Below are 112,459 nucleotides of genomic sequence, written 5' to 3' on the forward strand. Positions count from 1 at the left end.
CGCCCTCCTCGTCGCCTTCCCATGGATTGTCCTGTGGCTGCCAAGCCAAGTGTGATCCGGGAGAGACGATAAAAGAGGGGAACTGAAAACCCTTACACGCCCCGCATCCCCGCGGGGCGTTTTTCTTTGCCGGGTCAGAGCGGGCTTGACGGAATTTTTGATAGCGCTATCAGGGTCGCAACAGTGCCTTGGGAGGGCCAGAGATGAAACGTTCCAGAATCAATGAAATCATGGCCGCAGCGGATGAGATGATCCGCTCCTACGGTTTTGTCCTGCCGCCCTTTGCCTATTGGACACCGGAGGTGTTCAAAGCCAATGCCAGCAAGGCAAAAGCCGTGATTGAGGCACGTTGCGGCTGGGACATCACCGATTATGGCGACGGCCGCTTTGACGAAATGGGGTTGTTCCTGTTCACCCTGCGCAACGGTCGTCTGGCCGACCTGCAACGCGGCGGCGGTATGTGCTACGCTGAGAAGCTGTTGATTTCACGGCAGGATCAGCTGTCGCCGATGCACACCCATGTCATCAAAGCCGAAGATATCATCAACCGGGGCGGCGCCACCATGGTGGTTGAGCTTTACGGGTCTGATGACGATGGCAACTTTGCCGAAGACCGTGGCGGCATGGTGATGTGTGATGGTATCCCGCGCGAATTTGCACCGGGTGAGAAATTGAAATTTGCCCCCGGTGAAAGCCTGACCCTGATGCCGGGTGATTGGCACGCCTTCTGGGGCGAGGGCGGCGATGTTTTGATCGGTGAGGTCTCCACCGTCAACGACGATGAAACCGACAATATCTTCCGCGAACCGATTGGCCGTTTTGCTGAAATTGAGGAAGATGCAGCGCCGACACATCTGCTGGTAAGCGACTATCGCAGCTGGCTCAGCTGAGCCGCTCACCCCTCAGGGACACTCGAATCACCCTTCGCCCTGCGGAGGGTGTTTTTGTATCTGCTGTCATTGGCTTAGCAGGGGGAGGGACAGTTTGTTCCATGCCTCGATCCGGTAGGTGGACATTCTGACCCTTCGGCCAATGACGTGGCCAATCTGCCCAAATAAACGTCAGTACCTGTCTGGTCCTGCGTCGCATGTCCTGTGGCCGCGCGGTAAAATCCAGCCGAGGAAAGGGCGCAGTGTGCAGCAAGACGCACCTGTGATTGAGGCGGATGACAGAAATCTGGGACGGGCTGCGGCAGGCGGCCCTGTTGATTGTGACCTTGGATCCGGATCTGTTGCAGATCTCGGCCCGATCGCTGCATGTCACGCTGACCGCCACGGTGATCGCCTCTGCCATTGGGTTGCCTTTGGGCGGATGGCTGGCGGTCTACCGGTTTCGGGCCCGCCGTTCTGTGATTGCACTGCTGAACGCGCTGATGGGGCTGCCGCCCGTGGTGGTTGGGCTGATTGTTTATCTGATGTTGTCGCGCTCAGGGCCCTTTGGGGTCTTCGGGCTGCTGTTTACGCCCACGGCGATGATCATTGCGCAGGTGGTTATCTTGACGCCGCTGATTGCCTCCATCGCGCATCAGGCCCTGCGGGAACTGTGGGCAGAATACCATGACCTACTGATTTCGCTGAACACCAGCCGTCGCCAGCGGATCCGGACGCTGCTGTGGGATGCACGGCGGGCGCTTCTGACGGCATCGCTGGCCGGATTTGGCAGAGGGATCGGTGAGGTTGGCGCGATCATGATCGTGGGCGGTAATATCGATCAGGCGACACGGGTGCTGACCACGGCGATCGCTTTGGAGACCGGCAAAGGCAACTTCGCTTTGGCGCTGGGACTGGGGTTTGTGTTGATCGCCATCGCTGTTGGGGTGAACCTTTCGATCCACTATGCCTCCAAGACGGAGGTCAGCAGCCGATGGTAGAGCAGATCCTTCCGCTGCGCCTTGCCGGCGCCAAGCTGACACGCCGGGGCCGGACCCTGGTGGGACCGATTGACCTGACGTTGGGCCCGCAGGGGTTTACCATCGTGATGGGGCCAAACGGGGCCGGTAAAACCTCACTCCTGCGGATGATGCACGGGTTGGAACGGCCCAGTTCAGGCCGGGTGGAGTGGGCGGTGCCAGAGGTTCAGGCACGCCCCAGTCAGGCCTATGTCTTCCAGCATCCAACCCTGATGCGACGCACGGCGCTGGACAATGTAGCCTATCCGCTGACCGTGCACGGCATGCCCCGCAAAGAGGCGCGCGCCCGCGCTGCGGAGGCGCTGAAGTCCGTCGGACTTGGCGACAGTGCGTTGAAAATGGCCTACTATCTGTCAGGCGGTGAACGGCAGAAGCTGGCGCTGGCCCGCGCCCTGATCCGCAAGCCTGAGATCCTGTTTCTGGATGAACCCTGCGCCAGTCTGGACGGCAGGGCCATTCGCGACATCGAGCATATCCTGCTGACGGCCCATGCCGCCGGCACCCGCATCATGATGATCACCCATGATCACGGTCAGGCGCGCCGTCTGGCGGAGGATGTGCTGTTTATTCACCATGGCCAGCTGCATGCCGCAGATCAGGCCGATGCGTTTTTCTCGGACCCGCAAAGTCCAGAAGCGCATGCATTTTTAAAAGGAGATATCCTAATATGACGTTCAAACTCGGTTCGGTTTCAGTGCGGGGCGTGGTTTTGGCCGGGGCGATTGCTGCCCTTTCGGCTGGTGCATCCTTGGCGGACAGTGTGAAACTGGCGGTCACAACCTCGTTCCACAACTCGGGCCTGTCGGATGTGCTGCTGCCGGAAATTGCCGCAGATCTGGGGCTGGAGGTGCAGCTGTTGGTCGTGGGCACCGGTCAGGCGATCCGGCTGGGCGAAGCGGGCGATGTGGATGCCATTCTGGTGCATTCCAAAAAGGCCGAAGAGGCGTTTCTGGCAGGGGGCTATGGCACCCACCGGACCGAGGTCATGTATAACGACTTTGTCCTGATCGGCCCTGACACGGACCCGGCCGGTATCAAAGGCGCGGCGGATGCGGCTGCGGCGCTGAGCGCGATTGAGGCGGCAAAGGCCGATTTCGCCAGCCGGGGCGATGACAGCGGCACCCATAAGAAAGAGCTTTCGCTCTGGCAGGCTGCAGGCATCGATGCTGAGGCGCTGGATCCCAGCTGGTACAAGGCGGCAGGCGCTGGCATGGGCGCCACGCTGAACACCGCGTCAGGCATGAATGCCTATGTGATGTCAGATCGCGCCAGCTGGTTGAAATTTGCCAACAAGGGCGATCTGGATCTCCTGTTTGCGGGCGATCCTGTGCTGTTCAACCAATATGCTTTCCTGCCGGTGAACCCGGACAAGCATCCCCATGTGAAGGCTGATCTGGTCAATAAGCTGGAGGGCTGGCTGGTGTCCGAGCGTGCACAGATCCTGATTGATGGCTACCGCCTGAACGGGGAGGCGCTGTTTACCTTCAACGCGAAATAACCCTTAGGTTTCCCAACGTGCCCCTCCTCTTGGGGCACGCAAAAGCCCCCGCAGAGTGTCATCTGCGGGGGCTTTTTGCTGTCTGGCTATGGCTTACAGTTTTGGGACGTCGTCCTCAGGCACCGCGTGTACCGCCACCTGATCCAGCTGCGCCGCATCGGGCTTGATCGAGCGGAAGCGTTCGCGCACCCCGGCCTCGGTCAGTTCCCGTTCGACGGTCAGTAGGGTGTTGGGATCATGATCCGCGCAGAGGTCGATCATATGCGCGATCTCTTCCTGCGCGACGCCCATCGCGGCCTCAACATTGGGGGCGCCGTAAAGGTCCACGAAATGCTGCGCCAGTCCGCGCGCGATATCGTGCAATTCGCTGTCTTCAACCTGTGTTACGGCCACAAACGTCACCCGGCCAAAGGTTTCCACCCCCAGCCAGCCATTTGCAAAGGCCTGCCGGGCCTTGCCGGTCAGATCGGCCTCACCCCAATTGGAAAACTCAAAGCCACCGCTGATCGCCCATTCGCCGGCACGGGCCGGGCTGAAGAAGACGTTCATGTCGCTTTCATCCAGATGGATGGCGCGTGCCAGTTTGGTGCCGCTCATCGCTCACCCCCTTGTTCCAACAGCAGTGACAGGGGCAGCAGTTGGGTGTCATCCCCCTGCCGAAGCAACATGCCAAAGCTTTCGTCAATTCCCATGAAGGTGCCGCTGTAGCTTTGCCCAGCCAGCGTCATCTCAACCGGCTCCCCCATCTTGTCCACAAGGCCACGCCATTCGGTCGACAGCGGGCGCAGACCTTCATCTGACCAACGGTTGATCCAGACCAGCGTGTGGCGGGTCCAGGCCTCCAGCAGCAGACCGGGATCCAGATCGGCGCAGCCCTCTTCAAACAGGCAGGTCTGATCTGGTGTCAGCCCCGGCGTTTCGGGATCCGGCGGCAACAACGGCAGTTCCAGCCCGATCACCACCCAATCCAGATCCGCGCCTTTGGCAACCTCAGCGGCGGCCATGCGCATCCGGCCACAGCGTGCGTTGTTCACCAGGATCTCACCATCCCAGCGGAAGTGCACGGAAACCTCTGGCGGCGCCAAGGCCCCCAGCGCGTTCTGGAAGCCAACCTCGCAGGCAATCAGCACCGGCAGCGCTTCGGTCATCGGCCTTTCGGGGGCAAAGATGATCGCCGCCTTCAGCGCGTCAGGGGTGATATTGTAGATCACGGTCCCCGCGTCACAGCCCAACAGCGCCTGCGTGCAGGCCTTGGCAAAGGGGTCGGCAGCGCCGGTCAGCGCTTCGCCCTGAAACAGCGGGGGGAAGGTTAGTTCTGGTGTCATCTCATCCTTAGGCATGGCCATTGTCGATCAAGGTCTTGGCCAGCTTACGGAAAGCCTGCGCCTGAGGCGAGGCTGGTTTTGAGGCAACAAGCGGCGCGCCCCCATCGGCGGCCATGCGGATGTCGATATCCAGCGGGATTTCCCCGAGGAGCGGCACGCCCAGCTTCTCCGCCTCAGCGGCGACACCGCCATGACCAAAGACATGCTCTTCGTGGCCGCATTTGCTGCAGATGTGGGTCGACATGTTTTCAACCATGCCCACAATCGGGGTGCCCAGTTTGTTGAACATGTCGATGCCTTTGCGGGCATCCAGCAGCGCGATGTCCTGCGGGGTGGAGACGACAACAGCACCGGTCAGTTCGGCCTTCTGCGCCAGGGTCATCTGCACGTCGCCCGTGCCCGGTGGCAGATCGACGATGAGCACATCTAGTGCGCCCCATTGCACCTGATTGAGCATCTGCTGCAACGCGCCCATCAGCATCGGGCCACGCCAGACCACGGCCTCTTCCTCGCGGGTCATCAGACCGATGGACATCATCGTCACCCCATGATTGCGCATCGGCAGGATGGTCTTGCCATCCGGTGACGCCGGGCGGCCGGAAACCCCCAGCATGCGCGGCTGTGATGGGCCGTAAACGTCGGCGTCCAACAGGCCGACCTTTCGCCCCTCAGCCGCCAAAGCCACAGCCAGGTTGGCCGACAGGGTGGATTTACCCACCCCACCTTTGCCCGAGGCAATGGCGAGGATGCGGTCCACGCCGGGGATCTTCTGCGGGCCCTGCTGCTGCGCCGGGCGGCGCGCCTGCAGATCCGGCGGCGGGGCTTTCACCTCATGGGCGGTCATCACGATCGCCACCCGATCCACGCCGGCCAGCGCGTTCAGCTTCTCCTCGGCCTCTGCCTTCACGGCCTGCATGGCATTGGACTGGCTGGGGTCGATTTCCATCACAAAACGCACATCGCCGCCTTCGACGTTCAGCGCGCGCACCAGCCCGCTGGCCACGATATCGCTGCCGCTGGTTGGGTCTTTCAGGGTCTTCAGTTCGGCCAGAACGGCCTCGCGCGTTAGGCTCATTGGTCGCGTCCTTTGATCTCACCTGTCACCACATGCTCCATCTCCAGCCCGTCGATGGTCAGCACCATTTTGGCCTGATAGCTTTTGCCTGCAGTGTCGCCCGCGGACCGCATTGCGTCCTCAATCGCCTGCTGGCTGGTCACGCCGACCTGTTTCAAAAATTTGCGCATCGACATGTTGAAGTCATCACTCATGGCTGGGGCCTTTCGTTCGCTGTGGGTGGTGGGGCGCGGCGGCGGACCGGGTTCTTGACCCGTGCAAAGCGGCAGCCCTAGACTTGTGTGTAAGTGTTGCAGGCCAGCCGGGAAGGAGCCAGCCATGTCCAGAGTCACAGGGTCCAAAATCACGAGTGTACTGCTGCGAATGACCTTGGTCTGTGGGATGATGCTGAGCGGCGGCGCGGCGCTGGCGCAGGACCGAACCGTCAGCCTGGCTGTGCCGGAGGCCTTGGTGGAGACCGGCCTGCTGAAACATTTGTTGCCGCGCTTTACGTTGAAACACCGGGTGCGGGTCAGCGTAGTTGGTGCAGATGGCGCAGCCCCTTTGTCGCTGAACACCGAAGGACAGGGCCGGGCGCTTTTCGAAGGGGCCGGCAGCCTCTGGCATCTGGATCAAAGCGGTGGTGGCGACAATGCTGACCGGTTTGTGGACTGGCTGACTTCGGACATCGGCCTCAACACGATCGAAGCCTTCAAAGGCCCCGATGGGCTGCGCTTCACCCGCGCCACCGCGGTGGTGGAGGTTGAAGAGGCGCTGGAGCTGACGGGGGACGCGGCAAACGGGCTGGCGGTGTCGAACCTGCAGTGCAAACGCTGCCACGTTGTTGGCACGGCCGACCGGATGAGCGGCATCGGCTCCACGCCCTCGTTTTTCGTTCTGAGGGCCTTCCCCGATTGGGATGAGAGGTTCTATGCCTTCTACGCGCTTAACCCGCATCCCAGTTTCACCCGCATCAGTGATCTGGAGACCGAGCTGGATCCCCAGCACAAGGCCGCCATCGTGCCGCTCGACATCTCGCTGGAGGAGCTGGACGATATCGTGACCTATGTGGCGGGGTTGCCCCCCGCGGATCTGGGCGCGCCGATCCAACTTCAGTGATCCCGGCGTTTTGACAGATAGTCATCGGTGGTGCGCACGCGCGGCCGCTCAGCACCGGCCATAGGGTTGTTTTGCATGTGATATTGGGCATTTACCCGGCAGTCATCGCACATCTTGATCAGGTTCGCCGCGCCACCTGTCTGGAACATCGAATGTTTGCCTTCCAACTTTGCAACGATCTTGTCGATGGTGGATTTCACCCCAAAGGGTTTGCCACAATCGATGCATTCAAACGGTTCCTCTTCATGGATCACACGCTGGCTAAGCGCCGCGTCGCTCAGATCCATCTGCGGCTGCAGGGTGATCGCATTTTCCGGGCAAACATTGGTACACAGACCGCATTGCAGGCAGGCATCCTCCTGGAAGCGCAGCTGCGGCGCGTCGGGGTTGTCACCCAAAGCCCCCGCCGGACAGAGGGAGGCGCAGGACAGGCACAGGGTGCAGGCCTCTTTATCGACCACAACCGCCCCGTAAGGCGCCGCAGCCGGCAAGGGTAGGGGCGCTTCCGCATCGATGTTGAGCGCCTTGGCCGCCAGTCGCGCCACCTGACGGCGGCTGCCCAGCGGCAGGATCGGTTCGGCCAGCGCGGTGCCTTTGGCCGCGCCGTAGAGTGCATCGCTCAGCGCCTCTGGCGTGGCAGGGTCCAGCACCCGGATCTGCGCCCCGGTGCCGGCCATGGCCTGCGCCAGCGCGACCTCTGGATCCAGCGCGTCGCGTTCGGTTTTCGGGCTCACCAGAATGTCGACAGAGGCAAAGCCAACCGCCAGTGCGCCCAGTATTTCGGCGTGGCCAAAGCCCGAGACTTTCTCCAGCTCCATCGGGATCACATCGGCAGGTAGGCCGCGGTCAAAACGGGCAGAAAGGGACATCATTTCAGACCCATGGCTGGCATCATGCACCAGCAGGCGCGGGGCGTCGCCGCCAGCCGCCTTATAGGTCTCAGCCAGCCGGTTCATCCGGGTGAATAGGGCTCCCGGTGCGGGGTTGTCAAAGATGATCGCCCCAGAAGGGCAAAGCGCGGCGCAGGATCCACAGCCGGCGCAGATCGTTGGGTCAATGTCCACATGATCGCCCTCAGAGCGGATTGCGCTGGTGGGACAGACATCCAGACATTTGGAACAGCCCGACTGCCCGGCCCGTGAATGGGCGCAGATCAACGGGTCGAGGCCAAGGTAAAACGGTTTTTCAAACGTTCCGACCAGATGTGAGGCTTCCATCACTGCGGCCCCAACTGCGGGCAATGAGCCGGGATCGGCGCGCAGGTAGCCCTCGCGCTTTTCCGGGGCAGGGAACAAAGGCGTGCCGCCGCGCAGGTCCAGAATGATGTCACATTCTGCCATGCCACCGTTGCGGGCCTCGCCAAACTGCATCTCGCCACGACCGCCCGGTTGCATCTGCTGCAACTGATCGATCCGAACCTCAAACTGGCCAAGCGCCCCAGTTGCACCTTTCAGTTGTCCGGCCACCAGATCGAAGCTGCGGTCCATCGGCAGGTCCGCGATTTCCGACGTGTTTTCAACAAGTAGGGTGACGCTAAGGAAGGGCGCCAGCTGACGCGCAGCATCAACAGCGACATCGACCGGACCAAGGATCAGGCACAGCCCTTCCGAGGTCACATCGAAGGTTTTCAACGGCGCCATCGGGTGGGCCGCATCGGCTGCCAAAGCGGCCATTTTTGGCCCCGCTTTTTTGCCCTCATCCGACCATCCGGCGCGGTCGCGCAGGTCCACGAAATCCGGGGTCAGATCCGCTGGGTTTGCGCCGGTCTCAGCCGCGATTTCGCCGGCGATTTCTGTAGCGAGTTCTTCAAAAAACGCATACTCCTGCTGGCAGGCGATGGTGGCATTTCCGGCCGCGATCAGCTTGGCAGCCGCACCGCTTTCCGATCCGCAGAGATTGCTGTGCACCTTTGAACAGGTGACGCCCTCCAAATGGGACAAACTGTCAGTGTCGATCTTTTGGCTTGCCAAACAATCACACAAAATCAGTTGCTTAGTCATTCTATTTCCCCCGCGGTGGTCGCGCTGTCGTTGTTTTGGACCCGTCCGATGTGCGTTAGCTATTCATGAAATAGAGCGCCCGTAAAGCCCCGGTAAAGCCCAAGACCGGCGCAGAAACCGCCGAGTGATTCGTTTTGAAAAACCGATAATTTTTGTTGGTTTTTGACAAAAGTGGACATTCCGTCCCGTTGGTTTTCGTGCCCCGGGTCATCTGGGACATTGTGTCCCGATTGGGCTGGGTAAATCCCGAAAACGGCGATTTTTTTTGCCTTTCAAACAGGTGGAGATGATCATTGCAGCGATCCGAAAAAAATTTGTGACAGGGATCCCACTGGGACCCCTCAGGGCACGCGGATCGTTGAGGAAGGGACAAAATCACCATGCGGCACGCGACAGCTTCGTTGCCATTGGGAATCATCATCCGCCGCACCCCATCGGTCAGCCGTTGGGTGCCTTTCGCGTGGAAAGTGGTTGCCGTGATCCCCGGTGCTGGCCCGGCCGATTGGCAACCTTTGCGCGAGGAAGGGGAGGCGGTTGAGTTTCACGCTGCCACCGTGCCGCTGGAACTGTGGCGCACCGATACGGAGGCGTATCTGCACGGCCTTTCGGCCCGGGTGCCTACCATCGGGGTGGTGCTGCGCGAAACCACCGATCCAGACGCGGAGCAACCGCTTGAGGTTCTGCTGGCCACAGCCTCACCCTATGAGACGCAGGATTACACCGACAGCGGCGAAGAACTGGTCGAACTGGTGCCGATGCCAGAGGGGTTGGTCGCCTTCATCCGCGACTTCGTCAATGAACATCACGAACATGAAGAATTCGTTAAGCGCCGCCGGGACCGCAAGCGGGTGGACCTGCATGAAGACGGGATTGGCGATGCGCGCATTTCGCAGCTGGCTGACGTCTACGCCGTGCCGCACCGCAAGAAGGTGAGGCTGCAATGAGCGATTTCTGGTCCCGCCGCCGCGCCGCCGTTGCCGCCGAAGCTGAGGCTGAGGTGCAGGCCGCCGTAGCGGCGGAGCAGGCCGAAGAACAGGCCAAGCTGGACGCGCTGTCAGATGAGGAACTGTTGGCCAAGCTGGAGCTGCCAAATCCTGATGAGATGCAACAAGGCGACGATTTCGCGGCCTTCATGAAACAGGCCGTTCCCGAACGCCTGCGCCGTCGCGCCCTGCGCCGTCTTTGGACATCCAATCCGGTCTTGGCCAACGTCGATATGCTGGTTGATTACGGCGAGGACTTCACCGACAGCGCCATGGTCGTGGAGAACCTGCAAACCGCCTATCAGGTCGGCAAAGGCATGAAAGCCCATGTCGAGGAACTGGCCCGCCAAGCCCGTGCGCTGGAAGAAGCGGCAGAAGAGGCCCCGGCCGATCTGCCCGAAGATACCCCCGACCAAACCCCAGAGGACGCAGCAGAAGACGCGCCAGTTTTGCTGGCCGCGGCCCCTGATGAAGCCAATGATATGGCCCCTGCCCAAAATCAGGACGCGCCAATCCCCCCGGTGGCGCAGCCCCCCAACGAAACCCTCCAGGATGAAGCGCCGGAGCCGCAGCCCGTACGGCGGCGGATGCGCTTCCAGTTTGAAACCTGAGCGATGAGAGACGAGATGAACATGACCGCAACGGACACCCAGATGGCTGCGATCCCCGAAGAGGATCGCCTGCGCGCGGATCTCTATGATTTCCTCGCAGCGCTTCTGTCGCATCCACCTTCGAAAGAGATGCTGGCACAGGCCGCGGCATTGCAGGGCGATGACAGCGAATTGGGGCAGGCGATCAACACGCTGGCCCGCGTAGCCAAAGCTACCAATGCCAAGGCGGTTGAGAGCGAGTTCAACGCGCTGTTCATCGGTCTGGGGCGGGGTGAGCTGCTGCCCTACGCCAGCTACTACCTGACAGGTTTCTTGAACGAAAAACCGCTGGCACAGCTGCGTGGCGATATGGCGGCGCAGCGTATGGAACGTGCCCCTAACGTTTTTGAGCCCGAGGATAACATCGCCAGCCTGTGTGACATGATGGCGGGCATGATCCGGGGTCGCTTTGGTGACCCCGTGCCGCTGGAAAAACAGCAAGAGTTTTTCGGTCGCCACATCGCGCCTTGGGCGCAGCATTTCTTCAGCGATCTGGAAGGGGCCAAGAACTCCGTCCTCTACGCGCCAGTGGGCAGCGTGGGCAAAGCATTCATCGAGATTGAGACGCAGGCGTTCCGCATGGGCGCCTGAGGCTTGACCTCATCAACCGCAACCGCGGGCCGTCAGGGAGCGGACCCGCCCCAACCAAGGAGGAGAGCATGAGCAAGAGCGACGCAAGCCAGACCACCCGCCGCGACTTTCTGAAAGTTGCAGCCACGTCTGTGCCTGCTGCGGCTGCGGCCGTGGCCGTCTCGGGTGATGCTGCCGAAGCGGCGCCGGTCGATCTGACCAGCGAACGCATGCAGGACACCGCGCATGTGCGCACCTACTACGATCTCGCCCGGTTTTAACCGGACCTGATCACCCCGCCTCCGACGACTGGTTGCGTGACGCCCGACTGTCGGAATTTTGAACAATACCTAGCAGTTCCCGCAAGGGACGCGAGGGAGGATAGAAATGCTTAGGAAAAAGACCAACGGGGTTGCGCGACGCCCCCAGCGGACAAGTATCCTGTCAGCGGCAGCCGAAGCTTCCGTTGACCGCCGCACATTCTTGCGCGGCTCTGGTCTGGCCATCGGTGGCCTGGCCGCGATTGGCGCCTCAGGCGGCATGGTCACTCAGGCGAGTGCAGCCACGGCCGTGGATGGTGCCGTCAAGACCGTGAAATCGGTCTGCACCCACTGTTCGGTGGGCTGCACGGTTCTCGCCGAAGTGCAAAACGGCATCTGGACGGGGCAGGAACCCGGCTTTGACAGCCCGTTTAACCTGGGTGCGCATTGCGCCAAAGGGGCCTCGGTGCGTGAACACGCCCATGGTGAACGCCGTCTCAAGTACCCGATGAAAAAAGAGGGTGGTGAGTGGAAGCGGATCTCCTGGGAACAGGCGATCGATGAGATCGGTGATGAGATGCTGAAGATCCGCGACGAAAGCGGCCCTGACAGCGTTTACTGGTTGGGCTCGGCCAAGCATAACAACGAACAGGCCTATCTGTTCCGTAAGTTTGCGGCCTATTGGGGCACCAACAACGTCGACCATCAGGCGCGTATCTGTCACTCGACCACGGTTGCCGGTGTGGCCAACACATGGGGCTACGGCGCCATGACCAACAGCTACAACGACATCCACAACTCCAAGGCCATTTTCATCATTGGTGGTAACCCCGCCGAGGCGCACCCTGTGTCGCTGCAGCACGTGCTGAAAGCGAAAGAGCAGAACAACGCACCGGTCATTGTCTGCGATCCGCGGTTTACCCGCACCGCAGCCCATGCTGATGAATATGTCCGTTTCCGTCCCGGCACCGATGTGGCGCTGGTTTGGGGCATCCTGTGGCACATCTTCGAAAACGGCTGGGAAGACAAAGAGTTCATCCGGACCCGCGTTTGGGGCATGGATCAGATCCGTACCGAAGTGGCCAAATGGAACCCCGAAGAGGTGGAGCGTGTGACCGGCACCCCCGGTTCGCAGCTGAAGCGCGTGGCGCGGACGCTGGCCAACAACCGCCCCGGCACCGTGATCTGGTGTATGGGTGGCACACAGCACACCAACGGCAACAACAACACCCGTGCCTACTGCATCCTGCAGCTGGCCCTTGGCAACATGGGCACCTCGGGTGGCGGCACCAACATCTTCCGTGGCCACGACAACGTTCAGGGTGCAACCGACCTTGGCGTTCTCAGCCACACCCTGCCGGGCTATTATGGCCTGTCCAAAGGCGCATGGGCCCATTGGGCGCGTGTCTGGGGTGAAGATGGTGACTGGCTGGCCGGTCAGTTCAACACGCTGACCTCTGCCGACGGCAAGGAGAAATCGCTGCAGAACCTCACCGGTATTCCGGTGTCGCGCTGGATCGATGGTATCCTCGAGGACAAGGACAACATGGATCAGCCGGACAACGTCCGTGCCATGGTGCTCTGGGGCCACGCGCCCAACTCGCAGACCCGTATGACGGAAATGAAAACAGCAATGGAAAAGCTGGATATGCTGGTCGTGGTTGACCCCTATCCGACGGTTTCCGCTGTTCTGCATGACCGCACCGATGGTGTCTATCTGCTGCCGGCAGCAACGCAGTTCGAAACCCGTGGTTCTGTGACCGCGTCGAACCGTTCGATCCAGTGGCGTGATGAGGTTGTGGCCCCGCTCTTTGAGTGTAAGCCTGACCACACCATCATGGGGATGTTTGCCAAGAAGTTTGGCTGGTCCGATCGTTTCTTCCGTAACATCGAAATGGAAGATGAGGTCACCCCGAACATCGAAAGCGTTACGCGCGAGTTCAACGCAGGTATGTGGACGATCGGCTATACGGGCCAAAGCCCTGAGCGGATCAAGCTGCATATGGCCAATCAGCACACCTTTGATCGCACCACTTTGCAGGCCATTGGTGGCCCCGCAGATGGCGATTACTACGGGATGCCGTGGCCGTGCTGGGGCACCGCTGACATGAAACACCCGGGCACGCCCAACCTCTATGACATGTCCAAACGTGTCTCTGAGGGTGGTCTGACCTTCCGGGCCCGTTTCGGTGTGGAACGTGATGGCGACAACCTGTTGGCCGAAGGCGTCTACTCGAAGGGTTCAGAGATCCAGGATGGATACCCTGAGTTCACGATGCAGATGCTGATGGATCTGGGTTGGGACGGTGATCTCACCGATGAAGAGCGTGCCGCGATTGATGCGGTGGCTGGTCCCAAAACCAACTGGAAAACCGACCTCTCGGGCGGCATCCAGCGGGTGGCGATCAAGCACGAATGTGCGCCCTTCGGCAACGCCAAGGCACGGGCCGTGGTCTGGACATTCCCAGATCCCATCCCGCTGCACCGCGAACCGCTTTACACCCCACGGCGTGATCTGGTGGCGGATTATCCGACCTATGAGGATCGGAAATTCTACCGTCTGCCCACCATGTATGCCTCGATCCAGAAAAACGATTTCAGCAAAGATTATCCGATCGTGCTGACCTCGGGCCGTCTGGTGGAATATGAGGGTGGCGGGGATGAAACCCGGTCGAACCCCTGGCTTGCTGAACTGCAGCAGGACATGTTCGTCGAGATCAACCCGCGCGATGCCAACAACCTGGGCGTCCGTGACGGATCGCAGGTCTGGGTCGAAGGCCCAGAAGGTGGCAAGGTCAAGGTTATGGCAATGGTGACCCCACGGGTGGGTGAAGGCGTGGCCTTCATGCCCTTCCACTTCGGTGGCCATTTCCAGGGTGAGGATCAACGCAGCAAATATCCGGATGGGGCTGACCCATACGTGCTGGGTGAATCCACCAACACCGCCCAGACCTACGGCTATGACAGCGTAACCCAGATGCAGGAGACCAAGTGTACTCTCTGCAAAATCTCTGCAGCATAAGGAGAAACGGATATGGCAAGAGCTAAGTTCCTCTGTGACGCCGAACGCTGCATTGAATGCAACGCCTGTGTCACCGCTTGTAAGAACGAGCATGAGGTGCCCTGGGGGATCAACCGCCGCCGCGTGGTGACCATCAATGATGGTAGCCCTGGGGAACGGTCGATCTCGGTCGCCTGTATGCATTGTTCGGATGCGCCCTGTATGGCCGTCTGTCCTGTGGATTGTTTCTACCAGAACGAAGAAGGTGTCGTTCTGCACTCCAAGGACCTCTGCATCGGCTGTGGTTACTGCTTCTACGCATGCCCCTTCGGCGCGCCGCAGTACCCGCAGGCTGGCAACTTCGGCTCCCGTGGCAAGATGGACAAATGTACCTTCTGCGCGGGCGGTCCCGAAGAAACCCACTCCACCGCCGAGTTCGCCAAATACGGCCGCAACCGGATTGCAGAAGGCAAGCTGCCGATCTGCGCCGAGATGTGTTCGACCAAGGCGCTGCTCGCAGGTGACGGTGACATCGTCTCGGCCATCTACCGCGAACGCGTGGTGGCCCGTGGCTTTGGCTCCGGCGCTTGGGGCTGGGGGACGGCCTACGAACAGAAAGGCGGCTGATACCGCTTCTTTGGAAGGGCGCAGCAGCGCCCTTCCGACCCCTCTCACGCCCCGGAATTTGAACCAAATTCCACCCGTTTCCCGCACTGGAAACGGTTCCTTAGAGTTATTCGACAGATCGAGGACCCCATGCGCGCTCTTCTCTGGATTTTCCTATGCCTTTCACTGGCGCTGCCTGTGGCCTCCCCGGCCACCGCGCAGGACGCCTCCCCGACCGCCACCGCGGAACGTTCCGCAACCGGTGGCGCTCAGACACTCGAAGATATCCTTGCCCGCCAACGCGGCGAAAAGATCCAGGATGATTTCCGCCGCAGCGCCACCGGGGATCCCGACAGTGCCGCGGCAATCTCAGCACAGCTGGGCACGCTTGGCGGCGTTTCCGATGCCGAAGTGTACCGCGCCCTGCGTTATGGATCTGCGGATATCAATGCCTCGGCCCGCGGGCCGGTCAGCCACCTGATCATTCAGGACAGCGGTATGGCTTGGTTGCAATTCCGCGAAGGTCCGATGACCACCTATGGCGGCTATCTGATGCTGGCGATGTTTGGCCTGCTGGTGCTGTTCTACCTGCTCCGCGGCAAGATCCGTATCGATGGCGCAAAAACCGGCCGCACGGTGGAACGGTTCAACGGCATTGAACGTTTTGCCCATTGGTTGCTGGCGGTGTCCTTCATCCTTCTGGGCATCACCGGTCTTATTACCCTGATGGGGCGCAAGTTCCTGATCCCGCTGATCGGCAAAGATGCCTTTGCACCAATCGCTATTGCCGGCAAATGGGTGCACAACAACATTTCCTGGGCCTTCATGCTGGCACTGGTGATGGTCATTGTGCTGTGGATCAAACACAACATCCCCAACCGCACGGATGTCAAATGGGTCATGCAGGCGGGTGGTCTGTTTTCCAAAGGGGTTCACCCACCGGCCAAGAAATTCAATGCCGGCCAAAAGGTGATCTACTGGATCGTCGCGGTCTTCGGCATTTCGATTTCGCTGTCCGGTCTGGCGCTCTTGTTCCCGTTCGAACTGTCCTTCTTTGCCAAGACGTTCCAGATTGCCAACATGACAGGCCTGCCGGAAATCATCGGCTATGGCCGCCTGCCCGAAGAGCTGACCCCCTATCAGGAGATGCAGCTTTCCCAGCTGTGGCATGGCATTGTCGCCTTTGGTTTCATGACCGTGATCATCGCACATATCTACCTCGGCTCCGTCGGAATGGAGGGCGCCTTTGACGCCATGGGCTCCGGCCACGTGGAGGCACAATGGGCCAAGGAACACCACAGCCTCTGGTATGATGAGGTGAAGGATAAAGAGACCGGCGCGGACAAATCCGGCGGTCAGGTTCCTGCCGAGTAAGTTGACCCGCTGATGCTGCGCGCCTCTCTTCTGTCGTCTTTACTGCTGATGGCCTCGCCCCTTCTGGGGGGCGAGTTCTTCACGCTGTCGGGTCACGGCGGCCCGATCAAAGGCATTGCGGTGGGACCAGAAGGGCGGATTGCCACGGCCAGTTTCGACAATTCGGTTGGCCTTTGGCAGGGCGATCAACCGCAGTGGCTGGAGGCGCATGAGGCCGCGGTGAATACGGTGGCCTTTGTTGATGCGGATACCCTGATTTCCGCCGGGGATGACTTTGCTGTCTATCGCTGGGATCTGACCACGGGGCAGAGTCTGCGTTTGGGCCAGCATCAGGGCAAGGTGATGTCACTTGCCGTTGCGCCAGACGGCTTGAGCGTTGCTTCGGCCAGTTGGGATGGCAGCATCGGCATCTGGTCCCTGTCCGGTGCCGCGGCGCAGTTTCTGACCGGCCATGCCGGGGCGGTCAACGATGTGGCGTTTTCTGAGGATGGCACGCAGCTTTACTCGGCCTCAGCCGACGGGTCGATCCGGCTATGGGATCTCAGCACCGCCAGCCTGAAGGCCCAGCTGGTTGCCGGTGGATTTGGCATCAACACCCTGGCTCTGAATGAGGCGGAGGGCTGGCTGGCCTATGGCGCCGTGGATGGCGTCACCCGCGTGATTGACCCCGAAAGCCGCGCCTTGGTCAAAGATTTCACCCTTGAACGCCGCCCGATCCTTGCCATGGCCACCGATCCAGAGGGTCGCTATCTGGCGGTGGGGGATGGCCATGGCTACATCTCGCTGCTCGACAGCCGTGACTGGTCCCTTCTGGTGGATTTCCGCGCCACCACCCGCGGCCCGATCTGGGCGCTGGCCTTCAGCCGGGATGGGCAAAACATCCATGCCGGTGGTCTGGATGAACAGCTGTTCTCCTGGCCGATCGATGGGCCGAAGGGTGACAAAATGACAGTTGGTGACAAACCGTTCCTGCAAGGCATCCAAAGTGCCTCAGCCGGGGAGCATCAATTCAATCGCAAGTGTTCCATCTGCCACAGCCTGACCGAGGACAGTCAGCGCCGTGCAGGGCCAACGCTTAAAAATCTGTTCGGCCGTCCCGCTGGGGCCGTGCCGGGCTATATCTATTCCGAGACCCTGCGCAATTCCTCCATCATTTGGGGGGCTGAAACCGTCGATGCGCTTTTTGATCTGGGGCCAGAGGTGTATATAAAGGGGACGAAAATGCCCATGCAACGTATCACCAATCCCCAGGATCGAGCGGCACTCATCGCGTTTCTGCGCAGCCATTCGGAGCCCAAGGAGTAACGGACATGAAATCTTTCTTCTTTGCATGTGCAGCGATCATCGGCATCGCGGTGGCATCCAATGTTGTGTTGAACGGGTCGGGCTTTTCGACTCAGGAACGCACCACCAGTGCTTCCGCCCGAGTGGAATAAAGGACGTTTGCACAGGTGAATACACCGACGAATTTAAGTGTCCCCGAACAGTCTGAGTTCGGGATTGGCCTCGCGCAGGCCTCTGTTTTGGTGGTCGATGACGAACCGGGGATCCGTAACTTCATCGTTAAAATTCTGGGCCCGATGGTGGGGCGCGTGGAACAGGCGGATAGCGCGGCCAATGCCTCCAAGCTGTTGGATGCAAACCACTTTGATATTGTCATACTCGACAACATCATGCCCGGCACCACCGGACTGGAATGGCTGCGTGAACAGCGCAAGCTGGGCTTCTTTGCCGATGTGATCCTGATCACCGCTTTTGCGGATATGGACACGGCCATTGAGGCGATGCGCGCAGGCGTGGTGGATTTTGTGCTGAAACCCTTCCGCTCGAACCAGATCATCAACGCGGTTGCGCGTTGTGTGGACCGGGTGAACCTGCGTCGCGAAAACTACCTGCTGAAATTCGAACTGGCCTCCGGCAACACCGCCGCGCGTGAGCGGATGCTGGGCAGCTCTTCGGCCCTGCAGGACATTCGCAACACGCTGGAACGCGCCGCCCCCTTGATGACGCCGGTGATGTTCACTGGCGAAACCGGCACCGGCAAGGAAATTGCCGCCCGTGCGCTGCACGCGATGTCGGAACGGGCCGGCAAACCCTTTGTGCCGATCAACTGCGCAACGATCTCCCCCGATGTGATTGAAAATGAACTGTTCGGCTTTGTGCATGACAGTGGTCCCAATCAGCGGGCGCGGCAGGACGGGCTGTTTTTGAACGCCAATGGCGGCACGCTTTATTTGGATGAAATCGCTGAATTGCCGCTTTCCATTCAGGCGGCACTGTTGCGGGTGATTGAACATCGCAAGATCCGCCCGGTTGGCTCCCTGCGGGAGGTCCCGCTGGATCTGCGGTTCATTTTTGCCACCAACGCCGATCTGGAAAAGGCGGTGGCCGAGGGGCGGTTCCGCGAGGATCTGTATCACCGCATCAAGGTCCTGAAGATTGAGATGCCAGCGCTGCGCAAACGGGCGATGGATATCAAGGAACTGACGCTGATGTTCATCCAACAAATCTCCCGCGCGTTGGGGATTGAGCCGCTGCCGCTCAATGAAGGGGTGTTGTTGAACCTGTCGCGCTATGACTGGCCGGGCAATGTGCGTGAGCTGCGCAATGTGGTCGAACAATCCCTGATCCAGGGTGAGTGGCCCGCTGAATTTGCCAGCTCTGAGCCGGGCAAAGAGGTGGAAGCGGTGGACAGCCTACAAGAGGTGGAACGCCGTCATATCCTGACCGTGCTGGAGGCCTGCAATGGCAACCGGGCCGAGGCGGCGCGGCGGCTGGGCGTGTCACGTAAGACCATCGACCGCAAATGTGCGATGTGGAATGGCTGATGCGGTGTCAGATCACCCGGCCGTAGCACAGCAGGGGCCACGCAACCGTCGCCGCCGGGTTTCGGTGCGGGTGCGGCTGTTGGCGATTGCGCTGCTGCCGACCGTGTTCATCATGCCGATCTTTTTCATCATTACCGCGATCAACTGGTCGGCGCGTTTTGATAACCTGCTGATTGCCAAGGTGAACGGGGAGTTGACCATTGCGCAGCAATATCTGTCGCGCATCGTCGAAAGCCGCCAGTTGCAGGTGCAAAGCCTTGGCGACAGTCGGCAGTTTTCCATCGCGGTGGAGCGTGGGGGGGCTGAGGCACTTCAGGCCTTGCTGGATGCCCAGCGTGACGCGCTTGGCTTGGATTTCCTCTATGTGCTGAACCCGCGCGGGGTGGTGATTTCCTCGCCGGATTTTGTCCAGACCGACACGCTGGAACATTGGCCGGTGGTGGGCAGCGCCCTGCGGGGCAAATCCGCGGCGGCGATTGATCTGTTTTCCGGTGAAGAGCTGAAGCAGATGTCGCCGATTTTGGCATCGCGGGCGCGGATCCGGCTGGTGCCGACACAGGCGGCTGTGCCCACAGACCGCACCGAAGAAACCCGCGGGATGTTTGTGCACACCGCCGCCCCAATCAGCCTGCCAAACGGGCAGGGGGCGCTGGTCGGGGGGGTCTTGCTGAACCGCAACCTCAACTTCATCGATACGATCAACGATCTGGTCTACCCGACCGCCTCCTTGATTGAGGGAACAGTGGGCACCGCGACGCTGTTTCTGGATGATGTGCGGGTGTCGACCAATGTGCGGCTGTTTCAGGATCAGCGGGCGCTGGGCACGCGGGTTTCGGCCGCAGTGCGCGCCGCCGTTTTGGACGAAGGGCGCACCTGGCTCGACCGGGCCTTTGTGGTGAATGACTGGTACATCTCGGCCTATCAGCCGATCACCGACAGCATGGGGGAACGGGTTGGCATGCTTTATGTCGGGTTCCTTGAAACGCCCTTCCGCACCGCCAAGTTCAAGACCCTGCTGACCTTCGCCGCAGCCTTTGCGGTGATCGTGTTCCTGTCGGTCCCGCTGTTTCTGCGCTGGGCACGTCAGATTTTCCGCCCGATTGAGCGGATGCAAGGCACCATCAACCGCGTGGAGGAGGGCGACCTGGGTGCACGTACCGGCGTTGAAAACCGTGGCGATGAACTGGGGCGCGTGGCGGAACAGATGGACAGCCTGCTGGATCAGATCCAGGACCGCGACCGCGAATTGAACAACCGCGTCGCTGAACGCACCCGCGAGTTGCGCGAGGCCAACAACCGGCTGGAGGCGACCACCAAACAGCTGCTGGTCTCTGAAAAACTGGCGGCGGTTGGCGAAATTGCAGCCGGCATTGCCCATGAGATCAATAACCCGATGACCGTCATTCAGGGCAATCTGGACCTGATCCGGTCTGAAATTGGCCCGCAGGCGGAGGACCTGAAGACCGAGTTCCGCCTGATCGACGAACAGGTGCATTCGGTCTTTCTGATCGTCAATAAGCTGCTGCAGTTCACCCGGCCTGATGAATATGCCGGTGAGGTTGAAAGCCATCACCCCGATGAGGTGATTGAGGATTCCATCCCACTGGTCCAGCACCTGCTGAACAAGGTTGATATTGATCTCTACCTGCGCCTCAACGCGACGCGTTATCTGGGGATCAACCGGACTGAACTGCAGCAGGTGCTGATCAACCTGATCGTCAACGCCATCCACGCCATGCCTGATGGCGGTGATCTGCTGCTCAGGGCAGATGATATGGACCGCGAAGGCAAACCCGGTGTGCAGATCGTGGTGCAGGACAGCGGTGATGGGATGGAGGCCGATGTGCTGGCGCGGGTGTTTGACCCGTTCTTCACCACAAAACAGGGCGAAGGCACTGGCCTAGGCCTGTCGATCAGCCGCAAAATTGTGCTGCGCTACGGCGGTCACATGTATGCAGACAGCACCCCGGGCACCGGCACGCGGTTCACCATCTGGCTGCCGCAGGAGGGCACCTGAATGCAGGCCTGTTCAAACGGTGATCAACGCGTAGCGATGCGGGGCCTTGCCCTCGCCGCCGCCGTCCAGCGCCTCAGCGCCCTGAAAGCTGTGACCGCTCTCATTGCAGAAATGCGGGATGTCGATCAGGGCGGCCGGATCATCGGCCAAAACAGTCACCTTCGACCCGGCGGGCAGGCCCTGAATACGTTTGCGCAGCCGCAGAACCGGCAGCGGGCACAACAGCCCCAGCGCATCAATTTCCAATGTCTCGCTCATGGCGCCAACATAGGTGCTGCGGCTATGGCTGTCCATGCGACAGCACGCCAATCCCACCGCAAAACAGGAGGCATCTTTGGCCAAACTGTCTGACACTGCCGGCCCCGGCTACCTCATCGCGCCGGACCTCCTGCGCCCCGGTCTGACCGCCGCCGTCACCGGCGTGGATCAGGACGGGCAAGCGCAAGAGATTTCCGTTGTCGAAGAGCGCCCGCTGACGATCTACCTCAACAGTCAGGAGATCGTTACCGCCATGACCATCGGCGATTACCCGGACTATCTGGCGCTGGGGTTTCTGCGCAATCAGGGCATGCTGCTGGCCGACGATCAGGTCACCGGTGTCGACTATGATGAGGAGCTGGAGGTCGTGGTTGTGCGCACGGAACGGGCCACCAACTATGAAGAAAAACTCAAGAAAAAGACCCGCACCTCGGGCTGTGCGGTCGGCACCGTCTTTGGCGACATGATGGAGGGGCTGGAGGATTTGCAGCTGCCCGCGATCCCTGTGCGCACCTCATGGCTCTATGCGCTGGCGCATCAGATCAATCGCACCCCCAGCCTCTATCTGGAGGCCGGTGCGATCCACGGCACCGTCTTGTGTCAGGAGGATCGCCCGCTGGTCTATATGGAGGATGTCGGCCGTCACAACGCCGTTGATAAGGTTGCAGGCTGGATGTTTGCCGAAGGGCAGGGGCCGGAGGATAAGATCCTCTACACCACCGGGCGACTGACCTCTGAAATGGTGCTGAAAGCGGCGCAGATGGGCATTCCAACGCTGGTCTCCCGCTCAGGCTTTACCGCTTGGGGGGTGGAGCTGGCGCGCAAGCTGAACATGACACTGATTGGCCGGATGCGCGGTAAACGCTTCACCTGCCTCAGCGGGGCCGAGCGTCTGCAGTATGATGCCGATCTGGCCACCGTTTCAGACGACAGTAAGACACACCGCCGCAAAGGAGCCGCCGCAGATGGCTGAGAAGATACCGGGCGTTATTCTGGCAGGTGGCCTGTCATCGCGCATGGGGGGCGGGGATAAGTGCCTGCTGTCCTTGGGGGCTGAGACGCTGTTGCAGCAGGTGATTGCGCGGTTGCGCCCGCAGGCCAGCGCGATGGTGCTGAACGCCAATGGCGATGCCAGCCGCTTTGCCGATTACGGCCTGCCGGTGGTGGCTGATGGCATCGAAGGCTACGCCGGACCCTTGGCCGGGGTGCTGGCGGGGTTGGACTGGGCGGCGGCGCAGGGGGCGGATCACATCGTCTCGGTCGCAGCGGATACGCCGTTTTTCCCCACGGATCTGGTGCAAAGGCTCAACACCGGACGGGGCCGCGCGCCGTTGGCCCTTGCCGCCAGCATTGATCCGAAACGCGGGCAGGTGCGCCAGCCGACCTTTGGCCTCTGGCCGGTGGCCCTGCGTGATGACCTGCGCGCGGCTCTGCAAGACGGTTTGCGCAAAGTGGTGATCTGGACGGACAAACATGGCGGCACCGAGGTGTTGTTTGAAACGGAAAACGGGCAGGAGCCGTTTTTCAACGTCAACACACCCGAAGATCTGGCCATCGCCCGGCAGATGGCCACGGCAGAACTGGGGGCAGATCAGTGAAGCTTTACGGGGTCACCGGATGGAAAAACTGCGGCAAGACCGGGCTGATGGAACGGCTGGTTGCAGAAATCACCGCGCGTGGGTTTAAAGTGTCGACCGTGAAACATGCCCATCACACCTTCGACGTGGATCAACCCGGGCGGGACAGCTACCGTCACCGAACGGCCGGCGCGTCTGAGGTGCTGCTGGTTTCAGGCAAACGCTGGGCCTTGATGCATGAGTTGCGCGAAGAGGCAGAGCCGTCGCTGGCCGAGCTGTTGACGAAGCTTTCAGACGTGGATCTGGTCCTGGTTGAGGGATACAAACGCGAACCGCACCCCAAGATTGAGGCCCATCGCGCCGCCGCCGGGCAGGCACTGATTGCCCCAAATGATGCGAGCATCCGCGCTGTGGCCTCCGATCAACCCGCAAGCGCACATGCGGATCTGCAGCGCCCCATCTTTGACCTCAATGATCATGCGGCGATTGCCACCTTCATATTGACCGAAACAGGATTGACCCAAGATGCCGCCGAGACTGCGTAACGATTGTTTTGCTTTGCCCGCTGGCGTCGATTGGGTGCCTTTGGATGAGGCGCTGGCACGGCTGCGCGCGCGGGTGACACCGGTTGTGCCGGTGGAACAGGTGGCGCTTGCTGAATGCCGCGGCCGGGTCTTGGCGCAGGATTTGATGGCGCTGCGGGCCAATCCCCCGTCCGCAAATTCGGCGGTGGATGGCTACGGGTTCGCCGGTGCGGCACTGGATGAACTGGTGACGCTGCCTTTGGCGCCGGGGCGTTCTGCGGCGGGTGAACCCTATGAGGGGGCTCTGCCACAGGGCCATGCGCTGCGCATCCTGACGGGGGCCATCCTGCCGGAGGGTATGCAGACCGTGGTGCTGCAGGAGGATGTTGAAGTCTCAGGCGGCAAACTGCAGTTCTACGGCCCGCTGAAACAGGGGGCCAACACCCGGCGCGCTGGCGAAGACTTTGATGCAGGCGACCCGATCCTCAAGGCCGGGCGCCGGCTGCGCGGGGAGGATGCGGCGCTGCTGGCGGCGGCAGGATACGCTGGGGTCTCGGTTCATCGCCGCCTGCGGGTGGGGGTGTTTTCCAACGGGGATGAGGTGATCGCCCCCGGCACCGTCGCGCCAGAAAACATGGGGGCAGGCAAGATCTATGACAGCAACCGCCCCATGCTGCTGAGCCTGTTGCAGGACTGGGGTTTTGAGGCGGTGGACCTTGGCCATGTCGCAGACAGCCGCGATGCGCTGCGCAGCCGGTTGGATACGGCGGCTGAGGCGGTAGATGCGGTGCTGACCTCAGGCGGGGTGTCCACCGGGGATGAAGACCATGTTTCGGCCCTTTTGCGTGCGGAGGGGCGGATCGACAGCTGGCGTATCGCGATTAAGCCGGGGCGCCCGCTGGCCCTGGGGCTTTGGCCCGCGGGGGGCGCGCTGTTGCCGATCTTTGGCCTGCCGGGCAATCCGGTGGCGGCGATGGTGACGGCGCTGTTGTTCGCGCGCCCCGCCCTTGGGGTGATGGGCGGGGAGGTCTGGCGCCAGCCGCAGGGCTATATGGTGCCCGCCGCCTTCAGCAAAAACAAAAAACCAGGTCGGCGTGAGTTTCTGCGCGCCCGGATGAACGGCGACGGTCAGGCGGAGGTGTTCCGCTCCGAAGGCTCGGGCCGGATTTCAGGGCTGTCCTGGGCGGATGGTCTGGTGGAACTGCCGGATGAGGCCTGCACAATCAGCGAAGGCACTTTGGTGCGCTACATCCCATACAGCAGTTTTGGTTAGCACTGGCGGGTCGTGAGGTCCGCCAAAATGCGTGGCTCACATCAGGCCGCTTTGGCCTCAAATCCCGCTTTGGCGATGGCCGCCAGCAGCTCAGCTGCCGGATCTGCGCTGTCGATCTCAACCTCGCGGGCTTCCAGATCAAACGACAGCAGCGCCGTCGGGTCCAGCGCCTGCACGGCGGTTTCGATCTTGGCGGTGCATTTGCCGCAGCTCATTCCGGGTACGCTAAAGGTCAGCATCACTCATCCTCTTGTTGCGCTCTGACATGGAGCCTTCCAGCGTGGGAAGGTCAAGCGCTGCGCAGCGGCCCGCGACAAAATCTCTCAAACCAGCGGTTCTTTTGGGGCGGGGCCTTGACCCTCCAGTTACTGGAACCCTTATCTGGGGTGTCGACAGAAGCACCGCAGGGCAGAATGATGACACACCCAACCGATCAAACCCTCCGATTGCCGATCACTGGCATGAGCTGCGCCGCCTGCGTGGGCCGGGTGGAAAAGGCCCTGCGCGCTGCGCCCGGCGTGACGCGCGCTGATGTGAACCTTGCGCTGGAAACGGCAGAGGTTGCCTTCAGCACGCCAGCCACCCCTGAGGATGTGGTCACTGCGCTTGATCGGGCGGGGTATCCGGCCCGTGTCGAAACGCTGGAACTTGCGGTGGAGGGGATGACCTGTGCCTCCTGTGTGGGCCGGGTGGAGGCTGCGCTGGCCGCAGTTCCCGGGGCTATTGCTGCGCAGGTGAACCTTGCCAGCGAAACGGCGCAGGTTGATCTTCCCGAGGGGCAAGACCTGAGCGCCGATCTGATAAAGGCCGTCGCCGCTGCCGGTTATGAGGCCCATCGCAAAGGCGAAACCATCGCCCCACCACTGGATCGCAAAGCCGCCGAGGCCGAGGCGTTGACCCGCAAGTTGTTACTTGCGGCAGCTTTGGCGCTGCCGGTTTTTGTCGCCGAAATGGGCGGTCACCTCTACCCGCCGTTTCATCACTGGATCATGGCAAACATTGGTATGCAGACCTCCTGGATGCTGCAGTTTGTACTGACCGCCATTGTGCTGTTTGGCCCCGGGCGTCAGTTTTATCAGAAAGGTCTGCCCGCCCTGTTGCGCGGCGCCCCTGATATGAACTCCCTCGTGGCATTGGGCACGTTGGCGGCGTTTGGCTATTCGACCGTGGCAACCTTCGCCCCGGCGATCCTGCCCGCGGGCAGTGTGAATGTGTATTTTGAAAGTGCGGCGGTGATCGTGGTGCTGATCCTGTTGGGGCGCGCCTTAGAGGCCCGCGCCAAAGGCCGCACGGGGGCCGCTATTCGCGCCCTTGTGGGGCTGCGCCCCAGCACCGCGCGGGTGGAACGTGACGGCGCAACACAGGACCTGCCAATCGCGGAGATCGTCGTGGGCGACGTGGTGCTGACCCGGCCGGGGGAACGGCTGGCAGTGGATGGGGAGGTGCTCACCGGCGACAGCAATGTTGATGAAAGCATGATCACCGGCGAACCCCTGCCGGTTGCCAAGACAGCCGGTGATCGGGTCACGGGCGGAACGGTCAATGGGGCCGGCGCGCTGCGGGTGCAGGCCACCCATGTGGGGGCAGACACCATGCTGTCGCAGATCATCCGTATGGTGGAGGCCGCACAGGGTGCCAAATTGCCGATACAAGCCTTGGTGGATCGGGTGACCCTGCGGTTTGTGCCCGTTGTGATCGCGGTGGCGGTGCTGACCGTTCTGGCCTGGCTGGCCTTTGCGCCGGCACCGGCCTTGGGCCATGCGCTGGTTGCCGGGGTGGCGGTGCTGATCATCGCCTGCCCCTGCGCGATGGGTCTGGCAACCCCCACTTCGATCATGGTGGGCACCGGGCGCGCGGCAGAACTGGGCGTTCTGTTTCGCAAAGGTGATGCGTTGCAGCGCTTGCAGGAGGTCAAGATCGTGGCCTTTGATAAAACCGGCACATTGACCATGGGCAAACCGGTGCTGACCGATCTGGAGGTCACCGAAGGCTTTGAGAGGACTGAGGTTCTGCGCCTCGTGGCCGCGGTGGAAGCGCAATCGGAACACCCGATTGCCGCCGCAATTGTCGCCGCCGCCGAGGGACCGCTGCCGGAGATTGAGAAATTTGGCGCTATCCCCGGCTACGGCGTGGCCGCAACAGTGGCTGGCCATCGGGTGATGGTGGGGGCGGATCGGCTGATGGTCCGGCGCAAGATCGACCTGGCACCGCTGGCCAGCAGCGCCGCTGCATTGGGGGCTGAGGGGAAAACGCCGCTCTATGCCGCCATTGACGGCAAACTGGCCGCTGTGATTGCGGTCTCTGACCCCGTGAAACCCAGCTCCGCCGCAGTGATCCAAGCGTTGCACAGCCGCGGCATCAAAACCGCGATGATCACCGGGGACAATGCCGCGCCCGCAGCCGCCATTGCCCGCAGCCTTGGCATTGATCACGTGGCGGCAGAGGTGCTGCCACAGGGCAAGGTTGAGGCATTGGAGGGCCTGCGCGCCAGCCACGGCACCCTGGCCTTTGTTGGCGATGGCATCAACGACGCCCCGGCGCTGGCCCATGCGGATCTGGGCATCGCGATTGGTACCGGTACGGATGTGGCTATTGAAAGCGCCGATCTGGTGCTTATGTCTGGCGACCTGACGGCGGTGCTCAACGGGTTTGATCTGTCGGCGAAGGTCATGCGTAACATCAAACAGAACCTGTTCTGGGCCTTTGGTTACAACGTGGCGCTGATCCCTGTGGCGGCGGGGCTGTTTTACCCGTGGTTTGGCTGGCAGCTGTCACCGATGCTGGCCGCTGGCGCAATGTCGCTGTCCAGCGTCTTTGTGCTCAGCAATGCCCTGCGGCTGCGGTTCGTGTCCGGGTCCCATCTGCCGAAGGAGGCATAAGCGATGAACATCTCAGAGGTTTCCAAACGCACAGGCCTGCCTGCCAAAACCATCCGCTATTACGAAGAGATCGGCCTGGTATCCCCAGCCCGCAGCGGCAATGGCTACCGCAGCTTTCGCGACAGCGATCTGCACAAGCTGGCCTTCCTGGGCCGGGCGCGGGCCTTGGGCTTTTCGATTGAGGACTGCCGCAACCTGATGACGCTTTATGAGGATCGCGGTCGCGCCTCCTCGGATGTGAAAGCCATCGCGTCTGAGCATCTGGTGGCGATTGACGCCAAACTGGCGGAGTTGCGCCAGATGCGAAACACGCTGGCTGATCTGGTCTCTTCCTGTGCGGGGGATGACCGGCCGGATTGTCCTATTCTGGCGGATCTGGCTGCGAAGTCTGACGGGTAAGGTTTGGGCTGATTGGAGGACTTGATTGGCGGGTTTGGCTGGTTGGGAGGGGCGTTGCCCCTCGCCCCTTTGGGGCTCACCCCAGAGTATTTGCAAAACGTTGAAAAGGGGCAGCGCGCCCGCTGTCAGCCGTCGCGGCCCGGCTCCTTGGGGTTGGACGAAAACAGCGCGATCTTATTGCCCTGCGGGTCACGTAGATAGCCAACGTAGAAGCGCGGCCCATATGCGGCGCGAAAGCCTGGAGCCCCTTCGTCGGTGCCACCTGCAGCCAATGCTGCGGCGTGCAGGTTGCGCACCTGGGCCTGTGTTTCGGCCTCAAAAGCCACCATCGCGCCATTGCCGGCCGAAGCTGGCTGCCCGTCAAAGGTGGGTTTGACGTAGAAATCGGGAAAGAGGGCGCGTTGACCTTCGGGGACGGGCAGGGCGAAGCTGAGCCCGTCGGCCCCTTCGGTGAGGCTGTAGCCTAGGGCCGGAAGGAAGGCCGCGTAGAACGATTTGGCACGCTGGATGTCATCGGCCCCAACTGTGACATAGGCGATCATGGCGGCCCTCCCTTTGGGTCAGGGGCGGCTCAGCCGCCCAGCGTTGCAGTGGCTTCCACCTCGACCAGCGCCTCGTCCTCAATGAGACCGGCAACCACCACCATCGCCATAGCGGGGAAGTGGCGGCCCAGCACACGGCGGTAGGCTTCGCCCACTTCGCGCTGACGGGCGAGGTATTCTTTCTTATCAGTGATATACCAGGTCAAGCGGGTGATATCTTCGACCTTGCCACCGGCCTTTTCGACCACTGCGCGGATGTTCATCAGGGCCTGTTCCATCTGGCCGATGAAGTCATGGCTCTGGAAGATCTGGTTTTCGTCCCAGCCGATCTGGCCGCCGACGTAAAGCACGTCGTTTTTGTCCAAGACGCCGTTTGCGTAGCCTTTGGCAGGTGCCCATCCATCGGGCTGAATGATCTCATTCGCCATTTTCCTGTCCTTTCACATGAGGTTCAAGCGAGGCGCGCAGCGCCTCGGGCCAGGGGGCAGGGCGCCCCTCCGGCGTGATGTAGACCAGCGTTGCGCTGGCGGTAAAGCGGGTTTCACCAGCGCATTGCGCGGTGATAGTTAGGCCAAGCGAACTGCGGCCCAGGCGGGTCACGTCCAGCCCAAGGGTCAGCTGGTCGCCATGGCGGCTGGGCGCGGTGAAACGGGTGGAGATTTCGGCGGTCGGCACGGCGCCCGTTTGATGCAGCTTTTCAAACGGGTGACCCAGATGATCAAAGAAGGCTTCGACGCAGTCATTGATCATCTCAAAATAGCGGGGATAAAACACAATCCCCGCCGGATCACAGTGTTTGAACAGCACCTTTTGGGCCATTTCGAACGCCATTGCCTCAGACCCCCAGATACTGATCGGTGATCTCTGGTGTCAGCGCGGTGAAATCGCCGGACCAAACCGACTTGCCCTTCTCAAGGATCACTGCCTTGTCCGCCACTGTGGCCAGTTCCTTAATGGATTTGTCGATCACAATGATCGCCAGGCCGGTTTCGGCCTTGAGGCGGGCAATGGCGGCCCAGATTTCCTGCCGGACCACGGGGGCCAGGCCTTCGGTCGCTTCATCCAGGATCAACAGGCGTGGGTTGGTCATCAGCGCGCGACCAATGGCCAGCATCTGCTGTTCACCGCCCGACAGGGACGAGGCCAGCTGATCACGGCGTTCTGCCAGACGTGGGAACAGCTCTGATACCTTGGCGAAATCCCATTCGCCGGGACGCGCCGCCGCGATCAGGTTTTCATAAACCGTCAGCTGGGCAAAACACCGGCGGCCTTCTGGCACCAGACCAATGCCTGCCTGCGCCGCCTTGTGCGAGGGTTGGCGCGCCATGTCCTGGCCGTCAAACACCACCGCACCACCGCGGTTCTTCAGCATCCGGCAGATCACCTTCACGGTGGTGGATTTGCCCATGCCGTTGCGCCCCATCAGCGCCACAACCTGACCTTCTGCGACGTCCAGATGCACGTCAAACAGCGCCTGCGAGGGACCATAGAAGGCAGAGATATGGGATAGCTTAAGCAGGCTCATGCGTCCTCCTCCCCAAGATAGGCGCTGCGCACCTGTGCGTTGCTGCGGATCTCATCGACGCTGCCGGTGGCGATGATCTCGCCGTAGACCAGCACCGAAATACGGTCCGCGAGGGCAAAGACCGCGTCCATGTCATGTTCCACCAGAAGGATCGGCGCCTGCTGGCGCAGCCCGTCGAGGAAGCCCATCAACCGGTGCGAGCCTTCTGCGCCCAGACCGGCCATCGGCTCGTCCATCAGGAAGGCTTTGGGCGACAGGGTCAGCGCCACGGCGACCTCCAGCTGGCGGCGTTGGCCATGCGACAGCTCCGAGGTGCGGAAATTGGCAAACTCCTCCAGCCCGACCTGAGCCAGCGCATCGCGTGCGGTGGCCAGTAGCTGTTTGTCCTTCATCACCGGACGGAAGAAGCGGAAGACGTCGCCGCGATGGCCCTGCGCGCCCAGAACCACGTTCTGCAACACGGTGTATTCCATCGCCAGTGACGAAATCTGGAACGTCCGCCCCATGCCTTTCTGAGCGCGTTCGGCGGTGGACAGGGCGCTGACGTCCTGCCCGTCGAACCAGACCGAACCCTCATCTGGGGTCAGCCCACCGGCGATCTGTTTGATCAGGGTGGATTTGCCCGCCCCGTTCGGCCCGATCAGCGCGTGAATTTCGCCCGGCTTCAGATCCAGCGTGATGTTGTTGGACGCCTTCAGCGCGCCAAAACTTTTGGAGATGCCTTTGACATCAAGGATCGGCTTAGTCATGGGCCACCTCCCGTCCTGCAATCAGACCGTAAAGGCCACCACGGGCAAACAGCACCACACCCAGAAGGATTGCGCCAAGATAGACGTGCCAGAATTCACTTAGGCCGCCCAGCATATGCTCCAGCAGGATAAACAGCGCCGCACCGGCCACTGGGCCAAAGACGCGGCCGACACCGCCAAGGATGACAAAGATCATGATCTCACCTGACATGTTCCAGGCAAACATCGTGGGGCTGACAAACCGGTTCAGATCAGCAAACAGTGCGCCTGCCAGACCGGTGATCGCACCGGAAATGGTGAAGGCCACCAGATACAGCCGATAGGGCGTCTGGCCTACGGCCTGCACCCGTTCCTCATTTTGACGCGCCGCCCCCAGCATCAGGCCAAAGGGCGATCGGGCCGCGGCCCAGACAAAGCCCAGCACCAACGCAAGGATGACGTAGCAGATCATGTAGAACTGGATCGGGTCCATCGTGTTTAGACCCGGGAAGTCATTGCGGATGTAGATCGACAGCCCATCTTCGCCGCCATAGGTCGGCCAGGAGTTGGCGAAGTAGTAAAACATCTGCGCAAAGGCCAGCGTGATCATGATGAAATAGACGCCGGTGGTGCGCAGCGACAGCGCGCCGACGGCCAGCGCGGTGATTGCGGAGATTACAACCGCCACCAACCAGATCACCGGCATCGACTTGGTGCCTTCAATCAGGAAGGGCGCCTCCATCAGCGGCGTGTAGGTCTGCGCATGATAGGCCAAAATGCCCATCGCATAGCCGCCCAGCCCAAAAAACGCCGCATGGCCAAAGCTGACCAGCCCGCCAAAACCAAGGGCAAAGTTCAGCCCCACACCGGCAATGGCAAAGATCACCGCGCGGGTTGTCAGCGTGATCAGGAACGGCTCATCCGCCTGATAGGCCCAGAGAGGGAAGGCCAGCAATGCCGCCATCAGGCCAAGGTTCAAAAGGGTTTCACGTTTCATCTCATGCCCCTCCGAACAGGCCTTTGGGACGGAACAGCAACACGCCCGCCATCAACAGATAGATCGCCATCGAGGCCAGTGACGCCCCGGTAGAGGTGGCGGCGGCTGGCTCCATGAAAAGGCCAAAGAACATCGGCAGCAATTGGCGGCCCAATGTGTCGGTCATGCCGACCAGAATGGCACCCACAAAGGCTCCTTTGATTGATCCGATGCCGCCGATCACGATGACCACAAAGGCCAGGATCAGCACCGGTTCGCCCATGCCCACCTGCACCGATTGGATCGCGCCGATCAGCGCACCGGCAAACCCGGCCAGCGCTGCGCCAAGGGCAAACACCAGCGTGTACAGCATCGAGATGTTCACGCCTAAGGCCGCAATCATCTCGCGGTCGTTTTCACCGGCACGGATGCGGATGCCGATACGGGTGCGCGCAATCATCCAGAACAGCCCCGCCGCCACGGCCAGACCCACCAGAATGATGGTCAGACGGTAGAGCGAATATTCGATCCCGAAAGGCAGCATCACCGTGCCCGACAACCACTCGGGCTTGTCCAGAAACAGCGGGAAGGATCCAAAGGCCCAGCGGGTGCCTTCGGAAAACATCAGCACAAGGGCAAAGGTCGCCAGCACTTGGTCCAGATGATCGCGGTCATAAAGCCGTCGGATCACCACAGTTTCCACTATAACGCCTGCAAAGGCCGCGAAGACAAGGCTTGCCACCAGCGCCAGCAGGAAGGATCCGGTGGCCGCAGCAGTGGCAGCGGCGGCAAAGGCGCCAACCATATAGAGCGAGCCATGCGCCAGGTTGATCAGCCCCATAACGCCGAAGATCAGCGTCAGACCGGCAGCCATAAGGAAGAGCATCACGCCAAACTGTAGGCCGTTCAGCGCCTGTTCGATGAGTAGGATGATGGACATGAGAGTTTTCTTGCTAAAGGTGGGGCCGCCCGCGACGGGGCGACCCCCTTAGCCCTTACATTTTGCAGTCAGCCGCATAGGCGTCTGCGTGGTCGGTCAGGCCGGTTGCGATGATCTTGTTGGTGTAAACGTCACCCTCTTTGATCACTTCACGAACATAGATGTTCTGGATCGGGTGGTTGTTTGCACCAAATTTGAAATCACCACGGACCGAGTCAAACTCAGCCGCTTTCAGCGCTGCGCGGAAGGCATCACCATCTTTGATGTCAGCCTTATCCATTGCCGAAATTAGCAGGTTGGCAGTGTCAAAGCCCTGGCTTGCGTAAAGCGACGGCAGGCGACCATAGGCTTCCTGGAAAGAGGCCACAAAGGCCGCGTTGGCCGCATTGTCGATGTCCTTGTTCCACTGGCTGGTGTTCTTGACGCCCAGTGCCGCGTCGCCAACTGCCTGCAGGATACCCTGATCGAACGAGAAGGCAGGGCCAACAACCGGCAGGTCCACACCGCTGTCGGCATATTGCTTGAGGAAGGAGATCCCCATGCCGCCGGGCAGGAAGAAGTAGACGCTATCTGCACCCGAGGCACGGATCTGCGCGATTTCAGCCGCATAGTCGGTCTGGCCCAGTTTGGTGTAAACCTCACCTGCCAGATCACCTTCGTAGAAACGTTTGTAGCCGGTCAGCGCGTCTTTGCCCGCCGGGTAGTTCGGCGCCAGGATGAAGCTGTTCTTCAGACCGTCACCATTGGCATAGGCGCCTGCAGCTTCGTGCAGGTTGTCGTTCTGCCAGGCCACGTTGAAGTAGTTCTGGTGGCAGCCTTTGCCGGCCAGCGGCGAGGGGCCAGCATTGGGCGACAGGTAGATTTTGCCCTGTGCGGTTGCGGCAGGAACCACAGCCATCGCCAGGTTCGACCAGATGATACCGGTCATCACGTCAACCTTTTCGGACTGGATCATCTTATCGGCCAGCTGCACCGCAATATCGGGTTTGCGCTGGTCGTCTTCGATCACCACTTCAAGATCACTGCGGCCCGCTTGGTTCACCGCCAGCATGAATCCGTCACGCACGTCGATGCCAAGGCCCGCGCCGCCGCCCGAAAGGGTGGTGATCATGCCAACTTTGACGCCTTCGGCCTGAACCGCCCCTGCGGCGGCCATCGCTGCCATGGACGCGGCCATGACCAGAGATTTGAATTTCATTGTCTTTCTCCCTGTTTTTTATGTTTGAAACGTTTGGAAACTCACGCTTTCACAGTTCGCCCCTGCCCATGGATGTCAAGCTTATTGTCGCTTGTTTCTCTCCTATGGTGTTGATCAGGAACGCATTTCACAATTGGTCTTAAAACCCTTCCCCGTCCACACGCAGCTGGAACCTCTGAATTTTTCCGGTGGCGGTTTTCGGCAGGGCCTGCCGGAACCGCACCGCCCTTGGATATTTGAACGGCGCGATGGTGGCCTTCACATGGTCCTGCAGCGCCTTCACCATCGCCTCATCTGCGGCGAAGCCGTCGTTCAGCACCACATGGGCCTCCACGATATGGCCCCGCTCACTGTCGGGCGCGCCAACCACGCCGCATTCGCTGACCGCCTCATGCGACAGCAACGCCGCCTCAACCTCGGGGCCCGCGATGTTGTAACCGGATGAGATGATCATATCGTCGTTGCGCGCCGCGAAGTGGAAATAGCCATCAGCGTCCCGGGTGAAACTGTCACCGGTGATGTTCCAGCCATCGCGCACATAGACCTGCTGACGCTCGTCATTGAGATAGCGACAGCCCGTGGGCCCGCGCACCGCAAGGCGGCCCACCTCACCATCTGCAACCTCATTCATCTGATCATCCACCACCCGGGCCTCATAACCGGTCACCGGGCGGCCGGTGCAGGCGGGCTGATGATCGTCAAAACGGTTGGTGACAAAGATATGCAGCATCTCCGTCGCGCCGATGCCGTCCAGCATTGGCTTACCGGTTTTCTCTTTCCACTCAGCATAGATCGGGGCGGGCAGGGTTTCCCCCGCGGACACCGCCGCGCGCAGCGAAGACAGATCCGCGCCCTCTTCCATTGCCTGCAACATCACCCGATAGGCGGTTGGGGCGGTGAAACAAACGGTGGCTTTGAACTTCTCGATGATGTCGATCATGCTGGGCGGTGAGGCATTTTCCAGCAGGGTCGCCGCCGCGCCAAACCGCAGCGGGAAAATCGCCAAGCCGCCCAGGCCAAAGGTAAAGGCCAGCGGTGGCGAGCCTACAAAGACATCGTCGGGGGTGACCTTCAGAACCTCTTTGGCATAGCCATCAGCAATGATCAGCAGATCGCGGTGGAAATGCATCGTCGCCTTCGGCTCACCTGTGGTGCCCGAGGTGAAGCCCAACAGCGCCACGTCATCCCGGCCGGTTTTCACCGCGTCAAACTTCACCGGCTTTTCCAGTGCCAGCCGGTCCAGCTCAGCGTCGTGGTTGGACGTGCCGTCAAAACCAACCACTGTTTTCAGGAACTTGCTGGTTTTGGCGCAGGCCGTGATTTCATCCGTCAGGCGCGTGTCACACAGCGCATGGCTGATTTCAGCCTTGTCGACAATCGCTGACAATTCGCTGGCGCGCAGCATCGGCATGGTGTTGACCACCACCGCGCCCACCTTGGTTGCGGCCAGCCAGCAGGCGACCATCGCAGGGTTGTTGGCCGAGCGGATCAGCACCCGGTTGCCCGGCTTGATCCCTAGGTTTTTCACCATCGCATGGGCCAGACGGTTGGTCCAATCGGTCAGCTCTTTATAGGTGCGGCGCCGGCCGTTGCCGATCAGTGCCGTGTGGTCACCAAGGCCTTTGTCGACCATCGCATCGGTCAGTTCAACCGCGGCATTCAGATAGTCAGGATAGTCAAACCCCTCCAGCTGAAAGGCGGGCCACTGGTCAATCGGCGGCAGCCCGTCGCGGGCAAATGTATCAATATGCGCGCTTGGTCCCAGCATCGCTCACTCCCCTAAATGGTTCGCCATCGCCTGTCGGGCGATGATGACACGCTGCACGTCTGATGCACCCTCATAGATGCGCAACGCTCTGATTTCGCGGTAGAGTTTCTCTACCGTTTCGCCTGACTTGACCCCGTCGCCGCCATGCAGCTGCACGGCGCGATCGATGATCTGCTGGGCTTGATCTGTGGCAAACAGCTTGGCCATGGCGGCTTCGCGGGTGACACGGGGCGCGCCCATGTCTTTGGCCCAGGCCGCGCGGTAGATCAGCAGGGCGGCGGCATCGACTTCCATCGCCATATCGGCGATGTGACCCTGCACCATCTGCAACTCAAACAGCGGCGCGCCCTGAACCTCACGGGCCTGCACCCGGGCCAGCGCCTCATCCAGTGCGCGGCGCGCAAAGCCAAGCGCGGCCGCGGCCACGGTGGTGCGGAACACATCCAGCACCGACATGGCGATTTTGAACCCCTGACCGGGCTGTCCCAGCATCGCGCTGGCCGGAATGCGGCAATCGGTAAAACGCAGGGTTGCCAATGGATGCGGCGCAATGGTTTCCAACCGTTCCACCACTTCAAACCCGGGCAGATCTGCCGGCACGATAAAGGCTGACAGCCCTTTTGCACCCGGCGCTTCGCCTGTGCGGGCAAACAGCGTGTAGACATCCGCGATGCCGCCGTTGGAAATCCACGTCTTTTCACCGTTAAGGATATAATCATCCCCGTCACGCTCGGCGGTCATGGTGGAATTGGCAACATCTGATCCCGACTGTGGTTCGGTCAGGGCAAAGGCGGAAATCGCCTGCCCCGACCGCGTGAGTGGTAGCCAGTGGGATTTTTGTTCTTCGGTGCCAAAAAGCGTGATCGCCCCGGTGCCAAGCCCCTGCATCGCAAAGGAAAAGTCAGCTAGGCCGTCATGGCGCGCCAGGGTTTCACGGGTCAGGCAGAGGGTGCGCACATCCAGTTTTTCCTGCCCCTCCGCGGCGGAGTGTTTGGCCCAGCCACCCGCGCCAAGCGCCTTGACCAGCGACCGGCAGGCCGCATCGGTATCGCTGTGATCGATATCGGTCAGTGCCTCTGCGGCCCAGGCGTCCAGATCGGCTGCATAAGTGGCATGGTGTGGCTCAAAAAACGGCCAGGAGAGGAAGGATTTATCTGCCATCAGTTGCCCTCAAACACCGGTTTTTCTTTGGCCACAAAGGCGCGGTAGGCGCGCTCAAAGTCGGTGGTCTGCATGCAGATCGCCTGCGCCTGCGCCTCGGCCTCGATCGCCTGATCCAGACCCATGTTCCATTCCTGGTTCAGCTGCGTCTTGGTGATCCCATGGGCAAAGGTCGGCCCCGCCGCCAGACGCTGCGCCAGCTTCACAGCCTCGGCTTCCAGCGCGTCGGCGTCGTGCAGATTGTTCCAGAACCCCCAACGCTCGCCCTCGGCGGCACTCATCGTGCGCCCGGTGTAAAGCAGTTCTGCCGCACGGCCCTGACCAATGATCCGGGGCAGCATGGCGCAGGCGCCCATGTCACAGCCCGCCAGACCCACACGGGTGAAGAGGAAGCCACATTTGGCCTCAGGCGTTGCCAACCGCAGGTCCGAGGACATGGCGATGATGGCCCCCGCACCGACGCAGACGCCATCAACGGCGGCAATAATCGGCTTGCCACAGCCGATCATCGCCTTGACCAGATCACCGGTCATGCGGGTGAAGGCCAAGAGGTCCTTCATATCCATATCAACCAGCGGGCCGATAATGTCATGCACATCCCCGCCAGAACAGAAATTGCCGCCGTTGGAGGCGAAAATCACCACGTCCACATCCTCGGCATAGACCATATCGCGGAAGGTATCGCGCAGCTCTGCATAGCTGTCGAAGGTCAGTGGGTTCTTGCGATCGGGGCGGTTCAGACGGATCGTGGCGATCCGGTCTTTCCATTCCCAGATAAAGTGTTCAGGGCTTAGGTCAGCCATTTTTGTCATCTTGGGATCCTTCCAGATGATGCAGCATTTTGCGGATTGTGTCGAGTTTGCCATGACCGAGGCTGGCGAACAGCTTGTCGACCTCGGCTTCATGGGCGGCGGCCAGCTCTTCGAACCAGGCGCGGCCCTTGTCGGTCAGCTCCACCATCACCACACGGCGATCCTCGGCCGAGGGGGTGCGGCGGGCATAGCCGTCCTTTTCCAACCGTTCGACCACGGTGGTGGCATTGCCGTTTGAGACCAGCAAACGTTGGCTCAGCTCGCTCATCTTCAAGGGCGCGGCTTCGCGGTGCAGGGCTGCGGCCACGTCGAAACGGGGCAGGGTGGTGTCATAGTTCACCCGCAAGAATTCCCGCAGGTGGTTTTCGGTGCTGCGGGTCAGTCGCAGCAGCCGGATCCATGTGCGCAGCCGCCGTTGAGACAGCGGTGTGTCATGGGAGGTATCATGCGTGCTCTCGCTCACAGCTCCCCCCCCGCGATGGGCAGCGCCTGCCCGTTGATGCCCTCGGACCCTGGCCCACACAGCCACAGCGCCGCCGCCGTTACTTCGCTGGGCTGGATCAGCCGTTTCTGCGGGTTGTGTTTGGCCAGTTCCTTGCGGGCGGCGGCTTCATCCATACCGGTTTTGTCGATGATATTGGCCACCGACCGGTCCGTCATTTCGGTATCCAGAAAGCCGGGACAGAGCGCGTTCACTGTCACCGGTTTCTTCGCCACCTCCTGCGCCACCGCGCGGGTCATGCCGACCACACCGTGTTTCGCCGCCGTATAGGCGCTGACATAGCCGTAGCCCTTCAGCCCCGCCGTTGACGCGACCGAAATCAGCCGCCCCCAGCCGGTGAACTGGTTCAACCCTTCACGCAAGGTCAGGAAAACGCCGGTCAGGTTGACCGCCATCATGGCGTTCCATTGCTCCAACGTGGTGCGGCCAAAGGGGGCGGTATCTGCGGCACCGGCATTGGCGATCACCACGTCACAAGGCCCCGCCGCGGCAAACATGGACCGGACCGAGGTTTCATCGGTTACGTCACAGATCACCGGGCGGATTTGATCGCTGCCGTCGGCCACGGCCTCCATGGGGGCGCTGCGGCGGCCCGCGATGACCCCCCGGGCGCCCGCCGCGGCAAAGCCCCGGGCCATATCGGCGCCGACGCCCGTGCCGCCGCCGGTGATCAGCACCTGTTTTCCGCTCAGATCGGTCATACGCGGATCATCTCCTGCTGCTTTTGCGCCAGACGGTAGGCCTGATCACGGCCTGCATAGTAGGGCGCAGGCCAGTGGATCTGCTGATCGCCCATCTCCACCGCGGCATGCAGCGTCCAATAGGGATCGCTCAGATGCGGACGGGCCAGGCAGACCAGATCGGCGCGCCCCGCCAGCAGGATCGAGTTGGCGTGATCGGTCTCATAGATGTTGCCCACTGCCATCGTCGGGATCTGCAGATCGTTGCGGATCCGGTTGGAAAACGGCGTCTGGAACATGCGGCCATAGACCGGCTGCGCCTCGACCGAGGTCTGACCGGCGCTGACGTCGACGATATCCACACCAGCCTCGCGGAACATGCGGGCGATTTCCACCGCCTCCTGCGGGGTGACGCCCTCGTCGCCGAGCCAGTCATTGGCCGAAATCCGCACCGACATCGGCTTGCCCTCAGGCCAGACCGTGCGCATCGCTTTGAACACCTCCAACGGGTAGCGCATCCGGTTTTCCAGACTGCCGCCATATTCATCGCCACGCTGGTTCGAAGCGGGTGAGATGAAGGAGGAAATCAGATAGCCATGGGCCGCGTGCAGTTCGATCATGTCAAAGCCACAGCGCCCGGCCATTTCGGTCGCCTGCACAAAGTCGTCGCGGATCTGGTCCATCTCGGCGCGGGTGATCTCACGCGGGGTGGCGTTGCCTGCCGACCACGGAATGGCCGAGGCCGACACCAAATCCCAATTGCCGTCCTTCAACGGCGCATCCATCTCTTCCCAGCCAACCTGGGTAGAGCCTTTGCGCCCTGCGTGACCAATCTGACAGCAGATCTTGGCCTCTGTTTCTGCATGGACGAAATCGACCAGACGTGTCCACGCCGCCTCATGTTCCGGCGCATAGAGGCCGGGGCAACCGGGGGTGATCCGACCATCGGCGCTGGTGCAGGTCATTTCGGTGTAAACCAGCCCCGCGCCGCCCTTGGCACGTTCGGCGTAATGGACAAAATGCCAATCGGTCGGGCAGCCCTCCACTGCTTTGTACTGCGCCATGGGGGACACCACGATGCGGTTCGCCAGTTCCATATCGCGCAGTTTGAACGGCACAAACATCGGTTTACGCGCCGGCGCATCCGCAGCCATGCCCGCCTCGGATTGGAACCAGCGCTCGGCCTCGGCCAGCCATTCAGGGTCCCGCAGACGCAGGTTTTCATGGCTGATCCGCTGCGACCGGGTCAGCAGGTTGTAGTTGAACTGTACTGGATGCTGATCCAGATAGCGCTCCACTTCTTCAAACCATTCCAGTGAGTTACGCGCAGCAGACTGCAGGCGCAGCACTTCCAGACGGCGTTCCTCCTGATAGCGTTTGAAGGCGCCTTCCAGCGTTGGTTCCGAGTTGACGTAATCCGCCAGCGCAATGGCGCTGTCAAAGGCCAGACGCGACCCGGATCCGATCGAGAAATGCGCCGTCGCCGAGGCATCGCCCAGCAGCACCACGTTTTCATGATACCACTGTTCGCAATTCACCCGCGGGAAGTTGATCCAGACAGCCGAGCCGCGCAAATGCGCCGCGTTCGACATCAGCTCATGACCACCAAGGTATTTCTCAAAGATCATGCGGCAGGTCTCAACGGTTTCTTCCTTGGACATGTCGGCAAAGCCCCATTTGTCCCAGGTCTCCTGCTGGCATTCGACGATGAACGTCGCGGTGTTGTCGTCAAACTGATAGACATGCGCCCAGAGCCAGCCATGCTCGGTCTTTTCGAAAATGAAGGTAAAGGCGTCGTCAAACTTCTGATGGGTGCCCAGCCAGATGAATTTGCACTCACGATTGTCGATATCGGGTTTGAAGACGTCTTCGTATTCTGTCCGCACTCGTGAGTTCAGACCATCGGCGGCGACCACCAGATCGTAATCCTTGCGGTATTCCTCGGCGGTTTTGAACTCGGTCTCAAACCGTAGATCCACGCCCAATTCGCGGGCGCGTTCTTGCAACAGGATCAGCATCTGTTTGCGGCCGATACCGGCAAAGCCGTGGCCACCGGAAACAGTGCGCACGCCGTTGTGTTCCACCGCAATGTCATCCCAATAGGCAAAGTGATCGCGGATCGCGTCACAGCTTTTGGGGTCATTGCCCTGCATCCGTTCCAGCGCGTCATCAGACAGCACAACACCCCAGCCAAAAGTGTCATTGGCGCGGTTGCGCTCCAGCACTGTGACGTCGTGGCTGGGATCGCGCAGTTTCATGCTAATAGCAAAATAGAGCCCGGCCGGGCCGCCCCCTAGGCAGATGACTTTCACGAATTTCCCTCCAGCAGGTGTGTGGTTTTCCCTGTCGCTGGAGCAACGGTAGCGCGATCTGAATTTATTTCAAGCTTAAATGTTTTGAGTTTGAAATGTTTGTGCGTCGCGGATTACAGGCGCGATTGGCCTTTGTTTTTATGAAAATGTGGGGGTAGGGGGTGGGGTGGCGCCCCCTATGGTCGCCACCCGGAATTTACATCACGGCCTGAGAATCACGCGCCGTCAGGGTGCCACAGATGCGGCGCGGTCTGCGCCTGCAGCCGTTTCACCGCCGCCTCATATTCGCGGGCCACGCGGTCGATCAGCGCTGCCGCCGGCACCACATCCTGCACCGCGCCGATCCCTTGGCCCGAACCCCAGATCTCTTTCCAGCTTTTCGGCTTTTCGCGACCCTCGCCAAAGTTCATCGCCGATGGGTCCGAACGTTCCAGCGCCTCCGGGTCCATGCCCGCGGCTGCGATCGATGGCTTCAGGTAGTTGCCCCAAACCCCGGTGAACAGGTTGGAATAGACAATGTCCGAGGCACCGCTTTCGGTGATCATCTCTTTGTAGCGCTGATCTGCATTGGCTTCCTCGGTGGCGATAAAGGCCGAACCCATGTAGCCGCCATCCGCACCCATCGCCTGCGCGGCAAGGATTGAATCCCCTTTGGCAATGGCACCCGACAGGAACAGCGGGCCGTCAAACCAGCTGCGGATTTCCTGGATCAACGCCAGCGGCGACAGGCTGCCAGCATGGCCACCGGCGCCCGCGGCCACGGCGATCAGCCCATCGGCGCCTTTCTCAATCGCCTTTTTGGCAAAGCGGTTGTCGATCACGTCATGCAGGGTGATGCCGCCAACAGAATGCGCGGCCTCATTGACCTCAACCCGCGCACCGAGCGAGGTGATCCAAATCGGCACTTTGTGTTTCACGCAGATCTCCAGGTCGCGCTCCAACCGTCCGTTGGAACGATGCACGATCTGATTCACCGCAAACGGCGCAGCGGGCTGATCGGGGTTGGCCTGATTGTGGCGGTCCAGCTCTTCGGTGATGCGGATCAGCCAGCGTTCCAGTTCGATCGGTTCACCTTCGGCTTCGCGGGCATTGAGCGCCGGGAAAGAGCCGACTATTCCCGCCTTGCACTGGGCGATGACCAGATCCGGGTTTGAAATGATGAACAAAGGGCTGCCGATCAACGGCAGGCGTAGGTTTTGCAAAATCGGGGGTAGGGCCATGGCCGCTCTCCTCAGGTCAGGACGCCGTCAGCCCTGAGGGCCGCCAGCTGTGTGTCATCATAGCCCAGGTCGCGCAGCACGTCTTCGGTCTGCGCGCCGGGCGCGGGGGGCGGGGCTGGCACATCGGCTGGCGTGCGATCAAAGCGCGGTGCGGGGCTGGCCTGGCTGACGCCTGCGACCTCCACATAGGTTCCGCGCGCTTTCATGTGGGGATGCTCAGGCGCCTCTGACCAGCGCAGCACCGGGGTGACGCAGCCGTCGGTTCCGTCAAAAATCGCTTCCCATTCGGCGCGGGTTTTCTGGCGGAATACCTCGGCGTAGTCGGCGCGGCGCTCCGCCCAGGTGGTTGGATCGTTTTGATCGCTGCGATGGGCCTCGGGCAGGCCGGCCTTTTCGACCAGCAGGGCAAAAAACTGCGGTTCCAGCGGGCCCACGGCGATGTGGTTGCCATCGGCACATTCGTAGCTGCGATAAAACGGGGCGCCGCCGTCCAGCCAATTGCTCTGCCGGTCTTCGCCCCAACGTCCTCGTGCGATCATGGAATGCATCAGCGCCATCATCGCAGGCACACCATCAACCATCGCAGCATCAACAACCTGACCTTTGCCTGAGGTCTGGCGCTCAAACAGCGCAGACAGGACACCAAACAGCAAGAACATGGTGCCGCCACCGTAGTCCGCCGCGATGTTGAGCGGCGGGATCGGTGGCTGATCCGCGGTGCCAATGGCGTTCAGCACGCCGGTCAGGCCCAGATAGTTGATATCATGCCCGGCCATTTGTGACATCGGACCATCCTGCCCCCAGCCGGTCATACGACCGTAGACAAGGCCCGGGTTTTCGGCGTGGCAGTCTGCGGGGCCAAGCCCCATGCGTTCCATGACGCCGGGGCGAAATCCTTCGATCAGTACATCGGACCGCGCGATCAGAGCTTTTGCGGCCTTCAGCCCCTCAGGATGCTTGAGGTTAAGCGCGATGGAGGCCTTGCCGCGGTTGTTGATATCGGTGGCATCTGCCGGTCCCGAGGCGCGGGTGATCAATGTGACCTCCGCCCCCATATCTGCCAGAAACTGGCCGGCCAGCGGACAGGGGCCAAGGCCCTGCATTTCCACCACCCGCAGCCCCGCCAAAGGCCCGCCGCGTTTGGCCGTTTTTGGATCCGACATCTGCTTTACCTCCCCCTAAACTACGTTAATTTCTGATCTTTCCCGGCTGCAGGGGTCAAGCGGTTTCGGAAATGACCTTGGGTCGAAACGCCTGATATTTGTGCTCATAGAAGCGTTGACAGGGGGCAAAACCGCGTGCTTTGCTGAGGGTATTCGGCGTTCATAAGGTCTGGGGAGGAGACTGAATGAAGGCACTTTTACGTGGAGCTGCCTTTGCGCAGTTCCCTCAATACGTTTGCAATTTCCAATCTGGCGCTTCCTGTTTTGCCGCGCCTTACCCCCAGGATCATCACTGGGGCTGTGCCTTTTCTGATGCACCTGAAAGGGCCGCATCATGGAGCTGATCCAGCTGTTGATCGGTGGGGTGGCCTCGGGCTGCATCTACGGGCTGGTCGCGCTGGGGTTTGTGCTGATCTACAAAGCCAGCGAAGGCGTGAACTTTGCCCAGGGCGACATGATGATGCTGGGCGCCTTTGTGGCGCTGGGGCTGGTGAACCGGGACTATTGGGCGCTGCCTTTCATTCTGGGCATTGTGCTGGCCTGCGTCATCATGGGCGGTGTCGGCTACGGGATTGACCGCTTTGTGGTGCGCCGGATCTTTGGCCAGCCGCAGTTTGCGCTGGTGATCCTGACCATCGCTTTGGGCTTCGTCCTGCGGTTTGTGGCCGGGGCGATCTGGGGCTTCACCCCGCTGGTTCTGGAAACGCCATTTGCCGGCAAACACCTGTCGCTTGGCGGATTGGTGTTGGGATACGAAGACATTTTGACAATATGTGTCACCGCTGTCCTGACGCTGGGTCTCTGGGCATTCTTCAGCCGCACCAAACTGGGGCTGGCGGCACAGGCCGCATCTCAGAACCAGATGGCGGCCTATATCGTCGGCGTTCCGGTGCGGCGGATCAATTCGCTGATCTGGGGGCTATCTGGCATCGTCGCGACCATTGCCGGGGTTCTTTATGCCGCCAAAGGGGCGATTGATCCCAATATCGGCCTTTTGGGGATCAAGGCCTTTGCCGCTGCGGTTATTGGCGGCTTTGGCAGCCTGCCGGGTGCGTTGCTGGGCGGCCTGCTGATCGGTGTGGTCGAACCTGTTGCGGCCCGTTACCTGCCATCGGGTTTCAGCCAAATGAGCCCTTACATCCTGATGTTGATCGTGCTGACAACCCGCCCAGGCGGCCTGTTTGCACAGATCCATGCCAAGAAGGTCTGAGCGATGCGGGTGGTGTTTAAAACAAGCTATGACAAGGACATCGACCTGCATCCCGATTGGTGGGAGCGCGGTAAAATCGCTGTGTTGCTGGTGGTGATGGGCCTGCTGCCGTTTCTGGTTGGCGAATATTATCTGGCGGAGGCGACCAACACATTGATCTGGGCCTTGGCGGGCATGGGGCTGATGGTGCTGGTGGGCCATTCCGGGCAGGTGTCGCTGGGCCACGCAGGCTTCATGGCAATCGGCGCCTATGTGGACGCCGGGCTGATGACCGCAGGGGTGCCCTGGATTATCGCCTTTCCACTGGCGGGACTGGCGGCGGGCTGTTTCGGCGCGCTGGTGGCGATCCCGGCGGTGCGCATGTCCGGGATCTATCTGGCGATTGCCACATTGGCGCTGTTTGTCATCATTGAAGAAATGATCATCATCCTTGAACCGCTAACCGGCGGGGTCGGGGGGATGTTTGCGCCTTCCATCACGCTGTTTGGCATTGATTTCGATCGCTACGCCAGCCTCAGCAATTTCTACTGGCTTGTGCTGGCCATCGTGGCGCTGGTCACCTGGGGCTATGCCAATATCCTGCGCAGCCCAACCGGGCGCAGCTTCCTGGCGGTGCGCGACAGTGAGGTGTCGGCGCGGGCGCTGGGCATCAACGTGACCCGGACCAAGGCGCTGGCCTTTGGTCTGTCCTGCGGGGTGACCGGGCTGGCTGGAGCGTTGATGGGTCATTACATCGCCTTCTTTAACTATGAGCTGTTTTCCATCTTCATCTCCATCAACCTGCTGCTGGTGGTCACCATTGGGGGGCTTGGCTTTATCCAAGGTGCCTTCTTTGGTGCGGTGCTGATCACTGCGGTGCCGCAGCTGATTGCGATCCTGCGCGATGGGCTTAATGCCTCGGTCGGGATTGATCTGGGGGCGGTGCCGGGGCTGGATACGCTGATCTTCTCGGTCATTCTGGTGGGCTTCATCATCTATGAGCCGACCGGGCTTTATGGGCGCTGGCTGAAGTTCCGCGCCTATGTGCAGCTGTTCCCGCTGGCCCGCCGCGAAATGTTCCGCCGCCAGAAAACCTACCTCAAGACGGAGCGGATGCGATGAGCCTGTTGGAGGTTACAGATCTGGCCGTGCATTTCGGCGGGGTGAAGGCGGTTGATGGCGTTTCCTTCCACGTTGAGGAGGGCGAGGTGTTTTCGATCATCGGCCCCAATGGCGCGGGGAAATCGACGATCTTCAACCTGATCTCGCGGTTTTATGAGCCGACGCGCGGCAAGATCCGTTTTGATGGGGCGGAGCTGACGGCGCTGGCACCGCATCAGGTGGCGGATCTGGGCATTGCCCGAACCTTCCAGAACATTGAACTGTTTGATCATTCCACCGTGCTGGACAACCTGTTGATGGGCCGTCACCGCCATCGCGCCACCCATTGGGTGCAGGATCTGTTGTTCCTGCCCAAGGTCCGGGCCGAAGAGCGCGCGCATCGCCAGAAGGTCGAGGAGGTGATGGAGTTTTTGGAGCTGGAAGCCTACCGCGACAAGATGATCGCTGGCCTGCCCTACGGCGTGCGCAAAGTGGTGGAGATCGGCCGCGCCCTGTCGATGGGGCCCAAAATGATCCTGCTGGATGAACCTGCCTCGGGCCTGTCGGTCGAGGAAAGTCAGGATGTGGCCTATTGGATTGAGGACATGCGCCGCGACATGGGGCTGAGCGTCTTGATGGTGGAACATGACATGCGGCTGGTGACACAGGTCAGTGACCGGGTGTTGGCGGTGGCCAATGGCAAACCACTGGCACTGGGCAGTCCAGCTGAGGTGCAGAGCGATCCAGAGGTGCAGGCGGCCTATCTGGGCACCGCAACGGCGGAGGATGTGGCATGACCCTGTTGGAGCTGCGCAATGTCGAAAGCTTCTACGGGGCCATCATGGCGCTGCGCGGGGTGTCGATTGATGTGCCGGAGGGGCAGATCGTCACCATTCTGGGCGCCAATGGCGCGGGCAAGACAACGCTGATGAAAACCATCTCGGGGTTGATGGACGCGGAAAAGGGCACAATTGATTTCAACGGCACGCGCCTGAACGGGATGGAGCCGGATAAGGTGGTTGCGCAGGGGCTGGCCCATGTGCCCGAGGGGCGCGAGGTGTTCCCCTACCTCAGCGTCGAAGAAAACCTGCGGCTGGGGGCCTATGCCCGCAAAGGCGGCGGCGTGGCCGAGGATATTGAGCTGGTCTACAGCTACTTCCCCATCCTGAAAGAACGCCGCGCGCAATCCGCCGGCTTCCTGTCGGGTGGGCAGCAGCAGATGCTGGCGATTGGGCGGGGCCTGATGGCGCGGCCCAAGCTGATGTTGCTGGATGAACCCAGCCTTGGCCTGTCGCCGCTGCTGACGCAGGAAATCTTTGCCATCATCAAACGCCTCAACGCCGAGCAAGGGGTGACCATGCTGCTGGTGGAACAGAACGCCCATGTGGCGTTGAACACCGCGCATTACGGTTATGTCCTTGAAATGGGGCGGATTGTCATGGCTGACAGCTGCGCGGCGCTGAAAGCCTCGGAAGATATTCAGGAGTTCTATCTGGGCAAACAGGATGCCAGCCAACGGGGCGAAAAACGCTGGAAGAGGCGCAAGACATGGCGATGACCGGGACAGAGATGCAGGCCCCCATCACCGTTGAGGGGTGCGATACGGTTGTGGCGCTTTGGGCGAAACGCTGTGCGGCGCTAGGGGATCAGATTGCCCACCGCGAAAAGACGCTGGGCATCTGGCAGGCCTACAGTTGGCGCGACTATTTTAAGGGCGCGCGGGCCGTCGGGCTGGCGCTTGAGGCGCTGGGCTTCAAACGCGGTGAGGTGGTGCAGATACTCAGCGAGGACCGGCGCGAATGGCTGTACTGTGATCTGGGAATTGCGGCGATGGGCGGGGTGCCATCGGGCGTTTACACCACCGACAGTGCCAGCCAATTGGCGTATCTGATGACGGATTCCGGGGCGCGCTTCCTGTTTGTGGAAAACGACGAACAGCTGGATAAGTTTCTGGAGGCACGCGACCAGATGCCGGATGTGGCAAAGGTCATCGTGTTTGATCGCGATGGGCTGGCCGCGTTTTCCGATCCTCAGGTGATGTTCTGGGATGATTTTCTGGCGCTGGGCGTTGCACAGGCCACGGCGGATCCGAAACGGTTTGATGCGGCTCTGCAGCAGGTGAAACCAGAGGATCCGCGCATGCTGATCTACACCTCTGGCACCACCGGGCCGCCGAAAGGGGCGATCATCACCCACCGCAATATCCTGTTTCAGATGAACGCCAGCCGCACCACCCTGCGGTTTGAACCCACCGATGAGCTGCTGTGTTTCCTGCCCCTGTGTCACGTGCTGGAACGTCTGATCTCGGTCGAGTTGCCGATTCTTGTGGGCTGTAAGGTGAACTTTGCCGAAAGCCCCGAAACCGTCTTTGATAACCTGCGTGAGGTGTCGCCGCATACCTTCACCGGGGTGCCGCGGATCTGGGAAAAGATCTATTCCCGCCTTGCCATCATGCGGGGCGAGGCCGGCTGGCTGGGGCGGATGGCCTTTGACTGGGCGGTTGCGGCAGGCATGGCGAAAGTTGAGGCGGATCAAGAGGATCGCGCCTTTGGCCCCTTGGCTCGGATCAATCTGGCGCTGGCCGATCTGCTGGTTTTGCGTAATCTGCGGGATCTGATCGGTTTGGCCCGCACCCGGCGTTGCGCCACCGGGGCCGCGCCGATCAGCCCCGAGTTGCTGCGCTGGTTCAGCGCCATTGGGGTGAACCTGTGCGAAGGCTTTGGGATGACCGAAACTGCAGGCGTTGCCTCGGTCAATACGGTGGATGACAACCACATGGGCACCGTCGGTGCGCCGTTGCCGGGGTTGCAGGTGCGCATTGCAGAAAATGGTGAGATCCAGCTGCACGGCCCGGCCATCTTTGGCGGCTATTGGAACAAGCCGGGCAAAACCGCCGAAACCTTTAGCGAAGACGGCTGGCTGCGCACCGGCGATATGGGGCGGGTCAACAATCAGGGGCGGCTGATCATTACCGGCCGCTTAAAAGACATCATCATCACCGCGGGCGGCAAGAACATCACCCCGGCCGAGATCGAGAGCCGGCTGAAATTTTCACCCTATGTTTCGGACGCGGTGGTGATCGGCGATCGGCGCAAATATCTAACCTGCCTGATCATGATCGATCAGGAAAACGTTGAACGTTTTGCGCAGGAACGCCAGATCCCGTTTTCCGATTTCGCCTCGCTCACCCGCGCGCCGGAGGTGGTGGCGCTCATCGGTGATCTGGTGCGCCAGGTGAACGGCGAATTTGCGCAGGTCGAACAGATCAAGGATTTCCGCCTCATCGATATTCTGCTGACCGCAGAGGATGAGGAACTGACCCCAACCATGAAATTGAAGAGGAACTACGTAAACCAGCGCCATGCGGCGTTGATCGACAGCATGTACTGAGACCGCCACAGGCCTTTCCGGGCTGATGCAACCGGCGGCACCAAAGGGAGGAAGATCATGAAGATGTGGAAAGCACTGGCCGCAGCGGCGGCCTTGGCGGTGGCGTCCGGTGGCGCGCAGGCTGAAAGCGGTGTCTCAGAGGATGAGATCAAGATTGGCGGGGCGCATGATCTCTCTGGTATTTTCGCGCCCTTTTCTGTCCCGGCGGTGAAGGCGGCGCAGCTCTATTTTGATGAGGTCAACGCTGCCGGCGGTGTGCATGGCCGCAAGATCACCTATATCGTCGAAGATCACGGCTATCAGGTGCCCAAAGCGGTGCAGGCGGCCAATAAGCTGGTCAACCGCGATCAGGTGTTTGCCATGCTGCTGAGCCTCGGAACACCGCATAATCTGGCGATGTTCAAACTGATGGGGCCCAAGGGCGTGCCCAATATCAGCCCGCTGACCGCCGCACGCCAGATGGTCGATCCGCCCGCGCCGTGGAAGTTTGCCGGCAATGCCTCCTACTACGACGGGGTGAAGGCAACGACCGAATATATGGCAGCGGAACAGGGGTCGTCGACCTTCTGTCTGATGTTCCTGCCAACCGATTTTGGGGTTGAGATTCAGGCCGGGTTGAAAGATGGCGCTGCGGCTGCGGGTAAGAGTTATGGCGTTGAAACCAAACACAAACCTGATGAAACCGATTTCTCCGGCGCCTTGGGTAAAATCAAGGACGGCGGCTGTGACACCGTTGGCTTAGCGCTGGGGGTCAGCCAGACCATCAACGTGATCGCAACGGCCAATAAGCTGGGCATGAGTGACGTGAAATTTGTGCTCTCATCAGCTGGATTCCACACAGTTGTGGCCAAAGGGCTGGCGGCGCAGGGCGTCATGGGGGGCGTTTATGCAGGGGCCGGCTGGCAGGATCTTGAGGCCCGGTTGGCAGAGCCTGCGGTGGGCGGCTGGGTCAAAGCCTATACAGAAGCGACCGGTGAAAAATTCCCCGGCACAGGCGCATTGCTGGGCCGATCCGGTGCGGAATTGCTGGTGCGCGGGCTGGAAGCGGCTGGTCCGGATCTGACCCGCGAAGGGTTCATCGCCGCGATGGAGGGGCTGTCCTTCCAGGATGAGATTTCGGGCTACCCGGTGGCACTGAGCGCTGACAATCACGTGGCGGGGCGCAGTGTTTTTGTCTCGGCCGTGGAAAATGGATCCTGGAAACTGTTGAAGACGCTCGACTGAGCACCAGTTTACAACCTGACCGAAGAAGAGGCGCTGTGACGCGCCTCTTTTTTGTCGCTGTGTCAGTCCCGGCAGCAACCGGGGTGCGCAACTCATGCGGAAGTTGGGGGATTAACATTTCCTTAATAATAGAATCATTGATGTGGCGACTTGCATGCCGCACACTTATCACTGGACGGGAGGAGCTATGACGCGTCGGATTTATATAACCGGTGCGGCCGGCACCGGTGTCAGCAGCCTTGGCCGCGCTCTGGCGCAGCGGCTGCATGTATCCCATGCGGATGTTGATGACAGCTATTGGTGTGAAGACGAGCCGCCCTTTGTGACAAGGCGACCAAAACCAGCGCGGCGCAGCTGCCTGCTGGACCAACGTGGCACGGGCGGTTGGGTCATGAGTGGCTGCCTGGAAGGCTGGGGCGAAGACCTGATTGAAGAGGCCGATCTCTTTGTCTTCCTCATGGTGCCCACGCCGATCCGCATTGACCGGCTGCTGCGCCGTGAACGCCACGATTATGGCCGGCGCATCCTGCCCGGCGGCGACATGCATCGCAGCCATGAACGGCTGATTTCCTGGGCCGCGCGCTATGATGATCCGGACTTTGCCGGGCGCAACATGTACCGTCAGGAAGCTTGGCTAGACCGTCAGACCACGCCGGTGCTACGGATGGGGGGAACGCTGCCGTTGCTGCGGCTGGTGGATCAGGTGATGGCACATAAGGCGATCCGGCGGACTTATGCCTGAGCCTTCGGGCGGACCTGCGCCTAGTGACTGAGGAAATCCGCCGCCATCCGCAGATCCCGTAGGGGCCTGACCACATCGATGGATTGCTGATACAGCGGATCTGCCTTGAAGGCGGCCAGCTGAGCCTCGTCTTCAAATTCGCCATAGACAACAAAATCAGGCGCCGCACCGTGGATCGGGTCAGACTTCAGGTTGCGGCCGATTTCGAAATGGCGGGCATGGCGGCTCTGGGTCAGCAGGGACAGACCGTCATAGATCCTGTCGCGGTCTTTGGGATCGCGGGCGGTGAAAAAGACGATGTGACGTAGCATGGCTACACTCCTGCCGATTAAAAACAGATCTCCCTTGCTGGCGATGTGGCGCACAGCAAGGGTAGGTTCAATCGACAGTGCCAATTATCCCATACGTTCCGAGGCGTGGCTGCCAGGGCTGGCAGGGAAGACTACGGTTTTGTTTCCATTGAGAAAAACGCGATGATGGATATGGGCGTGGATGGCGCGGGCCAGCACCTGCGCCTCAACGTCGCGGCCCAGACTGACGTAATCCTCAGCGCTTTGGGCGTGGGTGACGCGGATGATGTCCTGTTCGATGATCGGGCCTTCATCCAGATCGGCCGTCACATAGTGAGAGGTTGCCCCGATGAGTTTCACACCGCGCTCAAACGCCTGTTTGTACGGGTTTGCACCTTTGAAGGAGGGCAGGAAGGAATGGTGAATATTGATGATCCGGCCGGACATTTTCTGGCACATTTCATCAGACAGCACCTGCATGTAGCGCGCCAGCACCACCAGCTCCGCGCCGCTCTCTTCGATGATCGCCATTTGCGCGGCTTCGGCCTCGGCCTTATTGGCTTTGGTCACTTTGATACAATGGAACGGAATGTCGTGGTTTACGACAACCTTCTGATAATCCATGTGATTTGAGATCACCGCCACGATGTCAATCGGCAGCGCGCCGATGCGCCAGCGGTAGAGCAGATCGTTCAGACAATGCCCAAAGCGGGAGACCATCAAGACAACTTTCATCTTCTCGGTCTCATCATGGAAGGCAAACGTCATGTCAAAACGGCCCGCCACCTCGGCAAAGGCTGCCTCCAGTGCGGTGCGGTCGGCCCCGGTTTCTGAGCGGAAACTCACGCGCATAAAGAAATTGCCGGTTTCCGCATCATCAAATTGGGCGCTGTCTGTCAGGTTGCAGCCCTGATCGGCCAGAAAATTGGCGATGGCAGCAACGATGCCGCGGGTGGAAGGGCATTGCACAGTAAGGGCGAGGGTGGTCATTGGGCGCTCCGTCAGATCAGTTTGGCGCGATATTCCTTGTGACCGGCGGGGCAGCAATTGGCGAAATGCGACATTCGCCGCAAATTCGCGGCGGATTTGGCTGCGGATCAGAACACATGGTTCCGATGCGGCACAGCTGATCAATATCGGGGCGTTTTGTGAACATAGGCTCTGCGCAGCGTGGCTGGAAAAGAGCTGTAACCTCCTCGGCCCCATTGTTGCAGGCCAGAACCGAGGAGGTTACGCAAGTTTGCACCCCAGAACGATGCAAGCGCAGATGCGGTGCGGGCGGCGGGCTCTCCCGTTCAGAAGTAGGAGAGTTGTCGGGGAAAGCCCCCAAACGCCCGCGCCGGGCATCATTGCTATGCCGTGATTTGTGCAACTGTTGTGCCAACCTTTGGATGTGTGGATAATTTTTCTTCAAAGGCGTTGGTAGTGGAGAAAAGCAGTTGGGTGTAGGTGCGTTTCCGTAATTTCAGTGACTGCGGAAAATGCGGTAGTCCAGCGGTCTTCCCTGTCGCGCAACAACCGCTAAGGTGCCCGGTTAAGGGACCGGTTCAATACCGGGTGACGTGAGCAGAGGGGCGGAGCAATGACAGAGCAGCCAGCGCGCAAAACAGTTGTGGTGATTGGGGCAGGGATCCTGGGTGTCTCCACCGCGATCTGGGCGCAACGGGATGGCCATGATGTGATCCTTGTCGATCGCGAAGGCCCGGCGGCGGGCGCGTCTTATGGCAATGCGGGGCTGCTGGCCTCCTCGGCGGTGGTGCCGGTAACCACGCCGGATCTTTGGGTGAAGGCACCGGGTATGATCCTGAACCCGCAAAGCCCGTTGTTCCTACGCTGGTCCTACCTGCCGCGAATGTTGCCCTGGCTGATGCGTTTCATGTCCCATGCCACTGATGCCAAAACCCGCGCAGCGGCAGATGCGCTGTTTCCGATCATCGGCGACAGTCTGGCCGATCACCAGGCACTGGCGGCGGGCACTAAGGCCGAAAAATACATCGTGCCCACGGAATACCTTTACCTTTACGGCTCCCGCGCCAGCTATGAGGCGGCGCAGTATTCCTGGCAGATCAAAAAATCGCTGGGGTTCCAGCCCACTGAATATGAGGGCGCGGCGCTGAAGGCGAAGGATCCCGCCTTTTCCGATCAGATCGGTTTTGCGGCTGCGGTGCCGGATCACGGCCGGATCAGCGATCCCGGCGCCTATGTCACGGCACTGGCGGATCACGTGGTCGCCTCGGGCGGGCAATTGGTTATTGGCGAGGTCAGCGACATCGCGCATGAAAACGGCCGCGTGACCGGCGTTCGGGTCGGGGGCGAGACCCTGGCCTGTGACACAGCGGTGGTGACGGCGGGCGCTTGGTCCGGTGCCTTGGGCCGTGCGCTGGGGCTGCGGCTGCCGTTGGAAACCGAACGCGGCTATCATGTGGAGCTGTGGAACCCGTCAAAGATGCCGAAAACGCCCGCCATGGTCTCATCCGGATCTTTCGTGATGACCCCGATGGAGGGGCGGTTGCGTCTGGCCGGAATAGTCGAGTTGGGCGGGTTGAAGGCTGGACCATCAAAGGCGCCGATCAACCTGTTGCGCAGCCATCTGGCCAAGGTGATGCCGGACCTCACCTGGGAGGAGACCACGGAATGGATGGGATTCCGCCCGACGCTTAGCGACTCGGTCCCGATCATCGACGAGGTGGCAGATATCAAAGGGGTCTACATGGGGCTGGGCCATCAGCACGTGGGTCTGACGGGCGGGTCAAAGACCGGCCGGTTGCTGGCGCAGATGATGGCGGGTCAACGCATCAACCTGGATATGACACCCTACCGGCTGGACCGGTTTCGCGGCGTCTAACAGCGCCAGCGGCAGCCCGCAAAACCGTGAGCGTCGCGCCGATTGCAAGGCCCGCAGATCCCTGTCACAACAGGCGGCAACGCTATGACGCAAATGGAGGGGCACATGGGCCTGTCAGTCGATCTTAACGCCGATATGGGCGAAAGCTTTGGCGCGTGGAATCTGGGCGATGATTCTGCGCTTCTGGGCATTGTGACCTCAGCCAATGTGGCCTGTGGCTTTCACGCAGGTGACCCGGATGTGATGCTGAAGACCATGAAAGTGGCGGTGGACAACAACGTCGGCATCGGCGCGCACCCGGGTTTTGACGACCTGCGTGGCTTTGGCCGTTACCGGATGCAGGTGCCGCTGCCGTCACTGGCCAATCAGGTGCGCTATCAGGTGGGCGCGGCCCAGGCGATGGCGCGGGCTGCAGGCGGCGAAGTGCGGCATCTGAAACTGCATGGCGCGCTGGCCAATATGTGTTCGGAAAATCAGGACATGGCGCGTGCCTGTTATGAGGCAGCGCTGTCGGTTGCGCCTGAGATCATCATCATGGTGCTGGCCGCCACCGCCCAGCAGCGCGCGGTGGAAGAGCTGGGTGCCACTTTTGTGGGTGAGATTTTTGCCGACCGGGCTTATAACGATGACGCCACGCTGGTGGATCGCTCCAAACCCGGCGCCGTTATCCATGATGCGGCCATCGCTGGCCCGCGGATCGCTGAAATGGTTAAGGCGGGCGCGATCATCACCGAAAGCGGCAAACATATCGAAACCCAGATCGATACCATCTGTCTGCACGGCGACACGCCGGAAGCAGTGGAGATCGCCCGTTCGGTTCGCAGCGCGCTGGAAGGCGACGGGATTGAGGTGAAAACCTTTCGCACATGACCCGCGGCACACCGGGCACGCTGGGCGCAGCCGCCGCGCCCCTTTCAATGTTCCAAAAATACTCAAATCCCCGCCTGTCGCTTGCGCTGGCGGGGATTATTTTTGCGCCTGGAAGGGATCATCCTGATAGCCGACTCCGGCCAGATACAGACCTTGGGGCGGGCAGACCGGCCCGCAGGCAGATCGATCAGCCGCTTCCAACGCATCACGCACGCGCTCCGGTTCCCAAGCACCGGCGCCGACCCGTTCCAACGTGCCAACAAAGCTGCGCACCTGATTGTGCAGGAAGCTGCGGGCGCGCAGGAAGAAGCGCAGCTCGGGCCCGGACCAGCCGTCAACCTCGGTGATGGTCAACTCATCCAGCGTTTTGACCGGGCTGGCCGCCTGACAGATCGAGGAACGGAAAGTGGTGAAATCATGCAGCCCAATCAGGTGCTGCGCAGCTTCGCGCATCGCTGCGGCATCCAACTGATGAGACACCTGCCAGACCAGCCCGGCGTCATGGGTGGCGGGCGCGCGCCGCATCAACAGGCGGAAGGTATAGCGCCGCTCATGGGCGGAAAACCGGGCGTGCCAGTCATCTTCAACCCGCGCTGCCCGGGTGATTGCGACGGGGGCGGGTTTCAGGTGATAGTTCAGCGCCTCGGACAGGCGGAACGGGTCCCAGTCTTTGCTGAGGTCGCAATGGGCCACCTGCGCCAACGCATGCACACCGGCATCGGTGCGCCCGGCGGCGGCAATGGTATGCTCGCCCGGTTCCAACTTGGCCAAAGCCGCCTCAATCGCCCCCTGCACAGAGGGCTGATCGGCCTGTCGTTGCCAACCGGCAAAAGGGGCACCATGGTATTCAACAAGAAGCGCAAATCTAGGCATGGCGGGGCGATAGCGGAAAATCAGCCTCTTTGGAAGGGTGAGGTTTTCCAGCTATTTTGCACCATATAAATGTTCAACGCTTTTACATCGCCTTGGAGGTGCCTATCTTGGGGCGGAACAAGGGATTTGTTGAAGGGATTTCGGGGTTTGGTCATTACCTCCATTGCAGATGCGGTGACCCGTCAGGTCGAAGCGGTGGGCGACAGCGTCAATGAGGCGCTGTTTGAACCGGTGATCCGTCTGGGTGTGACGGGGCTGGCACGGTCCGGCAAGACGGTGTTCATCACCTCTTTGGTCGCAAACCTGCTGGACCGGGGGCGTATGCCGCAACTGGTGGCCGCCGCCGATGGCCGGATTGAGGCCGCCTATCTGCAGCCCCAGCCGGATGATACCGTGGCCCGCTTTGCCTATGAGGAAAACCTGGCCGTGCTGACCGGACCCACCCCGCATTGGCCCGACAACACCCGTGGTGTCAGCGAATTGCGCCTGTCGCTGAAGGTGCGCCCAACCGGCATGCTGGCCGGGATGCGGGCGGCGCGGACGGTGCATCTGGATATTGTCGACTACCCCGGCGAATGGCTGTTGGATCTGGCCCTGCTGGACAAAAGCTATGAGGACTGGTGCAGCCATGTGCTGACCCGGCTGGCCGGGCGCGATGAGGCGACCGCTTATCTGGCGGCGATGGAGGACGTGGACGCCGAGGCCCCCTTTGAGGAGGGTGCGGCCAAAGCGCTGGCGGGGCATTTCACCGACTACCTGCAGGCCGCGCGGCTGGCGGGCTATTCCGATTGCACCCCCGGTCGTTTCCTGCTGCCCGGCGATCTGGCGGGATCCCCGGTGCTGAGTTTTGCGCCCCTGCCGGTTATCGATGGGCGGCCCGCGCGCGGCACCCTGCGCCGGGAAATGGCGCGCCGCTATGAGGCCTATAAATCAAAGGTGGTGAAGCCGTTTTTCCGCGATCACTTTGCTCGGATTGACCGGCAGGTGGTGTTGGTTGATGCGCTGGGGGCCATTCACAATGGTCCCCCCGCGTTGGAGGATCTGCGCCAGTCGATGGCGGATATCCTTGGTGCGTTTCGTCCCGGTCGCAATGCGTTTTTGACCCGGCTTTTGGGCGGCAAGCGGGTGGAAAAAATCCTCTTCGCGGCCACGAAATCCGACCATCTGCACCATTCGCAGCACCCGCGTCTGTCTGCCATTCTGCAGGCCCTGCTGCGGGAGGCTAAGGATCGCGCGGATTTCGCCGGGGCGCAGACCCATGCGCTGGCCCTAGCCTCGCTGCGGACCACGACCGAGGCCAGCCTGACCCATCACGGGCAAGAGGTGGACTGCGTGCGCGGCCTGTTGCTGGACAGCGGCAAACGCGCCGCCTTTTACCCCGGAGAGCTGCCAGCGGATCCGGCGCATCTGTTGTCACCAGCACGACAAGGGGCGGAGCGCTGGTTGGACCAGGATTATGCCGTGATGCGGTTTGCCCCGGCCCCCTTGTCTCTGCGTCCCGGCGAAGGACCGCCGCATATTCGGCTGGACCGTGCGGCGCAGTTCCTGATCGGGGATAAGCTATGACTTTGACCCTGCGCGCAGCCACGCCGCTGGACGCCGGTGCGGTGGGCGCCATCCTGCACGGCTTCAACCGCGATACGGTGTGGATGCCGAAGCTCTATTCTGAGGCGGAAACCATCAGCTTTGCCGGCGTCATGATCGATCGCGGCTGGGTGCGGGTGGCGGAACGTGAGACGGTGATCGGCTTTATCGCGCGCGACGGTGCTGAGATCTGTTCGCTGTATCTGTCGCCAGATGCGCAAGGGCAGGGGATCGGGGTCCAGCTGCTGGAGGAAGCGAAAGCGCAATCCTCAGTGTTGGAGCTTTGGGCCTTTGAGGCAAATGAAGACGCCCGGCGGTTTTATATCCGCGAAGGGTTTCAGGAAGTGGCACGTTCGGACGGGGCGCGCAACGAAGAGGGGCTGCCGGATGTGCGGCTGCGTTGGCAAAGAGGTGTGGCAGCATGAGTGACAGTCCCAAACAGGCAAAAGGCCCGATTCTGATCGATCTGGACGAAGCCCCGGACGTGACCGGCCCCGAGGCGGCGCCGCCGGTGCCGGACATCGGTCTGCCTGCAGACAGTGCCCAAACCGGTCTGCAGATGGCGGCCACCTGGGCAGGGCGCAAACCGTCACGGCTGGGGCGTTGGATCCTGGCGCTGCTGGTGTCCTTCCTCAGCGCTTTGGCGGCTCTGGCGGCATGGGACGCGGTGGTCAGCCTGATCGGTCGGGTGCCCGTTTTGGGTTACGCTGTTGGTGTCCTTGGGGTGGCCTTGGTGCTGGCCGTTGCTTTGGCCGTGATTGGTGAACTGGCCGCGCTGGCGCGGCTGGGACGGGTTGAGGCGTTGCAGCGCAGCGCGGAAGAGGCGCTGGCTGAGGCGGATCTGGCCAAGGCGCAGAAGGTCAGCAAATCCCTGATGCGGCTATACCAGCGGCGACAGGATCTGGATTGGGCGCGGGGCCGTTTTGACGAACGGCGCGGCGAACAGATGGACGCCGATGCGCTGCTGGGATTGGCCGAGCAGGAGTTGCTGGCCCCGCTGGACAAGCTGGCTGAAGCCGAGGTGCAGGCCGCTGCCCGACAGGTGGCGACCGTGACCGCGCTGGTGCCGCTGGCGCTGGCGGACGTGTTGACCGCGCTGACCGCGAACCTGCGGATGATCCGCCGGGTGGCCGAAATCTACGGCGGCCGGTCTGGTGCCTTAGGCAGCTGGCGACTGTTTTCAGCGGTGATGGCGCATCTTGTGGCTACCGGCGCGGTGGCGATTGGCGATGACCTCCTCGGCTCATTGGCTGGCGGCGGTCTGCTGTCGAAACTGTCACGCCGCTTCGGCGAAGGGGTGGTGAACGGCGCGCTGACCGTGCGGGTGGGCGTCGCTGCGATGGAGGTGTGCCGGCCGCTGCCCTATGCAAGGCGCAAACGCCCCTCTGTCAGCGCAATGGTGGGCGCGGCTTTGGGCGGTTTGTTCACCGGACGGGGCAACGCCTGATCTGGCGCTTCAGCGCAGCATCGGGATGCCGTCGCTGTTCTTGACCTTTTCGACCACACCGGCGCGCAGCGACCGGCCGATCTTATGCGCCAGGGCGGACCAGGCCGCCGCCTGATCTGGCCGCAGCTCTGCCTCCAGCACCCGGTCAAACAACGCAAGCCAGGTCTCAAACATACCGGGGTGCACATTGCCGGCCTCGCGGTGCACCAACAGCGGATTGCGATCATAGCTGCGCTCATGAAGAATCGCATTGGCCCAGAAATCCGCGACCTTGGATTCGTGCGGCGGCCAGTCAGAAATATGCGCGGCAAAGACCGGCCCCAGACCCGGATGCTGGCGGATCAGCGCATAAAAGGCGGCGACGACCGTCTCAATCTCCTGGCGTGAAATATCAAAGCGCGGTGGCAGGCTGGCCATTGGGTTTGGTCCTTTTCCTTTGTTTTCAGAGATATGCCGCCACGGCGCGCGCAGCAAGGGGGCGTATCCGCCCATATCCCGGGAGTCTGAAAGAAATTATCGGATTTCAATTCCCGATAAAACCTGTCAAGTATTTGAAATTAAACAAAAAATCCCATTGACCCCCGGGGTGACACATCCTATCTATACTCTCACAGACAGATTGGTGATCACCGCAAGGTGCCCACCTTCCAGCCTGCCAGATCACGCTACGCAGCCAGCCAACCGCAAGCCACGCCGCCAGATCTCGCCAGCCAGATATGACTAGGAGAGATATTATGTCCGCCAAAGCTTGCACCACATGCACCTTCTTCGACAAAGTTTCGAAATCCGCAGACAATGCCGGTCTGTGCCGTTTCAATGCCCCCAGCTTCCTGACTGAGGCTGAGCTAGACGCGAAATGGCCGGTTGTGAAATCGACCGACTGGTGTGGTCGCTTCGACGCCAAGGCATAAGCCCTTTCTAAAAAGACCCGTGGCCCGCCCGTCAGGCCCAGCTCGCCCCATCCAGTTCGCAAGGTTCAGCCCGTAAGGTCCAGTTCGCAAGATCCCGCTCCGCAGCCCGCCAGCTTATCGCTCGCCCGCCACGCCGCCAGATCCAGCCAGCCAGATCCCACTCGCCAAACCCAGCCCACCAGATGCAGCGCGCCAGACCCAACACGCCAGCACACGCGAAAAAAGGGATCGCCTCCGGGCGGTCCCTTTTTCATTGTGTCATTCGTGTCATGCGGCAAAGCCCCGCCCTTGATGAGTGCTTTACCCTCTGAACCATGCGCCCTATAAGCGGGGACATGCTGATGCGTGCGATCATTATTCGAATTATCAGCCCGGCGCTCTGATCGATACGAGCCGCCGGGACAAGGCGTATGGGATACCGCGCCGCCTCTCTTCCCTTAATCAAGACCCGAGATGAAGGACGCCCGAAATGTGCGCCGACACCCCTGAATACAAAGAAACGCTGAACCTGCCCAAGACCGATTTCCCCATGCGGGCCGGTCTGCCGAAACGTGAACCCGGCTGGCTGGAGCGTTGGAACAAGATCGACGTTTACGGCAAGCTGCGTCAGAAGGCCGAAGATGGCTCCCGCAAGCCCTTTACCCTGCATGACGGCCCGCCCTATGCGAACGGTCATTTGCACATCGGCCACGCGCTGAACAAAACCATCAAAGACATGATCGTGCGCAGCCATCAGATGATGGGTTTTGACGCACGCTATGTGCCCGGTTGGGACTGCCACGGTCTGCCGATTGAGTGGAAGATCGAAGAGCAGTACCGCAAGAAAGGCAAAAACAAGGATGAGGTCGACGTGGTCGACTTCCGCCAGGAATGCCGGGCCTTTGCCGACAATTGGGTGGGCATCCAGCGCGAAGAGTTCAAACGTCTGGGCATCACCGGCAATTGGGATGATCCCTACCTGACGATGAACTTCCACGCCGAGGCGGTGATCGCTGAGGAATTCATGAAATTCCTGATGAACGGCACGCTGTATCAGGGCTCCAAGCCTGTGATGTGGTCGCCGGTGGAAAAAACCGCGCTGGCCGAGGCGGAGATCGAGTATCACGACCACAAATCGCACACCATCTGGGTGCCCTTCTCGCTGGCGGCGGGTGAGGGTGATCTGGCTGAGGCGCGCGTGGTGATCTGGACCACCACTCCCTGGACCATCCCGTCAAACAAGGCTGTGGCCTATAATGAAAAGGTGGCTTACGGGCTCTACCGTGTGGATGCGACGCAGGAAGAAAGCTGGACCAACCCCGGCGATCTTTATGTCTTTGCCGATGCGCTGGCTGCGGATGCTTTGGAAAAGTCGCGGGTTACTGAGTTCACCAAGCTGCGCGACGTTGCGACCAGCGAATTTGACGGTGTCATCCTGAAGCATCCGCTGCATGGCGTTGATGGCGCCGAGGGGTTCTGGGACTACGACGTGCCGATGATCGATGGCGATCACGTCACTGACGATGCCGGTACAGGGTTTGTGCACACCGCGCCCAGCCATGGTGCCGATGACTATGAGTGCTTTGTGAAGCGCAACTGGCTGGACCGGATGACCCATAACGTGGGCGAAGAATCCGAGTTCCTGTCGCATGTGCCGTTCTTCGCCGGTCTGCGGATCCTGGATCACAAAGGCAAAGAGGGCAAAGCCAACAACGCCGTGATCGCCAAGCTGGTTGAGGCCGGTGGCATCATCGCCCGTGGCCGTGTGACCCACAGCTATCCGCATTCCTGGCGGTCCAAGGCGCCGATCATCTTCCGCAACACGCCGCAGTGGTTTGCCTCTGTGGATCGCGAAGTGGGCGATGGTCAGGACGAAATGGGCAAAACCATCCGGGAACGGGCGCTCAACTCGATCGACCAGCTGGTGAAATGGTGGCCGCAAACCGGCCGTAACCGTCTCTACTCCATGATCGAAAGCCGCCCGGATTGGGTGCTGTCGCGCCAGCGTGCTTGGGGTGTGCCGCTGACCTGTTTCACTAAGAAAGATACGCTGCCCACCGATCCGGACTTCCTGCTGCGCGACGCCGCGGTGAACGCACGGATTTCGGAAGCCTTTGAAAAAGACGGCGCGGATGCCTGGTATGCAGAGGGCGCCAAAGAGCGCTTTATCGGTGATGCGGCCAACCCTGATGATTATGATCAGGTGTTTGACGTGCTGGATGTGTGGTTCGATTCCGGCTCCACCCACTCCTTCGTGTTGCGCGACCGTGAAGACGGGACCGAAGACGGTATCGCGGATGTCTACATGGAAGGCACCGACCAGCACCGTGGATGGTTCCATTCGTCGCTGCTGCAGGCCTGTGGCACCAAAGGCCGTGCGCCTTACCGCAACGTGGTGACCCATGGTTTCACGCTGGACGAGAAGGGCAACAAAATGTCCAAATCGCTTGGCAATACCATCGTGCCCGAGACCGTTGTGAAGCAGTATGGCGCTGATATCCTGCGTCTTTGGGTGGCACAGACCGACTATATGGCGGATCAGCGGATTGGCCCGGAGATCCTGAAAGGCACCGCGGACAGCTACCGCCGGCTGCGCAACACCATGCGCTTCATGCTTGGCTCGCTCAGCGATTTTGATGAAGCGGACCGGGTTGCGCCTGCCGATATGCCTGAGCTGGAGCAATGGGTGCTGCACCGTCTGGCAGAATTGGATCAGCAGGTGCGCACGGGTTACCAGAGCTTTGATTTCAACGGTGTCTGGCAAGCGGTGTTCAACTTTGCCACCGTGGATCTGTCCTCCTTCTATTTCGACATTCGCAAGGATGTTCTGTACTGCGATGGCAATACCGACCGGGCCAAAGCGGCACGTACGGTTCTGGATATTCTCTTCCACCGTCTGACCAGCTGGCTGGCGCCGGTCCTGGTCTTCACCATGGAAGAGGTCTGGCTGGAGCGGTATCCGGGCGAAGAAAGCTCGATCCACCTGACCGATATCCCGGAAACCCCTGCGGCGTGGCTGAACGAACCGCTGGCGGCAAAATGGTCGCAGGTGCGTCAGGCCCGCCGGGTTGTCACCGCCGCGCTGGAGGTACAACGGACCGACAAGGTGATCGGTGCATCGCTTGAGGCTGCACCCGTGGTGCATGTGCGCGAGGCAGAGATGTTGGACGCCCTTAAATCCGTGAGCTTTGATGACATCTGCATCACCTCAGCGATCCAGCTGACCGGTGATCCAATGCCTGCCGAAGCCTTCCGCCTGCCGGAGGTTGAAGGTGTTGGTGTTGTCTTTGAAAAGGCCGACGGTGAGAAGTGTCAGCGGTGTTGGAAAATCCTCCCTGATGTGGGGCAGCACGCGCATGCAGCGACCTGCAAACGCTGTAACGACGCGCTGGGATAAGCCGACCATAAGATGATAGTGTAAAGGCCGGGTTAACAGCCCGGCCTTTTTGCAAGCAACCGTGGGTAAAAGATGCCAGAGCGTAGTTTTGACAGCCCCGTGGGTCGTATCAGCGTCGTGGAAAAGGACGGTGCGATCACACGTCTTTACTGGGGTGGCGCGGGAGATGATGACACTGCGCTGTTGCGTCAGGCGGGGGAACAGCTCAGCGCCTATTTCGCGGGCGAGCTGGAGGTTTTTGACCTGCCGCTTCAGGTGGAGGGCAGCGATTTCCAAAGGGCAGTATGTGCGGCCATGTCGGCGATCCCCTTTGGCGAAACGCGCACCTATGGGGAAATTGCGGCGGATCTGAACGTACCACCGCAACCTGTTGGGCAGGCCTGTGGTGGCAATCCGATCCCGATCATCATCCCCTGTCACCGCGTGCTGTCCGCCACCGGGTTGGGCGGCTTTTCCGGCGACGGCGGGGTGGAAACCAAAGTCACTTTGCTGAAGCACGAAGGAGCTGCGGGGCTTTTGCTGTAAATCTGACGATGTTTGTCTTTAAGACTCCGGGGCGGATGAAATCACATATTCAATCGCCCGCAAAATTATCTTTTAGCAATCTGACCGCGGGTGAAGCCCAACATTTGGTACGTATTGATAGGGTGCCTCAACCCTTAGTCTAATCGCCGCCACGCTGTGCCCGCGATGGACTCAGGACTCCAAAACGGAAGGATACCCACAGAAATCGTCCCGAAACTTGCACGCAGACAAGATTTCTGTGGATAATCGATATCAACGACCTTCAGGGATGATCTGCTGTACAATGCCAACAAGTAGGAGGTAGAGGGAGGTCACAACCAGGCCCCAATGGGCCCAGCTTTCCGGGTGAAACTCGACCCAGGCGGCCCAACCGGCAAAAAAGGTCCAAGCCAGTGCCATGGGCAGGGAGATCAGGCGCCAGCGCTCCGTGCGCACCGGATGGATGAACCGCAGCGGCAGGAACATCGCAACGGACAGCGCGGCGACAAGCGCCACGATGATCCAGAAATTCGGCTGCAGCGCAAAGAATACGATGATCGCCATATTCCAGCAGCCGGGAAAACCAGAGAAGGAATTGTCTTTGGTTTTCATGCGTGTATCGGCGAAATACATAGCGCTGGAGAAGGTGATTATGATGATGGCAAACCAGCCCGTCCACCCCGGCAGCAACCCCGATTTGAACAGGGCAAAGGCGGGAATAAAGACGTAGGTCAGATAGTCGATGATCAGATCCAGCAGGACACCATCAAACTGCGCGGCATAATGTTTGACGTGATAGCGGCGCGCCAGGGGGCCATCGATCCCGTCCACGGCAAAGGCGACGACCAGCCACAGGAACATCAGATCCCATTTCGCTTCAACCGCGGCAAGCATCGACAGCATGGCAAAGACAGCACCTGTCGCTGTCAGGAGGTGGACGCTTAGCGCCTTGAATTCATTGGAAATAGACATTTTGGCCCTATTTTTCTGGCGCAACGGCCTTGGGGTGCGTCTTGTCGTATACGTCCAAAAGCCGCCCCAAGTCCACCGCAGTATAGGCTTGGGTGGTCGACAGCGAGGCATGGCCCAGCAATTCCTGGATCGCCCGCAGATCGCCGCCAGCGTTAAGGAGGTGTGTTGCAAAACTGTGGCGCAGGGCATGCGGGGTGGCGGTTGCCGGCAGACCCAGCTGCAACCGCGCTTGTGCCATGGATTTCTGCACCACGCGCGGGCTTAACGGGCGGCCGCGCACACCGCGAAACAGTATGTCACTTGGGCCCAGTTCAAACGGCATCAACGCTACATAATGGGCCACCGCCTGCCGCGCGACGGGCAGCACAGGCACCATCCGTTCTTTGCCGCCTTTGCCTTCGATCCGGAGGACTTCGCCCAAGGGGACGGCGGCGCGCGTCAGGCTGAGGGCCTCGGAAATCCGCAAACCGCAACCATAAAGCAGCGTGATTACTGCGCTGTCGCGGGCGCCGACCCAATCTTCGGGGGCATTTTCGGCAACGGTTGAGATAAGATCTTTGGCGGCCTCTGCCTCAACCGGGCGCGGCAGTTTTGCGCTGAACTTCGGCGATCGTGTCGCCAGCACGGCGGTGGGTTCAAACCCCTCACGTTCCGCAAGCCAGCGGTAGAATGATTTCACCGCCGACAACTTGCGCGCCATGCTGCGGGCACCGACGTCCTGACGGCGGGTGGCGGCCATCCAGGCGCGCATGTCGGAAACGGTTATTTTGGCAATTGCACCAAGGCCTTGAGGCTCGCCATGGTGCGCGGTCATGAAACTCAGGAAAACGGCAACGTCGCGGCTGTAGGCTTCGATGGTGTTGTCTGATGCGCCTTTCAGGGCGCGCTGGTGATCCAGCCACTTTTGCAGGGCATCGCGTGCGGCTGGGGTGATCAGCGTCACGACAGCCAGCGCCGCATGGAGCGTTCAAACACCCCGGCGAAAAACGCCAGCAGATCCGTGCCTTGCTGGGGGGAAAACTGGTGCGGATCCTCAGCGCCCATGACCAACAGGCCGGGCAGGCGGCCAGCGCCGAAATCCAGACGCAGGCAGGCCTCCGATCGGATGAACGGCGCTTTGTCTCCATAGACTTCGCGTCGCCCTTCCTGCATTTGGCGCAGTGTCACCTGCCGGGTCGGGGCGCTGCGCCCTGCAGACAGGAACTGATCTACAAAGCCAGGCTCGGCCACCGACAGAACTGAACCAAGACGACGCACCGCTGGTTCGTTTTCTTCCTGAACGGTTTCCAACACCAGTTTCACGCAATCCACGCGTAGGATGTCAGCCACAGGGCCGTTCAAATCTTTTAGAAACCGTTCAAATTCGGTCGGGTCCAGCATCCGCAAAATGGCGCGGTGAACCTGATTGGTTCCAGCCAGATTTTCATAGGCGGCTGCGATCACCGAACGATGGGTGTCTTCCAGGCGATCAAGACGATGCTCAAGCCGTTCCATCGCGATGCCACGCAGGTCGACAATATTGCCGCCCATGGCGCGTTCATTGGCCGAAATCAGCGCATGCATAAGGTCCTGATCGTCCAGAATGACGTCAGGCTCCGAGATGATCTTCTCGCGCAGGGTATCGTCAATTTTTGCTGTGCTCATCGGCCTGCCATTATTGTTTTGCCAAACTTACCAGAGGTTTTCGGTGATTTCCTCATGTTTTTCACCGTTGGGATGCGGTTTTTGGCAGTTTCATGCCTGTCCACTGTGGGTGGATCAAGAAAACCCAATTGTGACAGATACTAAGAGATTTGTACGTCTGTGGATAAAAAAATTCCACAGGGTTATGCACAGGGCCTGGTGTGGGCTGATTGGCGAGGGGAATGCTGCAAAGCCTATGCCATATAGGGGCCGCCTCAGCAGAAATGAAAAACGCCCCCAAACTTTGGGGGCGTTAAACGTTTGTTCAGCTTTTTGGGCGAAGATCAGAGAATCTTGATGTTCGCGGCTTTGATGTCAGCCAGGAATGCAGCTAGGCCTTTGTCCGTCAGCGGGTGGTTGGCCAGCGCTTTGATCACCGCAGGCGGGGCGGTGATGACATCGGCACCCACACGGGCGCAGTCCTGCACGTGGTTGGCGGAACGGATCGATGCAGCCAGAACTTCGGTTTCAAAGCCGAAGTTGTCATAGATGGTGCGGATGTCTTCGATCAGGTCCATGCCATCAAGGGCGATGTCGTCAAGACGGCCGATGAAGGGGCTGATGAAGGTGGCGCCGGCTTTGGCTGCTAGCAGCGCCTGATTGGCCGAGAAACACAAGGTGACGTTCACCATGTGACCTTCGCTGGTGAGGGTTTTGCAGGCTTTCAATCCGTCCCAGGTCAGCGGCACTTTGACGGCGATATTGTCGGCGATTTTGACCAGCTTACGGCCCTCGGCGATCATTTCATCCGCGTCGGTGGCGGTGACTTCGGCCGAAACCGGGCCGTCAACCAGATCACAGATCTCTTTGGTGACTTCCAGAATGTCGCGACCGGATTTCTTGATCAGCGAGGGGTTGGTGGTTACACCATCCACCATGCCCAGATCGTTCAGCTCGGCAATGGCATCGATTTCGGCAGTATCAACGAAGAATTTCATCGGCGTTCCCTTTTGTGGCGCGACGTGTCAGATTTCGTCCCTGCCTTTACCGCATGACGGGCAAGGGGGCTAGCCCTTGGGTGGCGAATTTGGGATAGAGGCCGAAAGAGCGGGGGCGAAAGGCAATGACGGGGCAGGTTCAGCCGGATCAGCAAGAGTTTTTTGACCCCGGCACATTGGTCGGTGTGCTGACCACGCAACCCCTTGATCGCATTCTGGATTACAAAGCGCCCGAGGGCGGGTGCTGGCGGGGCGCTTTTGTTGAGGTGCCGCTGGGCCCCCGCAAGGTGCTTGGCGTGGTCTGGGGCGCTGGGCAAGGGGGCTATGATGCCAGCAAGATCCGCAGCATCTTGCGCGTTCTGGATGTGGCGCCGATGCGGGATGAGCTGAAGCAATTTCTGCAACGCTCGGCTGATTATACGCTGACGCCGTTGACGGCGATGTTGCGGCTGGCGACCCGCGCGCCGGGGTTGAGTGATCCCCCGTCAATGCAGAAAATCTACCGTCTGGGGCAGGGCGAGCCTGACCGCAGCACGGCGGCGCGCACCCGCGTGTTGGACACGCTGCGGGACTATGGCGGTCTGGCCTTCACGCTGAAAGAACTGGCTGAGATGGCCGGGGTCTCTTCGAGTGTTGTTAAGGGTTTGGTAAAACAAAACGTGGTATTGGAGGAGGACCGTCCGCGTGACCTGCCGTTTGCCCGTCTCGATCCAGACCATGCCGGCAAAACACTGACCGAGGCACAGGGGGAGGCGGCCGCGAAATTGCGCGCGGGTGTGGCGGCGCAGACCTATGGCACTACGCTTCTGCGCGGCGTCACCGGTTCGGGCAAGACCGAGGTTTATCTGGAGGCGGTGGCCGAATGTCTGGCGCAGGGGCGACAGGCCTTGGTTCTGCTGCCGGAAATTGCGCTGACGGCGGAGTTTTTGACCCGCGTTGAGGAACGGTTTGGCGCTAAACCCGCTGAGTGGCATTCGGGCGTTACCATGACGGAGAGGCGCCGGATCTGGAAAATGGTTGGGCAAGGCGGCGCACAGATGGTGATCGGTGCCCGATCGGCGCTGTTTTTGCCCTATCAGAACCTGGGCTTGATCGTTGTCGATGAAGAACATGATACCTCTTACAAGCAAGAGGAAGGGGTGCTGTATAACGCGCGTGATATGGCCGTTTTGCGGGCCCATCTGTGCGGCGCGCAGGTTGTTTTGGCGTCTGCAACACCATCGCTGGAAACCTGGGTGAACGCTGAGGCCGGGAAATACGAAAAAATCGATCTGGTCAGCCGCTATGGGCCGTCGGTCATGCCGGATATGCGCGCCATCGACATGCGGCAGGAGAAGCTGCCGTCAAATCGCTGGATCTCGGATAAGCTGAAACATGAGGTTTTGGCGCGGGTTGAAAAAGGCGAACAGTCACTGCTGTTTATCAACCGCCGCGGCTATGCGCCGGTGACGATTTGCCGGGCTTGCGGCCATCAGATTGCCTGTGATGTTTGCGATGCGCGGATGGTGGAACACCGGTTCCTCAAACGGCTTATGTGCCATCAATGTGGTGAAACAAAACCGGTGCCAACGGAATGTCCAAACTGCGCGGCTGAGGACCGGCTGGCCCCGGTTGGTCCGGGGGTAGAACGCTTGGCCGAGGAGGCGACAGCGCTGTTTCCCGATGCCCGGGTGGTGACGCTGAGTTCGGATATGTTTGGATCAGCCCGCGCGCTGAAGGCTCAGATCGCAGAAATCGCTGAGGGTGGTGCCGACATCATCATTGGCACCCAGCTTGTTGCCAAGGGGCACAACTTCCCGCTGCTCACCCTTGTGGGGGTGATTGACGCGGATCTTGGGCTGCAGGGCTCCGACCTCAGGGCGGCGGAGCGGACTTTTCAGCTGATGCGTCAGGTGGCGGGTCGGGCTGGGCGTTCTGAGCGCAAGGGTGTTGCGTTTATGCAAAGCTATCAGCCTGAGCATCCGGTGATCCGCGCAATCCTTGCCGGTGATGAGGAGGGGTTTTGGCGGGCCGAAGCAGATGCACGCCGGTTGGCAGGGGTGCCGCCCTACGGACGCATGGCGGGCATCGTCATCAGCGCCCCCGATCCGCAACAACCCTTTGATATGGGATCGGAAATGGCGCGAAGGAACGCGCCGTTGCGGCAAATCGGTGCGCAGGTCTTTGGCCCCGCACCAGCGCCGATCGCCCGGATCCGCGGGCGGCATCGTGTGCGGCTGCTGGTCAAGGCTGAGAAAGGCGCACCATTGCAAAATGCGCTGGCAAAATGGCTGCAGCAGTTTCGGCCGGGAAACCAGTTGCGGATTTCCGTTGATATCGACCCGCAAAGTTTTTTGTAGCCCTTAACGTTTTGTTGGTGGTTTTGCGTCATTCTGCCATGGATCAAGCGGTGGCGGCGCGACTGGCGGGCTGATCAATCAGCCAATCCGTTGCCATTGCGCCGATCCACATTGCAAATAGCGCGCACCAGGCCGTCGCCACAAAGATGGACCCACCCGTGACCCCTGCGCCAATGGCGCAGCCACCTGCCAGCATGCCGCCAAACCCCATCAGGGCGGCGCCGAAAATTGCGCGGCGCATATTTGCCGCGCCCTCATAGCCTTGGAACTTCAGCTCCTTGGTGATCCAAGCGGCGAGAAAGGCGCCGATGAAAACACCCGGAACCAGCCCGATGTCAAATTCCAGCACGGCGGTGCGGTCCAGGACAAACATCAAGCTATGCGCGGAAGGGCCCGTGAACGTAGCGCTTTCGACCTGTATCGGGTCAAAGGCGATTTGCGATAGTCCAAAGGTCAAAACCCATCCAAGGGCGACCGCAAAGCCAACGCCTGAGGCAAAGATCAAACGGGCAACGCCTATACGGTTGCGATGGGCCAGAACAAGGGCAAAACCTGCCAGCGCAAGGCCCAGATACAGGCCCGAAATGGCCGGCAGGTTGAGGGCGGTCAAAAGGTCTGTGTTCCGACCGCCCGGGGTGATCCAAAGCCCGGCTAGAACCTCACGTGGCGCGGAGAGCAGACCTGCGAGGGTCATCTGCGCAACAACGGCAAAGATCAGCCCGGACACCAGCGATCTGAGATTGCCGGTGGCCGCCAGAACCAGCAATCGCCCGGAACACCCCCGGGCCAGTACCATGCCGGCGCCAAACAGCAATCCGCCGATGATGGCGCCAGACCAACTGCCGGGTACTGCCATCATCCGGGCATCTGCGGCCCGCATCAGCCCCAGCATCTCGGCCGCCTGGACCCAAACTACTGCGGTGGAGAAGGTCAGCAACCAGACAGCAACGCGGTCATCCCAGCGCCCCCTAGCAAAGGAGACCGTGGCGGCGCGTAGACAAAACCTGGACCGTTGCGCCGCAACGCCGAAGCACAGCCCGGTGATCAGGCCAAGCAGCGCTGCGGTGGGTGCTTCGCCGATGCTGTCCACAATGTTGAGGAGTGTCATCTCAATCCCTCTTTGTCATTCGAGTGCGAGAATATAAAATCAAATATTAGAATGTATTTGATTTGGATCATGCGCAGGACAGATCTGGCCGAAAGGGGGCGGGGCGACGCATCCTCCGACAAACGCTGCCAGTTCAGCTGCGCCAATCGCGCAGATGCGCTTTTTTGACGGGGCGACTGTGCATCTGTGTGGGGGCTCAGCGCTCGCCTTTTGTGTCAATTCGGCGTAATGCCGAGGCATGAAAACGATTTATCCCCTTGAAGAGGCGCAGCAGCTTCCGGTCTGGCGCCGTCCGATTACTCTGCTTTTCCTGATGGCCGCGGCAATGCCCATTGCCTTTTCCACCTGGTCTGCGCTCTTGAACAACTTCGTCATCGAAATGGCGGCATTTGATGGCTCTGACATTGGTTGGCTGCACACCGTACGGGAGATCCCTGGCTTTCTGGCCATCGGGGTGATCGCCATCATCATGTTCATGCGGGAGCAGGTGCTTGGGATCGTGTCACTGGCGCTGCTTGGGGTGGCGACGGCGATCACGGCGTGGTTCCCCTCGATGGGGGGGATCCTGACCATCACTATGCTCAGCTCCATCGGGTTTCACTACTATGAAACGGTGAACCAGTCGTTGCAGCTGCAGTGGTTGCCGAAAGATCGCGCGCCGCAGATGCTGGGGTGGATCATGGCGGCGGGGTCGGCTGCAACGCTGATCGCCTATGTGCTGATCGTGCTCAGCTGGGAGCGCTTCGACCTAACCTATAACGTGGTGTATCTGCTGTCAGGTGGTCTGACGGCATTGATCGCGCTGTTCTGTTTTGTGGCTTACCCGCAGTTTGAAAGCCCCAATCCGCAAGTTAAGAAGTTCATTCTGCGCAAACGCTACTGGCTTTACTATGCGCTGCAGTTCATGGCTGGTGCACGGCGGCAGATTTTTGTGGTTTTTGCGGGCTTCATGATGGTCGAGCGCTTTGGCTTCGACGTGCATGAGGTGACCGGGCTCTATCTGGTGAACCTGATGGCCAATATGCTGCTGGCGCCGGTTTTTGGCAAAGTGGTGGCACGCTATGGCGAACGCTGGGCGTTGATCTTTGAATACGTCGGCCTTGTCACAGTGTTCCTGGCCTATGGCGGCATCTACTGGTTTGGCTGGGGCGTGGTGCTGGCATCGATCCTTTATGTGTTGGACCACCTGTTCTTTGCCCTGGCGCTGGCGCTGAAGACCTATTTCCAGAAAATCGCGGATCCCGGCGATATCGCGCCCACGGCGGCGGTGGCTTTCACGATCAACCATATCGCTGCGGTCTTCTTGCCGGCGCTTCTGGGCTATCTGTGGCTGATTTCACCCGGCGCGGTGTTCCTGCTGGCTGCGGGTATGGCGGGCACATCGCTGGCCCTGGCCTGCTTGATTCCGCGCCACCCAGAGCCAGGCAATGAGACCGTGTTTGCCCGTTTTGCCCGCGCTGCACCGGCCGAATGACGCGCCGTCCTTATAGTACTTCACGGCACCTAAGCCATTTGGTGCTGCCTTGACCCGACGGAGTGACCCCATGGCCGAAGCCAACACAGCCAAGCCTGCATCTGAAAAGCCGGCGGGTAAAGCCGCGGCGCCCCAGGCAAAATTCACCACAGGGTCGACCATGCGCCATGTGGTGGTGATGACGCTGACCAGTGCCTTTGGCCTCAGCTTCATGTTTCTGGTCGATTTTCTGGCCCTGTTCTGGGTCAGCCAGCTGAAGGTTGAGATGTTGATTTCGGCCATTGGCTTCGCCGCAACCATTCAGTTTTTTGTGCTCTCGGTGGCCATCGGGATGATGATCGCCGGGGTTGCGTTGGTCAGCCGGGCGCTGGGCATGGGCAAGGGGCAAAGGGCGCGGCGCATTTCCACGGTCATTCTGATCTATAGCGTTGGGATCCAAACAGCGATTTCGGCGCTGACCTATGTGTTCCTGGATCCGTTGCTGGGGCTGACCGGTGCCAGCGGCGAAACGCTAGATGTGGCCAAGAGCTTCTTGATGATTTCGCTGCCTAGCCTGCCGATCATGGCGGCGGGCATGTGTGCCTCAGCGATTGTGCGGGCGGTGGGGGACGCCTGGCGGGCGATGATGGTGACCGTTATCGGTGGTGCGGTCGCCGTGGTTCTGGACCCCTTGTTCATCATCTATTGGGGCCTTGGGATTGAGGGCGCCGCGATGGTGATCGTCGCCTCGCGTCTGGCGATGGCCATTGTTGGCATCTACTGGGTGATCGCCACCCATAACATGCTGGCCCGGCCGCATCGGCGTGACTTTAGCGATTTTCTGAAACCCTATCTGGCGATTGCGCTGCCTGCGGTGGCCACGCAGCTGGCTACACCATTTGGCAACTGGCTGCTGGTGCGTGCCATTGCAGAACATGGTGACAGTGCCGTGGCCGGTTTCGGCGTTGTGTCGCGTCTGACTATTCTGGGCTTTGGCGGCATTTATGCGCTGTCCGGGGCCATTGGGGCGATCATCGGGCAGAACGCCGGTGCCGGTCTGGGGGACCGCGTGCGTGAGGCCTATGTGGATTCGATCAAGTTCTGTGTGATGTATACGGGGCTGACCTGGGTCTTGATGGCGCTCTGCGCCAATCTGATCGTGACCGCCTTTGGCCTCAGCCCCGAAGGGGCGGAGATCGTCAAGGTCTTCTGCTACTACGCGGCAGGCACCTTCGTGTTCACCGGCGCGCTGTTTGTGGCCAATGCGACCTTCAACAACCTTGGCAAACCTGTCTGGTCAACGCTGGCCAACTGGACCCGCGATGGCATCCTGATGGCACCGCTGGCCTTTGGCATGGGCGCGGCCTTTGGTGCGACGGGGGTGGTCTGGGCGCAGGCGGTGGGCAACACCATTGTTGGCATCGCGGCCGGCTGGGTGGCCTGGCGCTATGTCAAATCGGGGCGCGGGATTGAGCCGCAGCGCGCAGCCAAGGCTTGACCCCGGACGAGGTGGCGCGTAGGCGCTGCTGCAAGACTTGAAACCCGTGATGTTCCTGCCTCGGAGGCCGCTATGCCCACTTACACCGCCCTGACGACCCTGCCCGGAAAAGCACCAGCCGAGGCGCTGGGCGAAGCGATGGAGCGTCTGAACCCGGAACCCACCGGTGTGGGCGTCTTTGAGATCGAAGACGATTCAGGCCTGTGGGAAGTGGGCGCCTATTTCGTTGAGGCCCCGGATGAGGCAGGGCTGGCGGTGCTGGCGGCGGCCTTTGATGCCAAGCCATTTGCCATCTCAGAACTGCCCGAAACCGATTGGGTGGCCAAGGTCAAACGGGAACTGGCCCCGGTCGAGGCTGGTCGTTTCTTTGTTTATGGCAGCCATGATGCGGATCAGGTGCCGGAAAACTGTGAACCGCTGCTGATTGAGGCGGCGATGGCCTTTGGCACAGGCCACCACGGCACCACACAGGGCTGCCTGCGGGCGCTGGACCGGTTGGACAGCGAAGGTTTCACAGGGCTGAACGTTGCCGACATTGGCTGCGGCACCGCTGTTCTGGCCATGGGGGCGGCCCGGATCTGGCCGAACCCGGCCCTGGCGGGGGATATTGACCCGGTCGCGGTTGAGGTGGCTGCGGCCAACGTCAAGGTCAACGATCTGGACGGTCGGGTCAAATGTGTGGTGGCGGCAGGCTTTGGCGCCCCCGAGCTGGAGGCGGCTGCGCCTTTCGATCTGGTCTTTGCCAATATCCTCAAAGGTCCGCTGATCGATCTGGCCCCTGATATGGCATCAAACCTGCAGGAGGGGGGCTATGCGATTCTGTCTGGCATCCTGAATGAGCAGGCAGATGAGGTCATCGCGGTTTATGCACAGAACGGCATCAATCTGGCCTACCGCGAAGAGATTGGTGAATGGACCACCCTCACACTCAAGAAATAAAGGCAATTTGAGACGCAATTGCAGCGAATCTGGGGCTCTTGCCCCATTTCCGCCACATTTCGAAGGTATCCCTTACCTCAGGTAATGAGTGGGGGCTCGACCATCGGAGGTTGTTATGTCTGACGCCTTTAACGAGTTTGACGATAGGCTACGACGCATCGACAAGAACAGAGCGCGTCTGAAAAACGGCTACGTGACGGTTGTGGACCGCGATGGGTTAATCGTGGTGCGCCCGAAACGCCGCCGCGCCTCATTCCCCTGGCGGGGGTTGGTGTTTCTGATCTGCGGATTTCTGGGGTTCAAGGCCTTGCTGATGGCCAGCATGGGCTTTGGCAACTACCAGGATCGTGTGGCCAAACTGCATGAAGGCGGTCTGGTCGAAGTTGCAGGTGGCTATTTGATGCAGCCCGACCCCGTGTCTGAGTATCTGGCGATCCAGATGCGCCCCTATCTCAAATAATCTCTCTCCAGAGATCTCTCACAAAAATGGCCCTGTCAGAACGCTCAGACAGGGCCATTTTGTTTGGGAGCAAAATGGGCAGGCGTCTTAAACCTTGGCAACCATTTCGATGTCGGCGCGGGTCAGGCCGATGTCGTCCAGTTCACGATCGCTCAGACGCGACAGCGCCTTGCGGGTCACGCGGGCGTCGTTCCAGCCGGTGGCGATTTCGCGCAGGTGCGACAGGGTATCGACCACAACAAATGCGGTACGGGCGATAAGGCTGGCCAGTGCGCCAGCCTGATACTGGGTGCGGGTGTTCTCGTAGACAGCCATATCAGGAACCTTGGTGTGTGTTTCGTTACATTAACTGAGACGGCATCTAGAGCGCCTTTTTTATCCGCACAACTGGGCTGGATTGCATATCTCTTATGCAGTTTGTGCATAACGGGCTGGCATGGCGTTCGGTCAAGTAAATAAGGGGTTTCGGGCAGGTCTAAAGGTGTCGTTTTTGGACAATTTGACGACGAAAACGGAACAGGTTTGGCGGGAATGAGACAGTGGTGTCGTTTTTGATCTTTTTGCTTTCCACTTGGCGTTTGTTCCCCCTTTGTGCTAATTGAAGAAAAAAATGTTCAAAAAAGGGGGCAGTGATGCGGGTTTTGGGGATCGATCCCGGCTTGCGCAACCTTGGCTGGGGGGTGATTGAGGCTGAAGGCAGCCGCATGAGCCACATTGCCAACGGGGTGTGCCAGTCTGATTCGTCAGAAGATCTGGCCAAACGGCTGCTGTCTCTGCACGAACAGCTGAGCGATGTCTTCGCCAGTTTCCAGCCTGATACGGCTGCCATTGAACAAACCTTCGTCAACAAAGATGCCGTCGGCACCTTGAAGCTGGGGCAGGCGCGCGGTGTTGCACTGCTGGTGCCGGCACAGTTTGGGGTCAGCGTCGGCGAATACGCCCCCAACAAGGTTAAGAAGACGGTGGTCGGTGTGGGCCACGCGGCCAAACAGCAGGTCGACCACATGGTGAAAATGCAATTGCCCGGTGTGGCGATCAACGGGCCGGATGCGGCGGATGCCTTGGCCATCGCCATATGTCACGCCCATTACGCCCGCGGTCCCGGTTTTGGGACCGGCGCGGGGATGCGAATTAAAGAGGTGCGCGCATGATTGGGAAACTGTCCGGTATTCTGGATTATCACGGCGAAGATCATGTGCTGATCGATGTGCGCGGCGTCGGCTATATCGTTTACTGTTCCGATCGCACCATGGCGACCCTGCCACAAGCGGGTGAGGCGGTGGCGCTTTATACCGATATGCTGGTGCGCGAAGACCTGATGCAGCTGTTTGGCTTTCCGACGCTGCTGGAAAAAGAATGGCACCGGTTGCTGACCTCGGTTCAAGGGATCGGTGCCAAGGCCTCGCTGGCGATCCTGTCTGCCCTGGGGGCCGAAGGGGTCAGCCGGGCGATCACCCTGGGCGACATTCCGGCGATCAAATCGGCCAAAGGGGTTGGTCCCAAGACCGCGCAGCGTGTTGTGCATGAGTTGAAAGACAAAGCGCCCGGTGTGATGGCCATGGGGGGTACCCTTTCGGCGGCGATGGGAACTGAGGTGGCCGAGCCCTTGGAGGTGATCGAAGAGGCGCCGAAACCCGCCGCACGCAAACCGCGCAAACAGGCGGAACCCACGGCGGCGCAGCAATCGGCAGCGGCGCAATCTGATGCGCTGTCGGCCCTGTCAAACCTTGGCTACGCCCCGGCAGAGGCCGCAAGCGCTGTTGCACAGGCCGCACAAGACACACCCGAGGCCGACACGGGTGAGTTGATCCGTAAGGCGTTGAGCCTCTTGGCGCCTAAAGGCTAAGGTATCGCCATGATTGACGCCGATCCGAACCTGCGGCCCGACCCGCTGCCCGAAGACAATGACCGCGCCCTGCGCCCGCAGGAACTGGGGGATTTCATCGGTCAGGCCGAAGCGCGGGCCAACCTGCGTGTTTTCATCCAATCCGCCCGCCAACGGGGTGAGGCGATGGACCACACGCTGTTTCATGGCCCACCCGGTCTGGGCAAGACCACGCTGGCTCAGATCATGGCGCGGGAGCTGGGGGTCAACTTCCGCATGACCTCGGGGCCGGTGCTGGCGAAAGCCGGTGATCTGGCGGCGATCCTCACGAACCTTGAAGCGCGCGACGTGTTGTTCATCGATGAGATCCATCGCCTTAATCCGGCGGTGGAAGAGGTGCTCTACCCCGCGATGGAAGATTATGAGCTGGATCTGGTCATCGGTGAGGGGCCTGCCGCGCGTACGGTGCGGATCGAATTGCAGCCTTTCACATTGGTTGGTGCCACCACCCGTCTGGGCCTGCTGACGACGCCGCTGCGCGATCGGTTTGGCATTCCGACCCGGCTGCAGTTCTACACTGTGGATGAACTGAATGAGATCGTGACCCGCAACGCCAAGCTGCTGGGCGCGCCGGCCACGCCAGATGGCGCGCGGGAGATTGCCAAACGGTCCCGTGGCACGCCGCGTATCGCCGGGCGTCTGCTGCGCCGGGTGGTGGACTTTGCGGTGGTTGAAGGCGACGGCAAGGTCACTCAGGCGTTGGCCGATCACGCATTGACCCGTCTGGGGGTGGATGATCTGGGCCTTGATGGCGCCGACCGCCGGTATCTGAGTCTGATTGCCGAAAACTACGGTGGTGGCCCGGTGGGGATTGAAACCATCGCCGCCGCGCTGAGCGAAAGCCGCGATGCGCTGGAAGAGGTGATTGAGCCGTTCCTTTTGCAACAGGGGCTGATCCAACGCACGCCACGGGGCCGGATGCTGGCCGCCAAGGCCTGGCGGCATATGGGGCTGCAGGCGCCACAACGTGCGGAGCCCGGCGCGGGGCAGGGCACGTTGTTTGGGGGCGATGGAAAATAGCCTAGGCGCGTGCCGCGCTGGTGCAGATGAGTATTTGCAGAACATTGAAAGGGCGCGGTGCTGGCCCTTTGGCGTGGTTCACGTTATGCGGGGGCCGTTCCTGCCGTTCTGAGGATAGACCATGACGCCCGAAGCCCTGAGCCCCGAAGCTGTTCAAGCGCTGTTCACCCGTGAAAACGGGGAATATGTCTTTGCCCGCTGGGGCCGTCCGATCGTGCCGGTGGTCTTTGGTGTGGAAGAAGAAACGCTGGAAATCGTCAAAGGTGCGCTGGAGGCGGTTGTGGTGCTGGCCGGGCACAAAATGGCGGAAACCGATCCTGAGTTGGGCGCCAACCTGATGTTTTTTTTCTTCAAGGACTGGGCGGAGCTGCTGGAGGTGCCAAACCTCGACCAGCTGGTGCCGGATCTGGCGGAACTGGTGGGCAAGTTGAAGGCGCAGGACGCCAATCAGTACCGCGGCTTCCGTTTTGATGATCTGGGCGCGATCCAGGCGGCCTTTGTGTTTGTGCGGATGGATGCGCAGATGGCGAAGATGCCCGCCGAAACACTGGCGCTGACCCAAGTTGTTCAGGTGATGCTGCTGTGGTCGAACGCCGCCTTTGCCGAGACCTCTCCCCTGGCGATTGCCGGGGAGAATGTGATCCTGCGTCCCGATGTGGCCGGGGTGATCCGCGCCGCCTATGCGCCCTTGATGCCGGGATCTGATCGTGATCCCTCCCATGCGCTGCGGCTCTATGCCCGTTTGCAGGTGCAGGGGGATCTGGTGATCGAAGATGACAGCGACCAGATCCAGCGCGGCGAATGAGGCGGCTGTTCCTGGCCCTGGATCTGCCGGACAATTTGCGTGACGGGCTGATGGCCCTGCCCGAAGGGCTGGGGATCGGTCGGGAGGTTGAGGAAGAGAACCTGCATCTGACGCTGGCCTTTCTGGATGCCCAGCCTGATCACATACTGGAGCCTCTGCACGACGGGCTGACCACAGTGCAGCAGCCGCAGGTGCGGTTGCAATTGACTGGGCTGGAGCTTTGGGGCGGCAGGCAGCCGTCAACCCTGGTGATGTTGGCCGAGCGGGTGCCGGAACTGATCCACCTGCAGGAAAAACTGGCCCATCTGGTGCGCGTGGCAGGCGTGGACCTGCCGCGGCGCCGGTTCAAACCCCATGTGACCCTTGTGCGGTTCCAGCGGGGCCTGCCGCCTGAGGCACAGGCGCGGCTGGCAGCATTTATGGCAGCAGAGGGCGGCGCCAGCCTGCCATTGGCCGAGGCTGAAAGCTTTTCCATTTATCAATCAACGCTGACCGCAGATGGCCCGCTTTATGAGGCGCTGGCGACCTATCCGTTGCAACCGGTTTAAGCGGGGTCTTGCGCGGGCCGGCCTGACTGCTACGGTGCCGCCAGCAACCGAAGCCAGAAGTGATAGCATCGATGATCTACGAACTCCCCGTGCGCGTTTATTACGAAGACACTGATATGGCCGGGATCGTCTATTACGCCAATTACCTGCGGTTTATTGAACGCGGCCGTAGCGAATGGGTGCGTGAGATCGGTATGGATCAGAACGCCATGAAGGCCGAAGGCTATGTCTTTGCGGTGCGCCGGGTGGAGGCGGATTATCTGGCGCCGGCGAAACTGGACGATGAGCTGACCGTGACCACCGAGGTGACACAAGTTACCGGCGCACGGCTGGTGATGGATCAATGGGTGAAATGCAACGGCAAGGCGCTGTTTCACGCCATCGTCACGGTCATCGTGATGAATGAGGACGGTCAGCCGGTGCGGATGCCGGCAAATATCCGCCAGATGCTGAACTAGAAGGCCGATCTTTGCGCAAAAACACGCGCGTTGACGCCATTTTGTTAGCTTTCCCCTTAATTCTCAGCTAGCTTTGCCTGTAATCAAGGCCCGAAGATAACGGGCCATCAGAGCAGAGCAGGCTAATGGAAACAGAAACCCTTGCCTTGGCGCATGAGATTGATTTCTCAATGTGGGCACTTTTTGCACGCGCCACACTGACCGTGAAACTGGTGATGGTCCTTTTGGTCATCGCGTCCTTCTGGTCTTGGTCGATCATCATTCAGAAACTCATTGCCTACAGGCTGGCCCGTCGCGAAGCAGCAGCGTTTGATCGGGCGTTCTGGTCCGGTGAACCACTGGATGCGCTGTTTGATCAGATCGGGGCAGATCCTAAAGGGCATTCCGAAAAGGTCTTTGCTGCCGGGATGATCGAATGGCGCCGCTCTCACCGCGATGATGGCGGGCTGATCGCCGGAGCACAGGCGCGGATTGACCGGTCGATGGATGTAGCGATCGCCAAAGAGGCCGAGGCACTGCAAAACGGATTGCCAGTTCTGGCAACTGTGGGGTCCACAGCCCCCTTTGTTGGCCTGTTTGGCACGGTCTGGGGCATCATGGTGGCCTTTATCGGCATTGCAGAACAGCAATCGACTAACCTGGCCGTTGTGGCCCCCGGTATCGCTGAGGCGCTGCTGGCGACGGGGCTGGGCCTGCTGGCCGCAATCCCGGCGGTGATTTTCTACAACAAACTGTCGGCAGATGCGGATCGGATCATTGCAGGCTATGAGGCCTTTGCAGATGAGTTCTCGACCATCCTCAGCCGTCAGCTGGACCTCTGAGCGATGGGCGCGGGTGTGATGAACAAGGGCGGAGGCGGCGGACGCCGCCGGCGCGCCCGTCGTGGCGGGGCGCAGCCCATGTCGGAAATCAACGTTACGCCCTTTGTGGATGTGATGCTGGTGCTGCTGATCATCTTCATGGTCTCGGCGCCGCTGATGACGGTTGGTGTGCCGGTTGAACTGCCCAAAACCGCCGCCAATGCGCTGCCCGGCGAACAGGAGGAGCCGCTGGCCGTCACCGTGACCGCCGAAGGCACGGTGATGATCCAGACCACCGAGGTGGCGCGTGAGGATCTGATCAACCGCCTGCGCGCGATTGCGGCGGAACGGGACGGCGACCGTGTGTTCCTGCGCGCGGACGGGGCTGTGCCTTATGAGGATGTGGTTCAGGTCATGGGGGCGCTGAACCGTGCAGGCTTTAGCAACATCGGTCTGGTGACCGATACCGGTGGGCCGTCGCTGGACGGGGCCACTGTTGAGGCTGAGACAACAGGGAACTGAGCCCGAGAATGCAGACCGGTACCATCATTTCAGGCGTTGCGCACGTCAGCCTCATTGGCTGGGCGCTGTTGGGCGGGGTGTTCAAACCCGCGCCCGAACCGTTTGAGGTGACGGAGGTTGTCGCAATCTCTGAGGCGGAGTTTGAAAGCCTGCTGGCCGGGACAGAACCACCGGAAACGGTGAGCGATCTGATTGTGCCGGAACTGCCGGATGTGACCCCGCCGGAGGCTGATACACCAGCCAGCAGTCAGGCCGATCAGCCGCCCGTGCTGGAACAGCCCGAAGAAACCAAACCACCGCGACCAGAAGCGCGCCCCGACCGGCCCGAGATCACGCCGCCCACACCGGCAGAGGTCAGCGATGATGTGGCCGTTTTGGCACCGCCCAGTGATGAGCCGGAAACCGACGGTCCCGTCTCGCTCACCCCTAGCCGCCCGCAGGAAGCCCCGCGTGTGGCGCCCGAGGCGATTGCCCCGCCGGAGCCAGAGGACAAGGTGGCTGACGTCGCGCAGGATGTCGACACATCGGATGCCACCGGTGAGGAGCAGTTGCCGGATCAAGAAAAAACCGTGGAAGAGGCGGCCAGCACTGAGATCGTGACCGAGGCGGAAACCGCTGAGCCCCCGGGGCTGGGCCGGTCGCTGCGCCCGCGGGCACGCCCCAACCGCCCAACGCCGCCCGAACCAACTGAGGTGGCGGATGACACGCCCCCCCAACCGCAGGACAACGTTCAATCCGCGGTGGATGACTTGTTGGCAGGGCTCAGCAATGACACGGCAAACCCGACACCGCCGCGCCCCTCGGGGCCGCCGCTGACCTCAGGCGAAAAGGACGCACTGCGGGTGGCGGTGCAGAAATGCTGGAACACCGGATCACTTTCGACGGAAGCGTTGAAGACAACCGTTGTTGTTGGCGTATCGATGAACGAGGACGGCACCCCAGACACCGGGACGATCCGCATGATCAGCTCCAGCGGGGGCACTGGCGGATCGGTTCAACAGGCCTTTCAGGCGGCGCGGCGTGCAATCATTCGCTGTGGCGCGCGCGGTTTTGCGCTGCCGTCCGAGAAATATGAACAATGGCGTGATATAGAAATGACATTCAATCCAGAGAAAATGAGGATCAAATGATCAGACGTTTCCTGACCCTCCTGGCGGCCACGGCTGTTTTTGCTTTGCCCGGCCTGACCAATGCCGCCCCACTTCGGATTGAAATTACCGAAGGTGTGATTGAACCGCTGCCCTTTGCAGCACCGGATTTTGTGGCCGAAAACAGCTCGGCCCGGCAGTTGGCGCAGGATATCGCGCAACTGGTGGCCGATGATCTGAGCGGCACCGGGTTGTTCCGTGAAATCCCCGACAGCGCCCATATCAGCACGATCACCAGCTTCTCCAGCCCGGTGCAATATGCCGATTGGAAAGCGATCAACGCGCAGGCGCTGGTTTCCGGCGCGGTCAGCCTGCAGCCCGGTGGGCGGCTGACGGTGAAGTTCCGCCTCTACGATGTTTTTGCCGGTGCTGAATTGGGCAGCGGCCTGCAGTTCACCGGCACGCAGGAGGGTTGGCGTCGCATGGCCCATAAGGTGGCTGATGCGGTCTACAGCCGGATCACCGGCGAAAGCGGCTATTTCGACAGCCGGGTGGTCTACGTCAGCGAAACCGGCCCGAAAAACGAACGGAAGAAACGGTTGGCGATCATGGATTATGACGGGGCCAACCTGCAGTTTCTGACTGACAGCCGGTCAATCGTCTTGGCGCCGCGGTTCTCACCCACTGGTGACCGGATCCTCTACACCTCATATGAAACCGGCTTTCCGCGGATTTACGTGTTGGATGTGGCCTCGGTCCGGCGTCGTGTGCTGGAGGAACAGCCCGGCACCATGAGTTTTGCGCCGCGGTTCTCGCCGGATGGTCAGACCGTGCTTTATTCGCTGACCAAAGGCGGCAACACCGACCTTTACAAGATGAACATCGCCAACGGCCGGTCGCAGCGCCTGACCTCGGCCCCGTCGATTGAAACGGCCCCCAGCTACAGCCCGGATGGCAGCCGGATCGTCTTTGAAAGTGACCGCAGCGGCACGCAGCAGCTCTACATCATGGACGCCAATGGCGGTGAGCCTAAGCGCATCAGCTTTGGCAAAGGCCAATATGGCACCCCGGTCTGGAGCCCGCGTGGTGACCTGATCGCCTTCACCAAACAAAGCAAAGGCCGGTTCCATATCGGCGTGATGCGCATCGATGGCTCAGAAGAGCGCCTGCTCACGGCTTCGTTCCTTGACGAGGGGCCCACCTGGTCGCCCAATGGCCGGGTGATCATGTTCACCCGCGAAACCCAAGGGGCCGGGGGATCGGCCAGCCTCTATTCGGTGGATATCACAGGGCGCAACCTGAAACGGGTGCGCACGCAGGGCGGCGGATCGGATCCGGCCTGGTCGCCGCTGCAGGAATAAACTTGGCAACCGCGCCTTCCTGCCGATCAGGGGGCGCGTTGGCTTGCGGCGTTTTCAGATCGAAAACGTTATGGTAGTGAAAACAACAAGAAGATCAGTCGAGCGGGGCAATGACATGAAGACGATTCTGGCACGGGCAGTGATGCTGACTTCGGTACTGGCGCTGGCCGCATGTACCAATCCGGGGTTTGGCAATGATGACGTTTACCTCAGCGGCGATCCTGCCGGTGTGAACGACGGATCCGCGGATGATCCGCGCTCGCCGCTTTATTTCCAGCAAACCGTTGGGGATCGGGTTCTGTTCGAAGTGAACCAATCCACCCTGTCGTCGACTGCTGCGGCAACGCTGGATCTGCAGGCGGATTGGCTGCTGCAGAATATGGATTTCACCGCCGTGATCGAAGGCCACGCAGATGAGCAGGGCACGCGGGAATATAACCTGGCCCTGGGCGCACGCCGCGCCAATGAGGTGCAGGAATACCTGGTGCAGCGCGGTATCGCGGCCAACCGCCTGAAGGTGGTGAGCTTTGGCAAAGAGCGCCCGATTGAGGTCTGTTCGCAGGAAAGCTGCTATTCGAAAAACCGCCGCGCGGTGACCGTCCTGTCCGCAGGTCTGTCCAGCTAAGGCGCGATCACACCGCGATTATCAAAGGTCCGCTAAATCTGTTTCAGCGGGCCGGTTTAGAAAGATGAGGGACCACATGCGCTGGTTTGTTATGGCAACCTGTTTTGCGCTGGCCGCACCGGTCACGGGCGCATTCGCACAGGAACAGGATCAGACCTTGGCGGATATCCGTCAGGAGCTGTCGGTGCTCTACGTCGATCTGCAACGCCTGAAGCGTGAGTTGAGCACCACCGGCGCGCCCTCGGGGGCTGCGGGCGGCACCATCCTGCAGCGGGTGAATGCCATCGAAGGCCAGATGCAGCGCCTCACCGCCAAAACCGAAGAGCTGGAGTTCCGCATCAACCGCATCGCCACGGACGGCGGCAACCGTGTGGGCGATCTTGAATTCCGCCTGTGTGAATTGGAAGCCGGCTGCGACATTGCCAGTCTGGCCGAGGGCAGCACCCTGGGCGGCGATGCCGGTGAAGAAGTTGTGAGCCCGGATGTGGGTGTGACCGATGCGCCGGAACTGGCCATCGGGGAAGAGGCCGATTTTGAACGTGCCGACGCCGCGTTGAACGAAGGCGACCATGCCACAGCGCTGTCGCTGCTGGATCAGTTTATCGCCACCTATCCCGGCAGCCCATTGACCGCGCTGGCGCATCTGATGCGGGGTGATGCGCTGGCTGCGGATGGCAATCAGACCGCTTCAGCACGGGCCTATCTGGAGGCCTTTAGCGCAGCGCCGCAGGGCGATAGCGCGCCGGAAGCGCTGTACAAACTGGGCTTCTCACTGGGGCAGTTGGGCCAAACCTCTGAGGCCTGCGTGACACTGGCTGAGGTGGCTGTGCGCTTCCCCGGTGCTGATGCCGTTGTCGCCGCCGAAGAGGAACGCGCGCGGCTCGCCTGCTCATGACCAAACTGTCCCCCGCCGAGGCGCTCGCGGCGTCGCTGCGGGGCTGGCAATCGACGGATCCCGCGGGCCCTTTGGGCATCGCGGTTTCCGGCGGCAGTGATTCCCTAGCTTTGCTGTATCTGGCGGCCGATTGGGCACGTGATCGGGGCGTGGATCTGCATGTGGTGACCGTGGATCACGGGCTGCGTTCTGAGGCGGCGCAAGAGGCCGCATTTGTCACAGATCACGCCACATCGCTGGGTCTGCCGCATAGGGTTCTGCGCTGGCAGGGCTGGGAGGGTCAGGGCAATCTGATGGATCAGGCCCGGCGTGCGCGGTATCGGCTGATGGCCGATTGGGCGCGGCAACGGGGCTTAAGCGCTGTTTTGCTGGGCCATACCCTCGACGATCAGGCAGAAACGCTGATGATGCGGCTGGCACGTGGCGCTGGGGTGGACGGGCTGGCGGCGATGGCGGCTCAGGGCGAACAGGCGGGGTTCCCGTTCCTGCGCCCGTTGCTTTCTGTGCGTCGCGACGCCTTGCGGGCGGAGTTAACTGCGCGCAACGTGACTTGGGTTGAAGATCCGTCAAATGACGACACCCGGTTTGAACGGGTGCGCATGCGGCAGGGCCTAAAGATGTTGGCGCAGCAGGGGGTGGAGCCTGAGGCGCTGAACCAAACGGCCCAAAACCTGGCCGAGGCACGTGGCGCGTTGAACTGGGCGGTGGCGCAGTTTGCGGGCAAACATGTCACCCAGCACGCGGGTGATCTGGCCATAGCGGCAAAGCCTTTTGCAGAGCTGCCAGCGGAATTGCAGCGCCGTTTGTTGCAACATGCCTTGGGATGGATTGCCGGACCGGGCTATGCGCCACGGTCTGAAGCATTGGCGCAACTGCGGGCGCAGGCCTTGGCGGGGCAGGGCGCAACGCTCAGCGGTGTGCGCATGACCCACCGCAAAGGCGGGATCTACCTGTTTCGTGAATTGGCCGCAGTGGCCGAGCTGAGCACATCTGTCGATCAACCCTTTGATACGCGTTGGCAGCTTTCAGGCCCCGGGGGGGCGGATTTGCACATCGCACCTTTAGGCGCGGAGGGTTTGCTAGCCTGCCCGAAACCGCGCGAATCTCTGCGACCGGCGGCGGCGCTGCAGGCTGATCCAGCGATTTGGCGCGACAATCAGCTGATTTCCGCCCCATTGGCGGGGTTCTTGCAGGGATGGCAGGCAGAACTTGCGCCCAACTGCCGCGATTTTGCCAAATGGACGGTATCTCGTTGAAGATGGTCGCAGGATCTCTATTTAAGTAGGATGCCGCCTGTGATACCTCCGGTGGCGACCGAAGATTGGGAGATTTTCCTTGGGCAACGCGAAAAACATCGCTTTCTGGGTGGTTCTGTTCCTGTTGGTGCTGGCCCTGTTCAACCTGTTCAGCGGATCAGGCAGCAGCTTGCAAAACAACGCCATCCCTTATTCCGAATTCGTCCAGGCCGTTGACGAAGACAAAGTCAGCTCTGTGACACTGGATGGCGAATCCGTGCGCTTCCGGGGCACCGATGGCCGTGACTATGTCACCATCAAGCCGGATGACGCCGAAGTCACCAAAATGCTGATTGCTGAAAACATCCCGGTCACCGCCGAGAGCCAGCAACAGTCCGGCTTCCAGACCTTTATCCTGAGCCTCCTGCCATTCCTGCTGCTGATCGGTGTGTGGATCTACTTCATGAACCGCATGCAGGGCGGCGGCAAAGGTGGCGCAATGGGCTTTGGCAAATCCAAGGCCAAGCTGCTGACCGAAAAGAACGGCCGTGTTACTTTTGATGATGTTGCTGGGATCGACGAAGCCAAAGAAGAGCTGGAAGAGATCGTAGAGTTTCTGCGTAACCCGCAGAAATTCAGCCGTCTGGGCGGCAAGATCCCCAAAGGTGCGCTGCTGGTGGGCCCTCCGGGCACCGGTAAAACCCTGCTGGCCCGTGCGATCGCGGGTGAGGCGGGCGTGCCCTTCTTCACCATTTCGGGGTCGGACTTTGTGGAAATGTTTGTTGGTGTTGGTGCATCCCGTGTGCGCGACATGTTCGAACAGGCCAAGAAAAACGCGCCTTGTATTGTGTTCATCGACGAAATCGATGCCGTGGGCCGTCACCGTGGCGCTGGCTATGGCGGTGGCAACGACGAACGTGAACAGACGCTGAACCAGCTGCTGGTTGAGATGGACGGTTTTGAAGCCAACGAAGGTGTGATCATCATCGCGGCCACTAACCGTAAAGATGTGCTGGACCCTGCACTGCTGCGTCCGGGCCGCTTTGACCGTCAGGTCACCGTGGGCAACCCCGACATCAAAGGCCGTGAGAAGATCCTGGCCGTGCACGCCCGCAAGACGCCGCTGGGCCCTGACGTTGATCTGCGCATCATTGCGCGTGGGACGCCGGGCTTCTCGGGTGCGGATCTGATGAACTTGGTGAATGAGGCGGCGCTGATGGCGGCCCGTGTTGGTCGCCGGTTTGTGACGATGGAAGACTTCGAACAGGCCAAGGACAAGATAATGATGGGCGCGGAGCGTCGCAGCATGGTCATGACGGCCGAGCAGAAGGAAATGACCGCTTATCATGAGGCCGGTCACGCCCTTGTTGGTCTGAAGCTGCCGAAATGTGATCCTGTCTATAAGGCCACGATCATTCCGCGGGGCGGTGCCCTCGGTATGGTGATGTCCTTGCCGGAAATGGACCGTCTGAACTGGCACAAAGATGAGTGTCACCAGAAACTGGCCATGACCATGGCGGGTAAAGCGGCTGAGATTCACAAATACGGTGCGGATCACGTGTCCAACGGTCCTGCTGGTGACATTCAGCAGGCCAGCCAGCTGGCGCGCGCCATGGTGCTGCGCTGGGGCATGTCGGATAAGGTCGGAAACATCGACTATGCCGAAGCCCACGAAGGCTACTCGGGCAACACCGCTGGTTTCTCGGTCTCGGCCAACACCAAGGAAATGATCGAGGATGAGGTGAAACGCTTCATTCAGGAAGCCTATGAGCTGGCCTTCAAGATCGTGACCGAGAATGAGGAAGAGTTTGAGCGTCTGGCGCAGGGTCTGTTGGAATATGAAACCCTGACCGGCGAAGAGATCAAACGGGTGATGCGTGGTGAGCCGCCACATGCGGGTGAGGACGAAGATGACACCCCGGATGCAGGCAACGCCCCATCGGTCACAGCCATCCCGAAAACCAAGCCGAAAGCCAAGCCAAGCGGCGACGGTGGCATGGAACCGGAAATGAGCTAACCCCATCTGATTAAGCCCCCGCCCCGGCGGGGGTTTTTCTTTGCCATCAGGTGTTTGCAACACTGTGGCCACACCCCAGAAAGGACAACGGTCACAAATCGTCGCGATCACAGGATGTCATTTGCGCGCCTTGCATTCTCGGTGCATGCTCCGCCAAAATTGAAGACGCAGCACATCGGGTGAGGGTGATATGCCGGTTTTGAAACCAACGGATTTTCGGGGCACGATTGAGTGGATGGGGGTTGTTGAGGATCGCGCGGCTTCGCTGGCCTCCAGCCCGCGCGAGCTGGCGGACCTGTCCTGGAACGGGCTGGATGAGGACAGCCATGCCGGTGTGAACCGACCCTCCTGTGGTCGGGTGGCGGCGATGCATGCGCGCGGGACGGAAATCCGCAACACCCGTCAACTGAGCCTGATCAGCGCCGAGGATCTGGCGGAAATTGCCGCGGAACTGCAGATCGCGGATTTTGATCCGGCGTGGATCGGCGCCTCACTGGTGCTGCGCGGTATTCCCGATTTCAGCCGCATGCCCCCCAGCGCGCGCCTGCAGGCGCCTTCGGGCGCCACGCTGGTGATCGATATGGAAAACCGCCCCTGCAATCTGCCGGTCAAGGTGATTGAGGCGGCAGCGCCGGGCAAGGGCAAAGGGTTTCGGGCCGCGGCCTGGGCGAAACGCGGGGTGACAGCCTGGGTCGAACGACCGGGGGAGATCGCGCTTGGTGATCCGCTGCAGCTGTTTGTGCCGGATCAGCCCGAATGGGCGCATTACGACGCGGTGCGCAGCACGCGCTGAGCCGCAAATCGACACTCCTTAAATCAAGACGTCGGGGCGACTCACAGCGACCTGTGCCCTTCCGTCCTGCGACAGCGCGACGCAACCCGCGCTGGAAATGTCGGATTTTGCGGCGCAGCCCGGGCCGTGCCGTCGTTATCTGAGCCAGAACTGTGAATTTCCATGCGTGCCGGGAGGGGTACCTATGAGCTACAAATCCGACATTGAGATCGCCCGTGAGGCCAACAAGAAGCCGATCCAGGAGATCGGCGACAAGCTGGGCATCCCAGCCAGCGATCTGCTGCCCTATGGCCATGACAAGGCCAAGGTGGGTCAGGATTTCATCAATTCGGTGCAGGACCGTGAAGACGGCAAGCTGATCCTGGTAACCGCGATCAACCCGACCCCGGCAGGGGAAGGCAAGACCACCACCACGGTAGGTCTGGGTGATGGTCTGAACCGCATCGGCAAAAACGCGATGATCTGCATTCGCGAAGCCTCGCTGGGCCCGAACTTCGGTATGAAGGGGGGCGCGGCCGGTGGCGGCATGGCGCAGGTTGTTCCGATGGAAGAGATGAACCTGCATTTCACCGGGGATTTCCACGCCATCACCTCAGCCCATTCGCTGCTGTCGGCGATGATTGATAACCACATCTACTGGGGCAATGAGGCCGAGATCGACATCCGCCGCGTCGCCTGGCGCCGTGTGGTCGACATGAACGATCGCGCCCTGCGTCAGATCACCGCCAGCCTGGGTGGTGTCGCCAACGGCTTCCCGCGCGAAACCGGCTTTGACATCACCGTTGCCTCGGAAGTGATGGCGATCCTGTGTCTGGCAACCGATCTGAAGGATCTGGAAAAACGCCTGGGTGACATCATCGTGGCCTACCGTCGCGACAAGAGCCCGGTCTACTGCCGTGACATCAAGGCCGAAGGCGCAATGACCGTCCTGCTGAAAGACGCGATGCAGCCCAACCTGGTGCAGACCCTGGAAAACAATCCGGCCTTCGTGCACGGCGGCCCATTTGCCAATATCGCGCATGGCTGTAACTCGGTCATCGCCACCAAGACCGCGCTGAAGGTTGCCGATTACGTGGTGACCGAAGCGGGCTTTGGCGCGGATCTGGGCGCTGAGAAGTTCATGAACATCAAATGCCGCAAAGCCGGTATTGCGCCTTCGGCTGTGGTGCTGGTTGCCACCGTGCGGGCGATGAAAATGAACGGCGGCGTGGCCAAGGCAGACCTTGGTGCAGAAAATGTTGGCGCCGTGCAGAACGGCTGCGCCAACCTTGGGCGCCACATCGAAAACGTCAAATCTTTCGGTGTGCCGGTTGTGGTCGCAATCAACCACTTTGTCACCGACACGGACGCTGAGGTGCAGGCCGTCAAAGACTACTGTGCCGAACACGGTGTTGAGGCGGTTCTGTCGCGCCATTGGGAGCTGGGTTCCGAAGGGTCGGCACCGCTGGCCGAAAAAGTGGTGGAAATCGTTGAAGGTGGCACCGCCAACTTTGCCCCGATCTATCCCGATGACATGCCGCTGTTTGAAAAGGTCGAAACCATCGCCAAGCGCATCTACCGTGCTGATGAGGTGCTGGCAGACAACAAGATCCGCAACCAGCTGAAAGAATGGGAAGAGGCCGGTTATGGCCATCTGCCGGTCTGTATGGCCAAGACGCAATACAGCTTCTCCACCGATCCCAGCTTGCGCGGTGCGCCCACCGGCCATTCGGTGCCGGTGCGTGAGGTGCGCCTCAGCGCGGGTGCTGGCTTCATCGTGGTTGTCTGCGGTGAGATCATGACCATGCCGGGCCTGCCCCGCAAACCGGCGGCAGAAAACATTTGCCTGAACGACGAAGGCCTGATCGAAGGTCTGTTCTAAAGCAAAGAAAGCCCATCCGGTCATGCGGGTGGGCTTTTCGTTTGGGAAACCTGCCGTTCGGATGGGAAACAGATGGGCGGCAACCTTATCCTGACCGGGTGGCTTATGGCTGGTGTGCAGGCCGCATGCGCGGTACATGCCTCGGCAAGGCGAACGCCTCCGGCGGGAGTATTTTGGGAACATTGAAAGGGTGCTTTGATGACGGCTGACATCATTGACGGCAAGGCCTTTGCGGCCAAGGTGCGCGAACAGGTGGCGGGGCATGTGACCCGTCTGAAAGAAGATCACGGCATCACCCCCGGTCTGGCGGTGGTTCTGGTGGGCGAAGATCCCGCCAGTCAGGTCTACGTGCGCTCCAAGGGCAAACAGACCGTTGAGGTCGGCATGAACTCGTACGAGCACAAGCTGGAGGTGGACACCTCAGAGGCGGACCTGCTGGCGCTGATTGATCAGCTGAACAACGATCCGGCGGTGCATGGCATTCTGGTGCAGCTGCCGCTGCCCGGCCATCTGAACGAAGATCTGGTCATCAATTCGATCGACCCGGCCAAAGATGTGGACGGGTTCCATATCTCCAACGTGGGGCTTTTGGGCACGGGTCAGAAATCGATGGTGCCCTGCACACCGCTGGGCTGTCTGATGATGCTGCGGGATCATCACGGTTCGATTTCGGGCATGAATGCTGTTGTCATTGGCCGTTCCAACATTGTGGGCAAGCCGATGGCGCAGCTGTTGCTGAACGACAGCGCCTCTGTGACAATCGCACACAGCCGCACCAAGGACTTGCCTGATGTGGTGCGCCGCGCCGATATCGTTGTGGCCGCCGTGGGCCGCCCGGAAATGGTGCCGGGCGACTGGATCAAAGAAGGCGCCACTGTGATCGATGTGGGAATCAACCGCATCGACGCGCCGGAAAAGGGTGAGGGCAAGACCCGCCTGGTGGGCGATGTGCATTTTGAAAGCGCAGCCAAAGTCGCAGGCGCCATCACCCCGGTGCCGGGCGGCGTGGGGCCGATGACCATCGCGTGCCTCTTGGCCAACACTGTAACTGCCTGCTGCCGCGCCAATGGTCTGGCGGAGCCGGAAGGCCTGACAGCCTAACGCAGATCAGCGGGGCGCCATGGGGACCATGGTGCCCTGCATCAATGCGATCAGGGTTTCCTGATCCCCGTCCCGGGCGAAGACCTCAGCGGTGACAACGACCAGCCGCTTGCCCGGTTTCACCACCTTGCCCCGCGCGATCAGACGGTCACCCGCAGCCGGGGCCAGCAGGTTGATTTTGATCTCAGAGGTCAGCACCTCATACCCCTCAGGCATTGCCGAAAGCGCTGCGTAGCCCGCCGCGCTGTCACCGATGGAAAAGGTCAGCCCTGCATGGCCAAAACCATGTTGCTGCTGACAGGTTGGCAGCACCTGCGCTTCGATCACGGCAAGGCCTGCGTCGGCAGCGATCAGTTCGGCCCCAAGGGTCTGCATCATGGTCTGTTTTGCAAAACTCTCGCTGACACGCGACTGAATTTTCATGTTTTTCCCCCTGAACACCTAAGAGATTTCTCGTATTCCACGTATTATATGCTTGAAGATGCGCGGATGAAGGTAAATACAGCCTTGCACCGCAACGTAACGGTATCGAGTGGTTAACGTGGTTTCTGAGATCTTTCAGATCTGCAAACTGTCTGGGCAGCGGGTGTTTGCCCCGTCTGTGTTGAGCTTGTGGGTGATGGCGGCTGTGGCTGGCTCCATCATGGGGCCGTTTGGCACCTATTCCGATCTTGATTGGGGGCAGCGGGTTCTCTATTGGGCCGCGATCAGCGGCTGCTCGGTTTTCCTCAGCACCTTCACCCGTGAGATTTTGCTGCGACGCCTGCCTGAGCTGAACGACGGCTGGCGCGAGGTTTGGCAGGCGCTTGGCATTACGGTTTTGATGTCGCCGCTGGTGTTCTTTCTGACCTCGCTTTTCGGGCTTAGGCTGGCGCCGGAAAGCCTGAGCTTCTGGAAGGTGACGCTGTTTGTCTTCCTGATCGCGGTGCTGTTTTCTGCGTTGCGACGGATCTACGGACGCAAGGAGCTGCTGCGGCGGTTGGCGCTGGAGGAAGAGAATGCGCTGGCGCAGGATCCACTAGGAATGATGGGTGTCACTGAGGTGCCGCTGGAGACATCGAGCGCTGAAGCAGATTGTCGTCTGCTCAACCGGATGCCGCCCGGCATTGGTGGCGCGATCCTGCACTTATCGGCGCGTGATCACTTTGTGGATGTGGAACTAGACCAGTCTCTGGTGACCCTGCGGATGCGGTTCAGCGATGCTGTGGCCGAAATGGACGGGGTTGAGGGGTTTGCGACCCATCGCTCTCACTGGGTGGCTGAGGCCGCCGTGACGGGCGTTGAGCGTGAGAATGGCAAACTGTTCATGACCCTGCGCAACGGCGGCCGCGTGCCGATCAGCCGCAGCGCCCGCCCGCGTCTGGAAGAGGCCGGGATCCTGCAGCGATTTGCTGTCGAAAGCCGTTAAACATCGTCATGCAATGACTTGCGCCGTCCCGGCATCGGGATGGCCTGGGCAAAGTTGCCGGTCAAAATCGCCAGGGCCTCAGGGCGCATCAACCGCGCCAGCGCGGGATCATCGCTGCGCAGGCCCCCGGTGTAGCTGCCATAGGCCGGCATGATGATGCGATCGCTGTCGACCAGAAAGCAGGGCCGCGTGATGCTGCCGCCTTTGGTTTTGACCCGTGCCTTGGGATGATAGTGGCCCGAAATTTCACCAGCGCTGCCCGGGTCCGCGATATGGCGGAACAGGATCGGGGGCAGCGGCAGCTCGGCCAGATGGGTGCCGCCAATGGCCAAGGGGCCGGGATCATGGTTGCCCTCAATCCAGACCCAATGTCGGCCGGCCTGCAATCGGGTGATCCAGGTGAACTCCTGTTCTGAGATCCCGCGCGCCGCAATCGAATCGTCAAAGCTGTCACCAAGGCAAATCACGGACTTGGCGCGGGTGCGGGCCAGATCCTTTTCCAGCCGCGACAGCGTATCGCGGGTGTCATAGGGGGGCAGCATAGCGCCGCCAAGTCGCGCAATTCGTTCAGATTTTCCGAAATGCAGGTCTGAGACGCAGAGCAGACTCTGCGATGGCCAAAACAAAGCGCCGGAGGGCATGGCCTGAAAGTCCTGGCCTGCCAGAGTGAAGGAATGACTGCTCATGAGGGATGTGTTTGCATGGGTTTTAAAACGGAACAAGAGGGCAGATTAAAAGGGTCAAATTTCTGCCAATCCGGCCTCCTGCATCAGCTTGGCGGTTTCTTCCATCAACAGCCGTTCGCGCGCTTCACCGTCGATGCGGACCTTGCCCACCTCCAGCAGCAGCGGGGCGGCCAGCGGGGTGATCCGCTCAAGCGTCAGGTGGGTGATCCGGCCTTCACTGCGGGTGACCATGTGGCGCAGCCGGGCGAAATCGATCAGACCGCTCAGTGCCTCTTGCCGGGTGATCGACAGCATCAGATGGTCGGGATCGTGGCGTTGCAGCGTGTCATAGAGGATGTCTGAGGAGAACGTCGCCTGTCGTCCGGTTTTACGCTGTCCCTGCAGGTTTCGCTGGATCAGCCCGGCGATGGTGGCCACACCGCGAAAGGTTCGCTTCATCAGCGCGTTTGTCGACAGCCAGCCGTCCAGATCCTCCTCCAATGTGGTGAGGTCAAACAGCGGGGCCGGATCGGTCAAGGGCTCCAATCCCCAGATCAATGTGGCCTGATCGGTGGCCACAAACCCCAAGGGGGCAAGGCCCAGCTCTTCCATCCGGCGGGTGGCCAGCAGGCCCAGCGTTTGCTGCGCATTGCGCCCAGCGTAGCCATAGATGCAGCTGTGGGCCAGACCGTCATGGGGGAAGCTTTCGATCAGCAACTCCCCCGGTGCCGGCAGCTGCGACATTTGCCGTTGCAGGTGCAGCCAATCGGCGGTGTGGCTGGGCAGGGCTGGCCAATCTGGTTGCTGCAACAGGCGCAGGATCCGTTGGCTCAGCTGGGTGGAGGTGGAAAATTTGGTGCCCATAAAGGTGGCGATCTTGGGTTTGCGGCCCTTGTCGCGGCTGACCTGCACCACCATTTCGCGCAGCGCTTCATAGCGCACGATCTGGCCGCCAATCAGGAAGGTATCCCCGGGGCTGAGGCTGGCGGCAAAGCCTTCTTCGATTTCCCCCAAAGGCGCGCCATGGCGGCCGCGCATTTTGACCTTCAGCGTGTCAGTGTCCTGAATGGTGCCCACATTCTGGCGGATCAGCGCAGCACTGCGGGGATCGCGCAGCTGCCATTGACCGTCAGGGCGCTGTTGCAGCCGTTGCCAGCGATCATACGCCCGCAGCGCGTAGCCGCCGGTGGCACAAAAGGTCAGACACTCCTCAAACGCGGCGCGGCTAAGCGTGGCGTAGGGCCCGGCGCTGGTCACTTCACCGTAGAGGGCCTCGGCGTCAAACGGGCCGGAACAGGCACAAAGCAGGATATGCTGGCACAGGACATCGCGCGGTCCCGCGGGGCGCGCATCGCCGTCCAGGTCGCCCTCCTGCACGGCCTCCAGCGCGGCCAGGCATTCGATCACCTCAAATCTATTGGCGGGCACCAGAATGGCCTTGGAGGGCGCGTTATAGCGGTGATTGGCACGGCCAATGCGTTGTACCAAGCGTTTGACGTTCTTTGGCGCGCCGATCTGGATCACCAGATCCACATCACCCCAGTCGATCCCCAGATCCAGCGACCCGGTACAGACCACGGCACGCAGCTGCCCCGCCACCATGGCGGCCTCAACCTTTTCACGCTGGCCGCGATCAAGCGATCCATGGTGGATGCCGATCGGCAGGGCATCATCATTGGCAAGCCAGAGGTTGTGAAAAAAGATCTCAGCCTGGGCGCGGGTGTTGTGAAAAATCAGCGTGGTTTTGTGCTGTTTGATCTGTTTCAGCACCGCTGGAATAGAATAGGCCGCGCCGCCACCGGTCCAGGGCGGCGCCTCCTCGGTGTGTAGCATCGAAATGTCCGGCGCGGGCCCGGGATCGGCCATCAGGATCGGGCAGGGGGCCGGGTTTGGCGCCAGATAGCGGGCAATGGCCTCCGGGTCGTCAACGGTGGCCGACAGGCCCACACGGCGCAGATCCGGGCACATCGCCTGCAGGCGTGAGAGCGCCAGCATCAGCTGATCACCCCGTTTGCTTTCGGCCAGAGCGTGGATTTCATCCAACACCACCCGCTGCAGCCCCTGGAAGACACGCGGTGCATCCTCATAAGAGATCAGCAGCGCAAGGCTCTCCGGGGTTGTCAGCAGGATATGTGGCGGATCGGCGCGCTGCCGTTTCTTGCGGGTGTTGGGGGTGTCGCCGGTGCGATCCTCGATCCGGATCGGTAGGCCGATCTCCTCAACGGGGGTGCGCAGGTTGCGTTTGATATCTGCGGCCAGTGCCTTCAGCGGCGAAATATAAAGCGTGTGCAGACCCTTATGGCTGCCATCGGCCAATTCGCAGAGCGTCGGTAGGAACCCCGCCATTGTCTTGCCGCCCCCGGTTGGGGCGATCAGCAGCTGCGCCGGCAGATCCGCACTGTCCAACATCTGGCGCTGATGGGGGTGTAGCGACCAGCCCTTGGCGGTGAACCAATCCTCAAGGCGGGGATCTAGCAGGGCGGGGCGGTCAGTCATGAAACAAAACTAGAACATAGCCGTCACGATTCGCCAGTGTTCTGATCTGATCCCGCCCAGAATGGCGGGTTATTTCACGATCTCTTCGTCCTTCACAAACATATTGGCCCATGCACGATCGATAAGCTCGGGCGTCATTTGGTAGGGGATACCTTCAAATTCGCAAATTGAGATCATCTGATCGATCAGGAAGACCGGCTGGTAGTTTGCATAAATGTTGTCGATGGTCGGGTATTTCCGGTGGATAAGATGCACCAATGCAGCCTCATCCAGCGGTACGCCCTTCTTGCGGGCCACAAGTGAGAAGATCTTGAGGAAGTTCTTCTGGTCCGGGCCATCGATTTTGATCTTGTAGAAAATTCGGCGCAGGGCGGCCTGGTCAAAGATCTCATTCGGGTGGAAGTTGGTTGAAAACACCACCAGCGTGTCAAAAGGCACTTCGAATTTTTCGCCGGATTGCAGCGCCAGAATGTCTTTGGACTCCTCCAAGGGCACGATCCAGCGGTTGACCAGCGCCTGTGGCGGTTCCTGCTGGCGGCCAAGGTCGTCGACGATGAAAATTCCGCCCGTGGCCTTCAGCTGCAAAGGTGCCTGATAGGTGCGGGCCGTGGCATTATAGGTCAGATCCAGCATGTCGATGGTCAGTTCGCCCCCGGTGATCACGGTCGGGCGGTCACAGCGGACATAGCGGGTGTCAAACCCCTTCTTGCGGCGCAGCGAGTTTGGATCCTGCTCCTCGGCCTCTGCCTTGGAATGCACGATCGGGTCGTAAACTGTGATCACCTGACCGGCGTATTCAATGGCGCGCGGCACGTATATCTTATCGCCCATCGCGTCGCGGATCCCGTTCGAGATCGAGGATTTGCCGTTGCCCGGCGGGCCATACATCAGAATGGAGCGGCCGGAGCTGACAGCCGGGCCCAGATTGGACAGCAGATCGGGTGGCAGTACCAGATGGCCCATCGCTGCGGTCAGTTGCTGGCGGGTCAGTTGGATATCGCGGATCGACTGGCGTTTGATCTGTTCGCGGTAAACCTCCAGCGGGACCGGCATGGCGCCGTAGTATTCTGACTGCGCCAGCGCATCTTGGGTGCGGGTTTTGCCGGCATCGGTCAACTGGAACGCCATCTCATTGCCCGCGCCGGCATGCAGGGTGCCCATCGCCTCCATCAGCTTTTGCTCACGACACATATCCACCAGTTCCTGCACCACAACGCGGGGCAGGCAGACCGCACTGGCCATTTCCGTGATGGTGCTCAGCGATTTGCGGAAACAGGTCTTCAGCAGGATGTCCCGCATCATGGTGATCGGCAGCTGCATCTCTGCCAGCCCAGCGGGAACGGGCGGCGGGGTCACGCGATTGCGAATGGGGGCCTGCAGTGTCATTGGTTTGCCTCTGCCAAAATCTGGACGCAGGTTGCCCTGCTGTTGCCAGCACTTTGGTCAGAGATCATGGCAGAAAAAGGGAGGAAACCGCGCAGGCAGGGGGCATTTGCCCCTAACCCATGTTGTTAAGATCTTTGCTAATTCTCTTTTGTACCCAGCCAGACAATGCGCGCAGGCCAAGCCCTGTGCGGATCTCAAACAGCTCATAGCGGAACTTGGTCGCAGACAGGCCAAGCCTGCCAAAGTCATGGGCCAAGGACTGACGCATTGCCGCGGGGCCACAGAAGCTGACGGTCAGGTCTGACACATCTGCCTCGGCCAGTTGTAATGCGCTTTCGGCCGTAAGGCGGCCTGACCGGGCGCTTTCATAAATGTGTAGCGTCAGGTTCGGCGCTGTCTTGGCCAGCTGCCTCAGCTCCTCCAGATGGGCGGCCTGACTGGCCTCGCGAACACAGTAGATCAGGTCCACGGGTGTTTCGTCCTGTTTGGCACCTGCCCAGGCCAGGAAAGGGGTGATGCCAATGCCGCCGGCAATCCATAGCTCACGCGGGGCGCGATGGGGTCGTTCAAATCGACCAAACGGTCCCTCAATCTGGGCTCGGGTGCCAGGTTTCAGGCGTTGCGCGAAGCGATGTGTGTCATCCCCCAAGGGCGCAACAGAGACCCGCAACGCCCGGTCGTCTTGAGGGGCCTGAGAAATCGTGAAGGGATGTGGTTCGCCTCCATTGAAACTGATGAAGGCAAACTGCCCAGCCCTGTGGCGTAGCCCCCGCCCCTGAGGCTTCAGAGAAATGCTGAGGGCCGCGCCCGTAGGGGCAATCTGACTGATTTCATAGGCATGGCTTGGCCGCAGCGACGGTGGCAAATACCGGTACAGAAATGCAAGGATGCCAACCACGCAGAAGGCAGCGGTGTAAAGCCCAAGCGGATCGTTGTTTGCAAAGGGTTTCAGGATGAACAGGTAATGAAACGCCCCAGCGACAAAGAAAAACCCCATCAACTTATGGGTCCAACGCCAGAGGTGATAGGGAATGAAGGTCGCGATTGTGATGATCACCAGAATAAGCAGCCCATAAAGGCTCAGCTCCCCTGCGGTTTCCGCGACCTCAACCAGCAGCGTCTCCGCGCCTAGCCCGCGCATCTCGGCATCGATCGTGTCGTGCAGGAGGATGGCCACCATCGCGCCAATGCCCAACCACTTGTGCAACTTGTAGCTACGGTCAAGACCGCCAAACAGGCTCTCCACCAACCGCAGCCGTGTTGCGATGATCTGAGCCAAAGCCATAGCAATCAGCGCCCAAATCCCCAAGTACTGGGAGAAGAGGGCAATCGCATCGCGGCCTTTGGCGATCTCCGGAAACCAGATCATGGGGGTGGTAAGTGAAACGGCGCAAAGCGCTAGACCGAATGGCTTAAGTGTCATTTTGGCTTCCGGTGCGTGTAGGAACTGTTGGCAAAAGATTGTGGGGTTTAAGGGTAAAACTCAAGCCACACGTCAGCCAAACGCCTCAGCTGCCGTAAATCGCGGCAAGACCCAGATAGGCCGACAGGGTAGGCCCCAGCGCCAGCCCCATGGGGAAGTCTTTCTTGCGGCCCCAGCTCTTCCACTCCGGTGCCAGATTGCGCAGCGGGGTGACACGGGCCAATCGGTGTGCGGCCACAGCCCCCAGCAGGATCAGCGCGAACAGCAGAACCAGAAAACGCACATCGGCCAGCATCACGTAAGGTGCTGCTGCGGCGGCAAATTTTGCGTCCCCTGCGCCCAGCAGGCCAAGCGCGTTCATCACGATGCCCACCAGCAGAACGATGACCAGCTGCGCCAATTGCCAGCCATAGACCGGCAGCGGCATCAGGAAGATACCGACCACAGCAAAGACCACCGCCAGCGCAATCACCGCATTGTTGCGGATCAGCATATGGCGCAGATCGCTGATTGCAGTCCACAGGCACAAGGGCAGGGTCAGGATAAAGAAGATCAGAGCGGTCTGACGGGGCAGGCTGAGGGTCTCAGCCCCGCCCCACAGAAACAGCATCGGGTCAAAACTCACCGGATCACGCTTCCAGTGCGCGCAGGGCGCGGACCGCGGCCTCAAAGTGCTGCGGATGGGTGTCAATGGCTTCGCGCAGCAGGGTTTTGCCAGTGGTGACGTCGCCTTGCTTCACCGCGCTCAGACCCATGGTGTGCAACAGCTGCGCCCGTTCGGTTTGATCCATCGGGATCACCGGCAGGGAATAGTTGCGCTGCGCACCGCGGGCCAGAACGATGTTGTTCTTGGCGGTGAACAGGTTCTGGTCGTGTTTGATCGCTTCGGCAAACAGGCGCTCGGCCTCGGCGTAATCGCCGCGGGTCAGTTTGGAATAACCCCAGTTGTTCAGCACCCCAGCCGGGCGTGTGGTCAGGCCAACGGCGGTTTCATAGAAACTGTCGGACTTCTGCCATTCTTTGTTGCTGTCGGCGACCATGGCTTCCAGACGGTAGCGTTTGTAGGTCTCAACGGTGGGCGGTACGGCGTCCAGCACCTGATCGGCCTCATCCCACTGTCCGGTACGGATCAGCGCATCGGCCAGATCGACGTTGTCGTCCTGTGTGCTGCCCTCCATGGTTGTCACTTTGCGCCAGGCGGGCACCGCCTCAGTCGCACGTGAGGCACGCACCAGAGATTGCGCCAGACCGCGCTGCAGATCGATCCGATCGGGGTTGTCTTTGCTGGCGCGCTGGAAGTAGCGCACCGCTTCATCCGCATCTGCCACGGTCAGCATGATGTCCGAGAGGTTGTTTTCATCCACCGCATTGATGGCGGACATGGCGCGGTCAACCTGATCATCACCGCGTAGCTGCGAACAGGCGCTCAGGCTCAGCCCGGCAACCACGCAGAGGGTAAAACGAATGGAATGGCGCATGTGCCTGCGTCCTTCAACTGCTCTTGCCTGTTATGGTATCGCACGGATCAGATAGTCACTGCTACCGCGTCGTACCAACTTATAGTTTTGTTCTAAGGGTGCATCATAAACGGGATTTTCCGATTTTGCGAGAGCTTTGCGCAAATTGTCCCGAATTGCGTCACTTGCGCCATTGTCCAGCGCATAGGCCTTGCGCAGCACCAGTTGCGCCTCACCGATTTCGCCCTTCTCCAGCAACAGGACACCAAGGTTGTTCCAGACCTCAGGGGAGGCATCCGGTTTCGCCACCGCGCGGCGCAGCAGCTCCTCGGCCTGACCCAGCCGGCCAAGGGCCAGATTGGCACTGCCAAGCCCTGCCAGAACATCAACGTTCAGCCCATGATCCAACCCGGCGCGGGTATAGGCATCAATTGCCAGCTCATATTGGCCCGCATCCATCAGCCGCCCACCCACAATCAACCCGTCCACGGCCTCACCCTGGGCCACGCCGGGGGCGTAAACCTGATCTTCGGGCAGCTCAAAACCGCCTGTGGTGCAGGCGGTTAAGGCAAGCGATGTCAGCAAGGCGGTGGCCAGCATTGTGGCGCAGCGCGGATGTGTCATGTGATCTGCTCTTGGTCTTGGCTTATTGGCCGAGCGCGGTGATCCCCACGACCGACGGTGCCACAAGAATGATCAGCAGCGGCGGAACCGTCAACATCATTGTCGCCAATGTCATCTTGGTGGGCAGTTTGTTGGCCTTTTCTTCGGCCCGCATCACCCGTTTGTCCCGCATTTCACCGGCATAGACCCGCAGCGCTTCGGCAATCGAGGTGCCGAAACTTTGCGATTGCACTAACACGGTCACAAAGCTGGAGACATCCTGCACGCCACAGCGTTCTGCCATTTCATTGAGAACATTGCCCTTGTCTTTACCGGCCTTGATCTGCTGGCTGACAATTTCAAATTCATCCGCCAACGCCGGGTAGGAGGATCTGATTTCCCGGCTCACCCGGATGATTGACTGGTCCATGGATTGGCCGGCTTCGACGCAGACCAGCATCATGTCCAGACTGTCCGGGAAGCCTTGGGTGATCTCCTCCTGGCGTTCCTGCTGGCGTTTGGTGATCCAGTATTTAGGGGCCATGTAGCCGACGATGCCGGGGCCGAGGATCCACATGATCATCTCGGTCGGTGTCGAGTTCGGGCCGGATTTCGCGACCAGGTAATAGAGCATCCCCAGCACCAACAGGCCAAGCCCCAGCGCAAACTGGGCAAAGTGGAAAATCATCACCGCTTCTTTGGTGCGATAGCCCGCCTGCATCATCTTCTGCCGCATGGCCGTAAATTCCTCGGCATCCTGTGGCTCCAGGAAAGAGGAATATTTCTCCAGCTTTTTGGAACTGCCACTTTGCGGTCGCAGGTCAACGCCGGCCGCAGTGGCCGCTTGCGGCCGGGCGGCCTCTTTCAACTTGTCCAAAGGATCAGGTTTGGTGTTGATCAGGAAGGGCAGGGTGCCCAGCACCAGCGCCACCCCAAGGAAGCCGACCAAAAACAGCGGCCCCAGACCACCACCAAACATCGTTGTGAGCACGGACATCTCTCAGGTCTCCTCAGACTTTGATGTTCACAAGCATCCGCATGACGAACATATTCGCCACAAGGAAGACACCCACCGCCACACAGGCCGGGATGAACATCGGGTGATCCATGACTTCATCGTAATAATGCGGGTCCATCAGGTTGATGCCGACCAGCGCCAGCAGCGGAAAGCCCGACAGGAACTTACCCGACCACTGCGCTTCGGCGGTGATGGCTTTCACCCGGCGGAACAGGCGGAACCGGGCGCGGATCACCTTGGCCAGACCATCAAGGATCTCAGCCAGGTTACCACCGGATTGCTGCTGGATGGTGACGGCCACGGCCAGGAACCGCAGATCCTGCATGTCCAGACGGTCCGCCATTTCCTGCAGCGCCTCACCAACGTCGCGGCCATATTGTGCCTCATCGGCGATCATGCCGAATTCACTGGCCAGCGGGTCCGAAATTTCGCGGCTGACAATCTGAATGGCAGAAGAAAACGGGTGCCCCACGCGCAGCGAGCGCACCATCAGTTCGATGCCGTCAGGCAGCTGTTCTTCGATCAGCGACATCCGTTTTTTGGCTTTGGCCGAAACCCAGACAAAAATGCCGCCAACGCCCATGGCGATGGACACCCCGGCGCGCACCACCAAAGCGGTTTGCGTGCCAACGGTCAGCGCGACAAAGGCAACTGCCGAGAGCACCCCCATTAGCATCACCAGCTGCAACGGCGAAAAGGCCAGCGCGGCCTTCTGTGCCTTGGAGGCCAGCAGCGAATAAACCGGGAAGTTCTTCCACTGCATGTGCTGGCTCATCTCCTTGCGGAGTGTCTCCATCACCTCAGCGCGCTGTTTTCCTTTTTCCATCAGCTCAAGGCGACGGTTCACCTTGCTGTTGAGGCTGATTGAGCGGCCAAAAACGGTCAGATACAACCCCTCGACGATCACCAGAACGCCGATGAACACCAGACCGTAGATCAGGACTTCGATAGGGACTGTCATCACATCACTCCGCTGCTACGGGTTCAAAGATTTCGGCGGGCAGGTCATAGCCCCAGAGGCGGAACCGTTCTGAGAAGTGGCTGCGCACACCGGTGGCGGTGAAATGGCCCATGATTTTGTTGTCAGGCGTCAGCCCCACACGCTGGAAGCGGAACACCTCCTGCATGGAGATCACATCGCCCTCCATCCCGGTGATTTCGGTGATTGAGGTCATCCGGCGTGAGCCGTCCTGCAGACGTGAGGCCTGAACAATCAGGTTCACCGCCGAGGAAATCTGCGTGCGTACCGCTTTCAGTGGCATCTCAATCCCGGCCATGGCGATCATGTTTTCCAGACGGCTGATGCCATCGCGTGGGTTGTTGGCGTGAATGGTGGTCATCGACCCATCGTGGCCGGTGTTCATCGCTTGCAGCATGTCGATCACCTCTTCACCACGGGTCTCGCCCACGATGATCCGGTCCGGACGCATCCGCAGCGCGTTTTTCAGACAGTCGCGGGGGCTTACCTCACCTTTGCCTTCCACGTTGGGGGGGCGGCTTTCCATCCGGCCGACGTGGATCTGTTGCAGCTGCAGTTCTGCGGTATCCTCAATCGTCAGGATCCGTTCCGAGTTGTCGATGAAGCTCGACAATGCGTTCAGCGTGGTGGTTTTACCGGACCCGGTCCCGCCCGAGACGATAATGTTCAGGCGGGTGGCCACAGCGGCCTGCAGATAGGCGGCCATTTCTTCGGAAAAGGCACCAAAGCCCACCAGGTCATCAATGCCCAGCTTGTCCTTTTTAAATTTCCGGATCGACACCAGCGACCCGTCAATGGCAATCGGGCCGACCATGGCGTTGAAACGTGAGCCATCCGCCAGGCGGGCATCCACATAGGGGTTTGATTCATCAACACGGCGGCCCACGGCGGACACGATCTTGTCGATGATCCGCAGCAGGTGCTTTTCGTCCTTGAAGGTCACTTCACTGAGGCCCAGCTTACCGTTACGTTCGATAAAGATGCGCTTGGGCCCGTTGATCAGAATATCGCTGATGCTTTCGTCTTTCAGCAGCGGCTCCAACGGGCCAAGGCCGGTGACCTCATCATAAAGCTCCTGAAACACCAGCTGGCGATCATCCCGGTTCAGCGCGATGCCCTTGTCTTCCAGGGCTTCCACGCTGATCGCAGTGATCTCGGCGCGCAGATCCTTCTCGGTCGCGGTTTCCAGTGCGGCGAGGTTCAGGTTGTCCAGCAGGGTGTGGTGCAGATCCAGCTTGATGTCGTTCAAACGCTCTTTGCGTTTGCGCTCTTTGTCCATAGGCAGCGCTTGTGCTGCGGCCAGTTGGGTGGGCCGACGCATGGAGGCGGGTTTGGCTGCTGCTGCCGCCGGGGCAGCCGCGCTGGGCGCTTTGTCAGCCTTGGGCAGCTCAACAACCTTGGCCGCGGTGGGCTTTTCAACCTTTTTGTATTTCGAAAACATCGCGGTCCCCCTCGTTAAAAATCGGTCTTACTTGTCGTCAGCGCCGCTGAGCTTGTGCAGTGAGGCCGCCAGCTTGGCGATCTCCTTGCGCAGCGGGTTTTTGGCAGCAGATTGCGCCAGCGGGGTGCCATGATCGCCCGACTGGGTGATCTGCTTGCCGCCGTCTGGCAGTTGAATGTCGATCTTGATGTCTAAGCTGTCCGCCAGGCGTTTGACCCGGCTTTTGCCATTCAGATCGGTGAATTTTGGCGCCCGGTTCAGCACAAAGCGCAGCTTGTCGAAGGGCAGGCCCTCGGACTGCAGCGCCCGTTTCAGACGCAGGGTGTTCTGGGCCGAACGCATGTCCAACTCAAGCGTGGCAAAGTAGACATGTGCCGCGTGCAGCACGGTTTCGGACCATTGCACCAGCGTTTTGGGCAGGTCGACGATCACATAGTCATAGTGTTTGCGCGCCATTGCGATCACGCGCTCAATGTCTTCGGGCTCCACCAGGTCCAGCGGAAGGATGTCAACTGGGGCGGTCAGGACGTAGAGCTTTTCTTCGAACCCGCTTAGCGCCTGCGAAAAGATATCGTCATCCATCGCTTCGGTATCGCTCAGCAGTTCATAAACCACTTCGCGGCGCGGCAGGTCGAGGAAGGTCGAAACCGACCCGAACTGCAGATCCAGATCCAACAGGCAGACCCGTGGTGGGGTTTCTTTCTTCTTGGCGGCATTGACCAGTTCCCAGCCAAGGTTCACGGCCAGCGTGGTCGCGCCGGTGCCACCGGCAAGGCCCTGAACGGCGATCACTACACCTTCGCGGTGATGGTTGGACTTACGCGCGGCGGGTTCCGGTTCTGGGGTGGCGGCTGCAGGGGCTGCTGCGGCGGGTTCCTCATGCGCTGCGGTTTCCAGCACTTTGGGTTCTGGTGTGCGCACACGGTCAATGGCGGCCTTCAACTCACCATCTGGCAGCGGGTAGGGGACAAATTCATCGGCCCCCTGGCGCAGCAACTGATGCAATGCGCCCGGTGTGACCTCATCTGTAATAAGGATGACCTTGATCAACCGCTCCTTTGCGGCCGCGATCACCTCACCCAGGGCAGGCAGGTTTTGTTCGTCTTCATGATCAACGGCAAGGGCCACAAATTCCAGCTGCGCCGCATCGGGCTGCTGAAAATAGGCCAGCGCATCGGTGAACCCCAGGTCGCCCCAGGCTTCGCCCATGATGTCTTCCATATCCTCGATCAGCAGATCGAAGTTCTGTACGTCCCGGCTGATGGTACAGGCCAGGATGGGCGGCACTTCTGCGGAAGAATGTTCGTTACTCGTCATTGCCTCATGTCCTACGTTGAACGTGCAACAGGAGGCGGGCCGATTTTTAGATCGTTGTATCCCTTCCTGTCACACCGTGCCTGGATTTCGCCAAGCACACTGCTCCCAGTGGGACCAAAATCACGTCCAATATGGGCGAGAATGGGGCCAAAAAATCGTAATTGTGCGGAATTGTTGGACACTCTCCCCATCTGGGGGAGAGTGTTGAAGCGGTCGGGCGTTTACTCGCCCGTAGTCACGCTGTTTTCGAGGCCGGTCAGGGTCTCTGGTACGACGGCGCTCTCGACGTAGTCGCGGTAGACGATCTGAGCGTATTTTCCATCCAGAACCAATGGGTTGTCGCGCACGAAACCAGTGACCTCGGTCACGGTGCGACGATTGCGGCGTTCGCGGTTCTGCGTCACGATCAGGGGCTGGGTTTCGCCACGGCTGACAACGGCCTGCAGGCGGCCACGGCTGATGCCTTGGCTGACCAGGAAATTCACCACCGCATTGGCGCGTCGTTTGCCCAGCGAGAAGTTGTAGTTGTTGGACCCAACCGCATCCGTGTGACCGAAGACCTTAAAGCGCACTTCGGGGAACTGTCTGATCCAGTGGGCCTGGGCGCGCAGCACTTCGGCGGCCTGAGCGTCAATCTGCGCCGAGTTGAAGGCAAAGTTGATGGTGGTCGGCACCTCTTTGGCAAAACGCTGTGCCAGATCGATCACAAATTCACGGTCACCGTTTTGAACAAGGGTGTTGTTCATAGTGGCATTGCCAAAATCCCCACCCGCAACCAAAGCGCCGGCTTCACCGGTGAAGCTGGAATAGCTGGTGGTGCCTTCACAGGCCGCAAGGGCAAACAGGCTAAAACTGAGCAGGGCGGGGGTGGTCAGGGAACGTCGCTTGGTCATCTGATCACTCCATCACATAGCCGTAGGACCCGTTAAAGTCCTGTTTGGCAACTTCACCTGCAGCCCCTTTCAGGCGGCGCGATTCGTCACGGGCCACACGACCAAAGAGGAACAGATCCTTTTCAGACGGCGGTTTGATCCGATCGGTTGGCAGGGCCAGCGCCTCGCCCCGGGTCGGGCTGACCAGATGGGCCGAGATAATGACCACCAGCTCAGACTGGTTGCGCTGGTATTCGGCGCTGCGGAACAGCGCGCCCAGCACCGGAATGTCACCCAACCAAGGGATCTGGCCGTTGGCATCTACAAATTCGTCCTGCAAAAGCCCTGCAATTGCAAAGCTTTGTCCATCACGCAGCTCCACCGTGGTGGAGGTTTCGCGGCGGCGGAAGGCATCGATGGTGAAGGCTTCGGTCTGATAGCCGTTTGAGGTGTCGATCGCCGAAACCGCGGCCTTCAGTTCTAGGTTCACCAGATCCCCGTCCACGACACGCGGCACGAAGTCCAGTTCGACACCAAAAGGTTTGAATTCTACAGTGATGGTGCCGTTGTCCTGGCTGACCGGAACCGGGTATTCGCCGCCGGCAAGGAACTTGGCCTCTTGCCCCGAAAGGGCCACCAGGTTCGGTTCTGCCAGGGTGCGGACAACCCCCTTGTTTTCCAGCGCTTCGATCAGCAGGCCCACTTCGACCGAGCCGACACCGAAGCCAAACAGCATGGCGCCCGCGTTTTCGTTCACCGCAGGGATCGACCCGCCCAGAGAGTTCGAAGCGCCGCCTGAGGTATTCGTCGTACCCGAACCGCCGTTCAATGTGACACCATTTTCGATGCCATTCAGGGCCAGCGAGGAGCTGAGCGATTTGCGCACGTTACGCTGCATTTCGGCAAAGCGCACCTTCAGCATCACCTGCTGCACGCCGCTGACCGTCATCAGGTTTGAAACCCGCTCTGGCGCGTAGCGTTCGGCCAGATCAAGGGCCCGCTGCAGACGTTGCGCCGAAGATACCGAGCCCGACAGCACAATACCGTCGTTTGCGGTGCGCACTTCGATTTTTTCGCCTGGCAGGATTTGTTTCAGCCGCTCTTTGAACTCTGTCACATCCGCTGCGACCACCACATCCACATTGGTGATCAACCGCCCGTTTGCATCCAAGAGGGTCAGGGTGGTGATCCCCGGCGCCTTGCCCAACACATAGATGGTGCGGTCTGACAATGATGAGATATCCGCGATCGCCGGGTTGGCGATCGACAGTTCTGCAAATGGCGTTTCGCTTTCCACCACCACGGCGCGGTTCATCGGCACATTGAGTGACGACGAGGTCGCGCTTTTGACCACTTTAAGGGTCTCCGCACTGCTAGGTTGCGGCAACATGCTAACAGCCGTTGCCAGTGCAAAACCGATGCATGCGGCTTTGAAAATAGTCCGATATGTCATGTGACCTGCCTTCTCGATCACGCCTCAGATCCGGGTCTGCTGCCCGCTTTATTGTGCCCACATTGAGCGAATTTGCGGAAATATGCAAGAATCAATGGGATCGGGGCCACAGTTGTACCAGTTTTACGCATTTTCCGGCGGGGTTGCGGCGGAAATGCAACGGGCGCACCTGTCATGGCGCGCCCGGGTTTTCGTCTTCCAGCCTGATCAGTTTGAGCAGGGGATCGGGATTTCCACCACTTCTGCGCCACGGCGGGTGCGGATGGTGCAGATCTGTGGTTCAACCTCTGCTTGCCGAATTTCGCGGGGCGTTTCGACAATGCCAAGCAGGCCGCGTTGGTCGATTTCGATCTGTTCGGCGATGGTGTCATCGCGTGCGCCAACCAGCGACAGGGACAGACGGCCGGTCGATTGTGCCTGGGCCAGGGCGGCCACCTGCGCCGGGGTCGCTGCGACAGTGACGGTGCGCGCGATCGAGGCTGTTGCGTCATCATCATTGGTGGTTTGGTCCACCGCAATCAGCGCAACCGAGCTTTCGATCAGTTTGGTGAACTCGCGCCGCGCGTCGTTGCCCAAAGCAGTCGTACCAGTCCAATAGACATCTACACGATCTCCAGGGCGTAGGAAGCCCGACACGCCCGAGGCCACGTCAACCTTGATGGCAAAGGCACGCTGGCCGCGTTCCAGACGTGACGTCAGGCCGGCATCCTGCCCGGGTTTGGTGACTTTCAGCGCGAGAACCGGTTCATTCACCTCCATCTGGCGCAGCACAACGCGGCGCAGATTGGGATCGCTGGGGTTCGGGAACAGTTTTTCAGTCTCTGAAAAGAAGCCTTCGGGCAGGGCTTCTTTGGGCCATTTGATCTGATAGACGTCCTCATCTGTCAGCGGCTCGCCGTATTTCAGCTGCCGTTTGGCGACGTAGACGTTCACAGTGGGCATTTCTACCACTTGCGGCTGGGCGTTGCGGGCCTGGGCCAGCTGAGCCTGATAGCCTGCAATATAGTTTTGAACCATGTAGACGGCGAACCCGGCTAGGCCGAGGCCAACAACAAGGACCAATCCAAATACGGCTCGCATGGGATATCCTTTCCAAAAGGGAGGGGCGATAGCCCCCGGTTCGGGATCAAGTTTGGCGTCAGAATATGGCCAAATCGGGGTGAGCGGGCGGTGATTGCGCGGCCTTAGCTGGCGGCGTCTGTCATCGCCTCGGCAAGTTGATCGTTCGAGGTGCTGGCCACGCCTTCGCTGCTGTCCGCAACTAGGGTGATCGCGCCGATGCCAATGCCAATCATGGAGGCGGTCAAAACAACCCATTCCACTGAAACGGCGCCAGAGTCATCGTTTTTGAAACGGGCCAGTTGTGTCTTCAGAAAATTCTTCATGGGGATCACTCCTAAAGGGTCACGCCAGATACCTGAGGGCGGGGACTGAAGGAGGCCAGTCAAATCAGGAAAACCGGGCCATGGGGGCCTTATGAAAAGAGCCGCCCGGCGGGGGCGGCTCCGGAACTTGTTGGGCTAGCGTTAGGCGAGCCCGCTGCGCAGCTTAGGAGCCAGCGCCAGCAGCGGAAGCGGCCGAAGTCATTTCGGTGCCCAGCTGAGTGGTCAGCGTGGTGGCTGCAGTGTCGATGCCGCCCTGAACGGTGGTTACGGCTGCGATGCCCAGGCCAACAACGGCTGCGGTCAGAACAACCCAGTCAACAGTTACGGCGCCGTCTTCGTCTTTGCGGAAGTTTTTGATGAACTTGATCATGATCTCTCTCCAATGTGATCAGTTAATGCCTTGGCGGGGCTAGTGTTTCGAAGCGGTCTCTCACCTCCGCCTCATTGCCTTGGCTGAGTACAAACTGACCCCAGATTTGGGCGCGAATGGGGCGCGTTAAGGGAAAGATCGCGGTTCTTTCAAGAGTTTTTCCTGTCATTTGGGAAACCCTTGTGACGGGTGAATATACCAAGAAAAAGGGCCGCCAGAGGCGACCCTTTTAAGATTTTGTGGCTCCGCTGATGCGGGGGCCGTGCTTGGCTTAACCAAGCTGAGTTTTTGGCTTAGGAGCCAGCGCCAGCAGCGGAAGCGGCCGAAGTCATTTCGGTGCCCAGCTGAGTGGTCAGCGTGGTGGCTGCAGTGTCGATGCCGCCCTGAACGGTGGTTACGGCTGCGATGCCCAGGCCAACAACGGCTGCGGTCAGAACAACCCAGTCAACAGTTACGGCGCCGTCTTCGTCTTTGCGGAAGTTTTTGATGAACTTGATCATGATCTCTCTCCAATGTGATCAGTTAATGCCTTGGCGGGGCTAGTGTTTCGAAGCGGTCTCTCACCTCCGCCTCATTGCCTTGGCTGAGTTTGTTTTGACGCTGGATTGGGGCGCGAATGGGGCAGCAAAGGATCAAATTTGTAGCAAATGCGTTTTTTGTGTTATTTTGGGTTAAGTATTTGTTTTAATATAATTTTAATTGTTATTTTTGGGGGGAGGGGCTGGGTTCTGGCCAGTTGCGGGTCAATCTGCCATACTGCTGTCAAAATCAGAGGCAGAGCAGGCCCAGATATGTTGAGATTTATTCCTATTGCCGCGCTTCTTGGCGCGTCTCTTCTTGCCGTGCCGCTATTTGCGGACGGCCCAAAGCCTTTTCCGGACTTCACCTTCAAGACTGTCAGCCCCCCCGCGCCAGGCACCAGCAAGCGGATCACCGTTCAGATTGAGCCTGAAGCGGAAGCTGCCCCTGTTGTAGCGGAAACAGCTGAAAGCCCCAGCCCAGTCACAACGCGTTACGATTGGTTCTGGCAGCGGATTTCACCGGATCTGGCAGACAGCGGCCCGGGCCGGCTGGAGGCGGCCCTGACCACCCTGGCCACAGCACCAGAGGGGCAGGGGGTGGCTACGCCGCGTCTGGATGGGCTGTTGCGGATTGCCGAAGCCCATGCGCCGCAGATCCTGCTGAATAGTGTGAACACACGGGTGTCGCCAGCGCTGGTCTTGTCAGTGATCGCGGTTGAAAGCGGCGGGCGGGCAGATGCGGTCAGTTCCGCCGGGGCCGAGGGGTTGATGCAGTTGATCCCCGCCACGGCTGATCGGTTTGACGTTGAGGACGCGCTGGATGCAGGCCAGAACATTCGCGGCGGCGTCGCCTACCTTGATTGGTTGCTGCGTGAATTTCAGGATGATCCGATCCTGGCGCTGGCGGCTTATAACGCCGGTGAGAACGCGGTGAAGAACCACGAGGGCGTGCCACCCTATGCGGAAACCCGCGATTACGTTCCCAAAGTCCTGTCCGCCTTTGCGGTGGCAAAGAACCTGTGCAAAACGCCGCCGGAGCTGATTTCAGACGGCTGTGTCTTTGACCTGCGCCGATAAAAAGGCCTGTGATACCAAAAGTTCACCAACGCAAAAGCCCCGACCAATTGGCCGGGGCATTCTTATTCTGATGTCTGATGCCGATCAGTTGACGATCGTCGCCTCAGTCGCGGCGCGCAGTTCCTCTTCGGAAACACCTTCGGCGCATTCCACGATTTTCAGGCCACCCTCAACAACGTCCAGCACACCGAGATTGGTGATGATGCG

Annotated in this window: 113 protein-coding genes (1 of these 113 cut by a window edge); 61 read left to right on the forward strand and 52 right to left on the reverse strand. The window is 60.5% G+C overall.

What is annotated here, in order from left to right; translation table 11 throughout:
- Positions 1-203 precede the first annotated feature (203 nt).
- From TL5118_RS11620 to TL5118_RS11635, 4 genes are all read left to right on the forward strand, one after another.
- The gene (locus tag TL5118_RS11620) at positions 204-890 is read left to right on the forward strand and encodes a D-lyxose/D-mannose family sugar isomerase (protein WP_058242238.1); all 687 of its coding nucleotides are present in this window, start codon (positions 204-206) and stop codon (positions 888-890) included.
- Between the two features lie 275 nt (positions 891-1,165).
- On the forward strand, positions 1,166-1,870 hold the full coding sequence (locus TL5118_RS11625) for an ABC transporter permease (protein ID WP_058242237.1): 705 nt from the start codon (positions 1,166-1,168) through the stop codon (positions 1,868-1,870).
- A complete protein-coding gene (locus TL5118_RS11630; RefSeq protein WP_058242236.1) occupies positions 1,864-2,580 on the forward strand; it encodes an ATP-binding cassette domain-containing protein in 717 nt (238 codons plus the stop codon). The genes TL5118_RS11625 and TL5118_RS11630 overlap by 7 nt, the downstream gene beginning before the upstream one ends.
- Positions 2,577-3,407, forward strand: coding sequence for an ABC transporter substrate-binding protein (locus TL5118_RS11635; protein ID WP_058242235.1), 831 nt, complete (start codon positions 2,577-2,579; stop codon positions 3,405-3,407). The genes TL5118_RS11630 and TL5118_RS11635 overlap by 4 nt, the downstream gene beginning before the upstream one ends.
- 93 nt (positions 3,408-3,500) lie before the next feature.
- Here TL5118_RS11635 and TL5118_RS11640 read toward each other — a convergent pair whose 3' ends face one another.
- Genes TL5118_RS11640 through TL5118_RS11655 form a run of 4 tightly spaced genes read right to left on the reverse strand, consistent with a single transcriptional unit; the run spans position 3,501 to position 6,001 of the window.
- Positions 3,501-4,004, reverse strand: a complete 504-nt coding sequence (locus tag TL5118_RS11640; RefSeq protein WP_058242234.1) for a DUF6505 family protein — start codon at positions 4,002-4,004, stop codon at positions 3,501-3,503.
- Positions 4,001-4,732, reverse strand: coding sequence for a biotin/lipoate--protein ligase family protein (locus tag TL5118_RS11645; protein ID WP_058242233.1), 732 nt, complete (start codon positions 4,730-4,732; stop codon positions 4,001-4,003). The genes TL5118_RS11640 and TL5118_RS11645 overlap by 4 nt, the downstream gene beginning before the upstream one ends.
- Before the next feature lie 7 nt (positions 4,733-4,739).
- Positions 4,740-5,807 (reverse strand): iron-sulfur cluster carrier protein ApbC, encoded by a 1,068-nt coding sequence (apbC, locus tag TL5118_RS11650; protein ID WP_058242232.1) that lies wholly within the window; start codon positions 5,805-5,807, stop codon positions 4,740-4,742.
- Positions 5,804-6,001: a DUF6494 family protein gene (locus TL5118_RS11655; protein ID WP_058242231.1), complete on the reverse strand. Its 198-nt coding sequence runs from the start codon at positions 5,999-6,001 to the stop codon at positions 5,804-5,806. The genes apbC and TL5118_RS11655 overlap by 4 nt, the downstream gene beginning before the upstream one ends.
- Positions 6,002-6,125: 124 nt before the next feature.
- On the opposite strand from TL5118_RS11655, the gene TL5118_RS11660 reads away from it, so the two are divergent.
- Positions 6,126-6,905, forward strand: coding sequence for a hypothetical protein (locus tag TL5118_RS11660; RefSeq protein ID WP_131727440.1), 780 nt, complete (start codon positions 6,126-6,128; stop codon positions 6,903-6,905).
- Here TL5118_RS11660 and TL5118_RS11665 read toward each other — a convergent pair.
- Complete coding sequence (locus TL5118_RS11665) at positions 6,899-8,905, reverse strand: 4Fe-4S binding protein (RefSeq protein WP_058242229.1); 2,007 nt, start codon at positions 8,903-8,905, stop codon at positions 6,899-6,901. The genes TL5118_RS11660 and TL5118_RS11665 overlap by 7 nt on opposite strands.
- Positions 8,906-9,285: 380 nt before the next feature.
- Between TL5118_RS11665 and TL5118_RS11670 the strand changes: the two genes are divergently transcribed.
- From TL5118_RS11670 to TL5118_RS11715, 11 genes are all read left to right on the forward strand, one after another.
- A complete protein-coding gene (locus tag TL5118_RS11670; RefSeq protein WP_058242228.1) occupies positions 9,286-9,849 on the forward strand; it encodes a DUF3305 domain-containing protein in 564 nt (187 codons plus the stop codon).
- Entirely contained in the window at positions 9,846-10,499 is a 654-nt protein-coding gene (locus TL5118_RS11675) for a DUF3306 domain-containing protein (protein ID WP_058242227.1), read from the forward strand. The genes TL5118_RS11670 and TL5118_RS11675 overlap by 4 nt, the downstream gene beginning before the upstream one ends.
- 21 nt (positions 10,500-10,520) lie before the next feature.
- The gene (locus TL5118_RS11680; protein ID WP_106404211.1) at positions 10,521-11,129 is read left to right on the forward strand and encodes a TorD/DmsD family molecular chaperone; all 609 of its coding nucleotides are present in this window, start codon (positions 10,521-10,523) and stop codon (positions 11,127-11,129) included.
- Between the two features lie 68 nt (positions 11,130-11,197).
- On the forward strand, positions 11,198-11,389 hold the full coding sequence (locus TL5118_RS11685; protein WP_058242225.1) for a ubiquinol-cytochrome c reductase iron-sulfur subunit N-terminal domain-containing protein: 192 nt from the start codon (positions 11,198-11,200) through the stop codon (positions 11,387-11,389).
- A gap of 106 nt (positions 11,390-11,495) precedes the next feature.
- Positions 11,496-14,390 carry a formate dehydrogenase subunit alpha gene (locus TL5118_RS11690; RefSeq protein WP_058242224.1) on the forward strand — a complete coding sequence of 965 codons (2,895 nt, stop codon included), beginning with the start codon at positions 11,496-11,498 and terminating at the stop codon, positions 14,388-14,390.
- Between the two features lie 12 nt (positions 14,391-14,402).
- A complete protein-coding gene (fdh3B, locus tag TL5118_RS11695; protein WP_058242223.1) occupies positions 14,403-14,996 on the forward strand; it encodes a formate dehydrogenase FDH3 subunit beta in 594 nt (197 codons plus the stop codon).
- A 129-nt stretch (positions 14,997-15,125) separates the two neighbouring features.
- A complete protein-coding gene (locus tag TL5118_RS11700) occupies positions 15,126-16,349 on the forward strand; it encodes a formate dehydrogenase subunit gamma (protein ID WP_058242222.1) in 1,224 nt (407 codons plus the stop codon).
- A 12-nt stretch (positions 16,350-16,361) separates the two neighbouring features.
- Complete coding sequence (locus TL5118_RS11705) at positions 16,362-17,654, forward strand: c-type cytochrome (protein ID WP_058242221.1); 1,293 nt, start codon at positions 16,362-16,364, stop codon at positions 17,652-17,654.
- A 5-nt stretch (positions 17,655-17,659) separates the two neighbouring features.
- Positions 17,660-17,785 carry a hypothetical protein gene (locus TL5118_RS21720; protein WP_278044377.1) on the forward strand — a complete coding sequence of 42 codons (126 nt, stop codon included), beginning with the start codon at positions 17,660-17,662 and terminating at the stop codon, positions 17,783-17,785.
- A gap of 15 nt (positions 17,786-17,800) precedes the next feature.
- Complete coding sequence (locus TL5118_RS11710) at positions 17,801-19,177, forward strand: sigma-54-dependent transcriptional regulator (protein ID WP_058242220.1); 1,377 nt, start codon at positions 17,801-17,803, stop codon at positions 19,175-19,177.
- On the forward strand, positions 19,170-21,194 hold the full coding sequence (locus tag TL5118_RS11715; RefSeq protein ID WP_082626154.1) for a cache domain-containing protein: 2,025 nt from the start codon (positions 19,170-19,172) through the stop codon (positions 21,192-21,194). Before TL5118_RS11710 ends, TL5118_RS11715 begins: the two co-directional genes overlap by 8 nt.
- Before the next feature lie 12 nt (positions 21,195-21,206).
- On the opposite strand, the gene TL5118_RS11720 is transcribed toward TL5118_RS11715, so the two are convergent.
- Positions 21,207-21,488 (reverse strand): sulfurtransferase TusA family protein, encoded by a 282-nt coding sequence (locus tag TL5118_RS11720; RefSeq protein ID WP_058242219.1) that lies wholly within the window; start codon positions 21,486-21,488, stop codon positions 21,207-21,209.
- A gap of 40 nt (positions 21,489-21,528) precedes the next feature.
- On the opposite strand from TL5118_RS11720, the gene TL5118_RS11725 reads away from it, so the two are divergent.
- From TL5118_RS11725 to TL5118_RS11740, 4 genes are read left to right on the forward strand one after another with little or no spacing between them, the layout of a single operon-like run.
- A complete protein-coding gene (locus tag TL5118_RS11725; RefSeq protein ID WP_058242218.1) occupies positions 21,529-22,425 on the forward strand; it encodes a formate dehydrogenase accessory sulfurtransferase FdhD in 897 nt (298 codons plus the stop codon).
- The gene (mobA, locus tag TL5118_RS11730) at positions 22,418-23,050 is read left to right on the forward strand and encodes a molybdenum cofactor guanylyltransferase MobA (RefSeq protein ID WP_058242217.1); all 633 of its coding nucleotides are present in this window, start codon (positions 22,418-22,420) and stop codon (positions 23,048-23,050) included. The genes TL5118_RS11725 and mobA overlap by 8 nt, the downstream gene beginning before the upstream one ends.
- Positions 23,047-23,574 (forward strand): molybdopterin-guanine dinucleotide biosynthesis protein B, encoded by a 528-nt coding sequence (mobB, locus tag TL5118_RS11735; protein WP_058242216.1) that lies wholly within the window; start codon positions 23,047-23,049, stop codon positions 23,572-23,574. The genes mobA and mobB overlap by 4 nt, the downstream gene beginning before the upstream one ends.
- A complete protein-coding gene (locus TL5118_RS11740) occupies positions 23,555-24,826 on the forward strand; it encodes a molybdopterin-binding protein (RefSeq protein WP_058242215.1) in 1,272 nt (423 codons plus the stop codon). Before mobB ends, TL5118_RS11740 begins: the two co-directional genes overlap by 20 nt.
- A 41-nt stretch (positions 24,827-24,867) precedes the next feature.
- Here TL5118_RS11740 and TL5118_RS11745 read toward each other — a convergent pair whose 3' ends face one another.
- Positions 24,868-25,065, reverse strand: coding sequence for a heavy-metal-associated domain-containing protein (locus tag TL5118_RS11745; protein WP_082626153.1), 198 nt, complete (start codon positions 25,063-25,065; stop codon positions 24,868-24,870).
- A gap of 177 nt (positions 25,066-25,242) precedes the next feature.
- Here TL5118_RS11745 and TL5118_RS11750 point away from each other — a divergent pair, with 177 nt between their 5' ends.
- Positions 25,243-27,705, forward strand: coding sequence for a heavy metal translocating P-type ATPase (locus TL5118_RS11750; protein WP_058242214.1), 2,463 nt, complete (start codon positions 25,243-25,245; stop codon positions 27,703-27,705).
- A 3-nt stretch (positions 27,706-27,708) separates the two neighbouring features.
- Positions 27,709-28,104: a Cu(I)-responsive transcriptional regulator gene (gene cueR, locus TL5118_RS11755; RefSeq protein ID WP_058242213.1), complete on the forward strand. Its 396-nt coding sequence runs from the start codon at positions 27,709-27,711 to the stop codon at positions 28,102-28,104.
- A gap of 125 nt (positions 28,105-28,229) precedes the next feature.
- On the opposite strand, the gene TL5118_RS11760 is transcribed toward cueR, so the two are convergent.
- The 16 genes from TL5118_RS11760 to TL5118_RS11835 form a co-directional block, all read right to left on the reverse strand.
- On the reverse strand, positions 28,230-28,646 hold the full coding sequence (locus tag TL5118_RS11760) for a VOC family protein (RefSeq protein ID WP_058242212.1): 417 nt from the start codon (positions 28,644-28,646) through the stop codon (positions 28,230-28,232).
- Positions 28,647-28,675: 29 nt separating this feature from the next.
- Positions 28,676-29,074: a RidA family protein gene (locus TL5118_RS11765; protein ID WP_058242211.1), complete on the reverse strand. Its 399-nt coding sequence runs from the start codon at positions 29,072-29,074 to the stop codon at positions 28,676-28,678.
- Entirely contained in the window at positions 29,064-29,477 is a 414-nt protein-coding gene (locus tag TL5118_RS11770; RefSeq protein ID WP_058242210.1) for an acyl-CoA thioesterase, read from the reverse strand. The genes TL5118_RS11765 and TL5118_RS11770 overlap by 11 nt, the downstream gene beginning before the upstream one ends.
- A 4-nt stretch (positions 29,478-29,481) precedes the next feature.
- Positions 29,482-30,171 (reverse strand): ABC transporter ATP-binding protein, encoded by a 690-nt coding sequence (locus TL5118_RS11775; protein WP_058242209.1) that lies wholly within the window; start codon positions 30,169-30,171, stop codon positions 29,482-29,484.
- Positions 30,168-30,920 (reverse strand): ABC transporter ATP-binding protein, encoded by a 753-nt coding sequence (locus TL5118_RS11780; protein WP_058242208.1) that lies wholly within the window; start codon positions 30,918-30,920, stop codon positions 30,168-30,170. Before TL5118_RS11780 ends, TL5118_RS11775 begins: the two co-directional genes overlap by 4 nt.
- Positions 30,913-31,896 carry a branched-chain amino acid ABC transporter permease gene (locus tag TL5118_RS11785; protein WP_058242207.1) on the reverse strand — a complete coding sequence of 328 codons (984 nt, stop codon included), beginning with the start codon at positions 31,894-31,896 and terminating at the stop codon, positions 30,913-30,915. The genes TL5118_RS11780 and TL5118_RS11785 overlap by 8 nt, the downstream gene beginning before the upstream one ends.
- A 1-nt stretch (position 31,897) precedes the next feature.
- A complete protein-coding gene (locus TL5118_RS11790) occupies positions 31,898-32,815 on the reverse strand; it encodes a branched-chain amino acid ABC transporter permease (protein ID WP_058242206.1) in 918 nt (305 codons plus the stop codon).
- A 55-nt stretch (positions 32,816-32,870) separates the two neighbouring features.
- Positions 32,871-34,013: an ABC transporter substrate-binding protein gene (locus TL5118_RS11795; protein WP_058242205.1), complete on the reverse strand. Its 1,143-nt coding sequence runs from the start codon at positions 34,011-34,013 to the stop codon at positions 32,871-32,873.
- Between the two features lie 139 nt (positions 34,014-34,152).
- On the reverse strand, positions 34,153-35,781 hold the full coding sequence (locus TL5118_RS11800) for an AMP-binding protein (protein ID WP_058242204.1): 1,629 nt from the start codon (positions 35,779-35,781) through the stop codon (positions 34,153-34,155).
- Positions 35,782-35,784: 3 nt separating this feature from the next.
- The gene (locus tag TL5118_RS11805) at positions 35,785-36,942 is read right to left on the reverse strand and encodes an acyl-CoA dehydrogenase family protein (RefSeq protein WP_058242203.1); all 1,158 of its coding nucleotides are present in this window, start codon (positions 36,940-36,942) and stop codon (positions 35,785-35,787) included.
- Positions 36,942-37,754: an enoyl-CoA hydratase family protein gene (locus tag TL5118_RS11810; protein WP_058242202.1), complete on the reverse strand. Its 813-nt coding sequence runs from the start codon at positions 37,752-37,754 to the stop codon at positions 36,942-36,944. Before TL5118_RS11810 ends, TL5118_RS11805 begins: the two co-directional genes overlap by 1 nt.
- Complete coding sequence (locus TL5118_RS11815) at positions 37,738-38,217, reverse strand: MarR family winged helix-turn-helix transcriptional regulator (protein WP_058242201.1); 480 nt, start codon at positions 38,215-38,217, stop codon at positions 37,738-37,740. The genes TL5118_RS11810 and TL5118_RS11815 overlap by 17 nt, the downstream gene beginning before the upstream one ends.
- On the reverse strand, positions 38,214-38,957 hold the full coding sequence (locus TL5118_RS11820) for an SDR family NAD(P)-dependent oxidoreductase (RefSeq protein ID WP_058260792.1): 744 nt from the start codon (positions 38,955-38,957) through the stop codon (positions 38,214-38,216). The genes TL5118_RS11815 and TL5118_RS11820 overlap by 4 nt, the downstream gene beginning before the upstream one ends.
- The gene (locus TL5118_RS11825) at positions 38,954-41,248 is read right to left on the reverse strand and encodes a bifunctional salicylyl-CoA 5-hydroxylase/oxidoreductase (RefSeq protein ID WP_058242199.1); all 2,295 of its coding nucleotides are present in this window, start codon (positions 41,246-41,248) and stop codon (positions 38,954-38,956) included. Before TL5118_RS11825 ends, TL5118_RS11820 begins: the two co-directional genes overlap by 4 nt.
- Positions 41,249-41,463: 215 nt before the next feature.
- A complete protein-coding gene (locus TL5118_RS11830; RefSeq protein WP_058242198.1) occupies positions 41,464-42,468 on the reverse strand; it encodes an NAD(P)H-dependent flavin oxidoreductase in 1,005 nt (334 codons plus the stop codon).
- An 11-nt stretch (positions 42,469-42,479) separates the two neighbouring features.
- A complete protein-coding gene (locus TL5118_RS11835; protein WP_058242197.1) occupies positions 42,480-43,631 on the reverse strand; it encodes a CaiB/BaiF CoA transferase family protein in 1,152 nt (383 codons plus the stop codon).
- 334 nt (positions 43,632-43,965) lie between these two features.
- Here TL5118_RS11835 and TL5118_RS11840 point away from each other — a divergent pair, with 334 nt between their 5' ends.
- The 7 genes from TL5118_RS11840 (at position 43,966) to TL5118_RS11870 (ending at position 51,277) form a co-directional block, all read left to right on the forward strand.
- A complete protein-coding gene (locus TL5118_RS11840; RefSeq protein ID WP_058242196.1) occupies positions 43,966-44,841 on the forward strand; it encodes a branched-chain amino acid ABC transporter permease in 876 nt (291 codons plus the stop codon).
- A gap of 3 nt (positions 44,842-44,844) precedes the next feature.
- Complete coding sequence (locus TL5118_RS11845; protein WP_058242195.1) at positions 44,845-45,942, forward strand: branched-chain amino acid ABC transporter permease; 1,098 nt, start codon at positions 44,845-44,847, stop codon at positions 45,940-45,942.
- A complete protein-coding gene (locus tag TL5118_RS11850; protein WP_058242194.1) occupies positions 45,939-46,718 on the forward strand; it encodes an ABC transporter ATP-binding protein in 780 nt (259 codons plus the stop codon). The genes TL5118_RS11845 and TL5118_RS11850 overlap by 4 nt, the downstream gene beginning before the upstream one ends.
- Positions 46,715-47,479 carry an ABC transporter ATP-binding protein gene (locus TL5118_RS11855; RefSeq protein WP_058242193.1) on the forward strand — a complete coding sequence of 255 codons (765 nt, stop codon included), beginning with the start codon at positions 46,715-46,717 and terminating at the stop codon, positions 47,477-47,479. The genes TL5118_RS11850 and TL5118_RS11855 overlap by 4 nt, the downstream gene beginning before the upstream one ends.
- Positions 47,470-49,311 (forward strand): AMP-dependent synthetase/ligase, encoded by a 1,842-nt coding sequence (locus tag TL5118_RS11860; protein ID WP_058242192.1) that lies wholly within the window; start codon positions 47,470-47,472, stop codon positions 49,309-49,311. The genes TL5118_RS11855 and TL5118_RS11860 overlap by 10 nt, the downstream gene beginning before the upstream one ends.
- 57 nt (positions 49,312-49,368) lie before the next feature.
- Positions 49,369-50,535: an ABC transporter substrate-binding protein gene (locus TL5118_RS11865; RefSeq protein ID WP_058242191.1), complete on the forward strand. Its 1,167-nt coding sequence runs from the start codon at positions 49,369-49,371 to the stop codon at positions 50,533-50,535.
- A 187-nt stretch (positions 50,536-50,722) separates the two neighbouring features.
- Positions 50,723-51,277: an AAA family ATPase gene (locus TL5118_RS11870; protein WP_058242190.1), complete on the forward strand. Its 555-nt coding sequence runs from the start codon at positions 50,723-50,725 to the stop codon at positions 51,275-51,277.
- 20 nt (positions 51,278-51,297) lie between these two features.
- Here TL5118_RS11870 and TL5118_RS11875 read toward each other — a convergent pair whose 3' ends face one another.
- Positions 51,298-51,588 carry a Dabb family protein gene (locus TL5118_RS11875; RefSeq protein ID WP_058242189.1) on the reverse strand — a complete coding sequence of 97 codons (291 nt, stop codon included), beginning with the start codon at positions 51,586-51,588 and terminating at the stop codon, positions 51,298-51,300.
- 84 nt (positions 51,589-51,672) lie between these two features.
- The gene (purU, locus tag TL5118_RS11880; RefSeq protein ID WP_058242188.1) at positions 51,673-52,557 is read right to left on the reverse strand and encodes a formyltetrahydrofolate deformylase; all 885 of its coding nucleotides are present in this window, start codon (positions 52,555-52,557) and stop codon (positions 51,673-51,675) included.
- Positions 52,558-53,149: 592 nt separating this feature from the next.
- Between purU and TL5118_RS11885 the strand changes: the two genes are divergently transcribed.
- Both TL5118_RS11885 and TL5118_RS11890 read left to right on the forward strand, forming a co-directional pair.
- Positions 53,150-54,412, forward strand: coding sequence for an NAD(P)/FAD-dependent oxidoreductase (locus TL5118_RS11885; RefSeq protein ID WP_058242187.1), 1,263 nt, complete (start codon positions 53,150-53,152; stop codon positions 54,410-54,412).
- 105 nt (positions 54,413-54,517) lie between these two features.
- Complete coding sequence (locus tag TL5118_RS11890) at positions 54,518-55,282, forward strand: LamB/YcsF family protein (RefSeq protein WP_058242186.1); 765 nt, start codon at positions 54,518-54,520, stop codon at positions 55,280-55,282.
- 96 nt (positions 55,283-55,378) lie between these two features.
- Here TL5118_RS11890 and truA read toward each other — a convergent pair whose 3' ends face one another.
- A complete protein-coding gene (truA, locus tag TL5118_RS11895; protein WP_058242185.1) occupies positions 55,379-56,155 on the reverse strand; it encodes a tRNA pseudouridine(38-40) synthase TruA in 777 nt (258 codons plus the stop codon).
- Between the two features lie 147 nt (positions 56,156-56,302).
- Here truA and TL5118_RS11900 point away from each other — a divergent pair, with 147 nt between their 5' ends.
- From TL5118_RS11900 to TL5118_RS11910, 3 genes are read left to right on the forward strand one after another with little or no spacing between them, the layout of a single operon-like run.
- Positions 56,303-57,721, forward strand: a complete 1,419-nt coding sequence (locus TL5118_RS11900; RefSeq protein WP_058242184.1) for a YcjX family GTP-binding protein — start codon at positions 56,303-56,305, stop codon at positions 57,719-57,721.
- Positions 57,718-58,164, forward strand: a complete 447-nt coding sequence (locus TL5118_RS11905; RefSeq protein WP_058242183.1) for a GNAT family N-acetyltransferase — start codon at positions 57,718-57,720, stop codon at positions 58,162-58,164. Before TL5118_RS11900 ends, TL5118_RS11905 begins: the two co-directional genes overlap by 4 nt.
- On the forward strand, positions 58,161-59,186 hold the full coding sequence (locus tag TL5118_RS11910) for a YcjF family protein (protein WP_058242182.1): 1,026 nt from the start codon (positions 58,161-58,163) through the stop codon (positions 59,184-59,186). The genes TL5118_RS11905 and TL5118_RS11910 overlap by 4 nt, the downstream gene beginning before the upstream one ends.
- A 9-nt stretch (positions 59,187-59,195) precedes the next feature.
- Here TL5118_RS11910 and TL5118_RS11915 read toward each other — a convergent pair whose 3' ends face one another.
- Positions 59,196-59,603 (reverse strand): group III truncated hemoglobin, encoded by a 408-nt coding sequence (locus tag TL5118_RS11915; protein WP_058242181.1) that lies wholly within the window; start codon positions 59,601-59,603, stop codon positions 59,196-59,198.
- Positions 59,604-59,920: 317 nt separating this feature from the next.
- On the opposite strand from TL5118_RS11915, the gene TL5118_RS21390 reads away from it, so the two are divergent.
- The 3 genes from TL5118_RS21390 to TL5118_RS11925 all read left to right on the forward strand — a co-directional run bounded on the left by TL5118_RS21390 (position 59,921) and on the right by TL5118_RS11925 (position 63,998).
- Positions 59,921-60,097, forward strand: coding sequence for a hypothetical protein (locus tag TL5118_RS21390; RefSeq protein WP_165590045.1), 177 nt, complete (start codon positions 59,921-59,923; stop codon positions 60,095-60,097).
- A gap of 469 nt (positions 60,098-60,566) precedes the next feature.
- Complete coding sequence (gene ileS, locus TL5118_RS11920; RefSeq protein WP_058242180.1) at positions 60,567-63,473, forward strand: isoleucine--tRNA ligase; 2,907 nt, start codon at positions 60,567-60,569, stop codon at positions 63,471-63,473.
- Positions 63,474-63,545: 72 nt separating this feature from the next.
- Positions 63,546-63,998: a methylated-DNA--[protein]-cysteine S-methyltransferase gene (locus TL5118_RS11925; RefSeq protein ID WP_058242179.1), complete on the forward strand. Its 453-nt coding sequence runs from the start codon at positions 63,546-63,548 to the stop codon at positions 63,996-63,998.
- A 252-nt stretch (positions 63,999-64,250) separates the two neighbouring features.
- Here the strand turns inward: TL5118_RS11925 and TL5118_RS11930 are convergent, their stop codons facing one another.
- The 4 genes from TL5118_RS11930 to fsa all read right to left on the reverse strand — a co-directional run bounded on the left by TL5118_RS11930 (position 64,251) and on the right by fsa (position 67,570).
- Entirely contained in the window at positions 64,251-64,949 is a 699-nt protein-coding gene (locus TL5118_RS11930) for a CDP-alcohol phosphatidyltransferase family protein (protein WP_370701675.1), read from the reverse strand.
- A 7-nt stretch (positions 64,950-64,956) separates the two neighbouring features.
- Entirely contained in the window at positions 64,957-65,892 is a 936-nt protein-coding gene (locus TL5118_RS11935) for a tyrosine recombinase XerC (RefSeq protein WP_058242178.1), read from the reverse strand.
- The gene (locus TL5118_RS11940) at positions 65,889-66,593 is read right to left on the reverse strand and encodes a DUF484 family protein (protein WP_058242177.1); all 705 of its coding nucleotides are present in this window, start codon (positions 66,591-66,593) and stop codon (positions 65,889-65,891) included. The genes TL5118_RS11935 and TL5118_RS11940 overlap by 4 nt, the downstream gene beginning before the upstream one ends.
- A 323-nt stretch (positions 66,594-66,916) precedes the next feature.
- Entirely contained in the window at positions 66,917-67,570 is a 654-nt protein-coding gene (fsa, locus tag TL5118_RS11945; RefSeq protein ID WP_058242176.1) for a fructose-6-phosphate aldolase, read from the reverse strand.
- Positions 67,571-67,695: 125 nt separating this feature from the next.
- Between fsa and TL5118_RS11950 the strand changes: the two genes are divergently transcribed.
- Positions 67,696-69,909 carry a primosomal protein N' gene (locus tag TL5118_RS11950; protein WP_058242175.1) on the forward strand — a complete coding sequence of 738 codons (2,214 nt, stop codon included), beginning with the start codon at positions 67,696-67,698 and terminating at the stop codon, positions 69,907-69,909.
- Between the two features lie 43 nt (positions 69,910-69,952).
- On the opposite strand, the gene TL5118_RS11955 is transcribed toward TL5118_RS11950, so the two are convergent.
- The gene (locus TL5118_RS11955) at positions 69,953-71,017 is read right to left on the reverse strand and encodes a YeeE/YedE family protein (RefSeq protein ID WP_058242174.1); all 1,065 of its coding nucleotides are present in this window, start codon (positions 71,015-71,017) and stop codon (positions 69,953-69,955) included.
- 238 nt (positions 71,018-71,255) lie between these two features.
- On the opposite strand from TL5118_RS11955, the gene TL5118_RS11960 reads away from it, so the two are divergent.
- The 4 genes from TL5118_RS11960 (at position 71,256) to TL5118_RS11975 (ending at position 75,367) form a co-directional block, all read left to right on the forward strand.
- Positions 71,256-72,491 carry an MFS transporter gene (locus TL5118_RS11960; protein ID WP_058242173.1) on the forward strand — a complete coding sequence of 412 codons (1,236 nt, stop codon included), beginning with the start codon at positions 71,256-71,258 and terminating at the stop codon, positions 72,489-72,491.
- Positions 72,492-72,561: 70 nt separating this feature from the next.
- Entirely contained in the window at positions 72,562-73,968 is a 1,407-nt protein-coding gene (locus tag TL5118_RS11965; protein WP_058242172.1) for an MATE family efflux transporter, read from the forward strand.
- A 72-nt stretch (positions 73,969-74,040) separates the two neighbouring features.
- Positions 74,041-74,907, forward strand: coding sequence for a 50S ribosomal protein L11 methyltransferase (locus tag TL5118_RS11970; protein ID WP_058242171.1), 867 nt, complete (start codon positions 74,041-74,043; stop codon positions 74,905-74,907).
- A gap of 115 nt (positions 74,908-75,022) precedes the next feature.
- Positions 75,023-75,367: a hypothetical protein gene (locus TL5118_RS11975; protein ID WP_058242170.1), complete on the forward strand. Its 345-nt coding sequence runs from the start codon at positions 75,023-75,025 to the stop codon at positions 75,365-75,367.
- A gap of 87 nt (positions 75,368-75,454) precedes the next feature.
- On the opposite strand, the gene TL5118_RS11980 is transcribed toward TL5118_RS11975, so the two are convergent.
- The gene (locus TL5118_RS11980; RefSeq protein ID WP_058242169.1) at positions 75,455-75,682 is read right to left on the reverse strand and encodes a DUF1127 domain-containing protein; all 228 of its coding nucleotides are present in this window, start codon (positions 75,680-75,682) and stop codon (positions 75,455-75,457) included.
- 317 nt (positions 75,683-75,999) lie between these two features.
- Between TL5118_RS11980 and ruvC the strand changes: the two genes are divergently transcribed.
- From ruvC to folD, 17 genes are all read left to right on the forward strand, one after another.
- The gene (gene ruvC / locus TL5118_RS11985) at positions 76,000-76,518 is read left to right on the forward strand and encodes a crossover junction endodeoxyribonuclease RuvC (protein WP_058242168.1); all 519 of its coding nucleotides are present in this window, start codon (positions 76,000-76,002) and stop codon (positions 76,516-76,518) included.
- Complete coding sequence (gene ruvA, locus TL5118_RS11990; RefSeq protein ID WP_058242167.1) at positions 76,515-77,213, forward strand: Holliday junction branch migration protein RuvA; 699 nt, start codon at positions 76,515-76,517, stop codon at positions 77,211-77,213. Before ruvC ends, ruvA begins: the two co-directional genes overlap by 4 nt.
- A 9-nt stretch (positions 77,214-77,222) precedes the next feature.
- On the forward strand, positions 77,223-78,272 hold the full coding sequence (ruvB, locus tag TL5118_RS11995) for a Holliday junction branch migration DNA helicase RuvB (RefSeq protein WP_058242166.1): 1,050 nt from the start codon (positions 77,223-77,225) through the stop codon (positions 78,270-78,272).
- Between the two features lie 121 nt (positions 78,273-78,393).
- Positions 78,394-79,077, forward strand: a complete 684-nt coding sequence (locus tag TL5118_RS12000) for a hypothetical protein (RefSeq protein WP_058242165.1) — start codon at positions 78,394-78,396, stop codon at positions 79,075-79,077.
- Positions 79,074-79,625, forward strand: coding sequence for an RNA 2',3'-cyclic phosphodiesterase (thpR, locus tag TL5118_RS12005; protein WP_058242164.1), 552 nt, complete (start codon positions 79,074-79,076; stop codon positions 79,623-79,625). The genes TL5118_RS12000 and thpR overlap by 4 nt, the downstream gene beginning before the upstream one ends.
- A gap of 71 nt (positions 79,626-79,696) precedes the next feature.
- Positions 79,697-80,083, forward strand: a complete 387-nt coding sequence (gene ybgC / locus TL5118_RS12010; protein WP_058242163.1) for a tol-pal system-associated acyl-CoA thioesterase — start codon at positions 79,697-79,699, stop codon at positions 80,081-80,083.
- A gap of 125 nt (positions 80,084-80,208) precedes the next feature.
- Positions 80,209-80,904 carry a protein TolQ gene (gene tolQ / locus TL5118_RS12015; protein ID WP_058242162.1) on the forward strand — a complete coding sequence of 232 codons (696 nt, stop codon included), beginning with the start codon at positions 80,209-80,211 and terminating at the stop codon, positions 80,902-80,904.
- A gap of 3 nt (positions 80,905-80,907) precedes the next feature.
- The gene (tolR, locus tag TL5118_RS12020) at positions 80,908-81,405 is read left to right on the forward strand and encodes a protein TolR (protein WP_058242161.1); all 498 of its coding nucleotides are present in this window, start codon (positions 80,908-80,910) and stop codon (positions 81,403-81,405) included.
- 8 nt (positions 81,406-81,413) lie between these two features.
- Positions 81,414-82,535, forward strand: coding sequence for a cell envelope integrity protein TolA (gene tolA / locus TL5118_RS12025; RefSeq protein WP_058242160.1), 1,122 nt, complete (start codon positions 81,414-81,416; stop codon positions 82,533-82,535).
- A complete protein-coding gene (tolB, locus tag TL5118_RS12030) occupies positions 82,532-83,854 on the forward strand; it encodes a Tol-Pal system beta propeller repeat protein TolB (RefSeq protein WP_058242159.1) in 1,323 nt (440 codons plus the stop codon). The genes tolA and tolB overlap by 4 nt, the downstream gene beginning before the upstream one ends.
- 115 nt (positions 83,855-83,969) lie before the next feature.
- The gene (pal, locus tag TL5118_RS12035) at positions 83,970-84,479 is read left to right on the forward strand and encodes a peptidoglycan-associated lipoprotein Pal (protein WP_058242158.1); all 510 of its coding nucleotides are present in this window, start codon (positions 83,970-83,972) and stop codon (positions 84,477-84,479) included.
- Between the two features lie 76 nt (positions 84,480-84,555).
- On the forward strand, positions 84,556-85,374 hold the full coding sequence (gene ybgF, locus TL5118_RS12040) for a tol-pal system protein YbgF (RefSeq protein WP_058242157.1): 819 nt from the start codon (positions 84,556-84,558) through the stop codon (positions 85,372-85,374).
- On the forward strand, positions 85,371-86,630 hold the full coding sequence (tilS, locus tag TL5118_RS12045; RefSeq protein WP_082626152.1) for a tRNA lysidine(34) synthetase TilS: 1,260 nt from the start codon (positions 85,371-85,373) through the stop codon (positions 86,628-86,630). Before ybgF ends, tilS begins: the two co-directional genes overlap by 4 nt.
- Before the next feature lie 79 nt (positions 86,631-86,709).
- Positions 86,710-88,626 carry an ATP-dependent zinc metalloprotease FtsH gene (ftsH, locus tag TL5118_RS12050; RefSeq protein ID WP_058242156.1) on the forward strand — a complete coding sequence of 639 codons (1,917 nt, stop codon included), beginning with the start codon at positions 86,710-86,712 and terminating at the stop codon, positions 88,624-88,626.
- 190 nt (positions 88,627-88,816) lie between these two features.
- On the forward strand, positions 88,817-89,419 hold the full coding sequence (locus TL5118_RS12055) for an MOSC domain-containing protein (RefSeq protein ID WP_058242155.1): 603 nt from the start codon (positions 88,817-88,819) through the stop codon (positions 89,417-89,419).
- A 184-nt stretch (positions 89,420-89,603) separates the two neighbouring features.
- Entirely contained in the window at positions 89,604-91,280 is a 1,677-nt protein-coding gene (locus TL5118_RS12060; RefSeq protein ID WP_058260793.1) for a formate--tetrahydrofolate ligase, read from the forward strand.
- Positions 91,281-91,478: 198 nt separating this feature from the next.
- Entirely contained in the window at positions 91,479-92,381 is a 903-nt protein-coding gene (gene folD / locus TL5118_RS12065; RefSeq protein ID WP_058244476.1) for a bifunctional methylenetetrahydrofolate dehydrogenase/methenyltetrahydrofolate cyclohydrolase FolD, read from the forward strand.
- A 6-nt stretch (positions 92,382-92,387) separates the two neighbouring features.
- On the opposite strand, the gene TL5118_RS12070 is transcribed toward folD, so the two are convergent.
- Complete coding sequence (locus TL5118_RS12070; RefSeq protein ID WP_058244477.1) at positions 92,388-92,804, reverse strand: PaaI family thioesterase; 417 nt, start codon at positions 92,802-92,804, stop codon at positions 92,388-92,390.
- Between the two features lie 118 nt (positions 92,805-92,922).
- Here TL5118_RS12070 and TL5118_RS12075 point away from each other — a divergent pair, with 118 nt between their 5' ends.
- The gene (locus tag TL5118_RS12075; RefSeq protein WP_131727441.1) at positions 92,923-93,789 is read left to right on the forward strand and encodes a LytTR family DNA-binding domain-containing protein; all 867 of its coding nucleotides are present in this window, start codon (positions 92,923-92,925) and stop codon (positions 93,787-93,789) included.
- Here TL5118_RS12075 and pdeM read toward each other — a convergent pair.
- The 17 genes from pdeM to TL5118_RS12160 form a co-directional block, all read right to left on the reverse strand.
- The gene (pdeM, locus tag TL5118_RS12080) at positions 93,786-94,475 is read right to left on the reverse strand and encodes a ligase-associated DNA damage response endonuclease PdeM (protein ID WP_058244479.1); all 690 of its coding nucleotides are present in this window, start codon (positions 94,473-94,475) and stop codon (positions 93,786-93,788) included. The two genes, TL5118_RS12075 and pdeM, sit on opposite strands and share 4 nt — an antisense overlap.
- Positions 94,476-94,529: 54 nt before the next feature.
- Entirely contained in the window at positions 94,530-96,950 is a 2,421-nt protein-coding gene (locus TL5118_RS12085; RefSeq protein ID WP_058244480.1) for a ligase-associated DNA damage response DEXH box helicase, read from the reverse strand.
- A 69-nt stretch (positions 96,951-97,019) separates the two neighbouring features.
- On the reverse strand, positions 97,020-98,336 hold the full coding sequence (locus TL5118_RS12090; RefSeq protein WP_058244481.1) for a DUF8689 domain-containing protein: 1,317 nt from the start codon (positions 98,334-98,336) through the stop codon (positions 97,020-97,022).
- A gap of 112 nt (positions 98,337-98,448) precedes the next feature.
- The gene (locus TL5118_RS12095; protein WP_082626358.1) at positions 98,449-99,759 is read right to left on the reverse strand and encodes a ferredoxin reductase family protein; all 1,311 of its coding nucleotides are present in this window, start codon (positions 99,757-99,759) and stop codon (positions 98,449-98,451) included.
- Between the two features lie 85 nt (positions 99,760-99,844).
- Positions 99,845-100,384 (reverse strand): prepilin peptidase, encoded by a 540-nt coding sequence (locus tag TL5118_RS12100; protein ID WP_242601773.1) that lies wholly within the window; start codon positions 100,382-100,384, stop codon positions 99,845-99,847.
- A 4-nt stretch (positions 100,385-100,388) separates the two neighbouring features.
- The gene (locus TL5118_RS12105) at positions 100,389-101,237 is read right to left on the reverse strand and encodes a tetratricopeptide repeat protein (RefSeq protein WP_058244483.1); all 849 of its coding nucleotides are present in this window, start codon (positions 101,235-101,237) and stop codon (positions 100,389-100,391) included.
- A gap of 30 nt (positions 101,238-101,267) precedes the next feature.
- Positions 101,268-101,840 (reverse strand): tetratricopeptide repeat protein, encoded by a 573-nt coding sequence (locus TL5118_RS12110; protein ID WP_058244484.1) that lies wholly within the window; start codon positions 101,838-101,840, stop codon positions 101,268-101,270.
- 22 nt (positions 101,841-101,862) lie between these two features.
- The gene (locus tag TL5118_RS12115; protein WP_058244485.1) at positions 101,863-102,816 is read right to left on the reverse strand and encodes a type II secretion system F family protein; all 954 of its coding nucleotides are present in this window, start codon (positions 102,814-102,816) and stop codon (positions 101,863-101,865) included.
- Between the two features lie 13 nt (positions 102,817-102,829).
- Positions 102,830-103,798, reverse strand: coding sequence for a type II secretion system F family protein (locus TL5118_RS12120; RefSeq protein WP_058244486.1), 969 nt, complete (start codon positions 103,796-103,798; stop codon positions 102,830-102,832).
- Positions 103,799-103,802: 4 nt separating this feature from the next.
- A complete protein-coding gene (locus TL5118_RS12125; RefSeq protein ID WP_058244487.1) occupies positions 103,803-105,257 on the reverse strand; it encodes a TadA family conjugal transfer-associated ATPase in 1,455 nt (484 codons plus the stop codon).
- A 27-nt stretch (positions 105,258-105,284) separates the two neighbouring features.
- Positions 105,285-106,574, reverse strand: a complete 1,290-nt coding sequence (locus TL5118_RS12130) for a CpaE/TadZ family protein (RefSeq protein WP_058244488.1) — start codon at positions 106,572-106,574, stop codon at positions 105,285-105,287.
- A gap of 221 nt (positions 106,575-106,795) precedes the next feature.
- Positions 106,796-107,467: an OmpA family protein gene (locus TL5118_RS12135; protein ID WP_058244489.1), complete on the reverse strand. Its 672-nt coding sequence runs from the start codon at positions 107,465-107,467 to the stop codon at positions 106,796-106,798.
- 4 nt (positions 107,468-107,471) lie between these two features.
- A complete protein-coding gene (locus tag TL5118_RS12140) occupies positions 107,472-108,899 on the reverse strand; it encodes a type II and III secretion system protein family protein (RefSeq protein WP_082626359.1) in 1,428 nt (475 codons plus the stop codon).
- 207 nt (positions 108,900-109,106) lie between these two features.
- A complete protein-coding gene (gene cpaB, locus TL5118_RS12145; RefSeq protein WP_058244490.1) occupies positions 109,107-109,979 on the reverse strand; it encodes a Flp pilus assembly protein CpaB in 873 nt (290 codons plus the stop codon).
- Between the two features lie 104 nt (positions 109,980-110,083).
- On the reverse strand, positions 110,084-110,284 hold the full coding sequence (locus tag TL5118_RS12150; RefSeq protein WP_058244491.1) for a Flp family type IVb pilin: 201 nt from the start codon (positions 110,282-110,284) through the stop codon (positions 110,084-110,086).
- A 163-nt stretch (positions 110,285-110,447) separates the two neighbouring features.
- Positions 110,448-110,654 (reverse strand): Flp family type IVb pilin, encoded by a 207-nt coding sequence (locus TL5118_RS12155; protein WP_058244492.1) that lies wholly within the window; start codon positions 110,652-110,654, stop codon positions 110,448-110,450.
- A 293-nt stretch (positions 110,655-110,947) separates the two neighbouring features.
- Positions 110,948-111,154, reverse strand: coding sequence for a Flp family type IVb pilin (locus tag TL5118_RS12160; protein ID WP_058244492.1), 207 nt, complete (start codon positions 111,152-111,154; stop codon positions 110,948-110,950).
- Between the two features lie 291 nt (positions 111,155-111,445).
- On the opposite strand from TL5118_RS12160, the gene TL5118_RS12165 reads away from it, so the two are divergent.
- Positions 111,446-112,252: a lytic transglycosylase domain-containing protein gene (locus tag TL5118_RS12165; RefSeq protein ID WP_058244493.1), complete on the forward strand. Its 807-nt coding sequence runs from the start codon at positions 111,446-111,448 to the stop codon at positions 112,250-112,252.
- 84 nt (positions 112,253-112,336) lie between these two features.
- Here TL5118_RS12165 and TL5118_RS12170 read toward each other — a convergent pair whose 3' ends face one another.
- A protein-coding gene (locus TL5118_RS12170; protein WP_058244494.1) for a 3-oxoacid CoA-transferase subunit B crosses the window boundary here: on the reverse strand, positions 112,337-112,459 show its 3' end. It continues 507 nt past the right edge of the window; only the last 123 of its 630 coding nucleotides appear in the window; its start codon lies off the right edge, out of view; the stop codon is at positions 112,337-112,339.

Origin of the sequence: Thalassovita autumnalis (assembly GCF_001458255.1) — a bacterium.
GTDB lineage: Bacteria > Pseudomonadota > Alphaproteobacteria > Rhodobacterales > Rhodobacteraceae > Thalassobius > Thalassobius autumnalis.

Bases quoted from the DNA above. Each gene is read 5' to 3' on its own strand.
- TL5118_RS21720 (WP_278044377.1), top strand. From the start codon at position 17,660: ATGAAATCTTTCTTCTTTGCATGTGCAGCGATCATCGGCATCGCGGTG.
- TL5118_RS11950 (WP_058242175.1), top strand. From the start codon at position 67,696: ATGACGGGGCAGGTTCAGCCGGATCAGCAAGAGTTTTTTGACCCCGGC.
- TL5118_RS12105 (WP_058244483.1), bottom strand. From the start codon at position 101,237: ATGCGCCATTCCATTCGTTTTACCCTCTGCGTGGTTGCCGGGCTGAGC.
- TL5118_RS11810 (WP_058242202.1), bottom strand. From the start codon at position 37,754: ATGACAAAAATGGCTGACCTAAGCCCTGAACACTTTATCTGGGAATGG.
- TL5118_RS12115 (WP_058244485.1), bottom strand. From the start codon at position 102,816: ATGTCCGTGCTCACAACGATGTTTGGTGGTGGTCTGGGGCCGCTGTTT.
- ileS (WP_058242180.1), top strand. From the start codon at position 60,567: ATGTGCGCCGACACCCCTGAATACAAAGAAACGCTGAACCTGCCCAAG.
- TL5118_RS12095 (WP_082626358.1), bottom strand. From the start codon at position 99,759: ATGACACTTAAGCCATTCGGTCTAGCGCTTTGCGCCGTTTCACTTACC.
- tilS (WP_082626152.1), top strand. From the start codon at position 85,371: ATGACCAAACTGTCCCCCGCCGAGGCGCTCGCGGCGTCGCTGCGGGGC.
- TL5118_RS11740 (WP_058242215.1), top strand. From the start codon at position 23,555: ATGCCGCCGAGACTGCGTAACGATTGTTTTGCTTTGCCCGCTGGCGTC.
- truA (WP_058242185.1), bottom strand. From the start codon at position 56,155: ATGCCTAGATTTGCGCTTCTTGTTGAATACCATGGTGCCCCTTTTGCC.
- TL5118_RS11715 (WP_082626154.1), top strand. From the start codon at position 19,170: ATGGCTGATGCGGTGTCAGATCACCCGGCCGTAGCACAGCAGGGGCCA.
- TL5118_RS12140 (WP_082626359.1), bottom strand. From the start codon at position 108,899: ATGACATATCGGACTATTTTCAAAGCCGCATGCATCGGTTTTGCACTG.
- TL5118_RS11875 (WP_058242189.1), bottom strand. From the start codon at position 51,588: ATGCTACGTCACATCGTCTTTTTCACCGCCCGCGATCCCAAAGACCGC.
- ruvB (WP_058242166.1), top strand. From the start codon at position 77,223: ATGATTGACGCCGATCCGAACCTGCGGCCCGACCCGCTGCCCGAAGAC.
- TL5118_RS11965 (WP_058242172.1), top strand. From the start codon at position 72,562: ATGGCCGAAGCCAACACAGCCAAGCCTGCATCTGAAAAGCCGGCGGGT.
- TL5118_RS12130 (WP_058244488.1), bottom strand. From the start codon at position 106,574: ATGACGAGTAACGAACATTCTTCCGCAGAAGTGCCGCCCATCCTGGCC.
- TL5118_RS11705 (WP_058242221.1), top strand. From the start codon at position 16,362: ATGCTGCGCGCCTCTCTTCTGTCGTCTTTACTGCTGATGGCCTCGCCC.
- tolQ (WP_058242162.1), top strand. From the start codon at position 80,209: ATGGAAACAGAAACCCTTGCCTTGGCGCATGAGATTGATTTCTCAATG.
- TL5118_RS11845 (WP_058242195.1), top strand. From the start codon at position 44,845: ATGCGGGTGGTGTTTAAAACAAGCTATGACAAGGACATCGACCTGCAT.
- TL5118_RS11925 (WP_058242179.1), top strand. From the start codon at position 63,546: ATGCCAGAGCGTAGTTTTGACAGCCCCGTGGGTCGTATCAGCGTCGTG.
- TL5118_RS11915 (WP_058242181.1), bottom strand. From the start codon at position 59,603: ATGGCCAGCCTGCCACCGCGCTTTGATATTTCACGCCAGGAGATTGAG.
- TL5118_RS11955 (WP_058242174.1), bottom strand. From the start codon at position 71,017: ATGACACTCCTCAACATTGTGGACAGCATCGGCGAAGCACCCACCGCA.
- TL5118_RS11970 (WP_058242171.1), top strand. From the start codon at position 74,041: ATGCCCACTTACACCGCCCTGACGACCCTGCCCGGAAAAGCACCAGCC.
- TL5118_RS11775 (WP_058242209.1), bottom strand. From the start codon at position 30,171: ATGAGCCTGCTTAAGCTATCCCATATCTCTGCCTTCTATGGTCCCTCG.
- TL5118_RS11655 (WP_058242231.1), bottom strand. From the start codon at position 6,001: ATGAGTGATGACTTCAACATGTCGATGCGCAAATTTTTGAAACAGGTC.
- cpaB (WP_058244490.1), bottom strand. From the start codon at position 109,979: ATGCGAGCCGTATTTGGATTGGTCCTTGTTGTTGGCCTCGGCCTAGCC.
- mobA (WP_058242217.1), top strand. From the start codon at position 22,418: ATGGCTGAGAAGATACCGGGCGTTATTCTGGCAGGTGGCCTGTCATCG.
- TL5118_RS12155 (WP_058244492.1), bottom strand. From the start codon at position 110,654: ATGATCAAGTTCATCAAAAACTTCCGCAAAGACGAAGACGGCGCCGTA.
- TL5118_RS11690 (WP_058242224.1), top strand. From the start codon at position 11,496: ATGCTTAGGAAAAAGACCAACGGGGTTGCGCGACGCCCCCAGCGGACA.
- tolR (WP_058242161.1), top strand. From the start codon at position 80,908: ATGGGCGCGGGTGTGATGAACAAGGGCGGAGGCGGCGGACGCCGCCGG.
- TL5118_RS12120 (WP_058244486.1), bottom strand. From the start codon at position 103,798: ATGACAGTCCCTATCGAAGTCCTGATCTACGGTCTGGTGTTCATCGGC.
- TL5118_RS11860 (WP_058242192.1), top strand. From the start codon at position 47,470: ATGGCGATGACCGGGACAGAGATGCAGGCCCCCATCACCGTTGAGGGG.
- tolB (WP_058242159.1), top strand. From the start codon at position 82,532: ATGATCAGACGTTTCCTGACCCTCCTGGCGGCCACGGCTGTTTTTGCT.
- folD (WP_058244476.1), top strand. From the start codon at position 91,479: ATGACGGCTGACATCATTGACGGCAAGGCCTTTGCGGCCAAGGTGCGC.
- TL5118_RS11905 (WP_058242183.1), top strand. From the start codon at position 57,718: ATGACTTTGACCCTGCGCGCAGCCACGCCGCTGGACGCCGGTGCGGTG.
- TL5118_RS11785 (WP_058242207.1), bottom strand. From the start codon at position 31,896: ATGAAACGTGAAACCCTTTTGAACCTTGGCCTGATGGCGGCATTGCTG.
- TL5118_RS11720 (WP_058242219.1), bottom strand. From the start codon at position 21,488: ATGGACAGCCATAGCCGCAGCACCTATGTTGGCGCCATGAGCGAGACA.
- TL5118_RS12070 (WP_058244477.1), bottom strand. From the start codon at position 92,804: ATGAAAATTCAGTCGCGTGTCAGCGAGAGTTTTGCAAAACAGACCATG.
- purU (WP_058242188.1), bottom strand. From the start codon at position 52,557: ATGACCACCCTCGCCCTTACTGTGCAATGCCCTTCCACCCGCGGCATC.
- TL5118_RS11680 (WP_106404211.1), top strand. From the start codon at position 10,521: ATGACCGCAACGGACACCCAGATGGCTGCGATCCCCGAAGAGGATCGC.
- TL5118_RS11675 (WP_058242227.1), top strand. From the start codon at position 9,846: ATGAGCGATTTCTGGTCCCGCCGCCGCGCCGCCGTTGCCGCCGAAGCT.
- TL5118_RS11750 (WP_058242214.1), top strand. From the start codon at position 25,243: ATGACACACCCAACCGATCAAACCCTCCGATTGCCGATCACTGGCATG.
- TL5118_RS11770 (WP_058242210.1), bottom strand. From the start codon at position 29,477: ATGGCGTTCGAAATGGCCCAAAAGGTGCTGTTCAAACACTGTGATCCG.
- TL5118_RS11620 (WP_058242238.1), top strand. From the start codon at position 204: ATGAAACGTTCCAGAATCAATGAAATCATGGCCGCAGCGGATGAGATG.
- TL5118_RS12160 (WP_058244492.1), bottom strand. From the start codon at position 111,154: ATGATCAAGTTCATCAAAAACTTCCGCAAAGACGAAGACGGCGCCGTA.
- fsa (WP_058242176.1), bottom strand. From the start codon at position 67,570: ATGAAATTCTTCGTTGATACTGCCGAAATCGATGCCATTGCCGAGCTG.
- TL5118_RS11930 (WP_370701675.1), bottom strand. From the start codon at position 64,949: ATGTCTATTTCCAATGAATTCAAGGCGCTAAGCGTCCACCTCCTGACA.
- TL5118_RS11665 (WP_058242229.1), bottom strand. From the start codon at position 8,905: ATGACTAAGCAACTGATTTTGTGTGATTGTTTGGCAAGCCAAAAGATC.
- TL5118_RS11865 (WP_058242191.1), top strand. From the start codon at position 49,369: ATGAAGATGTGGAAAGCACTGGCCGCAGCGGCGGCCTTGGCGGTGGCG.
- TL5118_RS11980 (WP_058242169.1), bottom strand. From the start codon at position 75,682: ATGGCTGTCTACGAGAACACCCGCACCCAGTATCAGGCTGGCGCACTG.
- ruvA (WP_058242167.1), top strand. From the start codon at position 76,515: ATGATTGGGAAACTGTCCGGTATTCTGGATTATCACGGCGAAGATCAT.
- TL5118_RS11975 (WP_058242170.1), top strand. From the start codon at position 75,023: ATGTCTGACGCCTTTAACGAGTTTGACGATAGGCTACGACGCATCGAC.
- TL5118_RS11870 (WP_058242190.1), top strand. From the start codon at position 50,723: ATGACGCGTCGGATTTATATAACCGGTGCGGCCGGCACCGGTGTCAGC.
- TL5118_RS11790 (WP_058242206.1), bottom strand. From the start codon at position 32,815: ATGTCCATCATCCTACTCATCGAACAGGCGCTGAACGGCCTACAGTTT.
- TL5118_RS11910 (WP_058242182.1), top strand. From the start codon at position 58,161: ATGAGTGACAGTCCCAAACAGGCAAAAGGCCCGATTCTGATCGATCTG.
- TL5118_RS11645 (WP_058242233.1), bottom strand. From the start codon at position 4,732: ATGACACCAGAACTAACCTTCCCCCCGCTGTTTCAGGGCGAAGCGCTG.
- TL5118_RS11890 (WP_058242186.1), top strand. From the start codon at position 54,518: ATGGGCCTGTCAGTCGATCTTAACGCCGATATGGGCGAAAGCTTTGGC.
- TL5118_RS11760 (WP_058242212.1), bottom strand. From the start codon at position 28,646: ATGATCGCCTATGTCACAGTTGGGGCCGATGACATCCAGCGTGCCAAA.
- apbC (WP_058242232.1), bottom strand. From the start codon at position 5,807: ATGAGCCTAACGCGCGAGGCCGTTCTGGCCGAACTGAAGACCCTGAAA.
- thpR (WP_058242164.1), top strand. From the start codon at position 79,074: ATGAGGCGGCTGTTCCTGGCCCTGGATCTGCCGGACAATTTGCGTGAC.
- cueR (WP_058242213.1), top strand. From the start codon at position 27,709: ATGAACATCTCAGAGGTTTCCAAACGCACAGGCCTGCCTGCCAAAACC.
- TL5118_RS11800 (WP_058242204.1), bottom strand. From the start codon at position 35,781: ATGCTGGGACCAAGCGCGCATATTGATACATTTGCCCGCGACGGGCTG.
- TL5118_RS11805 (WP_058242203.1), bottom strand. From the start codon at position 36,942: ATGGCAGATAAATCCTTCCTCTCCTGGCCGTTTTTTGAGCCACACCAT.
- fdh3B (WP_058242223.1), top strand. From the start codon at position 14,403: ATGGCAAGAGCTAAGTTCCTCTGTGACGCCGAACGCTGCATTGAATGC.
- TL5118_RS11850 (WP_058242194.1), top strand. From the start codon at position 45,939: ATGAGCCTGTTGGAGGTTACAGATCTGGCCGTGCATTTCGGCGGGGTG.
- TL5118_RS11685 (WP_058242225.1), top strand. From the start codon at position 11,198: ATGAGCAAGAGCGACGCAAGCCAGACCACCCGCCGCGACTTTCTGAAA.
- TL5118_RS12090 (WP_058244481.1), bottom strand. From the start codon at position 98,336: ATGACACTGCAGGCCCCCATTCGCAATCGCGTGACCCCGCCGCCCGTT.
- TL5118_RS12085 (WP_058244480.1), bottom strand. From the start codon at position 96,950: ATGACTGACCGCCCCGCCCTGCTAGATCCCCGCCTTGAGGATTGGTTC.
- ybgC (WP_058242163.1), top strand. From the start codon at position 79,697: ATGATCTACGAACTCCCCGTGCGCGTTTATTACGAAGACACTGATATG.
- TL5118_RS12165 (WP_058244493.1), top strand. From the start codon at position 111,446: ATGTTGAGATTTATTCCTATTGCCGCGCTTCTTGGCGCGTCTCTTCTT.
- TL5118_RS11885 (WP_058242187.1), top strand. From the start codon at position 53,150: ATGACAGAGCAGCCAGCGCGCAAAACAGTTGTGGTGATTGGGGCAGGG.
- TL5118_RS11840 (WP_058242196.1), top strand. From the start codon at position 43,966: ATGGAGCTGATCCAGCTGTTGATCGGTGGGGTGGCCTCGGGCTGCATC.
- ybgF (WP_058242157.1), top strand. From the start codon at position 84,556: ATGCGCTGGTTTGTTATGGCAACCTGTTTTGCGCTGGCCGCACCGGTC.
- ruvC (WP_058242168.1), top strand. From the start codon at position 76,000: ATGCGGGTTTTGGGGATCGATCCCGGCTTGCGCAACCTTGGCTGGGGG.
- TL5118_RS11940 (WP_058242177.1), bottom strand. From the start codon at position 66,593: ATGAGCACAGCAAAAATTGACGATACCCTGCGCGAGAAGATCATCTCG.
- TL5118_RS11820 (WP_058260792.1), bottom strand. From the start codon at position 38,957: ATGACCGATCTGAGCGGAAAACAGGTGCTGATCACCGGCGGCGGCACG.
- tolA (WP_058242160.1), top strand. From the start codon at position 81,414: ATGCAGACCGGTACCATCATTTCAGGCGTTGCGCACGTCAGCCTCATT.
- TL5118_RS11765 (WP_058242211.1), bottom strand. From the start codon at position 29,074: ATGGCGAATGAGATCATTCAGCCCGATGGATGGGCACCTGCCAAAGGC.
- TL5118_RS11625 (WP_058242237.1), top strand. From the start codon at position 1,166: ATGACAGAAATCTGGGACGGGCTGCGGCAGGCGGCCCTGTTGATTGTG.
- TL5118_RS12055 (WP_058242155.1), top strand. From the start codon at position 88,817: ATGCCGGTTTTGAAACCAACGGATTTTCGGGGCACGATTGAGTGGATG.
- TL5118_RS12060 (WP_058260793.1), top strand. From the start codon at position 89,604: ATGAGCTACAAATCCGACATTGAGATCGCCCGTGAGGCCAACAAGAAG.
- pdeM (WP_058244479.1), bottom strand. From the start codon at position 94,475: ATGAGCAGTCATTCCTTCACTCTGGCAGGCCAGGACTTTCAGGCCATG.
- TL5118_RS11835 (WP_058242197.1), bottom strand. From the start codon at position 43,631: ATGTCGGATCCAAAAACGGCCAAACGCGGCGGGCCTTTGGCGGGGCTG.
- pal (WP_058242158.1), top strand. From the start codon at position 83,970: ATGAAGACGATTCTGGCACGGGCAGTGATGCTGACTTCGGTACTGGCG.
- TL5118_RS11855 (WP_058242193.1), top strand. From the start codon at position 46,715: ATGACCCTGTTGGAGCTGCGCAATGTCGAAAGCTTCTACGGGGCCATC.
- TL5118_RS12125 (WP_058244487.1), bottom strand. From the start codon at position 105,257: ATGTTTTCGAAATACAAAAAGGTTGAAAAGCCCACCGCGGCCAAGGTT.
- TL5118_RS11670 (WP_058242228.1), top strand. From the start codon at position 9,286: ATGCGGCACGCGACAGCTTCGTTGCCATTGGGAATCATCATCCGCCGC.
- TL5118_RS12150 (WP_058244491.1), bottom strand. From the start codon at position 110,284: ATGAAGAATTTTCTGAAGACACAACTGGCCCGTTTCAAAAACGATGAC.
- TL5118_RS11635 (WP_058242235.1), top strand. From the start codon at position 2,577: ATGACGTTCAAACTCGGTTCGGTTTCAGTGCGGGGCGTGGTTTTGGCC.
- TL5118_RS11630 (WP_058242236.1), top strand. From the start codon at position 1,864: ATGGTAGAGCAGATCCTTCCGCTGCGCCTTGCCGGCGCCAAGCTGACA.
- TL5118_RS11745 (WP_082626153.1), bottom strand. From the start codon at position 25,065: ATGCTGACCTTTAGCGTACCCGGAATGAGCTGCGGCAAATGCACCGCC.
- TL5118_RS12110 (WP_058244484.1), bottom strand. From the start codon at position 101,840: ATGACACATCCGCGCTGCGCCACAATGCTGGCCACCGCCTTGCTGACA.
- TL5118_RS21390 (WP_165590045.1), top strand. From the start codon at position 59,921: ATGTCCGCCAAAGCTTGCACCACATGCACCTTCTTCGACAAAGTTTCG.
- TL5118_RS11660 (WP_131727440.1), top strand. From the start codon at position 6,126: ATGTCCAGAGTCACAGGGTCCAAAATCACGAGTGTACTGCTGCGAATG.
- TL5118_RS11780 (WP_058242208.1), bottom strand. From the start codon at position 30,920: ATGACTAAGCCGATCCTTGATGTCAAAGGCATCTCCAAAAGTTTTGGC.
- TL5118_RS12000 (WP_058242165.1), top strand. From the start codon at position 78,394: ATGACGCCCGAAGCCCTGAGCCCCGAAGCTGTTCAAGCGCTGTTCACC.
- TL5118_RS11830 (WP_058242198.1), bottom strand. From the start codon at position 42,468: ATGGCCCTACCCCCGATTTTGCAAAACCTACGCCTGCCGTTGATCGGC.
- TL5118_RS11640 (WP_058242234.1), bottom strand. From the start codon at position 4,004: ATGAGCGGCACCAAACTGGCACGCGCCATCCATCTGGATGAAAGCGAC.
- TL5118_RS11960 (WP_058242173.1), top strand. From the start codon at position 71,256: ATGAAAACGATTTATCCCCTTGAAGAGGCGCAGCAGCTTCCGGTCTGG.
- TL5118_RS11795 (WP_058242205.1), bottom strand. From the start codon at position 34,013: ATGAAATTCAAATCTCTGGTCATGGCCGCGTCCATGGCAGCGATGGCC.
- TL5118_RS12135 (WP_058244489.1), bottom strand. From the start codon at position 107,467: ATGACCAAGCGACGTTCCCTGACCACCCCCGCCCTGCTCAGTTTTAGC.
- TL5118_RS11700 (WP_058242222.1), top strand. From the start codon at position 15,126: ATGCGCGCTCTTCTCTGGATTTTCCTATGCCTTTCACTGGCGCTGCCT.